Consider the following 115343-nt stretch of genomic DNA (forward strand, 5'->3'; position numbering starts at 1 on the left):
TTACAAGCTAGTGTGGTCTGGGCTTATTTTGCTGTGCGCGTTTATTTTAATCCGCGCAGCCTCATTCCATCATGTCGATATCCTGATTCGCCAGTCACTATTTGGGCTAGAGCTCAATGTCTTACTTGAAAATCTCGCACTTGTGATGATCATCCTCGGCACATTTATACACCGTAAGCCATCTTCATTTCCGCCTACAGTGCCCAATGAAAAAACGCTCACCAATACCGGCTATTACGAAGCTACGGAAGAGGGTGCGGATGTGTATTGTCCGCGTTGTGCAACCAAAGCCGTCTCCAAAGCCGCACACGGGCGTGCATTTAAGTGCAAATATTGTGCACATAAATATCTGGTGTATGTTCCCCACTAACCATTGAAGTCATGTATGAATATCTACCCAATCCTTAAACCTTTATTGTTTCAGTTAGATGCCGAAGTTGCACATGATGTCACCTTGGCCAGCTTAAAATGGGCCGAGCGTTTGCACTTGCTAGGTGCTAATACAAACCAACATCACACAACGCCGCGTCAGGTCATGGGCCTTACGTTTCCCAACGCAGTGGGATTGGCGGCAGGCTTGGATAAAAATGCAGCCGTCATTGATGGCATGGCCACCTTGGGTTTTGGTTTTATCGAAGTGGGCACCGTGACGCCACGGCCACAGCCAGGCAACCCTAGGCCACGATTATTTCGCGTGAAACAAGCACAAGGCATTATCAACCGTTTTGGGTTTAATAATCTGGGTGTTGATCATTTGGTTGAGAATGTAAAGTCTGCCAAATACAAAGGCGTACTCGGTATCAATATAGGCAAAAACTTTGATACGCCGAACGAGCGCGCTGTAGATGATTATCTGTATTGCATGCATAAGGTATATGCGCATGCTAGCTATATCACAGTCAATATTTCATCGCCCAACACTAAGAACTTACGCGCGCTGCAAGAGAAAGAAGCATTGTCCGCTTTACTGGCAAGTTTGAAATTTGAACAAACCAAACTGACGGAACAGCATAGCCAATACGTGCCTGTGGCTTTGAAAATTGCGCCGGATCTAACGCCTACCCAAGTCGCGGAAATTGCAGACCTATTGATGCAGCACCAAATCGACGGGGTGATTGCCACCAATACCACCTTATCGCGCGATGCAGTACAAGGCATGGCACATGCTGAGGAGACGGGCGGATTGTCTGGCGCACCGGTGAAACACGCTTCCACCGCGGTCATACAGCAGTTATCACAACGCCTGCAAGGCGCATTACCTATTATTGGCGTGGGGGGCATTATGTCTGGTGCTGACGCAGTGGAAAAAATTGCGGCCGGCGCAAGTCTGGTACAGCTTTATAGTGGGCTTATCTACCAAGGGCCAAAGCTGGTAAACGATGTTTGTAAATCACTAGGTTGATGCAGTTACCTATTCTCTATTCTTATCGAAGATGCCCTTATGCCATGCGCGCGCGCATGGCGCTACATGTGTCCAATATTCAGGTCGAGATCCGCGAAATATCGCTACGTGATAAACCCACACATATGCTGCAAATGTCCCCAAAAGGTACTGTGCCTGTGTTGGTGTTGGAAAATGGATTGGTACTTGAACAGAGTCTGGACATTATGATGTGGGCATTGCAGCAACATGATCCGGAAGGCTGGCTGCACGCCAATCATGAGCAAACGATGCAGTGGATTACAAACAACGATGGTGATTTTAAGCAAGCCTTAGATCACTATAAATATCCGGAGCGGTTTCCTGAACAGCCACAGGTTGTGTATCGCGTGCAATGCGAGATATTTCTGCAAACACTAGAATCTGCATTACAAGCGCAGCCTTATTTAATGGGGCAGCAGGTCAGTATCGCTGATATCGCTATCTTTCCGTTTATCCGTCAGTTTGCTGCAGTGGATGCAACTTGGTTCTCGCAGTCGCCATACGTGGCTGTGGCACAGTGGTTAAGCGCGTGGGTAGAAAGTACATTGTTTGTAAGCATTATGCAGAAATACCCCGTTTATCAGTCTTAAACTATGTGTTTTAAGCTAAGTGACAGGCATTAAAAAAGGCGCATATGCGCCTTTTTTAATTTGAAACTCATCATCACGAAAACTGCGCTGTTTACACAGGTGCGGCGGCGGTTTCTTCTTCATTGAACACCAGTTTGATTTGGTCTTCGCTGTCGATATCCACATGCACTGAACCACCGTTTGCCAATTTACCAAACAGTAACTCATCTGCCAAGGCCTTACGGATGGTGTCTTGAATGAGTCTAGCCATCGGGCGTGCACCCATGAGCGGATCAAAACCCTTTTTGCCAAGGTAGGTTTTGAGTGCATCACTGAACGTTACGTCCACTTTTTTCTCATGCAACTGATCTTCTAATTGCATCAAGAACTTATCGACCACACGAATGATAATCTCGTGTGACAGAGCGCCAAATGACACAGTAGCATCCAAACGGTTGCGGAACTCAGGGCTAAAGAAGCGCTTGAGGTCTGCAGCTTCATCCGTCACATCTTTTGCATTGGTAAAGCCAATGCTGGCTTTAGACATGTTTTCCGCACCTGCATTGGTGGTCATGATAATGGTCACATTACGGAAGTCTGCTTTGCGGCCATTGTTATCCGTGAGCGTACCATGGTCCATCACTTGCAACAGAATGTTGAAGATATCCGGATGTGCTTTTTCAATTTCGTCGAGCAACAGTACGCAGTAAGGTTGTTTGGTGATGGCTTCTGTCAATAAACCACCTTGGTCAAACCCCACATAGCCTGGAGGCGCGCCAATTAAGCGGCTCACTGCATGACGTTCCATGTATTCACTCATGTCGAAGCGAATGAGTTCAATGCCCATGATATAAGCCAACTGCTTGGCGACTTCAGTTTTACCCACGCCAGTAGGGCCGCTGAATAAGAAACTACCAATCGGTTTGTTGTTTTGACCTAGTCCGCTACGCGCCATTTTGACGGCTGAAGCCAAGGTATCAATCGCTTTGTCTTGACCAAATACGACTGCTTTCAAATCGCGTTCCAATGTTTTGAGCGCATTGCGATCATCGCTGGAAATGTTTTTTGGCGGAATACGTGCAATCTTGGCAATGATGTCTTCAATCTCTTTATTGCCAATGACTTTTTTCTGTTTGTTTTTGGGCAAGATGCGTTGCGCAGCACCTGCCTCATCAATCACGTCAATCGCTTTATCTGGCAAATGACGGTCGTTGATGTATTTGGCAGACAGTTCAGCCGCTACAGTCAAAGCACTCGCGCTATATTTAACACTATGGTGCTCTTCAAATTTAGATTTCAGACCTTTTAAAATCTCAATGGTCTCAGCCACACTCGGTTCCACCACATCGATTTTTTGGAAGCGGCGTGACAGTGCGTGATCTTTCTCAAAAATACCGCGGTATTCTTGATATGTCGTTGCGCCAATGCATTTAAGTGTGCCATTGGATAGTGCTGGTTTGAGCAAGTTGCTGGCGTCTAGAGTACCGCCGCTTGCTGCACCTGCACCTATCAAGGTATGAATCTCATCTATAAACAAAATAGCGTCTGGTTTTTCGGCCAATTGCTTCATCACCGCTTTTAAGCGTTGCTCAAAATCACCACGGTATTTTGTACCTGCCAATAGTGCACCCATGTCTAAAGAGTAGACCGTGGCATTGGCTAAGACATCTGGAATGTCTTGTTCCACAATACGGCTAGCCAATCCTTCAGCAATCGCTGTTTTGCCCACACCAGCTTCACCCACCAATAGTGGATTATTTTTACGGCGACGGCAAAGCGTTTGAATCACACGCTCCAGCTCTTGACCACGGCCGATTAAAGGATCAATTTTGCCAGCGGCCACTTGTACGTTTAAATTGAGTGTGAAGTTTTCCAGTGCGCCTGCTGGGGTCGGTTCTGCCTCACTTTCAACATCGCTGCTGTCAGCTTTTTCTTCACCCTCAGGTAATTTTGCCACGCCATGCGAGATGAAATTCACCACATCTAAACGGGTAATGCCTTGCTGGTGCAAGAAGAACACAGCATGAGAATCTTTTTCACCGTAAATAGCCACCAATACATTGGCGCCAGTTACTTCTTTTTTGCCAGAGGATTGCACGTGCAACATGGCACGTTGAATCACACGTTGGAAACCTAGCGTAGGTTGTGTATCCACTTCACCCTCACCATTCACGGTAGGGGTGTGCTCCTCAATATATTGGTTGAGTTCGGAGCGTAACACATCAAATTTTGCACCACAGGCACGTAATACTTCAGCCGCGGTAGGATTATCTATCATGGCCAGTAAGAGATGCTCTACCGTAATGAGCTCATGGCGCTTTTGACGCGCATCCATGAACGCCATATGTAGGCTGACTTCTAACTCTTGAGCTATCATCTTATTACCTTAACTTTCACTTTACTTTGTCTATAAACAACTGCCACCATCAACACATACCATCTTAGCATCGGCAATTGATTGCAATTTAAATTTTAAGCCTGCTTTTCTCTACTTGTTCAACAATACAAGGTTAGGCGGGTTCAATGACGCATTGCAGTGGGTGCTGAGACTCTCTTGCATGCGTCAACACCTGATTCATTTTTGTTTCTGCAATGTCTAGCGGGTATACACCGCATACGCCCATGCCTTCTGTATGTACTTTGAGCATAATTTGTGTCGCTTGTTCACGGCTTTTATTAAAAAACCGTTCAATCGTTTCTACAACAAACTCCATAGGAGTGTAATCGTCATTTAGTAGCAATACTTTAAACATTTCAGGCAGCTTAGGTTTTACTGCGTTTGGCTTAATTGCGGTATCGCCGTCTGAATGTGGTTGTGCCATTTACTTTACTACTTAAGATTACTTGTTAACTCTTATTTTGAGCCGAATGCTAAAAAATTCAAGCCCAATTTGAATAGGGTTAAGCGATTATGGAAAGATTTTGACGATTTTGACGATTCTGTCTTGTGTTTGCACAATTTCTAGCGTGTGTTCGCCCATTCTAAAGCTGGTATTCGGCTCTGGAATATCTTCAAAATACTCGATGACTAGGCCGTTAAGTGTGCGAGGCCCTTCGGTTGGCAGTGATAAATGTAGCTTTTTGTTTAAGTCGCGCAGAGAGCTACTGCCATCCACCAACCAACCGCCATCTTCGTCTTGGCGATAGCTGCCGATTCTGCTGGGGGATTGGGTCGTGAAGTCGCCAATCACTTCTTCCAAAATGTCTTCAAGCGTCACTAAGCCTTTAAACTCGCCGTACTCGTCAACAATAAGCGCAATGCGTTCTTGGTTTTCCTGGAATTGCTGAATTTGCGTATACAGAGGCGTTCCTGCCGGAATGAAGTAAGGCTCGCTGATAATCTCACGTAACGCTTCTTTATCAAGTGGGTCGTCATGTTGGTAACCGCGGATTTGGTTCATCACTTTTCTGATGTGTAGAATACCAATCATCTCTTCGTTATCGCCCTCGCGTACGGGCAAGCGGGTGTGGTGGCTGGTAGAGATGCGCTGCAAAATATCTTCAATGGGCTGATCAAAGTCAATAATTTCAACCATGGTATGTGCCGTCATCACATCATCCACCGTGATTTTCTCTAAATCGAACAAATTCAGCAAAATAGTGCGGTGCTTTTTAGGCATAAAATGCCCTGCATCGGTGACGATGCTGCGCAGCTCATCCATGGTGAGAGATTGCGCGGACTCGCTGAAATTGACATTGACTCTGAATAGCTTCAGCAGTCCTTCCACAAACAGATTCACAAACCACACAGCAGGGTAGAGTAGTTTGAGTAGGGGATAGAGCACATAGCTACACATGATGCCCAATTTTTCGGGGTAAGCGGCGGCAATGACTTTAGGAGAGATTTCACTGAACACTAAAATGGCAAATGTCACTGACAATGTGCCGATCATCAGTACCCACTCACCCTCGCCAAACAACTCAACAATAATCACTGTAACTAACGTAGCAGAAGCGGCGTTGGCAAAGTTATTACAAAGCAAAATCACGCCGAGTAATTTATCGGTCTTAGCAAGCAGTGCGCTGGCCAATTTAGCGCCGCGATTACCCTCTTTGACCAGATGCCTTAACCGGTAACGGTTGAGCGACATCAAACTGGTTTCGGCGATTGAGAAAAAACCTGAAATAAGCAGTAGCAAGGCCAGTGCGGCTAATTGCCAAGAGATAGGAATATTATCCAATGGGGGGTGACTGGGTGACTAAGAAGGCTTAGAGTCTAACTGAATCAAGCCTTCTCAATCAAGTGTTTAGTGTGATTGGCGGGGGTTGAAAGTTTAAGGCGCGACTTCTGCAGAAGCGTCCGTTGGTTTTTTCTCAACATCACCAATCAAGTTGGCGCGATTCACACCCAGCCACATGGCAATCGGGCAAGCCACGAGTACAGAAGAGTAAATACCAAACAAAATGCCGATGGTCAGCGCTAACGCAAAGTTATGAAGTACCTCGCCGCCAAATAGCAACATAGAGCCGACCATGGTTTGCGTCATCAAGTGTGTAATCACAGTACGAGACATCGTGCGCGTAATCGCATTATCAATCACTTGTACTGCGTTGGCTTTACGCATTTTACGGAAGTTCTCACGTACTCGGTCAAATACCACAACAGACTCATTCACCGAGTACCCCAGCACTGCCAAAATAGCGGCCAGTACAGTGAGGTTGAACTCCCACTGGAAGAACGCAAAGAAGCCCAAAATGATCACCACATCGTGCATATTGGCAATAATGGCGGCCACGGCAAAACGCCATTCAAAGCGGATTGCTAAATAAGCCATAATCCCCAAACAGACCAAAAGAAGCGCCAGTCCGCCGTTTTCATACAGTTCTTCACCTACTTGTGAACCTACGCTTTCCACACGGCGTACATCAGCTTGTGGATCAGCGGCTTTCAGTGCGGAGCTTACTTTTTCTGACAGTTGTGCAATCGACATGCCTTTTTTGATCGGTAGGCGAATCAACACATCATGGCTGGTACCAAAATTTTGTACGGTGGCATCTTTAAGTCCGATGCTATCTACTGCCTGACGAATGTTATCGATATTGGCTGATTGCGGATAGTTGACTTCCATGACGGTACCGCCAGTAAAGTCCACGCCGTAATTGAGGCCGCGTGTGGCAAGAAAAAACACGGCTAAGATAAATGTCACGAGTGAAATAGTAGTAGTTAAACGACCATAGCTCATAAACGGGATGTCGTTTTTAATTCTAAATAATTCCATAGTCTTTACTCTTTAATTAATGGCGCTAAACGTCAGCGCCCATCGTTGTTAGGTCGCTGCTTATGCTTTATAAATTTGCCCGATGGCTAATTTTTCAATTTTTCTACGGTAGCCATAAACGAGGTTGACGATAGCGCGTGAGACCAAGACTGCACTGAACATCGAAGTCAAAATGCCTAGTACGTGCACCACCGCAAAGCCTTTAATTGGCCCGGTACCAAACATAAATAAGGCCAGACCTGCAATCAGCGTAGTGACGTTGGAGTCCACAATGGTATGCCAAGCGTTTTTATAACCTTCACTAATACTCGCTTGTGGCGTATTGCCATTGCGTAGTTCTTCACGGATACGCTCGTTAATCAATACGTTAGCGTCAATCGCCATCCCTAATGCTAATGCAATCGCTGCCAAACCTGGTAAGGTAAGGGTAGCTTGTAGCATAGATAAAATAGCAACCAACAGTAATAAATTAACACCCAGTGCTAATACGGACACACCACCAAATGCCATGTAGTAGATGACCATCATGACTGCAATGGCAGCAAAGCCCCATAGGGTTGAGTGCACACCACGTTTGATGTTTTCCTCACCCATGCTTGGCCCAACTGTTCTTTCTTCTATAATTTCCATCGGGGCAGCGAGTGCGCCAGCGCGTAATAGTAGTGAGATGTCTGTGGCTTCTTGTGCGTTGGCCATGCCAGAGATTTGTACACGACCACCGCCAATTTCTTCATTAATCACGGGCGCGGTAATCACTTCGGTATTGCCTTTTTCAATCAGCAAGATAGCCATCCGTTTGCCAACGTTGTCTCGGGTGACATTTTTAAAGATGCCGGCACCACGTCCATCCAAGGTCACATTTACTACGGAGCTGCCGTTTTGACCATCCACACCAGGGCCGGCATCGGTAATGCGGTCGCCAGTCAACACCACGCTTTTCTTCACTAAGATTGGACGGCCGGAGCGGTCTTTATACAACTCATCACCAAATGGGACTTGGCCATTGCTGGCTTTTTCCATGGTGGCAAAGTCGGTTTTCTCTTCATCGACTAAGCGAATTTCCAATGTAGCGGTACGGCCTAAAATCTCTTTTGCTTTGGCGGTATCTTGCACGCCAGGTAATTGCACCACAATGCGATCAAAGCCTTGTTGTTGCACAATGGGCTCGGCCACGCCAAGCTCATTAATACGGTTATGCAGGGTTTGTAAGTTTTGTTTGAGTGCAAATTCTTGTGTGCGCTTTTGTGAGGCTAAGCCCATGTTGGCGGTCAGTGATAAATCTTTGCCAGAGCCAGTGACTGCATAGGTGAGGTCTGGATAGTCTTTGCTTAAGATACGAAGCGCTTTGTTAGCTTCTGCCGCGTTGTCAAACTTAACAACAACTAGCTGGCCTTCACGTGAAATACCAAAGTAGTTGATTTTTTCTTTACGTAACGCAGTACGGAAGTCACCCACGCTGCTTTCTGCCGCTTTATCCAAAGCCGCTTTCATGTCCACTTGTAATAGAAAGTGCACGCCGCCACGTAAATCTAAACCCAAATACATGGGTTTGGCACCAATGGCTAACAGCCAGTTTGGGGTTTGTGACAGCAAGTTAAGTGCAATGGTGTAATCTTTACCTAAGCTTGCATTCAGCTTGTCTTTGGCTTTGATTTGGTCTTCCGGATTGGCCAGCCTTACCTTGACACCAGTGGCATCCAAATAGATACCATTGAATGGAATGCTGGCGAGCTGTAAGGTATTTTCCACTTTTTGCAGTAGTGCATTGTCTGATTTAAGGGTGGACTTAGCTGGGCTGACTTGTACAGCTGGGGATTCCCCAAAGAAGTTGGGAATGGTGTAGAGCAAGCCAATCAAGATGACGATTGCAATTAAAATATACTTCCATAACGGGTAACGGTTCATAGCTTGGCTCGCTCAGGCGTTGAATGATTAAAACAACAGATTAAATGGCTTTAATAGTGCCGGGTGGCAGTAAAGTTTGCACGGTGTGTTTTTGCACATTCACCACAGTGTCTGCTGCAATTTCGATGCTCACGAAGCTGTCGCTCACTTTGGTTACCTTGCCAATAATACCACCTGAAGTTGCGACTTCGTCGCCAGCTTTCAGTGCGTCTATCATGGCTTTTTGCTGCTTGGCTTGCTTCAGTTGCGGACGAATCAGCATAAAGTAGAACAGAATAAAAATAATGACCATCGGCAAAATGCCACTTAATAAATCCCCACCTGGTACGGATGGCGCTGCAAATGCATTACTGATAAACATAGACAAGCTTCCTAAAAAAATGAAACAAATGAACACGCGATTCTAACATAGACTATTTTAGATAATCTGATTAGCCATTTAGTTGGGCACGTTTACGTGCAAATTCAAGTTTAAATGCTTCAAAAGTAGCATTTTCAATGGCGCTACGCATAGACTGCATGAGCACTTGGTAATAATGCAGATTGTGGATGGTGTTCAAGCGCGCACCTAAAATCTCGCCCACTTTATGCAAATGGTGCAAATAAGCACGTGTAAAATGTTGGCAGGTGTAACAAGCGCAGTCCGCATCCAGTGGTGCAGTATCTTGTTTATAAAACGCATTTTTAATTTTGACATCGCCATATTGTGTGAACAGCCAGCCATTGCGCGCATTGCGCGTTGGCATGACACAATCGAACATATCCACGCCTTGGCTCACGGCCGCGACCAAATCCTCTGGTGTGCCTACGCCCATTAAGTAGCGCGGCTTATGTGCAGGCATTTGCGGCGCCGTGTGTGCCAAAATGCGCAGCATGTCTTCCTTAGGCTCGCCTACCGATAAGCCACCAATCGCAAATCCATCAAAGTCGATGTCCACCAGCCCATTTAGAGAGATGTCGCGCAAGTCTTCATACATGCCGCCTTGGATGATGCCAAACAGGGCGTTGGGGTTGCCTTGATGTGCTTGCTTACTCCGTTTGGCCCAGCGCAAACTCAACTGCATAGAGTCATTCGCTTCTTGATGTGTGGCAGGGTAGGGTGTGCATTCGTCAAAAATCATGACGATGTCGCTGTTTAATACCTTTTGAATGCGCATGGATTCTTCAGGGGTTAAAAAGCAGCTATCACCATTGATGGGCGATCTGAATTTCACGCCTTCTTCAGAAATTTTTCTTAAATCACCCAAGCTCCAGACTTGAAAGCCGCCTGAATCGGTGAGGATAGGTTTATCCCAGCCCATGAATGTATGTAGGCCGCCATGTGCGGCAACTACCTCTAAGCCTGGGCGTAACCAAAGGTGAAAAGTATTGCCCAGCACAATGTGTGCATCAATCTCGTTGAGTTCTTGTGGCGACATGGCTTTTACGGTGCCATAAGTGCCTACAGGCATAAAGGCGGGCGTTTGTACGTCGCCATGGGCAAGATGCACAGTACCGCGGCGTGCGCGGCCATCTTGCTGGTGTAAAGTAAATTGCATGTGGTGAAGGTCGTTCAAAGTAGACTAAGTAATCCTTGTGATTTTAACATAGTCGCACTTGGCTCACTTTGAATCTTTCAACTTGGAATCTTTAGCTTGTGCCGAAGCCTTAGGCTTTGATACGTAAAATGATGTGGATGCGCCAGACTTGATTTATACTTAGCCCATCACGTTAATCTACGATTGTGTAAAACATGGCAGAACCAAGACAGCGTCTATCCAGAAGAAATGCAGATAACCCAAGCTTGCGCGAGCGCGGCATCTATTTATTGCCCAATTTATTTACCTCTGCGGCTTTGTTTGCTGGATTCTATGCGATTGTACAAGCCATGAACGGGCACTTTGAGCAATCGGCCGTTGCGATTTTTATTGCCATGGTGATGGATGGTTTAGATGGACGTGTTGCGCGTATGACCAATACGCAAAGTGCATTTGGTGCAGAATATGACAGCTTGTCGGATATGGTGTCGTTTGGTGTAGCGCCGGCGTTGATTATGTACGTATGGGCACTCAAACCCATGAATAAATTAGGATGGATTGCCGCCTTTATCTATTGTGCTTGCGCAGCTTTAAGGTTGGCACGATTCAACACTAAATTAGATGACCCGCATCAAGATAAGCGTTTTTTCCAAGGCTTACCTAGCCCGGCTGCCGCTGCCTTGTTGGCGGGATTCGTTTGGGTTTCTTATGAATACAATGTGGATGGCCGCGAGATATTTTTTGGTGCCTTACAAATGAAATGGATCGCTTGGGGAATTACGGTGTTTGCAGCAGGTTCAATGGTGTCGGATTTACGCTTTTACAGTGGTAAAGACATTAATTTAAAAGCCAGTATTCCATTTGTAGCCGTGCTGGCCATCATGCTGGCATTTGTGCTAATTTCTTACAGCCCACCAGAAGTGCTGTTTACCGTAGTATTTGTCTACTCGCTCTCAGGCTACTATTTGTGGCTTAAACAGAAGGTGAAAAAAGAAATTTAGCGCACGCAGCGATGGCTGCAGTGGTCTTGTCGGCCACGCGGATTTCATGATTTTTATGATTGAAGTTCTGCGCAAAGTCAGTTATAGTTAATCCATGTTCAATCCAAGCACAGATCAAACAGTGATTTCTCAGGCAGCTGCCATGGCCGCTTGTACTGTTTTGCCTGCTGCAACTGAATTTCATTTAGCACACCTGTCAGTTACTCTGCTGCGCCGTATAAACGCGCTACACCCAGCTTTGCTGCTGCGCGCAAGCGCACACTAAAACCAACCCAAAATCTCTAAGTATTTCCGTGTCCGCGCCGATAAAACGCGTGACTTAAACTCGAAGTTTTTTTGCATTGCGAGTAAAATCGCTGCAACTGATTAGGAATCCTGTATGAAAGACCAAAACCAAATTATTATTTTTGATACTACCTTACGTGATGGCGAACAAAGCCCAGGGGCTGCCATGGCCAAAGAGGAGAAAATCCGTATTGCGCGCCAATTGGAAAAGTTGGGTGTTGATGTGATTGAAGCAGGCTTTGCCGCTGCAAGTCCTGGTGATTTTGATGCTATCCATACCATTGCTGGCTTAATTACCAAATCCAAAGTGTGCTCATTAGCACGTGCGAGTGAGAATGACGTGCGCCGCGCCGGAGAAGCGATTCAACCCGCCATGCAGCACGCGGAAAAAAATGGCCGTATCCATACGTTTATTGCGACCAGCAAAATCCACATGGAGAACAAACTCCGTATGACGGAGGAGCAAGTGTTAGCACGTGCGGTGCAAGCGGTGAAATGGGCGTTGGAATATACGCATGATGTAGAGTTCTCTGCCGAAGATGCAGTGCGTTCAGATATCGATTTCTTAGTGCGTGTGTTTGATGCAGTGATTGAAGCCGGCGCTAAAACCATTAATGTGCCTGATACCGTGGGCTATAGTATCCCAGCCGTATGGGGTGAGCGCATGGCGACGTTGATTCAACGCGTAAAGAATAGCGATAAAGTGGTGTGGTCTACGCATTGTCACAATGACTTAGGCATGGCCGTAGCTAACTCTTTGGCTGCCGTGATGAATGGTGCACGCCAAGTGGAATGTACCATCAATGGCTTAGGCGAACGTGCGGGGAATGCCAGCTTGGAAGAAGTGGTCATGGCGATTAAAACACGCAGTGATATCTTCAACTTAACTACACGTATCGATACCACACAAATTGTGCCTACAAGTAAATTGGTTTCAACCATCACCGGTTATCCGGTACAGCCGAACAAAGCGATTGTGGGCGCCAATGCGTTTGCGCACGAAAGTGGTATTCACCAAGATGGTGTGTTAAAACACCGCGAAACCTATGAAATTATGCGTGCTGAAGACGTAGGCTGGAATGCCAACAAATTAACATTGGGTAAATTGTCTGGCCGTAATGCGTTTAGAACGCGCTTGAAAGAGTTAGGCATTGAGTTATCGAGTGAAGATGCGTTAAACGCAGCATTTGCTCGCTTTAAAGATTTAGCAGATAAAAAATCTGAGATTTTTGACGAAGACTTACATGCCTTAGTAAGCGATGAGTTTGTACATGAAGCTTCAGAGAGCTATAAATTAGTGTATTTACAAGTGGCTTCGCAAACTGGTGAAACGCCGCATGCGTTAATCACCTTGTCGGAAGAGGGGACTGAGAAGCGCTCTGAATCCAATGGTGGTGGGCCAGTGGATGCAACCTTTAAAGCCATTGAGCAGATTGTGAACAGTGAAGCCGAGTTGTTGCTTTATTCTGTGAACAATATTACCAGCGGCACGGATGCGCAAGGTGAAGTGACGGTACGTTTGGCTAAAGGTGGCCGCATTGTCAACGGGCAGGGTGCCGATACCGATATCGTGGTGGCTTCTGCCAAGGCTTACTTAAATGGCTTAAATAAACTTTATGCTAAATCTGAGAAATTGAATCCACAGGTTTAATCAGCATGCTGAGCGACTGATCTATGGCGAGTGCCGATTGTGTAGCTACGGTCTCGCTTGTTGTCATCCGCTTGGCTTTTCTCACTTTGGTCAGATGCAAGCTAGCATGGTTGATGCCATGTTGCTTGCATTTTTCATGACTCTAAAAATGCGTGACTATGTCTAGTAAAAATCAAACATTGTTGATCGTTGCCGCACTGTTCTGCACCTATTTTATTTGGGGGTCGACTTATCTCGCCATCCGTTTTGGCATTGAAAGTTTTCCGCCATTTTTGATGGGTGGCATTCGCTTTACGCTGGCCGGGATCATCATGTATATCGTCATGCGTTGTTTGGGTAGCCCAAATCCAACGCGCCAAGAATGGCTGGGTGCGACTATCGTCGGTATTTTATTGCCTGCCCTAGGCAACGGTACAGTGTGTTATGTACAACAAACCGTCAGCTCCAGCGTGGCGGCGCTTGCCATTGCCACCGCCCCCATTTGGATGGCAATATTCTCTTCGTTCTGGGGGCATAAAATTACAGGTCGCGAGTGGCTGGGCATCGCCATTGGGGTGCTAGGTATTGTGTTATTGAATATTGGCGGTAGTTTGCACGGTGATATTACTAGCGCGCTATTGTTAATTTTTGCTGCTGCAACGTGGTCATTCGGATCGGTCTGGGGTAAGCATTTGGCCATGCCTAAAGGCTTGATGGGTGCAGGCTGTCAGATGTTGGCCGGTGGTGTTGCCTTGATGTTGGCGAGCACTTACACCGGTGAGACTTGGCCTCAAACCATTAGTGTGAAGTCTTGGGGCGCTATATTGTTTTTAATCGTATTAGGTTCGTTAGTCGCTTACAGCGCCTATCAATATCTGCTCAAGAATGTACGGCCCTTAGTCGCCAGTAGCAATACGTTTGTCAATCCAGTGGTGGCATTTGCACTGGGGATTTGGCTGGCCGATGAGCAAGTCACCCACAATGAATATGTCGCGCTAGCCGTAATTTTAGTCGGCGTGTTTTTAGTATTAACCACAGAGAATAAAGAAGTATGACCATACAGAATTTAGCCTTATTTGATTTAGACAACACCCTGCTGGCAGGCGATAGTGACTACAACTGGAGTTTGTTTTTAATAGAAGAAGGTTTGCTGGACGCCAAAACGCATCATGATCGTAACGAGCAATTTTATGTCGATTACAAAAACGGGTGTTTGGATATTTATGCATTCTTGAAATTCCAGTTACAGCCTTTGTCACAGCACCCCAAAACATTTTTGGATAAACTGCACCTTAAGTATATGGAAAAAGTCATTCGTCCGATGATGACTGATAAAGCACAAGCATTGGTGGATGCGCACAAAGCCAAAGGTGATTTATGCTTGGTGATTACTGCCACTAATAGCTTTGTCACTAAGCCGATTGCAACCGCCTACGGTATTGAGCATCTGATAGGTACAGATCCTGAAATGGTGAATGGAGAATATACAGGTGGGGTGAGTGGCGTGCCCAGCTTTCAAGCAGGCAAAGTGACGCGCTTAAACCAATGGTTAACCGAGCGTGGTAAACAACTGAAGGATTTTCCTATCAGCTATTTTTACAGTGATTCACATAACGATTTACCGCTTATGCAATTGGTGACGAATCCGGTGGCGGTAGATGCAGACCCAACGTTGACTGAGTATGCCAATGCTCACCAGTGGCCACATATCAGCTTAAGAGACTAAATGTAATCTAGTCCCTCCAATTTAGGTGCTTGTGTTTTACGATAATTAGCCCTAGGCTTCGCATTATCAGTACTTCACGATTCACAATTGCGGAGGGTGTATGGCTAAGAATATTGTTTTCTGCGCAGATGGCACTTGGAATAACGCAGGCCAAGATGCAAAGAATGATGATGCCACCAATGTATTAAAGCTCTATCAGTTATTGGCGGGTGACATTGTCGGGGGGAGTGAGTTTTTACGGGGTGATCCGCCAGAGATTGTCGAAGGCGAGAAAGTGCTGAAGGCTGCAGACGGTAGCACGTTGCAGGTTGCCAAATACATCAACGGCGTTGGTAATTCAGCCAATATTATCAAAAAGCTATTCAGCGGCGCATTCGGCGCCGGTGTCGTGCAGCGCATTGTGCGCGGCTACACATATATCTCCAGAAACTATCAACCGGGCGATCATATTTTTATCATTGGCTTTAGCCGTGGCGCCTATACTGCACGGGCACTTGCAGGCATGATCGCCACACAAGGCTTACTCAAAACATCATTCAAAAGCGGTAGCCAAGAATCGTATCAAGCCGCCACAGATGCTTGGTTTTATTATCGCAATACGGTCAAAGTCAAAGATGAGGATTTATTGGCTGATTTGATGACAGCCGTATTGAACAAAGGCTTATGGTCTTTGGTAAAGAGTGTATTTAACCCGCATCTTTCATCCGATGATTTTATTGCGGTGGATCACATTGCCAGTGTGGCTGTCTGGGATACGGTTGGCGCGATGGGAATACCCAAATTCAATATACAGAATAAAGAATTGGTCGATGCCTTTAGGTTTGCAGATGAAGTACTCAGTAAAAAAGTGCGATTAGGTTTGCATGCGATTGCGTTAGACGAAAAGCGCGAGCTATTCAAACCTACGCTTTGGAATGCGGGTGGTAATGTGTTGCAACGTGTATTTATCGGCGGGCATGCCGATGTGGGTGGTGGGTATACAGAAAAAGGTTTGTCAGACATTGCATTGGAATGGATGGCCACACAGTTGACCCAAGCGCCTTTGCTGATTGGCTCTCCCGCGCTATTTGCCCCAAACTACAATACAAAACTACAGCCTAATTTTAAAGCGCCTGCACACCAAGAGCTCCATAATCTGGCGAAATACATCCGTCAATTTAGACTGGCGAGCCAAATCGAAGCACATGCTTCAATCAAGCAGCGCAAGGGGGCTGGCAATGTGGTGCACCGACGAGACGATGAGCATAATAAAGATTATGATGTCAGGCCATACGATCCAACCAATTGGCCGCCGGTTTAGCTTATCTTCCGAGCAATATGTGGAGTACGAAACGGCTGCCGACGTAAGCCAATAGCAAGAGTACAAAGCCAAATAGCGTCCAGCGTATAGCGGTCTTTCCGCGCCATCCATAACGGTAACGCCCATAGAGTAGCCAAGCGTAAATTAACCAAGAGGCAATCGAGAAGATGGTTTTGTGATTCCATTGCAGCGGTTTACCAAACACTTGCTCTGAAAACAGCATGCCACTGATGAGCGTAATAGTAAGCAATACAAAGCCCAACTTAATGACTTTAAACAGCAGACTATCCATCACAATGAGCGGTGGAAAGCTGGGGAGTTTGATCAGTGTGGGTTGTTTGTGCAAGGTGCGTTCTGCAATGGTCATGAGTAATGCATGCAGCGCCGCAAACGTAAATAAGCTATAGGCGAGGATGGCAATCGCAATGTGCGCCATAAATAAATTCGCTTCTGCAGTCGGTAGGTAATAGTTTTCGATAGCAAATGCGGGTAACAATACAAATATTGCTGCTGGCGGTAACACAAAAGCCTGTAGGCTATGCAGCGCATGTTTCAAATCTGCTATCCAGTAAATCAGCACCGTGAGCCAAAGAATGGCAGAGAGTGCGTAATAAAACCCTAGGTTGAACCCACCTACTGCAAATATATCGCGGTACAACAAGTAACCATGCAGCATCAACCCCAGCGCAATCATGGCGCTATGTAGGCTGTGTGAACTGGCGCTGGCGTCTGTATCTAAACTGGATTTAGCAGAACGCCAAAAATCAGCCGCTACGGCAATATAAATGAATGCGACGACAAGATAAGGAATGTATTGATGCATGGTGCAATTATGGCAAAAGTCGCGATAAACGCATAGCATGATGTAAAATTACTGCTCTTCAATAAGGTAACTATAGATATGTTAGAAAACTTAACGGGTCGTCTGCAGGGTGTGATTAAAAACCTGCGTGGTCAAGCGCGCTTAACCGAAGAAAATATCGCGGATGCGATGCGCGAAGTACGCATGGCCTTGTTAGAGGCAGACGTCGCGTTGCCCGTGGTGAAAGATTTTGTTGCCAAAGTGAAAGCGCGTGCGCAAGGGCGTGAGGTATTGCAAAGCTTGACACCTGGTCAAGCGGTGATTGAGGTGGTGAACGAAGAGCTGACCGAGTTGATGGGTAAAGCCAATACGCCGCTCAATTTATCTGCGGTGCCGCCGGTGGTTATTTTAATGGCGGGCTTACAGGGCTCCGGTAAAACCACTACATCTGCCAAACTGGCTAAATTGCTGAAAGAGCAGAAAAAGAAAGTGTTGCTGGCCAGTGCCGACGTGTATCGTCCCGCAGCCATCACCCAACTGCAAACGCTTGCCAAACAATTGGAAGTAGATTGCTTTGACAGCAATGCGCAGCAGAAACCGAGTGAGATTGCAGCGCAGACACTAGAGTACGCCAAAAAGAACTACTACGAAGTGGTGATCTTTGATACGGCGGGCCGATTGGGTATTGATGAAGTCATGATGGCGGAAATCAAAGCCTTACATTCACAACTGAACCCAACAGAGACTTTGTTTGTGGTCGATGCGATGCAGGGACAAGACGCCATCAACACTGCCAAAGCCTTTGGCGAAACCTTACCGTTGACCGGAGTGGTGCTGACCAAGTTGGATGGTGATGCACGCGGTGGTGCTGCATTGTCCGTACGTCATGTGACGGGCAAGCCGATTAAGTTTATTGGCGTCAGTGAAAAGGTCGATGGGCTAGAGCCATTCCATCCCGAACGTATGGCGGGGCGTATCTTGGGTATGGGTGATGTGCTTGGGCTAATTGAGCAAGCACACAAAAATGTGGACATGGCCGAGGCGCAAAAAGTCGCCGATAAGATTAAGTCCGGCAGTAAGTTTGATTTAGAAGACTTTAAAAGTCAGATGATGCAAATGCGTAAGATGGGCGGCATGGGTGCGTTGATGGATAAGATGCCAGCGCAATTAGCAGGCATGGCACAAAAAGTGAATAACGAAGATGCGGATAAGTCTTTGCGTCGTATAGAAGGTATTATTAATAGCATGACGCCGTTGGAGCGTCGCAAGCCGGAGCTGATTAAGGCCACGCGCAAAAAGCGCATTGCAGCCGGTAGCGGTGTGCAAGTGCAAGAAGTGAACCGTTTGTTGAACCAGTTTGAAGAAACGCAAAAAATGATGAAGATGTTCAGCAAAGGTGGCATGGCAAAAATGATGCGTGGCATGGGCGGATTGATGGGCGGCAAGTTCCCGGGGATGCGCTAATGCCATTTCTAGCGCGTGCGAATTTCTGCAAATATTAAAAAATATACGATTTACACAGAAAATGTGACAAAAAGCGAAAACAGCCATTGACCAGATAGCCTCTTTAACGCATAATCGCGGTCTTGCATTTTTGGGCAACAACTCAAAAGCAAAGTACCAAAATGGGGTGTTAGCTCAGCTGGTAGAGCAGCGGACTTTTAATCCGTTTGTCGTGGGTTCGATCCCCGCACACCCTACCAAAATTTAAACGGGTTCCAGTAATGGAACCCGTTTTTCATTTCTGATGAATGCTACTTGATTGTAGTTCGCAAGCTTTTGAATCTAGCTGTATATATAAATGGCCAAAAAGTCAGTCAATAGCCAATAAATGGCTGAAATAAACCAGCCTTGGCTAAAGTCAGCCAATTGAAAATAGTGGATGTATAAAAATCAAGTGATTATACGCATCTAGGGTTGGCACTTTAATTGCAGTTATTCAAGTATGGATAACAAGTTATATTGGTGCGGTGTGGATTTGCTATGGGCATATAAAACGCTATTGCCCAGTATCGCCAGAAAAACGCAATGCAAGCATCATGCAAAAGATATACTACATGACGGTTTTTTGTGTTTTGCTTTATCCAGCAACCCTAGCCGATTGCAAGAGCCGCACGCATACTTACGCACAATCGTTCAGCATTTGGTGGTTGAAAAGTACCGTAAAGACACACGCTCACAAAATTATTTAGATTCTATCGAGTTTGAAGAGGCGAGTGTTCCATCTCCAGAGCACTTGGCGGATATAAAACAGCGACTCATGTTGTTAAACCAAATTATTCAAGATCTTCCACCGCGCTGTCGTGAAGCATTTATTCTTTTTAAAATCGAAGGTCTCAGTCAAAAGCAGATTGCAGTCAATCTTGGTATCAGTTTGAATATGGTAGAGCGTCATCTTATTCGTGCTTTATTGGATATTCGCTCTGCTAGAGAGCAATTGCTTAGCTGATGAGTAAGCAAACTAAATTAAGAACAACAGCTGCGCGTTGGTTTATTCGTATGCAAGAGGCAGAGCCAGATGCCCCCGAGCGCACGCAGTTTGAAGCTTGGCTGCTACAAAGTCCGTTGCATCAACAAGAGTACGCAAGCTTCAGCCAAAGTTGGGATGATATAGACTCAATTGCAGAACTAAAGGCAATGGTGCATGCTAAAGAGGTGGCCCATTTTATTGGTAAAGATAAACGCGTAAAAAAAGTCAAAAATGCGGCAGCCGTACTCAGTACTTGTTTAGTGATGCTTGTGGGGGGGCTGGTCGGTCAGCAGCAATATAAAGAATGGCAAACTTCTCCCACTCTGCAGCTTGCAGCACAAACCACTGCATCGCAACTTACCACCAAAACTTTTGAGGATGGAACACAGGTAACCCTTAATGCGACCAGCAGTATGGATGTAGCCTATTATCGCCATCAACGCCATGTGCAGTTAAATCAAGGAGAAGCCATCTTTGAGGTAACAAAAGATACTCAGCGACCATTTATTGTTGAAACGGATACGGCCAAAATAACAGTGCTGGGCACTCGTTTTGCTGTAAACAAACTAGATAACTTTGTGCGCGTCAGCGTGGATCATGGTCAAGTGCGCGTGGAATCTAAAGATTCGCTAAGCACGGTTTTGCTTGGCAATGGGCAGGTTGCCGAGGTACCAAAACATCAACCTATTCAGCGTAAGAATACACAAGCAAATGATTATTTTAAATTTGTAGATGGCTTAATTGTGTTTAATCAATCAGATATATATGAGATTGCAGAAGTGCTCTCTCGATATCGCGCAACGAAGGTCATTGCGCAAGGCACGCCCCATGAAAAGATCAGTGCAATTATAGAAGTTAAAGATATGGAAGTGTTTATAGATACGCTCCCAAAAATTGCCAACGTTAAAGTGGTGAATGCTGCAACGCAACGCGTTATTCAAGCAAAGGAATAATATTTAAAATTTTTTGATACCAATATCAGGGTTTTGCATTTTCAAACATCAAGCCAATAAGAACCGATTTTTCTGAAAGGCAATTCCTTGAAATCTACTCGCCCAACTGTGCGTGCAATCGTAGCTATCGCCAGTATTAGCACTGCTGGTTTTACGCTCTCTATCGCAAATGCCGCAACGCTAAATACAAAACTCCCCAGCGAGTCTCAAGCGATATTAAATTTACCGGTTACGGTTAATCAACCTAGTCAGCCCTTAGCCTCAGCGCTCAAAGTATTGAGTGCCACCATGGGGGTGAATATCACGTTTAATGACGCTTTGACCTCTGGTAAAAATGCACCAGCCATCAAGGGAGTCATGACTAGAAAAGAGGCGCTGCAAAAGCTACTGGGTAACTCTGGGCTAGAGGCAAAACTCAACGAAACCACTATTTATATTCAGCAAGTAGCAGATACTGCAGATAAAACACTTCAGCTTGATCAAATCAGTGTCCGTGCTAAACGCTCTTATGACATTGGGCCAATGCCAGGCTTAGGTCTCACCAAAGAGGAAATTCCAGGCAATGTGCAAAGTATTACTGCCAAAGAAATTAAAGAGTCGCATGCGCTTAGCTTAACCGATTTGATGAACAGCAAGCTGCAATCGGTGACGGTGAATGATTATCAAAGTAATCCTTTTCAGATGGATCTGCAATATCGTGGTTTCACCGCATCACCTCAGCTAGGTACAGCACAAGGTATCTCGGTGTTTTTAGATGGGATTCGTGTGAATGAACCATTTGGTGATGTGGTGAACTGGGACATGTTGCCGCTCAATGCGTTAAGTGGTCTGGATATCTTTCCTGGCTCTAATCCAATCTTTGGCTTAGGCACGTTAGGTGGAGCCTTGGCTATGCGTACTAAGAGTGGTTTTGATGGTCAATCATTAGATGCTGAAGTACTGACCGGATCATTTGGTCGTAAGCAATTGCAACTATCTGCAGGTGGTAATAACGGTGTGATTGCAGGCTTTGTCTCAGGCAATTTCTTTATGGAAGATGGTTGGCGAGACAACTCACCTAGTAAGGTCAATCAACTATTCGGAAAGGCAGAATGGCAAAATGAACGGGCACGCATGGGGCTTTCCATGTTGTATGCAGGCAATAAGCTAACAGGTAATGGCTTGCTGCCAGAGCAAATGGTGGATCAAAGCTCTAAGCAAGTATATACCTCGCCAGACAAGAGCAAGAATGATCTTCTGCAGTTTCAGTTGAGTGGTGTTTGGGATGTAACCGACACATTCAATATCACTGGCCAGATTTATAACCGCAAGAGTAAGCGCAAAACAAAAACGACGGATGTGAACGAAAATTTTTCTGGCTACTACACGCCGAATGCTCAAGGTCGGCAAGTGCTATATGGGTATTCAGATATCAATAACGATGGGCTACCCGACTACAACACCTATGCGCTGAATGTTGCTGCGGATGCCAATGGCTTTGCATTAGATATTAATGGCAATCCAGCGCAAGTAGATGATGGGTCTGGCAACTTTATCCCCAATGCTGCATTTGATGTCAACAACCTTGCAATTGGTACTAACTTTGACACACCTGTTGCAGGGGTGGGGCAGGCCACTATTCCGCGTAATGATGGGTTAGCTGGTCCTGACGTGCCAAGGTGGACCGCTGACCCAAGGATGATCGATAACAACGTGATCTATAACTTTACGACGCCAGCAACTATATTGGGATTGGGGCAATTTAATAACCCATTGCCTACCGCGTTTTACCAGTTTGCGCTCAATTATTTTCAAAATCAGGCTGCAAATGCAGGTGTGGCAAGTGCAGGTCAAGGCGGTGGTACTTTTGCTGGGACCAATGAGTTTGGCGGACCTGTCATTGCTAAATATTACTTAGCTGCGTATGCAGAGTTTCAGGGATTTGATATCGATAACAGCTATGTGGATGACAACGGCTTTTTTAATCGGTTGATTATCCTTGACCCGGTTAATTTGGCTTTACGTGACCCTGATGTGTATGTTGGAGGCTGTGATGGAACGCTGTTGGGTGTTTGTGCATATGATGCAAACGGATATCAGATAAACAGGGATGGTGCCTATGGAGGCATGGATTCCCAGACCGGTCTAGGTACCGGTACGGGTGTCATAGACGGTACACCCACCGCCATTATCAGTGAAACCGAAGTAGATCAACTGGGCAAAGGTGCGGCGGTGCAGTTCAACTGGAATTTGGATAAGCACAAGTTTATGTTAGGCACTTCTGTTGATATGGCCGATGCCGGCTATACCAGTGGCCAATACTTGGGGATGTTAGATGCAAAACGCAATGGCTACGAGGCTCCTAATGAATTGGGCTATGAATTTTATGCCAGAGATGCAGCACATGCTTTACGTTTAAATGATTTTAGTGGTGACTCTATCACCAAGAGCATCTACGCCAGCGAAACTTGGAAGCCGATTGAAACCTTAAGTGTTACGGCCGCGGCACGCTTTAACTGGACTAACGTAAAAAACAGCCTGGATGTGAATAGTATCTCTAAGTTTCTTGAGGCATCTTTAGGTAGTCTACGTAACGAAATTAACCCTTTAGCCTTATGTCGAGGAGTGGACAATGACGGCGATGGTTTGGTCGATGGGACATTCTGCCCAACAGGTATAGACAGTGGAATTTATCCCTTTGATCCCAATGCTCCATTTTCTAATTTAGCGCAATTAGAAACAACGCCTACTGAAAAGTTTAAGTACCGCTCGTTCAATCCGTCGTTTGGGGCGACTTGGCAAGCGCGTGAGGATCTGAATCTATATGGCAATTGGAGCCGTGGGGCCAGAACACCCACCAATATTGAGTTGGGCTGTGCATACGATGCTACGTTGGTACCCCTACCAGGAACAAGTCCAGTGATTTATCAAGAGCGTTCTATAGCCGACAGGCGCACTTGTAATTTGCCTACCACTATGTCTGGAGACCCGCATTTAAAACAAGTAAGGTCTACGAGTATGGAGTTTGGTGCACGTGGCACTTGGGGCCCCAATATCGAGTGGAACACCAGTATTTACCGTACCGATTTAACCGATGATATCTACTTTGTCAGTATTGCTGCTAGTCGTAGTTTTTTTCAAAACATTGGAGACACTAAGCGCCAAGGCTTGGAAATGGGCGTGAAAGGGAAATGGGGTAACGCCAGCTTTGGGGTGAACTACGCCTTGACCGATGCTACATTTCAATCAAGTTTTGACATGCTTAGCCCCTACAACAGTACAGCCTATAGCGACAATACACAGTCTGGTACTTACGTAATAGATGGCAAAGAGGTGAAAGTTAATAACTTTGGTAAAATCAGAGTGAATAAAGGTAGCCGTATGCCAGGGGTGCCATTACATAACCTTAACTTTAACTTTGGCTACGAGCTGACAAATAAATGGCATATAGGGCTAAACGCTGTGGTGCACTCCGAAGCCTTTATACGGGGTAATGAGAACAACAAGCACCGTGCGGGTCCTGCTAGCACCATCCGGACAGATTGCATCATCCCTGATCCTAATAATCCAGGCCCCGGCAACTTTATCTCAACTGTTTGTGATATCCCACGTGCAAATTGGCGAGATGGCAAGACTGCGGGTTACACCGTGTTTAATTTACAATCCAGCTACCAGCTATCCCCAGAATGGACCTTGGGTATGCAAATCAATAATTTGTTTGATAAGGAATATGCATCTGCCGGTCGATTGGGATTGAACGCATTTTCCCCTGGTGTGAATGGCGCTATCGGACCAAGTGGTTTTAACTATAACAGCAGCGAGTGGCAAGGCACCAGTTTTTTGGGGACAGGTGCACCGAGATCAGCCTTTTTTACGTTGAGTTATCAGTTTAAACCGGATGCATTATAATTAAGTTGAGGGATGGTTTAATGGTGGAAGTGGTGGATGGTTAGTATATTTGTTATGAGTTACCTTCTTCACACCCTACCAAAATTTAAACGGGTTCCAGTAATGGAACCCGTTTTTCATTTCTACCTAGTCTGGCGTTAACTCTCCTGCTGTTCGGTTGGTAGCGTGATAGACAGAACTCCAGCCAATACTAAAGCAGTGCCAATTATCTGATTGAAAGTCACGGGCTCACCAAGAAATATAGCAGCCAGTAATATGGTGGAAACCGGTCCTATACTACCAATGAGCGATGCTTTGCTGCTGCCTACTCTCCGTATGCCAGCATTGAGCAAGATTACTGGAAGTATTGTGGACACAATTGCCATTCCCAGCCCCAATTGATATACACCCATAGGCAGTTTTAACGAGGCCACCGAATGTGTGAGGGCAAAGTGGGTGACACAGGCAGTGCAAGCAATAATCATCGTATATGCGGTAAATCGCTGCGTGCCAATCTTATGAAGCATGTTGCTACTTCCTACCAAGTAGCAGGCGTATGTCAATGCACTGAGTAATATAAACCCAGCCCCTAGCAGGGTGGCGCTGGTACTGCTAAATGAAATGTCATGCATAGCAATCAAGATGATTCCAGCGTAGCTTAGCGCTAGCGCCAATATTTCGCGTTTACCTATGGGTTTCTTCGCCAGTAGCGCAGTAATGATGACGACAAATGTGGGATAAAGGAAAAGGATGGTGCGCTCTGTGCCAGCGGATACGTAGCTTAAGCCAATGAAATCGAACAGGGATGATAAGTACATTCCGCCTAAGCCCAATACAAACAGGGAACCCCAGTCATTCATGCTCAAGCGTGAGGAGGAGGTATTGTTTTTAGTTGCAATCACTGCCATCACTATAAAAAATGGTGTCGCAAGTAACATTCTTAATGCGAGCAAGGTGACGGCGTCTACGGGATATTGGTAAGCCAGTTTGATAAAAATTGCTTTGGCAGAAAATGCAATTGCCGAGATGAGTACGAAGGAAGCGCCTATGAGTGCCTGATTATTTTTTGACGTGATGGTGTTGTTGTGCATGTAGCCCTTTCTTTTGCGGGCCATCTCTGCAGAGGTCTTGTGTTCACCAACCGCGGAGAGGCTCGCGGTTGCTTGTTTAAAATACTAAGAAAAACAGCAGTTGTCGCGAGTGGAAACGGCCAGTAGCCATAGGGCCTGACGATATTGTTTGCTGACAACTTGAGTGCTGATAGACATGCCAATAATTCTACCTTTAAATGCTAGAGTGTCAAACTGTAGATGTCAGCAAACAAGCCGTAAAATAATGTGCTAAAAATGCAATTGAGATTTGCATTCTGTAGTGAATTGCGTATAATGCCCAGTTCTCTAAAAGATGATGTTTAAGGCTTTATTATGTACGCAGTAATTAAAACAGGCGGCAAGCAATACAAAGTGGCTGCTGGTGACAAGCTAAAAGTTGAAAAATTAGTGGGTGACGTGGGTAGCAAAGTAGTCATCGACAAAGTGTTGTTGATTGCCGATGGCGAAAAAACCACCATTGGTGCTCCGTTAGTTGCTGGCGCGAAAGTAAACGCAACAGTAGTTTCACACGGCCGTGCTGATAAAGTGATGATTTTCAAATTCCGCCGTCGTAAACATTATCGTAAAACACAAGGCCATCGCCAAAGTTTTACAGAAATTCAAATTGATACGATTGCTGCTAAATAAGCAGTTTAGAAATAAGGACTCGACATGGCACACAAAAAAGCAGGCGGTAGTTCACGTAACGGTCGCGACTCACAAGCTAAACGTTTAGGCGTTAAAGCATTTGGTGAAACAGTAGTTTCTGCAGGTAGCATTATCGTGCGTCAGCGCGGTACAAGAATGCATGCCGGTGAAAACGTAGGCATGGGTAAAGACCATACACTTTTCGCAAAAATCGACGGTAAAGTCACTTTTGCAGTAAAAGGCGCGTTAAAACGCCATACTGTTAGTATCGTTGCAGTTTAAGTTTGTTTGATTTTGCAAAGCCTCATCGTTTGATGAGGCTTTTTTATTTGGTACACTCTAATTATGAAATTTATCGACGAAGCAACCATTAAAGTCTACGCTGGGGACGGCGGTAACGGTGTTGCAACGTTTCGCCGTGAGAAATACGAGCCGATGGGTGGCCCCAACGGAGGCGATGGTGGTAAAGGCGGCTCTATTTATGTGGTTGCTGACCGCAACATCAATACACTTGTAGATTATCGTTACACACGTACTTTCCGTGCACAGCGCGGTGAGAATGGTCGTGGTGCAGAGTGCTATGGCGCCAAGGGTGAGGATACGATTTTACGTGTGCCAGTCGGTACGGTCATATCTGACAAAGCCACTGGCAATATGTTTGTAGATTTAAATGTGCATGGACAAGAAGTGCTGCTGGCCAAAGGTGGTGCCAACGGCTTGGGTAACGTCCACTTCAAATCCAGTATTAACCGTTCGCCACGTCAATGTACCAAAGGCGAACCGGGCGAATCATTTGAACTGTATTTAGAGCTTAAAGTATTGGCGGATGTGGGCTTGTTAGGTATGCCGAATGCAGGTAAATCGACGTTTATTCGTTCAGTCTCTGCTGCAAAGCCTAAAGTGGCTGATTACCCATTTACGACCTTGCACCCTAACTTGGGTGTGGTACGCGTGGATGCAAACCGTAGTTTTGTGATTGCGGATGTGCCTGGATTGATTGAAGGCGCTGCTGAGGGCGCAGGCTTGGGGCACCAGTTTCTGCGCCACTTAGCGCGTACGTCATTATTGTTGCATTTGGTAGATATTGCACCATTTGATGATGCGGTCAGTCCAGTTGATGAGGCTAAAGCCATTGTCAATGAGCTGAAAAAATACGACGAAGACTTGTATAACAAGCCTCGCTGGTTGGTGTTAAACAAAATAGACATGGTGCCAGACGCAAAACAGGTGGTTGCCGATTTTGTAAAAGCCTATGGCTGGGAAGGTCGCGTGTTTTCGATTTCCGCCATTAGTGGTGTCGGTTGTAAAGAGCTCACTTATGCCATCATGGAACACTTGGAGCAAGTACGCGTACAACAACTAGAACAAGACGAAGAAATCAAAAGCAATGCAAGTATCCAAAGTATCGTTACTTCAGAATAGCAAAACACTGATTGTAAAAGTGGGGTCTAGCCTTGTCACCAATAATGGTGAGGGTTTGGATCGCAATGCAATTGCTGCTTGGGCTGAGCAAATTAGCCTATTGGTCAAGCAGGGTAAGCATGTGGTGTTGGTGTCTAGCGGCGCGGTTGCAGAAGGGATGCAAAGGCTTGGTTGGAAAAAGCGCCCAGTAGAAGTGAATGAGCTGCAAGCTGCGGCGGCAGTCGGCCAAATGGGCTTGGTGCAAATGTACGAGAGCTGCTTTGCACAACATGGTCTGCATACTGCGCAAATCTTGCTCACGCACGAGGATTTAAGTGATCGCAAACGTTATTTAAATGCGCGTAGTACGCTTAAAACGCTGCTAGCGCTAAAAGTGATTCCGATTATTAATGAAAATGACACGGTCGTGACTGAGGAAATTCGTTTCGGTGATAACGATACCTTAGGGGCGTTGGTTGCCAACTTAATCGAGGCTGATGCGCTGGTAATATTGACCGATCAACAAGGGCTGTATTCTGCTGATCCACGTAAAGACAGTAATGCAATGTTTGTCAATTTTGAAATGGCGGGCAATCCACTGTTAGAGCAAATGGCGGGCGGTGCAGGCAGTAGTGTCGGTACCGGTGGCATGCTCACCAAGATACTGGCCGCTAAACGTGCAGCAAATAGCGGTGCACATACCGTCATTGCCTCTGGTAGAGAGCCTAATGTGCTGGTGCGTTTGAGTGCTGGGGAGGCTATTGGTACACATCTGGAAGCTGGGCAGATGAAGATTGTAGCTAAAAAACAATGGTTGGCTGATCATCTGCGTTTAGGCGGTAAGTTGATATTAGATGCTGGTGCTGCAACTGTGCTGACTAAAGAAGGTAAGAGCTTGCTAGCCATTGGCGTTGTAGATGTACAGGGTACGTTTGAGCGCGGTGATGTGGTGGCTTGTGTGAACGGTGATGGTGTAGAGCTGGCCCGCGGGATCGTGAATTATAATTCACAAGAAGTAGCGCGCATCAAGCGCAAACCAAGCCATGAGATTGAACAGATTTTGGGCTATGTAGAAGAATCTGAACTCATTCATCGTGATAACTTAGTCGTACTTTAGCAAGAATAAACTTTTGATTGATTTCGATAAAGCATGAAAGCCTCCTGATTAAGGAACAATATGGATAATAAACAAGCATTAGTAGCCATCATTATGGGCTCAGACAGCGATTGGCCAGTGATGAAAAATGCTGCGCAAATGTTGGCTGATTTTGGGGTGCCGTATGTGGCCAAGGTCGTATCTGCACATCGCACACCAGACTTGATGTTTACTTTTGCAGAAAATGCAGCCGGTTTGGGCTATCAGGTGATTATTGCTGGTGCTGGTGGTGCTGCGCACTTGCCAGGAATGGTTGCAGCCAAAACGACTTTACCCGTGTTAGGCGTACCCGTACCATCCAAACATTTACAAGGGCAGGATTCTTTACTCTCTATTGTACAAATGCCAAAAGGCATTCCGGTTGCAACTTTTGCGATTGGTGACGCAGGTGCAGCCAACGCAGGCTTATTTGCGATTTCTATGTTGGCCAATCATGACGCGACATTGGCCAGTAAATTGGCGCAATTTAGAGCAAAGCAATCAGAAAAAGTACATGCAATGGAGTTAAATGATCAACCATGAAGTCAGTAGAAGTTAAAAAAACAGGCGTGATTAACCCACCGGCTATGTTGGGTATGTTAGGTGGCGGTCAGTTGGGCCGCTTTTTTGTGATTGCAGCACACGAGATGGGCTACCAAGTGACCGTGCTGGATCCAGATCAAAATAGTCCGGCAGGCAACATTGCCGATGTGCATTTGTGTGCGAATTATGATGATGTTCATGCGCTTAAGCAAATGGCTGACACTTGCCAGGCGGTGACTACAGAGTTTGAAAATGTACCAGCGACTACACTAGAGCAGTTAACGCAAGCAACCACCGTGCACCCAAGCGCACAATCTGTGGCGATCGCACAAAACCGCGTGCTGGAAAAAAACTTTATCCGTGATGCGGGTTTGCCCGTAGCGCCGTTTGTGGTCATCCAACAGGTAGCTGACTTGCCGGCCGATGGTGATGCGATCTACCCTGCGATATTGAAAGTCGCGCGCTTTGGCTACGATGGCAAAGGCCAAGCGCGTGTCAAAAATCAAGCAGAAGCATTAGCTGCATTTGCCTCATTTAAGCAGGAGGTATGTGTATTGGAACATATGCTGCCGCTGGATTTGGAAGTATCTGTAGTGCTGGCGCGCGATGTGCATGGCAATATCGCTGCTTTCCCAACCGCTGAAAATAGCCATTTAAATGGTATTTTAGATGTGAGTATTGTGCCTGCGCGTTGCTCCGAAGTGATTAAAGCGAATGCGCAAGAGTTAGCCAAAAAACTGGCCAAAGAGCTAAATTATGTGGGCGTGCTAGGCGTAGAGTTTTTTGTGGTGGGCACACAGTTGCTGGTCAATGAGATTGCGCCGCGTCCGCATAATTCTGGGCATTACACCATTGATGCTTGTGTGACCAATCAGTTTGAACAGCAAGTACGTGTAACAGCCGGTTTGCCGTTGGGTGATGCGCATCTGCATAGTGAGGCTGTCATGGTCAATATTCTAGGGGATAGCTGGGTGGATGGTAAAAATCCAGATTGGCATAAAGCGTTTGCACACCCCAACCTAAAATTACATCTATATGGCAAACATGAGCCGCGTAAGGCTAGAAAAATGGGGCATTTTACGGTGATTGGCAAAGACAAAGAAGCAGTATTGAACGTGGCAAGGATTGCACGTGGCGCATTACATATCGGGGTTTAACACATTCTAACAGGGGGCAACAATGGCAATCATCAGTCCGAATCTTCAAGTAAGCGCATTTCCGAATGTCATTAAATATGTTGTGCTGGCGATAGTGGTGTTAGTGTTGCTGTCTTGGTTGAATCCTTTTGTTGTGATTAATGCCGGGCATCGCGGCGTGATTACGACCTTTGGTAAAGTGAATCAGACAGTACTAGAGGAAGGACTGCACTTCCGCATTCCTATCGTGCAGCAAGTGCGCGAGATTAATGTACAGATTCAAAAGGCGGAAGGTGATGGTGATGCAGCTTCACGCGATTTACAACAAGTGCACACCAAAATCGCATTGAATTACCATTTGATTCCTACTCGTGTGGCTGAGACGTTCCAATTGGTAGGCGATTTAAATTCTGTAGGCGACCGCATTATTGTGCCAGCAGTGCAAGAAGCCTTTAAAGCCACCACCGCAAAATATACAGCGGAAGAACTTATCAGTAAACGTCCAGAGGTGCGTGACCAAATCAGTCAATTTATGAAAGATCGACTATTGCGACACGGCATTGCGATTGATGAGTTCAGTATCGTGAATTTCCGCTTCTCAGAAAGTTTTAATCAGGCGATTGAAGGCAAGACCACGGCGGATCAGCTGAAATTAAAAGCTGAGCGCGATTTAGAGCGCATCAAAGTTGAAGCTGAGCAAAAGATTGCATCTGCAAAAGCAGAGGCGGAATCGTTAAGATTGCAAAAACAAGAGATCACACCAGGCTTGCTGAAACTGCGTGAAATTGAAAATCAAAGGTTAGCGTTGGAGAAGTGGAACGGGCAGTTGCCACAAGTCACCGGTGGCTCTGTGCCGCTGATTAATATTAAGTGAGCTGATTCTTCTCATTGGCTCGAATATCGAACGCTTAATTGAGCATAATAAAAAAGCCGAACATTTGTTCGGCTTTTTTGAGTCTGGTTGTTTAATCCCAGTGCTACATTACTCAGCTTTTGCTTTTTTTGGTTTAGCAGCGGCTTTTGGTTTTGCTTCAGCTTTTGGCTTAGCCGCCGCTTTAGCTGGTTTTGCGGCAGCTTTAGGCGCTACCGCTTTTTTAACAGAAGCCAAAGTCACAGATGCGTCACCGGCTAATGCTTTGATTGCAGCAGTTAAACGGCTCTTATGACGAGCAGCTTTATTTTTATGAATGATTTTTTTATCGGCAATGCGATCAATGATGCCAACATTCTCTTGGTATGAAGCTACTGCAGCAGCTTTATCACCTGTTTCAATCGCTTTAATCACTTTTTTAATTGCAGTACGCAAAGTAGAACGCAACGCTGCGTTGTGCGCATTCACTTTTACGGACTGGCGCGCGCGTTTGCGTGCTTGTGCGGTATTTGCCATGTTTGATTATCCTAATGCTGTAAGGGTATAAATACGAAACCGTGCATAATAATGTTTTTGTGTTTGTTTTGCAAGGTTTAATTATGTTTCTGCATGCAGCAACAAAGCCTAGCATGATAAAATCTCGCCATTAAAATAATTATCCATTCCATCTCTTCATGAACTTGCTCAAAGTCCTCGCCAAAGTAGGGAGTATGACGTTTGTCTCGCGCATTTTAGGCTTTGTGCGTGACACGCTGATTGCGCGTGCTTTTGGTGCGAGCATGCTGAGCGATGCGTTTATTGTAGCGTTTAAAATTCCCAATCTATTGCGGCGTATTTCAGCAGAGGGCGCATTCAGTCAGGCTTTTGTGCCTATTTTGGGGGAATATAAAACGCAGCGGGGGTTTGATGAAACGCATGCACTTATCAATCGGGTGGCCACTTGGCTAGGTCTGATTTTGGTGGTGGTGACGTTGCTGGGTATGTTAGCCGCACCGTTTATCGTGACATTGATTGCGCCTGGTTTTCAAGCCAACCCAGTCAAAATGCAACTGACGATTGAGCTGTTGAGAATTACCTTCCCTTATATCTTTTTTATCTCGCTGGTCTCGATGGCGGGTGGCGTGCTGAATACCTACAATAAATTTGGTATCCCCGCATTTACACCAGTATGGCTCAATGTATCTATGATTGCGGCGGTATTGTTCTTTGCCGATTACTTTGCAGAACCCATCAAAGCATTGGCATGGGCCGTGTTTGTGGGTGGCTTTTTACAACTGATATTTCAAATCCCATTTTTAAAACAAATTGGCTTATTACCCCGCTTGGACTTTAAGCGAGACGATGAGGGTGTCTGGCGCATATTGAAACTGATGGGACCTGCGTTGTTAGGCGTGTCTGTGGCGCAAATCTCATTGATTTTAAATACCATTTTTGCTTCGTTCTTGGCCACGGGCAGTGTGAGCTGGCTGTATTATGCAGATCGTCTGATGGAGTTCCCGACAGGGGTGTTGGGCGTTGCGTTGGGTACCATTTTATTGCCTAGTTTATCTAAAGCCTATGCCAGCAAAAACGAAAGTGAGTATGGCCAGCTATTGGATTGGGGTCTGCGGCTCACTTTTATTTTGGCGGCGCCAGCTGCAGTTGCACTTGCAATACTGGCAACGCCACTGGTCTGCACGTTATTTTATTACGGTAAATTTACGCCAACAGACGTTGCCATGACACAGCAAGCATTGATTGCCTATAGTGTTGGTTTACTGGGGATGATTCTAGTCAAGATTTTAGCGCCTGGTTTTTATGCACGGCAAAATATTAAAACACCCGTCAAAGTGGCTATTTTTACTTTGGTATTAACACAAGTCATGAATGTGATATTTGTCTATGTGTTGCATTTGAATCATGCAGGTTTGGCCCTTGCGCTTGGCTTGGGTGCCTGCGCAAACGCTGCATTGCTATATTACCATTTGCGCAAATCAAAGTTATATCAGCCCCAAGCTGGCTGGTGGGTGTTTTTATTCAAACTTGCTTTTGCTTTGGCAGTGATGGGCACAGTATTACATGTTGCAATGGGTGATGCTGCGACTTGGCTAGAGTTCAGTGTCATGAAACGGTTAATGCATTTGTCCTTATTAGTTGTGTTGGGCATGGGTGTCTATTTTGCGGTGTTATTTATCTTGGGTTTCCGCCCCAAAGATTTTTCGCGCAGAGCGCTCCATTAGCTTATGGACTTAACACATGGACTTAACACTACGGACTTAACCTAATACTACGGACTTAATCTCAGGCCATTCATTTTGCAAGTATTCAGACATTCACCTACCACGCATCCAGCACCATTGGCATTGGCCATTGGTAACTTTGATGGTTTGCATTTGGGGCATCAGGCGTTATTGGCTAAATTGGTAGAGACGGCGCGTCAGTATCAAATCACACCTGCCGTGATGACCTTTGAGCCGCATCCACGCGAGTTTTTTACGCCACATAATGCGCCTGCGCGTTTATCCTCAATGCGTGAAAAGCTGGAATGCTTTGAAGAAGTAGGTGTGGAAAAAGTGTTCGTATGCCGCTTTAATCAAGCGTTTGCAGCCATTACTGCAGAAGCGTTTATGCAGGATGTTTTGCGGCACGATTTAAATGCCAATACGATTTTGGTGGGCGGCGATTTTTGTTTTGGCGCCAAACGTCAGGGCACTACACAAAGTTTTATTGATAACGGCTTTCAATTGGTTGATTTTCCACCAGTGCAAGTGGCGGGCCAGCGCGTGTCCAGCACCCTAGTGCGGGAGGCTTTGGCGGCGGGTGATTTAATACGTGCTGAAGCTTTACTGGGCAGGCCTTACAGCATTAGTGGCAAAGTGGTGCATGGCGCAAAACTCGGGCGCCAGTTGGGCTACCCCACGGCCAATGTGCATATGCGTCACGAACGGCCTGCATTAACCGGGGTTTATGCGGTAAAATTAGACGGTTTGAATGGCGTTGCTAATTTGGGTGTGCGGCCTACCATTGGCGGTGTGCCAAAGTTGATGTTGGAAGTATATGTCTTTGATTTTGATGGTAATTTGTATGATCGCCATGTGCATGTACAGTTTTTCCATAAAATCCGCGATGAAATGAAGTTTGAAAGTTTAGATGCACTCAAGGCACAAATTGCGCGGGATGCAAGCGCTGCAAAAGATTATTTTAAAAACCGTAGTTAAGAATATAGTTAAGAATTAAGTCATGACTGACAACAAAGATACCAAATACAAACTCAACTTACCGGAAACCAGTTTCCCCATGCGCGGCGATCTCGCCAAACGTGAACCGGCATGGCTGGCGCAGTGGCAAGCAAAAAAGCTGTATGAAAAAATCAGAACAGCGCGCAAGGGTGCAAAAAAATTCATTCTGCATGATGGCCCGCCGTACGCGAATGGTGATATTCACATTGGTCATGCCGTCAATAAAATCCTGAAAGACATCATTGTTAAATCCAAAACCATGAGTGGTTTTGATGCGCCTTATGTACCAGGCTGGGATTGTCACGGGTTACCCATTGAGTTGGTGGTGGAAAAAGCGCATGGCAAAAATATTGAGCCAGCCAAGTTCCGCGAGCTTTGCCGTGCTTATGCGGCTGAACAAGTGGAAAGACAAAAAAAGGATTTCGTGCGTTTGGGGGTGTTGGGTGATTGGGATCATCCTTACCTGACCATGGATTTTAAGACCGAAGCCGACATCATGCGTGCTTTGGGCAATATCTATCAAAACGGCTATCTCTATCAAGGCAGCAAGCCCGTGCATTGGTGTGTAGATTGTGGCTCTGCCTTGGCTGAGGCCGAGGTTGAGTATGAAGATGTGAATTCACCCGCGATTGACGTGGGGTTTAAAGTGGCAGACACCGCAGCTTTAAGCAAAGCGTTTGGTGTGGAAGTGACAGATGATGCATTTGCAGTGATCTGGACAACGACGCCTTGGACATTGCCGGCGAATCAGGCGGTTAGTGTGCATCCTGAATTGACATATGACTTAGTGCAGACGAGTAAAGGCTTATTGATACTGGTACATGAGTTAGTGGAAGCGACACTCAAGCGTTATGGCGAAGAGAATACACAAGTATTGGCAAGCACCATAGGCGCGACTTTGAAGGGCTTGTTGCTACAACACCCGTTCGATAACCGCCAAGTGCCTATCATTACTGGCGACCATGTGACGACTGAAGCCGGTACTGGCTTAGTCCACACCGCTGCTGCACACGGTAACGACGACTGGCTGGTGATGCGTGCCAATTTCCCCAATGAAAAACCACGCGTATTGATTGGTGGCGATGGTAAATTCTTTACCAGTGATTTGGTCGAGTTTGCGGAAATTCGTGGCTTAAGTCGCCAAGAAGCGAACAAAGTGATTTTGGCCAAGATGCAAGAGAATGGCACCTTGTTGGCCAGTGCACGTTTGAATCACAGTTTTCCACATTGCTGGCGCCATAAAACGCCGTTGATGCAATTGGCCACACACCAATGGTTTATGTCTATGGATAGGCCGGTGGAACCAACAGACCCTAATAATTCATATAGCATGTTCCACGGTATAGACACGTTGCGAAGAAGAGCAAATAACGCAGTGGATGCGACTGAATTTTTCCCAAGTTGGGGACGCGCACGCTTAGAGGCGATGATTAAAAACCGTCCGGATTGGTGTGTATCGCGCCAGCGTAACTGGGGCGTACCGATGCCATTATTTGTGCATAAAGAAACAGGCGAATTGCATCCGCAAACGCCAGCGCTGCTAGAAAAAGCCTGCTTACAGGTTGAGCAGCAAGGGGTTGAGGCTTGGTTTAGCCTGGATGGCGCCGCTTTCTTAAACGCCAACGCGCCAGAGAATGCAGATCAGTACAAAAAAGTAACGGATACTTTAGACGTCTGGTTCGATTCTGGCTCCACGCATGCTGCGGTATTAAAGCGTCGCCCCGAATTGCAGTTCCCAGCTGATTTATATCTCGAAGGTTCAGATCAGCATCGCGGCTGGTTCCAATCTAGTTTACTGACGGGTTGTGCCATTGATGGCCGTGCGCCGTATCACGCATTGCTAACGCATGGCTTTGTGGTGGATGGCGCTGGTCACAAAATGAGTAAATCTAAAGGTAACGTAGTCGCGCCGCAAAAAGTAATGGATACCTATGGTGCAGATATTCTACGTTTATGGGTGGCCAGCACGGACTACTCAGGCGAGTTAACGATTTCTGATGAAATCTTAAAACGTGTGGCAGATAGCTATCGTAAGATTCGGAATACCTTACGCTTCTTATTAGCGAATGTGGCTGATTTTGATGCAAGCACACAGTCCGTATCCTATGAACACTTATTAGAAATTGACCGTTATGCGCTAGGTTTATTGAGCGAGCTTTCCAACACCTGTCATGGCGCATACGACGTGTATGAGTTGCATCGCGTGGCGCAAGCCTTGCAGCATTTCTGTGCCGAAGATTTGGGGGCCTTCTATTTAGATATTCTGAAAGACCGTCTGTATACCAATGCAGAAAATTCGCATGACCGACGTGCAGCGCAAACCGTGCTGTTAAAAATCACACAAGTGTTAGCTGGCTTGATGGCGCCTATTTTGAGCTACACCGCAGAAGAAATTTGGCAAACGCTGACACCTAATACCGAAGACTTTGTAGTGTTACACAATTGGGCAGATAGCCAAGATGTGATTAGTGCGACACAGCATGCCGACTATGTTGTATTAAAGACAAAATGGGATGCTATACGTGCACTGCGTGCGCAAGCGGCAAAAGAGATCGAAGTGTTGCGTGGTGCAGGGCAGGTTGGGTCGTCATTACAAGCTGAACTTGATTTCAATGTGACTGCAACAGACTTTGATGCGTTGACTAGCTTAGGTGAGGATTTGCGTTTTGTGACAATCACTTCCGCAGCAAACGTGTATAAAGTAGCAACTGACGCTGAACAAGCAATACTGGTCAAACCAAGCCAGCATACCAAGTGTGAGCGTTGCTGGCATTATGTGGCCGACGTAGGCAGTCATGCTGATCATCCCACCATTTGTGGTCGTTGCGTAAGCAATATCTCTGGCAAATCACAGTCACGTAAATATGCATAAATGGCTAAGTGTTAGCGCGGTGGTGATTGCGTTGGATTTATATACCAAGCACTTGGTGCAGCAAGCGTTTGCCTATGGTGAGCATCTAGCAGTGACGCCATTTTTTGATTTGGTGCGTTACCATAATGAAGGCGCTGCTTTCAGCTTTTTGGCAGATGCGGGTGGCTGGCAGAAGTGGTTTTTTACTGCAATTTCTGTCGTGGCGTCTGTCGTCATTGTCTATCTGTTAAAAAAGAATGCGAACAACAAACTTTTTTGCTGGGGGCTGGCCTTAGTATTAGGTGGCGCATTAGGTAATTTATATGACCGCATTACGCTAGGCTATGTAGTTGATTTTCTGTATTTTTACTATCAACAGTTTGCATGGCCGGCATTTAATGTAGCCGATAGTGCTATTTGTGTAGGTGTGGGGATTTTGCTGCTAGACAGCGTTGTTAACAATAAAACACAACAATAAGAATATTGCTAGGCTCGTACCAGGCGAGCCAAAAGGGGTGATATGCCGGATTGGAAAAAACTGATTGAAGGTAAGATCGCGCTAGCCAAAAAAGGCCGGTTGCTGGGGAACAAAACCAGCAAGCCTAGTGAAAATGCACGTATTCCATCAGGTCAAAAGCAAGTCACTAACTTTCCCGTACTTGATTTGGGCATTCGCCCCAATCTCAACACCACTAACTGGTCGCTGCGCATCTATGGCTTGGTTGAGCATGAGCTGAACCTAAAATGGATGGATTTCCGCGATCTGCCGCAAATTAAAGATACCTCAGACTTTCACTGTGTGACACGCTGGAGCCAATTAGATATGGATTGGGAAGGCGTTTCTGCGCGCGAGTTGTTGATGCAGGCGAATCCGCTGCCGAATGCCAAATTTGTTACCTTGCATAGTTACGATGGCTATACCACTAACCTACCGCTGGAAGCTTTGCTGGACGATGATGTCATCATCGCGCATAGTGTATTTGGCAAATCGCTCACTGCAGAGCATGGCGGGCCGGTGCGTATGGTGGTACCAAAACGCTATGCCTGGAAAAGCGCAAAATGGCTAAAAAGTATTGAGTTGCATGAATTTGACCGCCCCGGTTTTTGGGAAGTGCGCGGCTATCACAATGATGCGTTTCCATTTTTAGAGCAGCGCTTTACGGATGACGATTATTAGTTGACGGTTTTGTGACAAGAAACTGCAAATCTTAGTCTGATTGGCGCATGGATTGATGTGTGTAGCGTAGGTAATATCAGAGGCTGTTTTGTCTTAAAGTCTCATGCCATGAAAGCTGTTTCCAAACTTGTTTTTGTTGTTGCTATGACAATCTTTCCTGCCATCGCAACAGCTTCTATTGAAACATTGAGCCTTAGCTGCTCTTCTAATTTGGTAGTGTCCACAGAAAATGGCTATCAAGCAAACTGTGATGGAGATTTTATCTTTTACAGTGGTACGTTGAGGGATGATATATCTATTAGACTATTTTCTCTTGGGATGTTGAATATCAAGTCAAATGTTAGTCTGATTGCGCCGTTAATCGAGCTGTCTGGATCGTCTGGTTTTATAGAGTCAGGTGCTATCTTAGATGCAGGTTATACTGGTTTGCCAAATAACAATCCTGAAATTCTGATACCTCATGTGGGTGTTATCAAAGACCCTTTTATCCTATCTCAAGATTCCCTTATTCTATCTCAAGTCCCCGAGCCTACTAATTTAAGTATGCTAGCGCTGGGGTTGTTGGGTGTCAGCTTAGTTGCTCGCCGTAAGGCTAAATAGCACTAAGCTTTGCTCGGTATTAACTTCTTACCCAACTCAAATAACGCAACACAAATCGCACCTACTTTTAAACCGATAATCCCATCAATGATGATCGGTGAAATTACTGACAACGCGCTTCCCACCACTGGTAGTGTTTGTAAATAACCTGAGATGTCCTCTGTGAAATGGTGAAGCACGGGGATACCATGGCCGATAATGCTGCCACCCACCATAAACATGGCGGCAGTACCTAAAATAGAGAGTAAGCGCATTAAGTACGGTGTGACTGCGAGCAGCTTTTCACCCACTTTGCGCTGCACTTGGCGATACACGCTTTGCCCTTTTTTCAGCATTAAATGCAAGCCTAAGTCATCTAACTTAACAATGCCTGCCACCAAGCCATATACGCCTACCGTCATAATGATAGCAATGGCCGAGACCACAGCCACTTGTTTACCAAAGCTGGCAGCAGCTACTGTGCCCAAGGCAATGACAATGATTTCTGCCGATAAAATAAAGTCGGTGGTAATGGCGCCTTTGATTTTTTCTTTTTCCAGCGCAACTAAATCTACGTTGGCATCTTCAACCGCATGCGCCAATGCGGATTGATGGGCTGCGTCTTCCTCTTTATGCAAGAATTTATGCGCGATTTTCTCAAATCCCTCAAAGCACAAAAATGCGCCACCAATCATTAACAGGGCTGGGATAATCCAATGAATGCCGAATTTAGCCGAGAAATAACTCAGTAATAAGGCTGTGGGGACTAAGATAAGTTTGTTGATAAATGAGCCTTTAGCCACGGCCCATACTACGGGTAATTCACGCTCTGCTGCCACGCCGGAGACTTGTTGGGCATTCAACGCCAGATCATCGCCCAATACGCCAGCGGTCTTCTTAGCCGCCACTTGGGTCATGACAGAAACGTCATCTAAAATCGTTGCAATGTCGTCTAAAAGTGCAAGTAAGCTACCAACGGCCATCATATTCCCAGGATTGATTATAGAAGTTTTGAATTTTACGCGACTAGGGCTAAAATGCGCGTATGTTGTCGCAAAAATTATTCCGCTGGATGCATCGTATCGCTTTGATCGCGATGATGTTTGCATCGCTGGCGCCTAGCGTATCGCACGCGCTGGCCGGGCAAGGCAGCACGAGCGGATTTTTGCAGGAAATTTGTAGCACCGGCGGCAAAAAACTATTTATTCAAGTAGTGACCACGCAAGGCAACACCTTGCAAGCTGGTTTGGATGTCAAACCAAGTAGTCAGCCAGCGTCTATCAGTCACCACCTTAATCATTGTCCGTTTTGCCATGCCGGCACTGCGGATGTTGCATTACCCAGTTTTAACCCAGCATTTGCACTGTATTTAGCAGCACAAGAAAAAGCCGTTCGCTTTGATTATGCTGCGCCAGTACAACTCCATTTTGTCCACACTGCGCATCCCACGCGCGCACCTCCCGTTTTACTCTAAAAATAAATCACTGCATTGCACCCGATGATTGTGGGTGCGTTTTATATTTTTTGGAGTAACACACCATGTTAAAACAACAAGGTTTAAACAAACAGATTTTAACGGCCGTATTAGCAGTGCTACCGGCGCTGGCATATGCCGACCACAACGAAGCCATTGAATTAGATGATATTCACGTGACTGGCACCATTGATAGCCGGATCATCAAACATCCTGCAACGGTAGAGACATACACCAAGCAGCAGATTCAAGAGTCCGTCAATGCGACTACCTCGCAACAGACGCTCAAATACTTACCCAGTTTTCAGGTGCGTGAACGCTATATTGGTGATCGTAACGGGCCATTAGCCACACGTACTACAGGCACGCTCTCAAGCGCGCAAACCATGGTGTATGCCGATGGCATTTTGCTGTCCAATTTGTTGGGTAACTCGTTCAGCTTTCCGCCACGCTGGGGCATGGTCAGCCCAGAGGAAATTGAGAGTGTGAGCATTTTATACGGCCCATTTTCAGCGCTGTATGCGGGTAACTCGTTTGGCGGAGTGGTGAGCATGAACACCCGCATGCCGACCAAATTTGAGGCGCATGCCACAGCACAGGCATTTGCACAGAATTTTGAGTTGTACGGTACCGACAAAACCTTTAAGGGCAATCACGAGACCGCTTCATTTGGCGATAAAGCTAACGACTTGAGTTTTTGGCTAGGCGTAGACCGTTTGGAAAATGAGAGTCAGCCTATGCAGTTTGCCAATGCACTGCTATCGACCACTGCGCCTGCTGGTGCGCCGGTAGTGACAGGTGCTTATTCGGACCGCAATGAGAGAAACCAAAACAGAGTAACCTTTGGTGCGACGGGCATAGACCATACCGAACAACTGAATGTGAAGCTAAAGGCAGCATACGATATTAGCCCGACCGTACGTGCGACCTATACGTTGGGACTGTGGGATTTGGATAGCCGCACCGATGTGGACAGCTATATTAAAGATGCTGCGGGCAACCCGGTGTATAACGGGCGTGTCAGTGTTAATGGGCAGCGTTACGATATTTCAGGATTCAGTCCGGCGGAAGTGGAAGCTTTTCATGTAATGCAGGCCATTGATTTAAAAAGCAATACCAAAGGATTTTTTGACTGGAATCTGACGCTGTCTGACTACGATTATCAAAAAGATAAAAATAGCAGTGCAAATGCGCCTTCTACCGGCACAACTGCGGCGGGTAATCCTTATATCAATAAAATCGGCAGAGTGGTTGACCAAAGTGGCACTGGCTGGACAGTACTGGATGCGCGCGGCACATTGCGTCCTACGGATGGTAATGGTGACAAACATGAGATTGATGTGGGCTACCACGTTGACCTATATAAACTGGTCAGTGATACGAATAACACCGCGGATTGGTCTACTGGCAACAAGGGGACATTGAATGCAAGCTCGCGTGGTGAGACCCAAACGCAGGCGATTTATGCGCAAGATAAATGGCAATTGAATCCTGCATGGGCGGTGACGTTTGGCGGACGTTTTGAGCATTGGGAAGCTAATGATGGACGTAATCAAACGACGACTGGCACTGGCTTGCAAACTAGTCGCTATGCCGATAAGACTGACAATAAATTCTCGCCCAAGCTTTCCATTAGTTTTGAACCGATGCCAGAGTGGGGATTTAGAGCGGCATTTGGTCAGGCATTTCGCTTTCCAACGGTCAGTGAGTTGTATCAACAAATTACCACTGGTACTGCGCTAGTACAAAACAATCCGGATTTGAAGACGGAAGAAGTCATTTCAAGCGAGTTAACGGCAGAGCGCAGGTTTGCCACTGGCCTAGTGCGTGCCAGTTTCTTTCATGAGAATAAATATGATGCGCTCGTCTCGCAAACCACGACTAACGGTAACCCGGTTCCATTTGGCACCGGCACGTGTACAGCAGGGGCAGCGGGATGTACCTTTATTCAGAATATCGACCAAGTGCGTACTTACGGCGTGGAACTTGCCAGTGAGTGGCAGGACGTAGGCGTACATGGCTTGGATTTAATGGGTAGTGCCACGTTTACCCATGCTGAGATTGTGAAGAATGATGCCAACCCGCAGTTTGAAGGCAATAAGCCATTACGCATCCCAAGGGCGATGATCAAAGGCGTAGTTACTTACCACCAAGGCAGTAATATCTCCTATAGTTTGGCGGCGCGCTACAGTGGCAGGCAATATTTTTATCTAGATAATAGCGATAGCAACCCAGATGTGTTTGGCGGGGGTAGCAAATTTTTTATCATGGATGTGAAAGCCAATTACAAGTTCGATAAGCGTTGGACAGCTTCTGTTGGTGTGGACAATCTGAATAATTACAAAGCGTATATCTTTCACCCATATCCGCAACGTACCGGTTATGTGCAAGTAAAGTTTAATTACTAGCACGCAGCACACGCAGATTGGATGACATCATGAAGCTACGTCGCTGGCCGGCCCATCAAATTGTTTGGCGCTGGCATTTTTATGCAGGATTATTCTGCATCCCTTTTATGCTGTTGCTGTCGGTCACTGGCGGCATCTATCTATTTAAGCCGCAGGTAGAAGCTGCGCTGGATGCGCCTTACGAGCATCTAGTCCTGACAGGGACTGCTGCGCTTGCGCATCAGCAGGTGCAGGCAGCACTAGAAGCTGTACCGGGCGCTGTGTTGCATGCCTATGAATTGCAGGCCAACCCGCAATCGGCAGTACGGGTGTTGGTCAAGCAAGGGGCTGTGATTTCACGCGTGTATGTGCATCCGCAGACTTTGCAAATACTCAATATTGCACGCGAGGATAGCAAGCTGATGCGCATTGTGCACGAGCTGCATGGCAATTTATTGCTAGGCGCGCGCGGATCTTACTTGGTAGAGCTGGCTGCCTCTTGGGCAATTGTCATGGTCATCACTGGCTTGTATTTATGGTGGCCCAAAGCAGGGCAGGGTCTGGCGGGTGTGGTCTATCCGCGCATGCGCAAGAGCAGCAGAGTGTTTTGGCGTGACCTGCATGGTGTGGTGGGATTTTGGATATCGTTCTTCACCTTGTTTTTATTGATTTCCGGGCTGCCATGGACCAAATCTTGGGGCGGCATGTTAAAAGAAATCCGGCAAATACAAACGATGCATGTCCAAATGGGGAACATCAAAATACAGCCCCAAGACTGGACGGTAGGTGGCGTAGCCGCTGGCGAACATGCAGCGCATGAAGGACATGCCATGCAGTCGCATGTGCACCACCATGCACAGGATTATCGCCTGTTGGATCCGCTGGTGGCTACGGTCGCACCATTGCAATTGACGCCGCCAGTGCTGGTTGCACCACCCTCTAATAAATCTGCAGATTGGACAGCGCGTTCTGATGCGCAGAATAGACCTTTGCGTGTGAATATCCGTTTTGATACCGTCGGTAACATGATTGAACGGAAAAACTTTGCTGACAAACCATGGTTGGACCGCGTGATTGGCATGGGTGTCGCCATACACGAAGGCCAATTATTCGGGTGGTTCAATCAGTTGCTAGGTGTGGTCACCGCTTTGGGCTTGGCGTTGCTCTCCGTGAGTGCAGTGGTGCTGTGGTGGAAGCGCTTAGCCAACGCTTCGCTATTCCGTACGTTGGGAGCGCCACCCAGTAGCCAACGTCCAGCACGCTTTGCTTGGGCAATGATCGCGGTAATGCTTAGTTTGGGTGTATTGCTACCGTTTTTTGGGCTATCGTTATTGCTGGTGTTGCTGATGGAGCGCTACGTCATGCCTTATTTTCCAATGCTGGCAAACTACCTTGGGCTACGTCAGGCCATATAAATAAAGGCTATCTTATTTGTTAGTAAGATAGCCTGTTGTTCGTACCAGAAATAGTAAAGCGAGTTTAAGCTGCCGCTGTTTCTGGCGCTTGATCCACAAAGTAACTGACCCGTTTACGCGGATTGATTTGCTTCAATACCTCGGCTGGGATTTGCGCATGTTTTAAGCAAGCAGTAATGTTGATATTCACTTCTTCACGTAAATCCACAATTACATCCTCTTCATCCTTGCCTTGTCTTGAATGTATTTTGACATAAGGTTTCAGCGGGTAATTGGGGTTAACGGAGACTACCGTTGCATATTGCTCATTAGACAGTTTGACAATGCTGCCTGGCGGATACACACCAAGAGATTTGATTAAGCGTTTGAGTAAATCTTCATCAAACTTGGAGCGTTGGTGTGCAAACATATAGGCCAACGCTTCATAAGGCGTTTTAGCCCCAGACATATTTTTAGGGTTGCATAGGCTGTCGTAATTATTGGCCAAGACAATGATCCTAGCCAGCGGATCCGTTTGTTCTGCCTTTAGCCCAGCAGGATAACCAGAGCCATCAGCCAGTTCATGATGTTGCAGTACAATTTTGGAGATTCTGGGCGAGAGGCCTATGGACTTGACCATGCGCGCACCAAATTCCGAATGCAATTGATAGTGGGCATGCTCGCCGTGGGTGAGCGGGTCTTTCTTCAATAAAATCTTATCGCTGACTTCTAGCTTGCCGATGTCGTGAAGAATAGCGGCCAACCCAAGCAGTTGCGCATCTTCTCTGGAGATTTCAATCGATTTTGCCAAAATCATCGATAGTACCGTGACATTGAGCGCGTGCTGATAATGCGCATCACTAGAGCGGTTGCCGTTGAGTGCATGAATAGCAATATCACCTTCGCACAGTGTGCTTTCCACAATGTCATTGACGAGTAGTGTCGCTTGTTCCAGGCACTGCTTGGAGGATGACAGGATATTGCGTTGAATATTTTTAATGGTATCACTGGCGACGACAAATTTTTTCTCACTTTCATCAATCGCATGGTGCAATTGTTTGTGCCGCAATAACTTTGCGTCAATCACAGGCTCAGTTGTTTCTGCCAGTACGGCAGACTCTTCGGCATGCGCTAGTGCTTGCTCCGCTGCCAGTACTGGTTTGATCAGATTTAAATTGGATTTGACAGGGAGCGGTGGGCAATCACTGCGTTTTGGATCATAACGTAGCGTTTTTAAACCAATGCCTTTGATTTTTTGAATTTGTTCTTCATTGTGTAATTTAAAGTTGCTTAGTGTAAATGGGTGATCCATCCATCCTAAATCCAGATGGACGTACAATCCAACTCGCAGTTGATTCACATCAATGGTGCAAGTACTAGTAGACATGGTAACTTCCTTTTTCTTCTTTATTTTTATTAATCAATAGCGAAAATTCATCTGCTGTAATGGGTTTGCTATAGAGGTAGCCTTGCGCCTCAATACATCCCATTTTTCTTAAAAACTGTACTTGCTCTGCGGTTTCTACTCCTTCTGCAATCACTGAAAAACCAAGGCTGTTGGCCATGGCATAAATAGCGCTGGCAATGGCCGCGTCGTCTAAATCATCGGGTAAATCACGTACAAAAGATCGGTCAATCTTCAACTTGTCTAAGGGTAGGCGTTTAAGGTTAGAGAGCGAAGAATAGCCGGTGCCAAAGTCATCAATAGCAAGGCGCACGCCCAAACTTTTAATGCGGTCAAAAGTGCTAATCACATGCTCGGTATTCTGCATGACCGTACTTTCGGTAATTTCTAACTCTAACATCGATGGCACGCAGTCTGAATGAATCAGCACACCGTAGACAGTATCGGCAAAATTACTTTGCATGATTTGAATGCCGGACACATTCACAGCAATCCGCTTCAGCGAGTTGCTGCCATCTATCCACTCTTTTGCGCGCATAGCCGCTTGTGTCAGTACCCATTCGCCTATCTGTAAAATAATGCCGGTCTCTTCTGCCAAAGGGATAAATTTGGCCGGTGAAACAAGACCATATTCCGGATGATTCCAACGCACCAGCGCTTCTGCGCCAATGATTTCCCCAGTCTGTAGAGAGACTTGCGGTTGGTAGTACACCTCAAACTGTTGGCGTTCTAATGCGCGCCGCAGTTGATTCTCAAGATTAAAGCGTTCCAGTACATCGGCACTGTGTTTTTTGGTGTAATAGCAATAGTTGTTTTTGCCCATGTTCTTGACTTGATACATGGCTATATCGGCCGCTTTAATCACACTGTCCACATCTTTGCCGTCGTCCGGATATAGCGAGATACCAATGCTAGCGCTGATATACAACTCTTTATTATCAATCAAAAACTCCGATTGCAGGGCGGTGAGAATACTCTTGGCTTTATGCGCAGCGTCGTCTATGTCATGCAAGTTATCCATCATGACAATAAACTCATCGCCGCCCAAACGGCCGACCACATCACTCTCGCGGATGGATTGTTTGATTCTGCGCGATACTTCAAACAACAACTGATCGCCTACCGGATGCCCCAGACTATCGTTAATAGCTTTGAAGCGATCCAGATCAATAAACAGCAACGCAATTTGGCGTGACTCGCGTTCTGCGCGTTTAATGGCGTGTTCCAATAACTCGTTGATGAGTCGCCGATTTGGCAAACCGGTGAGTGGGTCATGATTCACCAACTCGTAAAGTTTGTTTTGTGACTGCTTCACCTCGGTGACGTCAGCAAACACCCCCACGTAATTGGTAATCTGGTGCTCGTGGTTTTTGACGACAGTAATGGTCAGCCACTCATGATATTCCTCACCGTTTTTGCGATGGTTAATCACTTCGCCGCACCATTTGCCTTCACTAGATAGGCTTTTCCACAAATCGTGTTTGCCTTGCTGAAATACAATCGGCGTAGCACCCAAAATCTCTTCTTCACTATAGCCGGTAATATCGCTAAAGCCTTTATTGATACCAATGATGCTGCCGTTGGTGTCAATAATCATAATGCCTTCGCTCGCACTATCAAACGCAATTTTAGCCAAATTTAAGCTACGGCCAGTGTGTTCCCGCTGAATGGCTACGCTGAGCGAGCGGCCTATTGCCATTAGAGAGCCTAGTTCTTGCGAGCTGGTTTTGTCTGTATCGTAACAACGTTCAATGATGATATTGCCCCACCACTGATGCTCCACAAACAGCGGGACAATCGCAATGCAGATGCTGTCGTGTTGCTTCAGTAGCTGACGCTCTGCTTTGGGTAAATCGCTCATCTCGCTAAAGACCGGATTGCCTTTTTGCAGAATCTCTTTCCAGCGGCCCAAGCGCGCATCGTCAAAATTAATGGCTTCCAGGTTGTTCACTGGTACCATAAATCCAGGGGTAGACCATTGATACAGTAGCTTGGAGTAAGTATCCGTGCTCTCGTCATATGGTATATTTTTAAGGATAGCAGCGCGCGTAAAGCGCAGTGCCAGACAAGATTGCTGCAATACGGTTTTAGCGACTGAGTGCCAAGAATCGGCAGAGTGTAATAACCAGTCGCAAGAAATCAGCGCATCCAGAATCGCGCTGCGGTTGTGCAATTGTTTTTCAATAAACTTCTGTTCGCTGATATCCTGGGCGTACATCACCAAATGCTGGCGTGAGGCATCACTGTTAAACGTGGCAATCTTGCTCACATCCAATGTTTTTTCAGAGCCTTGCGGTAAATAGATGATTTCCTCATTGCGATACGCTTTTTGTGTTCGCCAAGTCGTTTCATCGGATTTTTCTGAGTACTCAAACGCGGTTTTAAATACCGGGTGAATGCCAGATGCAATATCAAAATTAGTTTGATACGCGTAATCTTGCATGGGTATTTGGAATAAGCTGAGTAACTTTTGATTGGCGCGAAGCCAGCGATTGTTGCCATCTTTGATGCAAATGTAATCCGGACTGGTATCAATCACGGTTTGTAATAATTGCTCGGTTTGCCGTAGCTTAATTTCAGATAGCACTTGGCCGGTAGTATCGAACATATACAGCAATTGCAAGTGCTCTTGCTGATTCAGCAGATCAATCACATAGACTTTGAGGGTGCGCACTTGCCGTTCTAGGGCATATTGCAACGTGAATTCAGATTGCCGTTCCTTAATCTTTTCCAGCAGATGCTCCAGCATGCTGGTGGCTGGATGACGCTTGCGTGACTTGCTCGCAGGTTGGTCAAGATTAAAAATTCTACGTGCAAATGTGTTGGTGTAATTAATCGTGCCGTCATCTCTGAGCGTCATTACCGCCACTTCATGCAAGGCATCCAGCAATTGCCAAGCCAATGGCTGACCATCCTGTGGTATCGCCTCAGCGTCCACCGGCTTGACCTTGTCGGTTTGAATCTTGTGAATTTTCTTTGAATGCTGCACTGCTCACATTGCCTCGTTAGATTGCATACTGCAAGGCTGCTAGTTAGCAATGCCTTGACGCCCATTTTTTTGATACTTGATATAGATAGCTTAACGGTGCAATTTACATAAAACTTTAGGCTATGCATCGATAAAATTACACGATTTAAAAACGCACATTCCTCTAAAAAAAGCAGATGAAATGCGTTACCATATTGACCATGTATACATCAATCCTTATCCCAGTATTGGCGCTGTTTATGGCCGTGTTTTGCCATGTCGCTAATGCGCATGAAGCCCATACCCAATATCAAGCCAATCACCTTGCCATTAGCGTGACCATAGACCCACAGGGCCAGCTATGGCGGGCAAGTGTTAAAAACGGCTATGTGTGGGTAGATAAAAGTGCAGATTTAGGTAAGACTTTTGCTGCTGCGGTGAAAGTAAATCCGGTTGCCATGAAAGTCGCTGCGGATGGTGAAGCAAGACCTAAAATTGCGGTTTCTCCAGAAGGGTTTATCTATTTGAGTTGGACCGAATCACTCAAAGCGCCCTATGCTGGCTATATCTGGTTTGCGCGTTCTACCAGCCAAGGCAAGCAATTTGATGCGCCCATCATTGTGCATCAAGACCGTGCTGAGATTACGCATCGTTTTGATGCCTTGCATGTTGCACCCAATGGCCGTATTACGGTGACATGGGTAGATAAACGCGACTTACTGGCGGCAAAGGCTGCGAACAAACCGTATGAGGGCGCTGCCATTTACTATGCAGTATCTACCGATAAAGGCAGCTCTTTCCAAGTAGAACAAAAGTTAGCGGATAACAGTTGCGAATGCTGCCGTATTGCCACCACACACAAACCCGATGGCACGGTGGTTGCCTTATGGCGACATGTGTTTGAGGGGAGCGAGCGCGACCATATGATTGCAGAGATTCCTACACAAAAACAAACGGTTATGCCACATCGTGCAACGTTTGGACGTTGGAAAATCGACGGTTGCCCACATCATGGGGCAGCATTGGCCAGCGGTGGTGAGGGCGCTGATTGGTGGGGTTACCACATGGCTTATTTTGATGGTAACGATAAGAATCCTGGTTTGTATTACAGCCGCATGGATGGTACGGCATGGGTGTCTTCACCAGCCAAAAAGTTTGGCGATAATACCAAGCAAGCTGGACACCCGGCCGTGGTCAGTGTGGGTAAACAAGTATGGCTAGTATGGCGTGAAATCAAAGACGGCCAATACAGCATCTGGGGCATGCAGTCAGATGATGAGGGCAAGACATGGCAAGCCCCTAAGTCGTGGTTGACCAGCAGCCAGAAATTAGACTACCCCGTATTATTGGTGCATCGGCAGCGACCTTATTTAGCCTGCAATGGCGAACAGTTTGGATTAACCCTACTTTCATTGTTGACATCGTATTGAAAAATGCAAAAACCGCCCCACCTTAATAACAGACAAAGATTAAGGAGGCGATAATGCGTTTCGATAAGTTAACCACTAAATTCCAACAGGCCTTGGCCGATGCACAAAGCATTGCGCTGGGCGCCGATAATCCCACCATAGAAGCACAGCATTTATTGCTGGCCATGCTGAATCAAGATGACGCCAGTACTGGTGCGCTATTGGCGCGTGCTGGTGCGCAAGTCAATCCACTAAAAGCAGCGTTAAATCAATCCATTAGTAATTTACCTAAAGCCACAGAAGCCAATGGCGAAATTGCTATCTCTCGTGATTTAAACAACTTACTGAATGTGACAGACAAGCTCGCACAAAAGCGCAATGATGCATACATTGCCAGTGAGATGTTCTTATTAGCATTGGCCGAAGACAAAGGTGAGACGGGTAAGCTACTAAAATCTAATGGCCTGACCAAAGCGGCACTAGAAGCAGCGGTGCAAACGGTACGTGGCGATCACCATGTGGACAGCCAAGAAGCGGAAGGACAACGCGAAGCACTGAAAAAATACACCATGGATTTAACCGAGCGTGCACGCATGGGTAAGCTAGACCCAGTGATTGGCCGTGACGATGAGATTCGCCGTGCGATTCAAATTTTAGGCCGCCGTACCAAAAATAACCCCGTGTTGATAGGTGAACCAGGCGTCGGTAAAACTGCCATTGTTGAAGGCTTGGCGCAACGTATTGTGGATGGTGAAGTCCCTGATACCCTCAAAAACAAAAAAGTATTAAGCCTAGACATGGCCGCTTTATTGGCGGGTGCTAAATATCGTGGCGAGTTTGAAGAGCGCTTGAAATCCGTGCTCAAAGAGTTGGCACAAGATGAAGTCCAAACCATTGTTTTTATTGATGAAATTCATACTATGGTGGGCGCCGGTAAAGCGGAAGGTGCGATGGATGCTGGCAATATGCTCAAGCCTGCCTTGGCGCGCGGTGAGCTGCATTGCGTGGGCGCGACCACTTTGGATGAGTATCGCAAATACATCGAAAAAGATGCGGCGCTAGAACGCCGTTTCCAAAAAGTGCTGGTGGATGAACCTTCAGTAGAAGCCACTATTGCCATTTTGCGCGGCTTGCAAGAGAAGTACGAATTGCACCATGGCGTAGAGATTACCGACCCTGCGATTGTCGCAGCGGCGGAATTGTCACATCGTTATATCACCGACCGCTTTTTGCCAGACAAGGCCATTGATTTGATTGATGAGGCAGCCAGCCGCATCAAAATGGAAATCGACAGCAAGCCAGAAGTCATGGATAAGTTGGATAGACGCTTGATTCAATTGAAAATTGAGCGTGAAGCCGTGCGCCGTGAAAAAGACGAAGGTAGTAAAAAGCGTTTTGAGTTGATTGAAGAAGAAATCACCAAACTCGAAAGAGAGTATGCGGATTTAGAGGAAATCTGGAAAGCAGAAAAAGCGCAGGTACAAGGTTCTGCGCATATTAAAGAAGCCATTGAAAAGATTAAATTTGAGATGGAAGAAGCAACACGTAAAGGCGAATGGCAGATAGTATCGGAGCTGCAATATGGCAAATTACCAGCGTTAGAAGCACAGTTAAAACAAGCCTCTACCGCAGAAGCCAACGTGGGTGAAGTGAAACACAAAATGCTGCGTACCGAAGTCGGTGCTGATGAAATTGCCGAAGTGGTGAGCCGTGCCACAGGCATTCCTGTCAGCAAAATGTTGACGGGTGAGCGCGATAAATTGCTGACCATGGAAACCAAATTGCATGAGCGTGTAGTGGGGCAAGATGAAGCCGTGCGTTTGGTGTCGGATGCCATTCGACGCTCTCGCTCAGGTTTGGGCGATCCGAATCGCCCCTACGGCAGCTTTTTGTTTTTGGGCCCGACTGGTGTGGGTAAAACTGAGCTATGTAAAGCATTGGCTGGTTTCCTGTTCGATTCGGAAGACCATTTGATTCGTATCGACATGAGTGAGTTTATGGAGAAGCATTCTGTCGCACGTATGATTGGTGCGCCTCCTGGCTATGTGGGTTATGAAGAAGGCGGTACGCTGACCGAAGCGGTACGTCGCAAACCGTATTCCGTGATTTTGCTGGATGAGGTGGAAAAAGCGCACCCCGATGTATTCAATGTATTGCTACAAGTGTTGGATGATGGCCGTTTAACCGATGGCCAAGGCCGCACGGTAGATTTTAAAAATACCGTGATTATCATGACCAGCAACTTGGGTAGTCAGATGATCCAAAGCATGACCGGCGATGACTATCAACTGGTGAAACTGGCGGTGATGGGCGAAGTGAAAAGTCATTTCAGACCGGAGTTCGTTAACCGGATTGACGAAGTGGTGGTGTTCCACGCCCTAGGCGAAGCGCATGTGAAATCGATTGCCGGTATCCAGTTGCAATACTTGGCCAAACGCTTGAATGCAATGGATATGCAATTGACGGTGACTGATGCTGCCATGGCAGAAATCGCCAGTGCCGGCTTTGATCCGGTGTATGGAGCAAGACCATTGAAGCGTGCAATCCAGAGCGAAATCGAGAATCCATTGGCACGCGAAATTTTAAGTGGGAATTTTGTGGCCAAAGATACTGTCGTAGTAGATTGTAAGGCAGGAAAAATGATGTTCAGCAAAGGTTAAGCCACACGCAGTAACCACATAGGGGTGATACGCACGCGCATATGATGAATACGAAGGGCTATATCACCTCTATTTTATTGGCTGTGGGATGTGCCAGCGCACCGGCGTGGGCATTTACTTCTAGCCAGCTGGAAACATTCGATAATGAGCCGCCGCTGGTGCGCGGTATGCTAGAGCGCGCCAGTTTATTGTTAGATGAGGACGAAGAAGAGGCTGCCTGGAAAGCGGCCGATTTGTATTGTCAGGCTTCACGCTATGGTAGTGCAGAAGGCGCATACCGCTTAGGTATGTTGTACGCAGTGGGGCGTGGTGTGGCAGCAAACCGTGATTATGCCGCCAATTTGTTTGGCATTGCCTCGGCGCATGGCCATGCAGAAGCACAAAAAATGCTGGAAACCGTGGCGTTGACCACGCAACAAGCGCCTGCATGCGTACTGAGTGAAGTTTCCCCAGAAAAATCACCAGATACAACTGCACCGCGACAATCTGCAGCGATTGATGCCTACATTGCTACATTGCCCAAGCATAAACGCTGGGTGGTGGAGTTGGCAGACAAAATTGCCAGTTGGCATCAGGTAGATAGCAAACTGGTGCTGTCTATCATTACGGCAGAATCAAACTTTACCATTGCCGCACAATCCAACAAGGATGCACAGGGGCTCATGCAATTGATTCCGGCGACTGCAGAACGCTTTAATGTAAAAAATGCTTATAACGCTAGCCAAAATATTAAAGGTGGTGTGAAATATTTGCGTTGGCTGTTGTCTTATTTTAGGGGGGATGTGGCCTTAGCCGTGGCCGCCTATAATGCAGGAGAGCGTACCGTTGATCGCTACCATGGCATCCCGCCTTATAAAGAAACGAAAGCCTATGTGAAAAAAGTCATGGGCTTGTACCAGTCGCCGTACCACGTGTTTGATGCCAGTATTACAGCGCCATCGCCGATCATCAGCACATTAAAAACACAGTCCAAAGCAAAGAAAGCGAGAGTGTTATGAAGCAACTATTATCGATTTTGATGGCTACATCCGTACTCTTGATGCTGGCGGGTTGTGCCACTACAGGTAACAGCCCGACACAAGCTGAAGTAGAACGTATTTCGCCGGAGGAGTTGGAGAAGTTGATCCCACCGGCCGTTGCCACTGTAAGTTTGGAAGAGTTGGTGGCCGATGCCAAACAGGGGAAAACGCCGGATGAGATTATCGAAAAAATTAAGGCCAGCAATTCGCGCTATGACCTCACGCCCGCGCAAAGTCTAGATTTGAACAAACGGGGCTTGGATATTAAAGTGTTAGAATATATTCATCAATCCAACGAGCTTGCACGCCAAAATGCGTTGGCAGATGAAATCAATAAGCGTGAACAAGCGCGTAGGCTGAGCGAGAAAAAGTTGAAACGTGAACGCGACCTTGCACAGATGCGTGGGTATGATCCCTATTGGGGCTTTTATTATGGCAGACCTTGGTATGGTGGACCGTTCGGGTATTCTCCGTTTGGCTACCGCTATGGACCAAGATTCGGCTGGGGTATGGGTTATGGTTGGTAAGTCATTGTTTGGAGTCACATGCGTCAAAGTACAGAAACACTGGTAGTCAAAGCACAAGGCCGTCGCTTATACGATATCACACCGCAAGTCATGCAATGGGCGAATGCGCAAGGATTACAAACCGGATTGTTGACGCTGTATATTCAACATACGTCGGCCAGCCTGCTGATTAATGAAAATTACGACAGCGATGTACTGGTCGATATGGAAGCATTTTTTAATCGGCTAGTGCCAGATGGTGACGAGCTATTTATCCATACGGTGGAAGGCCCTGACGACATGCCTGCGCATGTGCGCACAGCGCTCACGCAAACCAGTCTATCTATCCCGCTATTAGAAGGCAAAGTGGCATTGGGGCAATGGCAGGGTATTTTTTTGTTTGAACACCGGCATATGCCAGCGACACGACGCGTGTTGATGCATGTGATTGGTGCGTAGCGTTTCTACGTGTTAAATAGTTGGGTAAGTGGGGTGCGACAGCAAGGGCGTCCGCTGACGGTTAGTGAGCGTGATACGTTTAAACCCTATTTTTCTAGTGTGGTGATTGAACAAGCGCGCATCATTGAAGGCGCCGTGCCAATGTGGCTAAGTCGGCGTATGTGTGCGGTGGTGTTGCAACATCGTATTTTTTTCAGGGCTGGCGTGTATCAGCCTAATACTAGGCAGGGTACAGAACTGCTGGGGCATGAGTTGGTGCATGTATCGCAGTTTTTACATGGCATGACGTTATTGAAGTACCTTTGGTCCTGTCGGCGTGGTTATCGACATAGTGTCTACGAGCTAGAAGCTTATGCAAAAGGCGCGATGATAGCGCGAGATGTAGGAGCAATCTGACTTAAATTTAGAGAGTTCACCTACTGTTTTTGTGTGGTGCGCAATGTAGGATTGTTGATACTAATCACAATATCGTGGTATTGTGTTAGAAACATTGGCTAAGTCTTTGTATATAAATAGTATATAAATAAATATTTGCAATTATTTTTTTGGAGGGTATATGAAATTTACATCATCAGTTTTGGTTTCTGCATTATTGGCAAGCTTGTTATTAACTGCTTGTGGTGAGAAGGCGGAAGAAGCACCAGCGGCACCTGCTGCTGAGGCGGCACCGGCAGCTGCAGCGCCAGAAGCGGCTCCAGCAGCGCCTGTGGCAGGTGGTTACGAGCCAACAGCAGAAGAGCGCGTACCAGGCATCACATTAACTGCAGAAGAGTTGGCAGGTGCAGCACCAGCAGAAGCACCGGCTGCGGAAGCGGCACCAGCAGAGGCCCCAGCAGAAGGTAGCTAAGTATTAGCTTGCTACAGTCTCACTGAGCTATAGTCTTATTTAGCAATATATCCACTTAATCGTCTCACTTAATCGTATTAAGTGGATATCGGTAATAAAAAAGCGCACTTGCAGTGCGCTTTTTTTATGTGGGCTTTACTCAGTATGCATCGCACAACACCCATGCACTATTATCTACTAGCGCACATTGCTCCAACTCAACGGGTCAAACGGTACGCTGTTTCTGCGCAGCTCATAATACAGTCCATTGCTTTCATTGCCACCACTATTGCCTACTGCCGCAATCGTGTCACCACCGCTGACTTTCTCCCCCACGTTTTTGAGCAAGGCTTGATTATTGCCGTATAAACTCATATAGCCGCTGCCGTGATCCACAATGATTAAATTGCCAAAACCACGCATCCAATCTGCAAACACAATGCGGCCACTAGCAATTGATTTCACTTCATTGCCTTCATTGGCACGAATAAATAGGCCTTTCCAGCTCACACCGGTGTCAGAGCGTACCGCGCCAAAACGATTGCTTACTTCGCCGCGTACAGGCAACCGCAATTTTCCGCGCAAGCTGGGAAAGTGCACACCATCCACATCATTGTCCGGCAAGGTCTCGTTACGTGCGATGGTTTGATTTTCTGCTGCTGGTTGCGTTGTATTAGATGGCGTTGTGTTGGGTCGACCAGAAGCTTTTTTTGCGGATTTTGCTTTGGCTTTTTGCTGGGCGAGTTGTTTTTTCTTTTGTGCAGCCGCAAGTTTTGCTAACCGCTCAACTAGGTTGGACAGATTTTTCTCATCGCGTTTGAGCTTGCTGATTTCACTGCGCTGCGCTGCGATTTTTTGTGAGAGTGATTGGACAACTTTGGCTTTTTCTTGCTTTTGTTGTAGTAACGCTTTCTTTTCTTCTTCCTGTTTTTGTTTGAGTGCTGCCACTTCATTCAACTTTGCCGCAGTTTCATCATTCAGGCTTTCTACTTTACGCAAATTGCCCTGCATCTCATTAATTAACTGGCTGCGTGCCTTGGCAATATAGGCAAAGTATTTCAAATCACGTGCGATTGCATTGGGGTCTTTGTTTTCCAACATCAGTTGCGTATAGCTTTGGTTGCCATGTAAATATTGTTGATATAGTTGTTGGCTTAACTGCTGTTGTTGGTCAGAGAGCGCGTCATTGATGCGCAGCGATTGCTGCTTGAGTTGTGTGAGTGTGACACTATTCTGTTTTTGCTTGAGACTGATTTCGTGTAATTTTTTTTGCGCTTTGCTAATGGCGGTTTCTGATGCTTTGAGCGCGTCCGCCGCATCTTTATGCGCATCGGTAGACGCGTCTAATTCTTTCTTAAGCGACTCGATTTTTTCATGCACATCTTTTAAATCATCTTTGGCAGCATCTGCTTTCTTGGCTGCCAACACAGAGTGCGCAGCTAACAAACCAAGCATAAGCCAAGCACATCGCCAAAACACTTTTTTTAGTATCATCAACGGTGCTTCAACTACCGAAATGCACTAAACTTTTGCCTGTCATTTCTTTGGGCTGAGGTATCCCCATTAACTGCAGCAGGGTAGGGGCAATATCCGAGAGAGCGCCCGTGTTTTGTAGCGTGGCCGGTCTACCCACGTAAATAAACGGTACCAAATTGGTAGTGTGCTGTGTGTGCGCCTGATCACTGCCTGGGTCATACATCATTTCTGCATTGCCATGGTCTGCGGTAATAATCACTTCCGCACCTGTAGCTTGTGCAGCAGCTACAACACGCCCTAAGCACGTGTCTAATGTTTCCACTGCCTGAATCGCCGCTTGCAGGTTGCCAGTGTGGCCGACCATATCGCCATTGGCGTAATTGCAAATCACGGCTTGGTAATGTTTAGATAAAATGGCTTCCACCAATTTATCGGTCACTTCTGGCGCGCTCATTTCCGGCTGTAAATCATATGTGGCCACTTTAGGGGATGGCACCATAATGCGGTCTTCGCCAGCAAACACCGTTTCTTCTCCACCATTAAAGAAAAAAGTCACGTGTGGATATTTCTCGGTTTCGGCAATGCGTAATTGGTTAAGTCCAAGTTGAGACACATATTCGCCAAAGGTATTCGGTACGCTAAATGGTGCAAATACGGGCAGTGCTTTGGTTTGATTTTGATCGTACTGTGTCAGCGTGAAATAGTAAGATAAAGCAGGCACACGACCACGCTCAAAACCATTGAAAGCCGGGTTAAGTAGCGCGTCGGTCATTTGGCGCGCGCGGTCACTTCTAAAGTTCATATAGATCACGGCATCGCCATCCTCCATAGTGATGGCTGGGCTGCCTGCATCGTGAATCGCTGTACATTTAACGAACTCATCTGACTCATTACGTGCATAAGCTTGTTCTAATGCCGCGGTCGCCGTGGGCGCCACGAATTCCGCCACACCATCTACTAACATATGGTAAGCAGGCGCGACACGCTCCCAGCGCTTATCCCTATCCATGCTATAAAAGCGACCACTGACAGAGGCGACTTTGCCAACACCGATAGACTGAATGTGAGCCTCCAGCGCCGTGATATAAGGCTTAGCACTAATCGGCGGTGTATCACGGCCATCTAAGAATGTGTGTACATATACTTTTTGCAGGCCTTGCTGTGCTGCCATGGTCAGCATGGCGTGAATATGCGATTGGTGGCTATGCACACCGCCATCGGATAATAAGCCAAAAATATGTAAGGCTTTATTGCTGGCTTTGAGCGTTTGAATGGCATTGACGAGCGCTGGAATTTGATAAAACTCACCGCTACTGATGCTGTTATTGATGCGCTCGAAATCTTGAAATACGATACGCCCCGCACCAATGTTCAAGTGCCCGACTTCTGAGTTGCCCATCTGTCCATCCGGTAGTCCGACATAATGCTCGGAAGCATTAATCAAGGTGTTCGGGTAAGTCTTTTTCAGCGCGTCCAAATGTGGCGTGTTGGCTTGTGCAACAGCATTGTTTTCCCATTGGGTGCTGTACCCAAAGCCATCTAAAATTAATAGAATTACAGGAGTGGTTTGCATGCGGTAATCTCGTCTGTTTCAGGTTATTTCCATTATAATGGTTAGCTGTGCTTAACGCATACTATCCGGCTAGGATTGCGCAATTTTCCTTGAAAATCTGCAGTGCCGTCACCATATTGAAATCAATCACACATTAAAGGATACGCGTTGGAATTTATTAAAGAAAATGCCTTGCTCATTGGCTTGGCGATTGGTTCTGGCCTGACATTGTTATGGCCTATGCTCAACCGTGGAGCAGCCGGTGTGCCCAATATCTCACCAACCGAAGCCGTGATGTTGATGAGTCGCTCCAAACCGTTGGTGTTGGATGTGCGCGATGCGGCAGAGTTTGAAGCTGGTCATATCCAAGGTGCTAAGCATATTCCGCTGGCTGAGTTGCCTAATCGCCTGAAAGAAATTGAAAAATTCAAACAAAAACCAGTGCTGGTGCATTGCCAAAAAGGTATGCGTGCTAAAACAGCATGTACCATTCTGCGTGCGCAAGAATTCACGCAGTTGCATCAATTGCAAGGTGGCTTGGCTGCATGGCAAGAGGCCAAATTGCCCATCGTTAAAACGGCTTAGTTTATTGGATATCGGAATCAGGTATGTCTAAAGTACGCATGTACACCAGCGCAGTTTGCCCATATTGCATCAATGCAGAACGCTTGTTGCGCAATAAGGGCGTCAACGAGATTGAGAAAATTCGTGTAGATTTACAGCCGGAACTTAGGCAGGAAATGATGGAGAAAACAGGCCGTCGTACTGTACCGCAAATCTACATTGATGAGCGCCATATTGGCGGCTTTGATGATTTGCGAGCTTTGGATTTGGCAGGCGAGTTAGACCCATTATTGACGGTGTAAATTTTAATAGTTTTGTCATGGATTAAACGTTAAAATACGGCACACTTTTTATCAACAAACAGCAGTAAAGAATTTAACTTCAGGGATTTAACATGGCAAAAGAAGATAACGCAAACCAAGCCGCAGTGAATGAACAACCAGCGTTTGGTATTGAAAAACTATATATTAAAGATGCTTCTATCGAAGTGCCTAATGCCCCACAGATTTTTACCGATCGCACACCACCGCAAGTGAGCGTTGAGTTGGCCAATGCCGCACAAAAGCTAGAAGAAGGCATTTTTGATGTGTCAATTAAAGTCACTGTGACCGCAAAAGTTGGTGACAAAACTGCATTCTTGGTAGAAGTGGCGCAAGCAGGTATTTTTGTCATTCGCAATATGCCAGAAGAAAATCTGGAGCCAGTGTTGGCTGTAGCATGCCCAAATATCTTGTTCCCATATGCCCGTGAAGCTGTGTCAGACATGGTGACACGTGCAGGTTTTGCGCCAGTATTGCTCAACCCAATTAATTTTGAAGCATTGTATATGCAGCAAAAGCAAGCGGCTGAAACTGGTGCGCAACTCAACTAAATACGTGCGTTCTGCGCTTTACATTGGCTTTGCTGCGTTAGGGCTATTGCTCGCTGTTCAGGTGCAAGCGCTGGAGTTCCGTTCAGTGGCTATCAGCAAAGCGGTGTTGTACGATGCGCCTTCTACCGAGGCCAAAAAGCTCTATCTGATTGGCAGTGGTTACCCGGTCGAAGTGATTGTGAATTTGGGTGAGTGGATTAAAATCCGCGATCACTTTGGCACGCTCAGTTGGGTGCAAGGCAAACAGTTGAGCGCTAAACGTACCGCATTGATTGTGGGCGAACAAGCGGAACTTAAACAAGCGGATGAAGACGGCGCGCCGCTAGTGGCCACGTTGGAAAAAGATGTAGTCGTAGAGATTATTACAGCGTCCACAAAAAGTGGCTGGATCAAAGTAAAACACCGCGATGGTCTCTCTGGTTTTGTGCGCACTACCGCCGTGTGGGGCAATTAATCTTTTAGCAGGTATGCGCAATCAATTAAGTACGTGCGCGGACATAGCACTACAGTCTTTACGTATAGTCGACATTAACAATAACGATGAATAGCAGGGGTTTCAATCATGGCTAAAGTGGCGGTGCTTGGTGCAGGCGCTTGGGGTACCGCGCTGGCGATGCATATCAGTCAGCAACATGATGTTGCGCTGTGGGCACGTAATAGCGGCCACGTTTCCGGCATGCGTAAAGCACGCGCCAATCCGCTTTATCTGGGCGATTTCACTTTTAATGACCGCTTGCAAGTGGAAGATGACTTGGCTACGGCCATTCAACATGCCGATATCGTGTTATCAGTGGTACCTACCGCCGGTTTTCGTCCGATACTTAAAGCGCTGGCCGATTTACATGCCACCCAACCGATTATTTGGGCACACAAGGGCTTGGAACCAGAAACTGCCAAACTCCCATTCGAGGTGGCACAAGAAGAGTTGGGTCATGACCGCCATTGGGGTGCACTCTCTGGCCCCAGCTTTGCTGCGGAATTGGTACGCGGTTTACCTACGGCTGTCACGCTGGCCGCCAACAATGCAGACTTTGCGCAACACGCGGCCAATCTGATTCATGGTGGCTGTTTGCGTGTATATAACAGCACCGATGTCGTTGGCGTGTCGGTGGGTGGTGCCATCAAAAACGTGATGGCGATTGCTGCCGGTATTTCCGACGGCATGGGGTTTGGCAACAATGCACGTGCCGCAATGATTACACGCGGGTTGGCCGAAATTACACGGTTTGGTATTGCACTAGGTGCAAAAGCCGAAACCTTTATGGGGTTGGCAGGCGCGGGCGATTTAATTCTGACTTGTACCGGACAGTACTCCAGAAACCGCGAAGTCGGTTTGCAATTGGCCACAGGCAAGCCGTTAGAGGATATCTTAAAAGGATTGGGTCATGTTGCGGAAGGCGTGAATACCGCACGCGAAGTGATGCGCAGAGCTGATTTAATTAAGGTGGATATGCCCATTACTTATGAAGTGAATCAAGCACTTACGCACGGTAAGTCGGCGCGTGATGCCGTGATGGATTTGCTGGGCCGCGAGCAAAAACCAGAGGGCATTTAAGGTTAGGCAGGGCTGCGTAACTAAATGCCGTGACTATAGCTTTTGGTAGAGCCTTTTAAAAAGTGGTTGATGGAGGCTTTTCTGCGGTCTTTGCGGATGCGTTTATCTGCATAAATCTTGGCATTCATCACTGCATCTGCGGAACGATCGCGGCGATCTTCACCAGAACGACGGTCATCAAATCGCAAAAATTTACAGTTACATTGCGCAACGTTGCATTCTGCCAAAGGCAATCTTGGCGCATCGTTGACCAAAATAGGTTTGGCTTGGTACATGTGCACTTGCTGGCACGCTTGTTGGCCAATTTCAATTTTCACACAACGGTAGCTCGGCTTTGCGAGCGAGGCTTCTGAAGCTTCAAGCATTTCGTTGAGGCGACGCTCAGCACTACGCATGGTGTGCCAATAATAGGCCACGCACAGTACAAATCCCCCAAGAATGATGACTTCGATCATATGTTGATGTGTAATAGCAAAAAGGCTCATAACATTAGCGAGATTTTTGAAAAAAATCAATGACTTTGCATCGTTTTAACAATTATTGACCATGGACAAAATCAATCTGCCGCCATGCCTCATACAGCAAAATGGCGGCGGAGTTAGATAGATTCAGGCTACGGCTATCGGGCAGCATCGGTAGGCGTACACGGTGCTCCGCTAAAAACTCATCTCTAATTTCCTGTGGCAATCCGCGTGTTTCCGGGCCAAATACAAACACATCGCCTGCTTTAAATTGCAGATTGGTATGGCGCGTACTGCCTTTGGTGGTGAGTGCAAACATGCGTTTACCAGCCAGTGCCGCTTTGCATGCAGCCCAGTCTTCGTGCACCTGTAAACTGGCGTATTCGTGATAATCCAAGCCAGCGCGCTTGAGCTGTTTGTCTTCCAAACTAAACCCTAATGGTTTGACCAAATGTAGTTGTGCGCCGGTATTGGCACATAGGCGGATGATATTGCCTGTATTGGGTGGAATTTCCGGCTCATAAAGCACAATATCAAACACATTCAGCCCTTTGTTCTTGAAATTAAGATGGTAGTGAGAGCGCTATGATAATTCAGAGTGAACAATTATTGGGTGGATTATGGCGCGTCCGGAAAAAATTAGATTAGGCGAAATTCTGATACAACAGAATTTGTTGTCGCCTGAGCAGCTGGAACTTGCGCTGGTCGAGCAAAAACGTACTGGGCGTAAACTAGGTCGCGTATTTATAGACAGCGGCTTTGTCACGGAAAAGCAAATTTCCGAGGCATTAGCACGCCAACTCAATATTCCCTTTATCGATTTAAATGATTTCAATGTGAAATCACACGAAGTACAGAAACTGCCTGAGGCGCAAGCGCGTCGGTTCCGAGCCATTGTGTTGGAAGACAGGGGCGGTACTTATTTTGTGGGGATGGCAGACCCCTCTGATTTATTTGCTTACGATGAACTGACCCGCGTACTCAAGCACGAAATTGAATTGGCTGTGGTGCAGGAAAGTATGTTGCTGCAGGTAATTGATCGCACTTATCGCTTGACCGATGAAATCAGCCATTTAGCCATGGAGCTGCAACAAGATCTAGGCGAGAACACCTTAGATTTTGTGAGCTTAGGCACAAGCAATAGCGCAGAAGAAGCGCCGGTTGTTAAGTTATTACAAACCATTTTTGATGATGCCGTACAAGTACGCGCATCGGATATCCATATCGAACCACAAGAAAACAAGCTACACATTCGTTTCCGTATCGATGGCGTGATGCATCTGCAGACACAATCGGATATGAAAATTGCGACCGCACTGGTGTTGCGGCTTAAGCTTATGTCTGGCCTAGATATCTCAGAGAAGCGCCTGCCACAAGATGGCCGTTTTGGCATCAAAGTGAAAGCCTTGCCTGTCGACATTCGTATTTCCACCATGCCCACGCAGTATGGCGAATCCGTAGTGATGCGGTTGTTGATTCAAAATGCAGGTAATTTTGCACTAGACAAACTGGGCATGCCAGCCGATATGTTGGCACGCTTTAGAAAATTGATTCATAGACCCAGCGGCATGGTGCTGGTGACTGGCCCGACCGGCAGCGGTAAAACCACAACCTTATATGCAGCGCTGAATGAGCTGAATTCACATGCCAATAAAATCATCACGGTAGAAGACCCGGTGGAATATCGGTTGCCTGGCATTAACCAAGTGCAAGTGAATGAAAAGATTGATTTGGATTTTCCGCGTGTATTGCGCACTACTTTACGTCAAGACCCGGACATTATTCTGGTGGGTGAGATGCGTGATGAAGCCACAGCACAAACTGGCTTGCGTGCTGCGATGACCGGCCACTTAGTGCTCTCTACTTTACATACCAATGATGCCATCACCGCGCCGGTGCGCCTGATTGACATGGGTGCGCCACGATTTATGGTGGCCATGTCTTTGTTGGGTGTAGTTGCCCAGCGCTTGGTGCGCATCGTGTGCGATCACTGTAAATCATCTTATGTGCCCACGCCGAATGAACAGCTTTGGTTAAAGCAAGAACTCAGTCATCAGGCGCTCGGCAATCAGACACAGGAGCAGTCCTTTGTGCATGGTAAAGGGTGTAGTCATTGTAATCAAACCGGCTATCAAGGGCGCGTGGGCGTGTATGAGTTGCTAGAGATGACCAATGAATTGGTGGAAGCCGCCAATCATCAGGATACCAACACGTTTATTCAGCAAGCGCGTGCACGCATGCAGGGGCAAACCTTACGTAGCCAGTCTATCCAGCTTGCATTGGATCAGCGTACTACCGTGGCTGAAATTATGCGTATTAATAATCAATTGGATGCCTAAACTAAATGCCAGCATACGCATATAAAGGACGGGATGCCAACGGCGCGCAAGTGAACGGCGTCATGGAGGCAACGGATACCAATTCGATGGTGAACCTGCTGCTGACCAGCAATATCACGCCGATTGATATTGTGGCCACCAACAATAAAACTGCCGCTCCAAAAACTGCAAAGCAGGGCTTGTTTCAAGAGAAAATTACTTCGCTAGACATCATGTTATTTAGCCGGCAAATGTACACCTTGTTGAAAGCTGGCATTCCCATTATGCAGGCTTTAGGTGGTTTGCAGGCCTCTACCAAAAACGCGCGTATGGCCGCTGTGGTGGGGGATTTAAGACAGAGTTTAGACGGTGGGCGCGAGTTGTCCGCAGCCATGACAGAACACCCAACCGTATTCAGCGGTTTTTACGTCAGCATGGTGCGTGTGGGGGAAACCACAGGCTTGCTGGACAATATTTTCTTACGGTTATTCAACCACTTAGAGTTTGAGCGCTTTATGCACGGCCAAATCAAAGCGGCGCTACGCTACCCCAGTTTTGTGGTGATGGCGATGGCCGTGGCGATTGTGGTGATTAATATTGTTGTCATTCCGGCATTTGCCAAAGTGTTTGACAGCATGCATGCCGAGCTACCATTACTGACACGCATGTTGCTAGGATTTTCTAATTTCATGTTGGCCTATTGGCCCATATTGATTGCAGCTAGCGTGGGCATCGCATTTCTATTCAAGCGCTATATCAGTACCACAACAGGTCGCTTTAAGTGGGACACCTTCAAACTCAATATCCCGATTGCTGGAAAAATTGTACAAAAAGGCACTATGGCACGTTTTGCCAGAAGCTTTGCGCTGGCCAGCAAAAGTGGGGTGCCCATTACCAACGCGCTAAAGTTAGTGGCGCAAACGGTCGATAACGAATATATCGCCAGCAAAGTGGACGGCATGCGCGCGGGTATTGAGCGCGGCGAGAGCATTTTGCGTACTGCGAATAATGCCGGGGTATTTAATCCCTTGGTGTTGCAGATGATTGCCGTGGGCGAGGAATCTGGTGCATTGGATGATCTGATGCAAGAAATTGCTGATATGTATCAACGCGATATGGAATACGAGATTAAAACCTTGGGCGCACAGATTGAGCCGATTTTGATCGTGTTCCTCGGCGTGATGGTACTGATACTGGCCTTGGGTATTTTCTTGCCGGTATGGGATTTAGGCAAAGTAGCCTTGCATAAATAGTATGCGGTTACCGAGTTATTTAATGCGTGATTCCTTGGTGGGTGTAGCACGCGGGGTGTATGTCGTCGCCGGTGTGTTGATGTGCATCGTGATGGGCTATCTGCTGGTGTATATCGCATCACTCAATGCGGATATAGCACAGGCCAATACACAGGCAGATTTAGAGCGGCAGTGCGCGCATGCGCTAGAAGCATGGGTACACCGACAGGTAGCACCGGGAGAGTTGACCCAGCCTGAGGCATTGGATGCAGTAAAGGATAAAGCTTGCAGAACGAAGTTAGTGCTGTAGGCAGCGTTTGATGATGGCTTTTGATGACTAAGACTTTTGATTATTAAGTGGAGTAGGTGAAATGAAAAAACTGAGTGGCTTTACCCTGATTGAATTGATTGTGGTGATTGTGATTTTGGCGACGTTGGCAGCGCTAGCACTACCTAGATTTACCAGCCTGCAGCGCGATGCCCGCATTGCCAAACTGAATGCGGCACGCGGCGCTGTGGCTACAGCCTCTGCTTTGACCCATGCTACGGTCATTGCCAAGAACAATATTGCTGACCCTGCTGCCTGCCCTGCGGGTGGCGGTACGGCCAATAACTTGAATGGCGCAGCGGGCACGCTGTGCACGGAAGCAGGCATTGTGCGCATGGTGTTCGGTTATCCGGATGTCACCGCCATTGGCACTGCTGGCTTACTTTCAGCCGCAGGTTTATCGGCCAGTTTTAACCCAAGCTTGGCTGAGTTGAATGCAGATGGTTACAACTATACCGCGACTGGTACAGCGGCCACCTTTCAGATTCAAGGTGCGACCACGCCAGCCAGTTGCCAGTTCACTTACACAGAGCCAGCTGCTGCCAATGCCGCGCCTGTGATTAGTGCGATTACGACGACAGGTTGCTAGGAATATCAATGTAGTGGATATGAGATGTTTAATGAAGTGTCATTTTTAAGGAGCAATATCATGAATAAGCAGTCAGGTTTTACGTTAGTGGAGTTAATTGTAGTGATTGTCGTATTGGGCATTTTGGCAGCGACTGCGTTGCCTAAATTTGTGAATGTGAGTAAAGAGGCTAGAGTCGCTTCAGTCAATGGTATCGCTGGCGCTCTCAGGTCATCGGTGGCTTTGGTGCAAGCTAAATATTATGCCTCTGGTGCTACTACTAGCCCAGTGACTATGGCTGACGGTGTAACCACTGTAGCCGTTGGAACTACCCCTACCACTGCAGGTATTCCAACAGGTGCATCAGCTGGTATTGGAAATGCATTGCAGTCTTTGGATGGATTTAGTCCTGATTACACTACAGCTACTGCAGTGACATTTAGTCCATCCAATGGTGGCGGCTCTGGATGTCAGGCTACTTATAACGGTAGTACTGGCTTAGTAACAGTGTCGACTGGTAATTGCTAGTTGTCACTTAGGTGAGAGCTTATGCACAGGTGTCATTATCAACATGGGTTTACCCTTGTTGAACTGATTGCTGTTATCACTATTGTCGGGATAGTGTCGGCGGTGGCTGGGCCAAAGTTTATCGGCAGTGCAACCTTTGAAACGCGTGGTGCGCAGGGTACATTGCTCGCGGCCTTGCGTTACGCCCAAAAAACGGCGGTGGCGCAGCGGCGATATGTATACCTTAACTTGAATACCACTACGCGTACATTATGTTTGGGGTATACCAGTAATTGCAGTAGCGCAGTCATTGATCCATCCACGCAAGTGGCGTATACCAAAGTGCTGCCGAGCACAGTTGCGCTCAGCACAACACAGGCGGCGTTGGCGTTTGATGGCTTAGGTCGACCTGTACCCAACGCGAGTGCAAGTTATAGCCTGCAAAATGCCACTGACTTGAGCGAGGCGCCGCGCAACATCGTGGTGGAAGCAGAGACCGGTTATGTCCGCTAATCTGCTCAAGTCAACAAGTCGTCAGTCTGGTGTCACGCTGATTGAGCTGATTGTATTTATTGTGATTGTCGGTGCCGCTTTGGCTGGCGTACTCAAAGTATTGCAAGTCACCAATCGCGATAGCGTAGACCCGTTGGTGCGTAAGCAAGCCTTATCCATTGCAGAATCTTTGCTGCTAGAAATTACCCAGCAACCGTTTACGTTGTGCGATCCGGATGATGCCAATGCTGCATCAGCGACTACGGTGGCGGATTGTACCAATTCGCAAGACAAAGGCGGTGGTGCATTGACCTCACCCACGCCTGCGGCAGAGAGCCGTTACAGTAGTGCAGACCCTTTTGATAATGTGGCCGATTATGGCGGTTTTGTCATGCCCGGCGGCGGTTGCGCGGGCATCTGCATACCGGGGGATAACACACCATTGGCAGGCCTCACTGGCTATGCGGCCAGTGTCAATATCGCACGCGCTGGCGGGGTAGCACCCTTTGCTGGTCTAGCTGCAGATGCTGTCCTTAAAATTACTGTCAATGTCACCGGCCCAGCCAATACGTTAGTGGCGCTAGTGGCTTACCGATTACGTTATGCGCCGACCATCTAAACCATACTTTGCTGCTGTAGCCAAAGGATTCACCATTGTCGAGATGATCGTGGTGATTACGGTAGTAGGCATTTTGGCAGCTGGTGCGGCCACGTTTATTCGTAACCCTACCCAAGCTTATTTTGATGTGGAAAATTACGCCAATCTGACCGACCGTGCAGATACGGCCCTGCGCCGTATGTCGCGTGAGATGCGCAATGCCTTGCCCAACAGCGTGCGCGCTACTACCAATGGCGCCGATAGTTTTATAGAGTTTATTCCAGTGACGGCTGCTGGACGTTACCGCGCAGAGGTTGGTACGAGTGCCAGTGATAATCCGCTGGATTTTAGTTTAAGCGCCGATAGCTTTGATGTATTGGGCACGCCGTTGCTGATTGCCGGTGGGCAGCAGTTGGTGATTTATAACTTAGGCGTGACGGGTGTAGATGCTTACGAAGGCACTAACCGGCGCGCACTGACCACTGCGGGCACACTTAGCACGCTCAGTTTCAGTGGGAATGCTTTTCCTCAGCCATCTCCTTCCAGCCGTTTTTATGTGGTGGCTACTGCCACTACGTTTGCTTGCGATATGACCAATCGTCGACTGATGATGTATAGCGGATACGCCATTCAAAGCGCGCAACCCGCAAGTATTGGCGCACTGAATGCATTGACAACCGGTCGTCAAATTGCGGCCAATGTGGCTAGTTGTCAGATGCGCTATATTCCGGGGGCGCTACAACGCAGCGGTATTGTGGTGATTTATTTAGGTCTGTCACAAGATACGGCCAGAGTGAATTTGATGCATCAAGTCAATGTGGTGAACTCGCCATGAAAAACATCAAGCCTGATTTAAGCACACCTATTGTTGTCGCACCTTGCCGTACAAGACGTACTGTCTTCGGTGCGCCGTCCCGCCTGCGCCTCAATCAGACTAGGCGGACAGCAAAATACGCACAAGGTTTTCTATTACCCGCTGCCATTTTCTTGGTGGTCATATTGGCTGCTTTGGGTGCATATGCAGTCAATATCAGCACTTTGCAGCAGGCAGGTTCCGCGCAAGATGTGCAAGGTGCGCGCGCTTATCAAATGGCAAGGGCAGGGGTGGAGTGGGCAGCTTTTCAAGTGCTGGCGCCGGGTACGGCCAATTTAGGTAATTGCCCGGCCAGCCCAACAGTATTGAATATGGAAGGGTTTGCTGTGAGTGTGACATGTACACGCTCGGCAGATTACTTTGAGCAAGGCGCCGACCATACCATTGCAATGTACGATATTGTGGCCACTGCAGATTTTGGTACTGTTGGAACCGCCGGTCATATTCAACGGCAAGTGATTATGACATTGAGCAAATGCCGCGGTACCGATGCCAGCCCGGCATACCAATGCGGCTAAGGCTGCGCAGCTGATTTACGGCATAAACCTCCCCTTGTTTCAGGCTTTAATCTACACCGCCTAGTAGCATAATTTCTCAATCTACCATGATTGGGACTATGAGACTTTGGAAGCAACGCGATTACAACAGTGGCTGAACAGGCGTGCCGGCGATGCGCATGCGGTGCAGCGTGCTGCCTGTTGGTTATTGCTGATGGTGCTATTTTGCGCCTATCAGCCTGCGTTAGCGGCTACCGTTGAATTCAATAGCACTGGCGGCACCTCTGCCACCAATGGTTTGCATTTCTATATCAATGAGAACACGCAGTTACAAGTGCGTCGCTTAAATAATACGGGGCAAGTGTATTCCCCCACCGTACTGCCAGCCAGCACCAATCTAGATAACGGGATTTTCTTGCGTGCAAACGGTAACATTTATGGGCCTGATCATAATGTCACCACCTTTGCTGCCACCGGTGGTATGTATAGCACGGCTACGATATCTGCTGTGTCTCCCCCAAACCCTTCTAGTGCTGGCGATCAGCAAATAGCCACTAGCAATTTTGGTATTACTTTAGGGCCACAAGTCAGTGTGGTTTGGAAATATACCAACCCCTATGATTTTATTACGGCAGAAGTCACCATCGTGATACCACTGCTATATGCAGTGAGTGCTTCCAACCCTGTGCGTTACTATCATGTGGTCGATACGTATCTGGGCGGGAGCGATAATGGTTGTGGTGTACGCTACACCGATAGCAATGGTAAACAGGTGGTGGGTACCTATCCACCGGCTTCTGGTACGACATGTCCTTCCAGTACTGCCATTCCAGCAGGCGTTAGCATTGTAGAATCGTTTCGTGAGCGCAGCGGTATGACGTTTTCTAATTATTGCGCCAACACTTGGAGCAGCTTTTGGGTCAACGGTGGTGTCAATTGTTCTATCTTGCAGGCGGCCAACCTAAGCAATGCTATCAGCTCCACTTATCAAGATACCGGTGTAGGGATTCAATACAACTTTACGGCACCAGGCACGTATACCTTTAGTTATGATTTTGTGGTGGGATCACCCGCTGTACCGCCTTACGATCATTTGGAGATTCGCCACCCCGGTAGCACCACTTTGTGCCCAACCAATGTCACCGTATTGGCCTGCACTTCCGCCACTGTGCCTTGCCCAGCGGCTAATATTGTCAGCTCCGGCAGCCTGTCTGGCAGTATTCGCGCTACGCCTGCCGCACCAACCATTAACGAAAATCCAGACCCATTTACCGTTGGTTCAGGCTCACCGATTACCACTGTCAGCTTGACCGGCACCGGTGCTGGCACTTTCACGTTGTCCAGTAACGGGCTCACTACAACTCCGCTCAATGGCACCAAATGCTGGAACACCAGTAACAACACAGCGAGCTGCGCATACACTATTAGCAATGTGGCATGCGTGAGTAATTTTGAGTGCTTGGAGACAGGTCTCACCTATCAAAATCTCAATAGCAGCCCATCCTCTCGCAATCCACTTTACACCGAAGTATCAGGCACTGGGTTTAAGTTTGATGTGGTGGCGCTGCAAAGTGATGGCTCGCAAGCCACAACCTATACCGCTAGCTCTGGTGTGACGGTAGAGCTGTTTGATGACAGCGTCACGCCGCAGCCTGCATGTAGTGCTTACAGTGGCGCCATTGCCAGCCAGAGCGTCACCTTCACCTCAGGCAATAGTGGCCGTATTACGGTGCCCTCCAATTTTGTCTTGAATAATGCCTATCGCAAATTACGCTGCCGCGTGCGCGATACCGGTGTTGCTGTGTCCGGCTGCTCTTCAGATCAGTTTGCAGTGCGCCCGTCTAGCTTTACCGTAACTGCCACCGGCAGTGCCGATGCAGATACCAACGGCGTGAGTACAACGGCGACACCACGCGTACGTGCAGGTGCCAATTTTAGCTTGACTGCAAACAGTGGTGTGGTGGGCTATAACGGCATACCACAAATCGATACTAGCAAAGTATCTGCACATACTGGTGCAGTACAAAATGGCACGGTTGCAGGTACTTTTAGTACAGTCAACGGCAATACAGGCACCGCCACCGGCAGCGCATTTACCTATAGCGAGGTCGGCTATTTTAGGTTGTCCCAGTATGGGGTATTTGATAATACGTTTACCTCGGTAGACTCAATAAATGGTGATTGCGCCACCGGCTTTAACAGCAGTGGCAGCAAAGTTGGCTGTAGCTTTGGTAATGCCGCCAACACATCTTATTTTGGACGGTTTATCCCAGATCATTTTGCTGTGACTTTGCCAGCAGCAACCCCTGCTTGTAGTGCAGTGTTTACGTATTTTGGACAAGATGGATTAAGCACAGCGTTTAGTTTGGCAGCACAAAGTGTGACCAATACCACCACGCAGAGTTACAACGGCACCTATGCAAAATTAGGTGTGAACAGTTGGTCAAACTTTAACTTTAGCGCAGCCACATTGCCATCTGGCAGTGCGCTGAGCGGTAGTGCTAACGCGCCTACTGGCACTTGGGCTAACGGCGTTGCTAGTGTAGTAGCCAAACATATTGTGGGCAGACCCACCGCTGCAACTGCACCAACCAATATCACCATCAGTGCTGCACCTATCGATGCTGATGGCGTGACCATGCCAGTCACGGCTGTGGCACCGGCTAGCCCATTCCGTTTTGGACGCTTATTTATAGCCAATAGCTATGGCTCTGAATTACTGCCCTTAACGGTGCCTGTGGAAGCGCAGTATTGGACTGGTTTGGCCTACCAGCGTAATCAAGATGATAGCTGTAGCGCTGTGCCGGCAACAGCTGTGGAAATGCGTGACTACCACGTCAATCTGAATGCATGTGAAACACAATTAAGTGTTAAAGATCCTTTCGACAAAGGTAAAGCTAATTTGCGTTTAAGTAAGCCCGGAGCTGGCAATAGTGGCAGTGTGTTGCTAAGAGTTAACCTTAATACAGCTAGTGGCCAGACATGTAACGGTGCTGCTGAAAGCCCTGCAGGCTCTGCGGCAACCCCTTGGTTTGGTAACGCCAACCCAACTGCCCGTGCCACCTTTGGTATTTATAAAAGCCCGGTCATTTATTTACGTGAGAATTTTTAGAGTTTGAAAAGGCAACGATATGCAATGGTTTAAACAACAGAAGCAGCAGGCATGGACCGCTATTCGTACCACCGGAGAGGTGACGACGATTGTGCAAGTGATGCGACGCACGGGCGAAAAGCCGCTGGTGAATTTTGCGCATATTGAGCCCAGCAATGCGCGTGAAACCAAAGACGCAATCGCCCTTGCCAAAAAGTACAAACTCAAACATGCACGTTGCAGCTTTGTGCTCAACGCCAAAGATTACCAATTGCTGCAAGTGGAATCCCCCAACGTACCGGAACAAGAACGTAAGGAAGCATTGCGCTGGAAGATCAAAGACATGGTGGATTACCCAGTTGAGCAAGCCACGTTGGATTATATGAAGATTCCGCAAGATCCGGCTTACCCCAATAAGCAAGACTATGTGTATGCCATGGTCGCTAAAAATGCATTGGTGAGTCAGTTATACAACACCTTTGCCGATGCCGATATTCATTTACAGGCAATAGATGTGCGGGTGGCCGCGCAACGTAATATTGCCGCGTTATTGGAAGAGAAAGACCGTGGATTGGCCATGCTGAGCTTTGGGCGCGATGGCGGCTTACTCACTTTTACATCGGGCGGAGAGCTTTACCACACCCGTTTTATTGAGATTGAAGAAGAACGCAGTGCCGGTGCGTATGAGCGCATTGCTTTAGAGCTGCAACGCTCGCTGGATAATTTTGACCGCCAGTTTCCATTCATTACGGTGAATAAGCTATTGGTCGCGCCTTGCGAAGACCGCGATGCTTTGTTACAGCATTTGAAAAGTGCGTTGTACACACAGGTAGCCAGCTTTGAATTGGAAGATGTTGTGGACTTTGCATCTGGTGTTGCTGTCGACGGGCTGACCAAACAGGCTTTGGTGTTACACACCATAGGCGCGGCATTACGTGAGGAGGTAGCAGCATGAGTCAACAGATTAACCTCATAAATCCAGCTCTTATCAAGCAAAAGGATTATTTGACAACGCTTAATATAGTAAGCGTATACGGCGCATTGGGTTTGCTGATATTGGGGTGGTATGGCTATACCGCACAACAGGTACACACACTCAAAGCATCAAGAGATCAGTTGGTGGGTCAGTTGCAACAGCAGCAAACCACTTTGGAAGCAATGAATGCCGCGAGGGCGCCAAAAGCGCCAAATCAGGCCTTGGTTGCAACGTTACAATCGTTAGAGGAAAAACACCGCATGCAAACGCAAATATTGCAGGTGATGCAGCAAGGCAAGCCCTCACAAGACAAGGGTTTGGCTAATTATATGTTAGGGCTGGCGCGCCAAAGCACAGATGGGCTATGGCTCACCGGCTTTAGTATCGATCAAACGCATCATGCGGTGTCTTTGCGTGGGCGCAGTTTAGATGCGTCCTTATTGCCTGATTATATGCATCAACTTGGGCGTCAAGCTGTATTTGCCGGCCAAGCATTCAGCGGATTGCGTATTCAGCAACCAACAGAACAAGCCGCTAACCCTGCACCTGCTGTAGCGTCCACAAGCGCTGCATCTACACCTGCCGCAGCGCCGGTACCCAGTGCATTTGTCGAGTTTGAGTTACAAGCGAAAGAAATCCTACCTACCTCTGCTGCATCCTTACCAGCAACACTGGAAGCAGTAGCGCTTACACCAAACGAGGTGAAGTCTTGAACGCCATGCTGCAGACAGTTTCTACCAAGTTTGCTGCGTTAAACGCACGCGAACGTTGGATGGTGTTTTTTGCCGGATTGGCGCTGGTGTATGCCGTGCTCAGCAGTTTATTGATGGGCCCAGTTCAGCGCCAGCAACAACAAATGCAAACAGAAATGGCGCAATCCAGTGCGCAATTGGCGGATATAGCGCAGCAAGTGGCTACGCTATCAGAGCACCCGGTCATGAGTGTGGATGATAGTAATACGCAAAAAATTGCACAACTCAATGCCAAGATTCATGCGCAACAAACAGAAATGTCTGCTTTGCAAGATACCTTGGTGAGCCCGGCACAAATGCCTGGCTTACTCAAAGATTTGATTGAGCATCACGCCGGCTTGCGGTTGATTGACATGAAAACGCTGCCACCGGAAAACTTCTTAACTGCTCAACCAATCACGGCACAAGATACCGAAGCCACACAGACGCATAGCGGTCAGCCACTCATTTATCGCCATGCCATCACCATGACCTTGGCAGGTAACTACATGGAATTGATGCGTTATGCGCAAGCCTTGCAAGCCATGTCTGCACAAGTATTGTGGGATAAAGCCGTGCTGGTAGCAAAAACTTACCCTGAGAATGAACTCACGATCACAGTGTATACACTGAGTTTGGATGCCACATGGCTAAGTATCTAATGGGTTTGATTGGGCTTGGCCTATTTACATCCACGCTGATGGCTGAGGTGTTGCGTGACCCTACCATGCCACCCCCACAGTCTGGCTTGGTGTCGGCGGAGCGTTTGCCAACTGTGGCACCACCACCAATGTTGCAATCCATTACCTTAGGCTCTAGCGCCAAGTTTGCCATGATCAATGGGCAAACTGTGATGTTGGGCGGCAGCTATGAGGATTGGACATTGATACGGTTGAGCGCTAACGAAGCGGTGTTGCGTGCAAAAGATGGCAAGACCAAAGTGCTGGTGATGGATTACGCCATTCAAAAGCGCAGTGCGTCCGCACAGCCCACCAAGTTACCAATACGAAATAGCACTAAAGCCACTTCTCAAGAGGTGGTAGAAACCACGACACGAAATAACTTAACGGAACGTCCTCATGCGCAAGTGCGTGTGCAGGCAGAAAGTCTATGGGTGAAGCAATGAACACACATTTTAAATTCAGCACGGTGATGGCCATGTTGTTGCTGGTTGGTTGCGCAAGCAATGCGCCACAAAACAACGGGCAGCTCAACAATAAAATGCAGCAAACCTTAAAAGAGGCGGCTAAAGCTAAACCTGCTGCGGCCTTGCCAGAAGTGGTGAATGAAGCGTTATTGCCGCCGCTCAAAGTAGAGCTACCTAAAAGCAATGCCAAAAAATTAGAGCCACGTTTTGATTTAGTGGTGAACAATGCACCCGCTGCACAAGTGTTGATGGGCATCGTGAGCGGTACGCGCTACAGCATGCTGTTACATCCAGACATGGCTGGCAATGTATCCGTCAATTTAAAAGATGTGACCGTATTTGAAGCATTAGATGCTTTACGTGATTTATATGGCTATGAATATAAAGTAGACGGCACACGCATTATGATTGAGCCGCAAACACTGCAAACACGCGTGTTTCAGGTCAATTATATTGTAGGCCAACGTAAAGGTTCGTCTGATACACAAGTGACTTCTGGCTCATTGGGCGCATCCAATAGCAACACAGCGTCACAAAATCCATCCACGGCTACGACCTCTACACCAGGTCAAACCAATCAAGTGGCGCTGATTTCCAGCAGTATTTCCACTAATACCAGTAACGATTTTTGGACGGATTTAGGCTTGTCTTTAAACGGCATTGTCGGAACAGAAGCAGGGCGCAAAGTAGTGGTCAACTTGCAGTCTGGCGTCATCATGGTACGTGCCATGCCTAAGGAAATCCGTAACGTCGAATCTTTCTTGCGCTTGATGCAAGTAAACATTGAGCGCCAAGTGATTTTAGAAGCCAAGATCTTGCGCGTAGGCCTCAATTCAGATTCTCAAAGCGGTGTGAACTGGTCTGTATTAGGGAGCCGTGGCAGCAGCCGGGCGTTGGTAGGTAATATCAACAACAACAGCGTGGTCAATACCAATGGCAATGGCCCGCAAGTTTCTGGCTCGTTAGGTGCAGATTTGAATGGCGTTTTGGCGAATGCTGCTACCACTGCGATTGGTGGGCCTTTGTTTGCCGTGGCATTACAAGGCGCTAACTTTGCTGCGCTGATGCAATTTTTAGAAACACAAGGCGATGTAGAAGTGCTCTCTAGCCCAAGAATTGCCACCATCAATAACCAAAAAGCCGTGCTTAAAGTAGGTACGGATGAGTTCTATATTACTGGCGTGAGACAAAGCACCACAGCCTCTGTGGGCGCAACGACTACGATTCCGGAAGTCACTTTGCAACCATTCTTCTCTGGCATCTCGTTAGATGTAACGCCGCAAATTGATAAAGATGACAACATCATCTTGCATATGCATCCATCCATTAGCCAAGTGACGACCGTGACCAAACAATTTACCTTGGGCGGCACGTCTAATCAGTTTAATTTGCCACTGCCTTCCAGCAGCGTGAATGAGACCGACAGTATTGTGCGCACCCGTGATGGTAACGTGATTGCGATTGGCGGCCTGATGACAGAGAGCAATACCAAAACCGGTTCAAAAGTGCCTGGTTTGGGCGATGTCAAAGGCATAGGCAAAGCCTTCCGCCAGCATAGCGAGCAATCCAGTAAATCTGAGTTGGTGATTTTACTGAAATCGACCGTAGTGCAAGGCAATGAGAGCTGGTCAGAAGACATGCTCAGCGCACAGCAACGTTTAGAAGGTATGCGCCAACAACAATACGGACAAGCCAAAGCTGGAGGTAGCTAATTATGTACCTCGCGCATTTTGGTCTGCAAGAATTCCCGTTCAAGCTGACGCCGGACACCAGCTTTTATTACGCCACGCAAAGCTATCAAGAAGCATTGAATACGCTGCTGATTGCGATTAGTTCGGGTGAAGGCTTTATCAAAATTACTGGCGAAGTTGGCACAGGTAAAACCTTGCTATGCCGCAAGTTACTCAAAAGCTTGGGTGATGGCTTTAAAACAGCATTTATCCCCAATCCTTATTTAGACCCACAAGCATTGTTGATGGCGCTGGCGTCCGAACTTGGTTTGAGCTTGCCTGCACGCTTAAGCCACCATGAGTTACTAGACGCATTGTCTCAACGATTAATGGCATTGGCCAACGAAGACAAACAAGTAGTGGTGTGTTTGGATGAAGTGCAAGCCATGCCGATTGAAACGCTAGAAGCTTTGCGTTTGTTGAGTAATTTAGAAACCGAGAAACGCAAATTATTACAGGTGGTGATTTTTGGCCAGCCCGAGCTGGAAGAAAAGTTAGATCAGCCTTCGATTCGCCAATTGCGTCAACGCATTAGCTTTGAGTATCGCTTGGGTGCTTTGCAATGGCATGAGCTGAGTTTTTACCTCAATCACCGTATGCATATTGCTGGCTATAACGGCTGGCGTGTGTTCACACCGGCCAGCTTGCGCTTACTACACCAACATTCTGCGGGTATCCCCAGATTGGTCAATATTTTGGCGCATAAAGCATTGTTGTCAGCCTATGGCAAAGGCTTGCGCGAGGTGACCGTGCGCGAAATGCGCGATGCCGTATTAGATACACATGCCAGTGTGCGTGCACAACATGGCTGGTCTTATTCAATCTTTAAATGGTGGCTTGCCATGGGTGTTGCGCGTGCCACGTTATTTTTATCTCACTAATTATCTAAGTGCGATAAGGCGGACAATATGAGCTTAATCAATCAAATGCTACAAGAGTTAGAGCAGCGCAAGGCCTCTTCGGATGCGCCTAGTGTACTGACGCAGATGGCACATCCAGTGCATGCAGTAGCGGTACCACGCAAAAACAGAATGTTGCAATATGCAGTGCTCGGGGCCTTATGTATCGGCGGCGTCTATGGCGTGCAACTGTTGTCGCAACGTATGCTGTCTACACATGCAACGCTGGATTTACCAAGTAACGCCGGCATGATTACGGAGGCCAATGCCAATATGATGCCTCCTGTTGCAGTTACGCTTACACCAACACCAACGCCTAGCGAAATCACTGAAGCCGTAGTGGAAACCAGCGTGAGTTTTACGCCAAGCTTGGAAAAGACATTGCATCTGTCACAACAAAGCGGTGCACTAGCAGCAGCCCAATCCAATCAGGTCACACAGGCAACAGCATTATCCAAGACCGTGGTGGCTGCTAATGCCCATGGTGCATCTGTCTTAGATGTGGAGGCGCCTGCGGTACAGCCTAGCACAGTACAATCTGAAGTGGTGCAGCCTGCAGCGCGTGCGCAGGTGGCCATTGCCAATACAATGCCTTTGCCTAAACAAGCTACGCCTAACGCCATAGAGTCTAAATCGGTGGTGAATAAATCCATGACTGCTGAGCAAAAAGCAGCCCATGCTTATCAGCAAGCTATTAGCTATTTGCAACAAGGGCGTGTGGCCGAGGCGCAAGATCAATTGCTAAATGCATTAGAGTTATATCCTCAGCATGAAGATGCGCGCCAGACTTTGGTGGGTTTGTTGGTCGATAACAAACGGTTAGACCAAGCCATGCAGGTATTAAAAAGCGGATTGCAATTGACCTCTAATCAGGCTCCCAACCATGGCAGTTATGCGCAAACGTTGGCACGTTTACAGTTAGATGCAGGCCTGGCGGAAGATGCATTGCGCACATTGGAGACGCATAGCGCCAATGTGCAACAACCAGACGCTTATTACGCCTTAATGGCGGTGGTGCTACAAAAAACAGGGCAGCATGCGCAAGCCATTACACGTTATCAGCAGGCCTTGAGTCGTGGTGCTACTACACCCGCTTGGCTGATTGGCATGGCGGTATCGTTGCAGGCCGAAGGGCGTGCAGCAGAGGCTAAGCAAGCTTATCAACAGGCACAAACCAGCCAACTCAGTCCTGAGCTGGCATTGTTTGTGTCGCAACGCCTCAAGCAAGTGCAATAGCGCAACTGTTGGCTCAATAAGTTCTCGCCATTACCCAACAAGTCACTTTAGCCGCACCAGCGGCTTTCAGTGTTTTTGCTAGCTCGTTTAAGCTGGCGCCGGAAGTCATGACATCATCCACAATCGCTACATGCTTACCCACAAAATAATCATCACAGGTAAACGCAGCTTTGATGTTGCTGACTCTACTTTTTAGCGGCAGGCTGGCTTGTGGCGGTGTATTTCTAATGCGCTGGCAGTGATGCGTTGCCAATGGTTTGTGCAACAGCTTGGTGATGCGTTTGGCCAGTTCTAATGATTGGTTGAATCCGCGTTGCTGTATTCTCGCTGGGTGCATTGGCATCGGTAACACACAATCAACATCGCTAGCACTTACGTGTTTTAAGCTGATGGCTGCAAATAGCCGTGCCAAATGCAATGCATGTTGATACTTGAGTGCTTGTAATAATGCGTCGATCGGGTATGCATACTCAAAGAGCGCATGCGTGGCATCAAAGAAAGGCGGATCAGTTAAGCAACTGCCACAGGTGTTGCCAGAAGCAGGCAGTCCGCATTGTGGGCAACCACTCAGTGCTTGCCATGGCAAATCTTGCCAACAATCTGCGCAGATGCCGAGTGTGTGATGCGCTTTGGCCTCGCATAATATGCATGTGGGCTGCATGAGTTGGTTGAAAAATGGCTTGATATTGAACATATGATTAATTTTTAAACAGTTGTTTAATGTTTGCTTGGTTAAGCCTTAACAGCATATAATTCGGCATCTATTCAAATAACTACGTGTAAAGGGATGCCATGTTAGACACATCATCAGTCACGCCACCCACCGCTATTATAAACACAGATGCACTTACCCAAGGTAAAGGACAAAGTTGCCATACAGACCACGGCTACTCAGTGAATCGCTGGTCGGTCGATGAGATTGTGGCACTCTTTGAATTGCCATTCAGTGATTTAATCCATCGCGCACAAACCGTACACCGTGAACACTTTGATCCAAATGCTGTACAAGTCAGCACATTACTTTCTATCAAAACTGGTGGCTGTAGTGAAGATTGCGGTTACTGTCCACAAGCGGCACGCTACCATACAGATGTAGAAAATGAGCCGCTGATGAAGTTAGATGACGTGTTAGCCGCAGCACAAGCAGCCAAAGACAATGGTGCCAGCCGCTTTTGTATGGGCGCAGCATGGCGTGGCCCAAAACAACGTGATTTAGAGCCAGTGTTGAAGATGATTTCTGAGGTTAAAGCCATGGGTTTAGAAACCTGCGCAACCTTAGGCATGCTGAAAGAGGGGCAGGCGGAACAGTTAAAAGATGCGGGCTTGGATTATTACAACCACAACTTAGATACCGCCCCTGAATTTTATGGCGATGTGATTACCACGCGCACCTATCAAGACCGTTTAGAAACGCTAGACCGCGTGCGTAGTGTGGACATCAATGTATGTTGTGGCGGCATTATTGGTATGGGTGAGTCACGTAACCAACGCGCTGGCCTGTTGGCACAATTGGCCAATATGGAACGTCCACCGGAAAGCGTGCCAATTAATCTGCTCACGCAAGTAGAAGGTACGCCATTGCATGGTACAGAAGAGCTAGACCCGTTGGAATTTGTACGTACTATTGCTGCTGCACGTATCACCATGCCACAGAGTTTTGTGCGTTTGTCAGCAGGTCGTCAAAGCATGCACGAGGGCATTCAAGCCTTGTGCTTTATTGCCGGTGCGAACAGTATTTTCTACGGTGAGAAATTGTTGACCACAGGCAATCCGGAAGCGGAAACGGATAAGAAGCTATTTGCCAAATTAGGCATTCACCCAATCTAGTATGTTACAGGCTCTACAACAGGAGTTAGATAAGCGCAAAGTAGATGGCCTGATGCGTCAGCGCCGCTTGCTGGATTCGCCACAAGCAGAGCACATCGTCGCAAATAATCAGACATTTTTATCGTTTTGCAGCAACGATTATCTTGGTTTAGCCAATCATCCCAAGCTCATTGCAGCCATGCAAGAAGCAGCTGGTTTATCCGGTGTCGGTAGCGGTGCCTCTAACTTGATTACCGGCCATCATCGTTATCACGATAAGCTGGAAAAACGTCTCGCCCAATTTGTGGAGATGCCAGCCGCGTTACTATTTTCTACCGGCTATATGGCCAATATTGGCGTACTGGGTGCGTTAGCAGGACGCGAAGATGCGATTTTTGCCGATAAGCTTAACCATGCCTGTTTAAATGATGGCGGGTATTATTCTTTGGCCGATTTCAAACGTTTTCCACACAATGATGTACAAGCACTAGAAATACTATTGAAAGCGAGCACTGCCAAGCATAAGCTGATAGCAGTCGATGCAGTCTTTAGCATGGACGGGGATATTGCGCCTTTGGCAGAATATCTAGCTTTATGTGAACGTTACGATGCCTATTTATATGTAGATGACGCGCACGGCTTTGGTGTGCTGGGTCAGCATGGGCAGGGGTCACTGAACCATTTAGGTTTAAAGTCACCGCGCTTGATTATGATGGCCACCTTAGGTAAAGCTGCTGGTGTGGCTGGTGCATTTGTTGCCGGTGAGCAAGTGGTGGTGGATTATTTGATTCAAAAAGCCAACAGTTATGTGTACTCCACACCTGCGCCGCCAGCATTATCTGCCACGCTGCTTGCCTCTGTTGATTTGATTGCGCAAGGCGATGCGCTACGCAACCACTTGCAAACCCTTATTGCTACCCTCAAGCAGCATTTGCAGGTATCACGCTGGCAGCTCATGCCCTCCATCACAGCCGTACAACCTTTACTGGTCGGCAATAATTACGAAGCGTTGGCGCTGAGTGAACACTTGCAAGCACAAGGTATTTTGGTGCCAGCCATTCGCCAGCCAACTGTGCCAGTGAATACATCACGCTTGCGTATCTCGCTATCGGCAGCGCATCGTGTCGAAGACGTCATACGCTTGGCGGACACTATCAACCAAGCAGAAACTGTGGTGCAAGCAGCATGAACTTTCTATTGATAACGACAAGGGATCAAGCATGAGTTGCCATGTAGAAATTATTGGTCAAGGGCAACCCTTGGTGTTGCTGCATGGCTGGGGTATGCACAGTGGCGTATGGCAACATCTAGTCAAGCGCTTGTCCGCACAATACATGCTCTATTTGATTGATTTGCCCGGCATGGGCAGCAGTCGTCCGGTGGAGCCATATCATCTGCATGCATTGGCAGATGAAGTAGCGCAAGTTATTCCAGGAGTTTCTGACATCATGGGCTGGTCACTGGGCGGTTTGGTCGCGCAACGTATTGCGCTCAATCAGCCAGACCGTGTGCGCCGCCTGATTTTGGTGGGCTCAACTCCTTGCTTTGTTTCATCACAAGATTGGCCGCATGGTATCTCACCCGTGCATTTTCACAACTTTGCAGAAAGTGTGAACCGGGATTACAAGGCCACCATGTTGCAATTTTTAACCTTGCAATGCATGAAAGCCAGCGATGCGCGCGCAACGTTGCGTCAACTACGCGCTAGCTTTGAGCTGAAACCAACGCCTACGCAAACGACTTTAAATCGTTCACTCTCTATATTGCTAGACTCCGATTTACGCGAAGAGATCGTTACATTACGCAAGCCTACATTGTTAATTCATGGGGATCGCGATACCTTAGCGCCAGTCGCGGCGGCGCACTGGATGTCACAACATTTGCCGATTGCATTTTTACGTGTGATGGCAGGGGCTGCCCACGCGCCGTTCTTGTCGCATACCGATCAGTTTGTTGATACGCTTAACCAGTTTCTAGAGCCATAGATGCAAGATGCCTCAATGAAAGACGCCTATTGGATAGACAAAGCACGCGTACGTGCCTCGTTTGAGCGTGCAGCCCACACTTACGATGCCGCCGCCGTGCTGCAAAAAAATGTGCGGGAAGAAATGTTGGATCGACTCGATCTCGTCAATATCAAACCGCAAGCTATCTTAGATGCAGGTTGTGGTACTGGACACGGCAGCTTTGCCTTGCACAAGCGCTTTCCAGATGCGCATATGGTTTCTTTAGATTTAGCGATGGGCATGTTGCAACAAACCTATGCGCAGCAACCCACCTTAACACGCTGGATGTCACAACTCACCGGCAAAAAAAACTTGGTCTGTGCAGACATTGAGGCACTACCACTCGCCAGTGCCAGTGTTGATATCGTCTGGTCTAATCTGGCATTGCAGTGGTGTAATGATCTAGATCAAGCATTTACAGAAATCAAACGTGTGTTAAAGCCAAACGGATTGCTGATGTTCAGCACCTTTGGGCCAGATACGTTGAGAGAGTTGCGTATTGCCAGTGCGGAAAATGACACAACGACGCACGTTAGCCGTTTTATTGATATGCATGACATTGGCGACGCCATGACGCGTGCTGGCTTTAATGCGCCAGTGCTGGATGTGGAGCATTTCACACTCACTTATGACGATGTGAAAAGTGTGATGCGCGATTTAAAATCTATCGGTGCGCATAATGCAACTGCAGGGCGGGTGCGTGGGTTGGTCGGCAAGGGATTTTTTCAGCAATTGGCCACACGTTATGAGCAATTCAGGCTACAAGATGGCAAGCTCCCTGCCACGTTTGAAGTAGTTTATGGGCATGCATGGAAATCAGCCGCTACTTCGGACCTCCCCTCTGGTGTGTCGCCTATAGCGTTTCGCGCACGCGGATAGTGAACAATGAAGCAGGCCTTTTTTATTACCGGTACAGATACAGGCATTGGTAAAACCTTTGTGGCATGCCAGTTAATACGCCAATATGTAGCACAGGGCTATCGTGTGGTGGGCATGAAGCCTATTGCCGCAGGCTGTGATCTTGTGGATGGACAATGGGTCAATGAAGATGTGAAGCTATTGATGCAAGCAAGTAATGTAGATGCACCGCTGCATTGGGTGAACCCCTACTGTTTTAAAGCCCCGATTGCACCCCATATCGCCGCGCAGCAAGAAAATATCGCTATTCAGCTAGAAGTTATTCTGCAAGCTTACCAAGCACTCACCGAGTTAGCAGACATTGTGGTGGTGGAAGGCGCGGGCGGTTTGCTGGTGCCATTGCATGCTGAATTGACTATAGCCGAGTTAGCTGCTGCATTGAATATCCCGATTATTTTTGTAGTGGGGATGCGTTTAGGCTGCATTAACCACGCGCTACTTTCACTTGAAGTTATGCAAGCGCGTCATCTGCCGATACAAGGGTGGGTGGCCAACCCGATAGATCCCGCCATGCAATGTTACGCAGAAAACCTTGCTACGTTACAGCAGCACTTTAAAGGCATTCCACAGTTGCAGTGTTAGTGCCTCGCACGCTTATATTGCAGTAGTGTGTACAACATGCGTGCTTGTCTTATTGCCTATGACCCATCAGGGCTATTGAGCGCGTAGCCTATGCCCATTATGATGCACCCAATCGCAGTTGTTACAGGTCAATCGTCAGCGAACCTAAGCACATAACAGTGATGATCAGTGAGTTTACCCGTATGGGCTATTGAGGGAAAAAGGGATAGTCCATATACTGGATTCAAGATTTTTAAATTTAACGTTTGTATAACTGGAGTAAAAAATATGAAGAAATTGTTGTTAGCGTTAACCATCGCGTTATCTGCAACTGCGGCGCAAGCAGAAGTGGTCAACCACTTAGCATTAAGCACAGCTGGTTCAGTAACATTCACAACAGAAGCAGCTGGCTACACACAAGGTCATAACGTCATTACTGGCGCAACTGGCGGCGTGTTTGGTCAATTATCTGCAACACAAGATACTGCTTTAACAGTAACGTTCTTGGGTAAAGAGGCTTGGAATGTAAACTTCTATATCGCTAACGGTTCAGAAGTTGCTGGTACATCTACTAGCGTAGTAAACGTAGGTGATTCATTCACATTCAACGTAGCAGCAGGTTTGATTGACTTTGGCTTTGGTGGTTCAAGTACTTCAGCTGCAGCTTCAAACTTAACAAACTACATCGGTAAAATTGCTTACATCGAAAACGATGGTTCTTACAAAGATGCGAACGGTAACCCATTTGCATTCTTAATCGGCTTCAATGACAGCGGTTCACCAGATGGCGATTACGATGACTACGTTGTTGGCGTAAGCGCAGTGCCAGTACCAGCAGCATTACCATTGTTGGCTTCAGCATTGGGTATGTTCGGTGTTGCACGTCGCCGTAAAACTTTAGCTTAATTCGCTAAAGTAATTAAAAAAACCTGCTACGGCAGGTTTTTTTACGTCTATATTTTGCGCAATGAATATTGCTTAGGGCGAATCAATCTCTATATAAGCCATGCTGCTGTATATATCCAATCACGGCTTGTGGGCATAGATAAGCCGGATTTTTCTGAGTGCGGATAAGGCCACGAATCTGGCTGGAAGAGATATCTAAAGCGGTCACATCATGTATCGCAATCAGCCCATGTGATTGTTGTGATAATTGCGTGATGTTGTGTGTTTGATGTTGTTGCAGCCATTGACGTAGCGGTTCACTTAGGTTGATCAAACTCCCACCATGTGGACGTGAAACGACGATGAGGTGGCAATACTCTAGAACAGATTGCCAGCGGTGCCATTGGTCAAAACGTGCGAATGCATCTGTACCGACGATTAAACATAGTGCATCTTGTGGATGTTCTGCATGCAAAGATATCAACGTGTCGATTGTGTATGACAGTCCGATACGCTCCAGCTCACGTGTATCCAGATGAAAAAGTGGGTTAGCTGCGATGGCAAGTTGCACCATCTCGGCCCTGTGCTTGGCCGCTACATCTGGCTCGGCTTTCAATGGTGGCTTGGCGGCGGGTAAAAACTTTACTTGGCTCAGTGCAAATGCCTCGGCAACCTCTTGTGCGATTCTCAAGTGTCCGTAATGTATCGGATTAAACGTCCCACCAAACACGCCAATGCGCTGCATGATTATCGGTACCCTTGCGCGGTGAGCCAGTGAAATGGTGCTGAAAGCTGACCCACCATCATCTTAGTTGCAGGATGGATTAGGCACGTACTTCACCATTACCAAACACAACGTATTTGAGTGAAGTCAGCCCCTCTAAACCCACTGGACCACGCGCATGTAGTTTGTCCGTGGAAATGCCAATTTCAGCTCCTAGCCCATATTCAAAGCCATCGGCAAAACGTGTAGAAGCATTGACCATCACGCTGCTGGAATCTACCTCACGCAAGAACTGGTGTGCCTTGGTGTAGTTTTCCGTGATGATCGCCTCGGTATGTTGTGATGAGTGCTGGTTGATATGGGCAATCGCTTCATCTATGCCTGCCACTACTTTAGAAGAAATAATGGCATCCAAATATTCCGTGTAAAAATCCTCTTCCGTCGCAGGAATGGCTTCTTTCACAATTGCACAGGTTTCTTCGCAACCACGAATTTCAATACCTTTACTCACCAGCATCTGTGCGAGCAATGGCAACGCTGTATGCGCAATGCTGCGTGCAACCAATAACGACTCTGCAGTATTGCAGGTGCCTAAGCGTTGAGTTTTTGCATTCTCTAAAATACGCACCGCTTTCTGTAGGTCAGCATCATCGTCCACATAGACATGACAATTGCCATCCAAGTGTTTAATCACTGGGATGCGCGCCTCATTGGAGATGCGCTCAATCAAACCTTTGCCGCCACGTGGCACAATCACATCCACAAAGGCTTTCATGGTAATCAGCTCGCCTACCGCGGCACGGTCGGTGGTCTCTACCACCAATACTGCGTTTTCAGGCAGCCCAGCTTTGGCAAGGCCTTCGTGGACTAGTTTAGCTAAGGCTTGATTACAATGAATCGCCTCAGAGCCACCGCGCAGAATGCATGCGTTTCCAGACTTGATGCATAAGCCTGCCGCATCAATCGTCACGTTCGGTCTGGCTTCGTAAATAATGCCAATCACGCCTAAAGGCACACGCATTTTGCCAATCTGAATGCCAGAAGGGCGGTACTTAAAATCACTCATTTCACCAATCGGGTCTGGCAGGCTCGCAATTTGTGTGAGGCCCTCTGCCATATTGGCAATGGATTTCTCTGTTAAGGTGAGGCGATCTAGCATGGCGTCATCCATGCCATTGGCTTTTGCAGCGGCGATATCTTGCTGATTTGCAGCCAGCAAAGCTTGTGCTTCGCGTTGAATCGCTGCAGCAATGAATAACAATGCTTGGTTTTTGGTCTGCGTATCCGCTTTAGCCATCGCGCGCGAAGCCTGGCGTGCCTCTTGCCCAAGTTGTTGCATGTAATGTTGAATGTTCATTCTGCCATTTTACCTTGTTCTTGATTTAATGCGAGCAAGGCCAAAACATAGCCGTGAAATTTCCAGCCAAGCATCCCCTTGCATCACGCCTTTGGCCATACGGTCAATGTCGCTGAGCTTTTGTAAAGCAGCTTCTACCTGGCGCATGCTAAGTCGCTGCGCTGCTGATTTAATCAGGAGTTGCCTATCCCCGAACAAGCGCGCACTGGCCATTGCTGATTGTAAATTTTCGCCTTGTGCTTCGGCTTGTTTAATGCGTAGTAACGGACGTATCAGCCAAATGAGTGGGTTCATCACGGCCACGGCTTGCTCACCTTCGTCTTGTAAGCCTTGCAATATGCGCACTGTGCGCTCGCTATCGCCTTGCAGCATTGCCTCGCCCAATTGAAATGCATCAAAACGTGCTACATTCAGTACTGCTTCTTTGATTTGTGCAGCGGTGACCTCACCGGCCGGATATAACAACGCTAGCTTTTGAATTTCTTGGTGCGCTGCTAGCATATTGCCTTCTACCTGTTGCGCCATAAAAGCGAGCGCATCGTCATCCGTATGCTGCTGTTGTAACGCTAGCCGTTGTTTAATCCATGCAGGCAATTGACCAATCGTGACCTCTTTTAGTTCTACCACTAATGCGTGTGTCTGCAAGTTTTGATACCAAGCGCTATTTTTGCTCTCACGCTCTAGTGCAGGTAGGGTAATGATGGAGGTGGTATCCGGCATAGGCTGTTGCGCCAGTTCTGCCAGTACTTTTGCACCGTCAACACCAGGTTTTCCGCTGGGGATATGAATTTCCAGAATGCGGTGCGAAGAAAATAACGAAAAATGCTGATTAAATTGCGTGACGGTTTGCCAGTTAAATTGGCGTTCTACCAATAGGCTGGTGCGTTCTTCTGCACCGAGTTTGCGCGCATATTGTCTTATACAGTCTAGACATTCTGCTTTGGCCAGTGGCTCATCGCCGACCACAACCACCACTGGTGATACGGTGGTGGCAAGTTGTTTTGCTAAAGCGGCCGCGGAAATTTGCACGGATGTTGGTAGTTTCGGCTTATGGTTTTAGTTTGGATAGTCGACGAATGATGTTATTCATCACATCTTTTTGCATATTGAGATTGAGCTGCCTCTCCTCATTTTGCTTGGCCAATAAATTCGCATCGCTGTACGAAAAGTCCCTACGCGCTTCTACAGTTTGTGGTTGACTCCACAGTGCATCTTTCGCTGGTTTTGTACGGTAAATCACACGGTAATACAGCTCATACTCGCGTACCACACCATCGCCGCTCAATGAAAGGATGCGCTTCTCGCTTTCTTCCTTCATTAAATCAATTTCCATTTCGGCCTGACTTGGGTCGGTTGTCACGACTACGCCATTGGCTGTGATGGATTTCTTAAGCGCTTTGGTGATTTGCGTCTGGCCATTGACAAAAATGCTGGTAAACGCAAACTCGCTTGCACCGCGCAAATGAAATCCGCACGCAATCAGCGTTAAGCACAATACCGTTAGCGTTACATTTCGCATCCATTGCATCATCGTTTTATCCCACCACAATATTAATGAGTTTATTGGGTACTACAATAATTTTACGTACACTGGCATTTTCCAAATGCTTTTGCACAAATGGCTGGTTGACCGCAATCGCCTCAATTTGCGATTTTTCCATGCTCTTGGCAAGTGTAATGCTACCACGCAATTTGCCATTGACTTGCACCACGTACTCGACTTCATCTTGCACCATGGCGGATTGTAACGCTTCCGGCCAAGTGGCTTTGAGAATGTCCTCGCCAAACCCAAGCTCTTTCCACAATGTTTGCGTAATGTGTGGGGCAATGGGCGATAACAAGCGTAGCAAAATAGAAAAACCTTCAAATGCAACGGCTTGCCACTGTGGTTCGGCATCTTTTTGCACTTTTTCCAACGTATTGAGCAATTTCATGCTGCCAGAGGCCACAGTATTAAACTGCTGTCTGCCTAAGTCATAGCTGGCTTGTTTAAGTGTCATATGCACTTCACGTCTGGCTGCAGCTAGCCCGCCATTTAGTTTGCCGGAAATGGTTTGTTTTTCTTCGGGTGCTAATGTGTAAGCAAAACTCCATACGCGTCTTAAAAAGCGATGCGAGCCTTCGACACCACTGTCTGACCACTCCAGCGTTTGTTCCGGCGGTGCTGCAAACATCATGAAGAAACGCGCGGTGTCTGCACCGTACTGTTCAATTAAGGATTGTGGATCGACACCGTTGCGCTTCGACTTGGACATGGTGCCCATGCCTTGAAAATCGACAGGCAAGCCATCTTTAAGGGCTTTGGCGCCTGTAACTTTGCCATGTGCATCATGCAACAACTCCACTTCTTCTGGCGCAAAATACTCAATGCCGCCTTTGTCGGTACGGCGCGAGAAGATATGGTTGAGCACCATGCCTTGCGTCAGTAAGTTGGCAAATGGTTCGTCGTAATTCACCAAGCCTAAATCTCGCATCACCTTGCTCCAAAAACGGGAGTACAGCAGGTGTAAAATAGCGTGCTCAATGCCGCCAATATATTGGTCTACCGGCATCCAAGCGTTGGTCTCGCTATCCACCATCGCATCCGATTGAAAGCCACTGGCATAGCGTGCGTAGTACCAGCTGGAATCCACAAAGGTATCCATGGTGTCGGTTTCGCGCTGTGCAGGTTTGCCACAAGTCGGGCAAGTGCAATTGACAAAACTTTCTAATTTATTCAACGGGTTGCCTGAGCCATCAGGGACGCAGTCTTCCGGCAGTTTTACCGGTAATTGGTCATCGGGCACTGGTACATCACCACAGCTATCACAATGGATAATGGGGATAGGGCAGCCCCAATAGCGTTGACGAGATACGCCCCAATCACGTAAACGCCAATTGGTTTGCTTGTCACCTAAGCCTTTGGCGTTGAGGTCAGCAGCAATCATGTCAACAGCGGCTTCGTAATTCAGTTTATCGTATTTTCCTGACTTCCATAATTCTCCATGACTTCCAAATGCAGGATGCCAATCACTATCCCACATACTTTCCATTGGAATAGCATCTGAAGTGGTTTTAGTTTTGAGAGATGATTGTGATGACAGTCCTCCAGGAAGAATAACTGGTTTAATTGGCAAGCTATATTTTTTTGCAAAGCCAAAATCACGTTCGTCATGCGCGGGCACCGCCATTACTGCGCCTTCGCCGTAGGTCATCAGTACATAGTTACCTACCCATACTGGGATGCTTTCCCCAGTGAGTGGGTGCGTCACAGTGAGGCCGGTGTCCATGCCTTCTTTTTCCATGGTGGCCATGTCGGCTTCCATGACGGAGCCTTGTTTGCATTGCTCAATAAAAGCGGCCAATGCCGGATTGTTTTGTGCGGCGAGCGTGGCAAGTGGATGCTCAGCGGCCACCGCGCAAAATGTCACGCCCATGATGGTATCGGCACGGGTGGTGAATACCCATAGTTTGCCATCATCAATCAGCGCACCTTGTTTATCGGCAATGTTGTGGGTAAAAGCAAAACGTACACCCACACTTTTACCAATCCAGTTGGCTTGCATGGTTTTGACGCGCTCTGGCCAGCCCGGTAGCTTGTCTAAGTCATCCAGTAATTGCTGCGCATAGCCGGTGATGTTGAAGTAATAGCCAGGAATCTCACGCTTTTCTACCAATGCACCTGTGCGCCAACCACGGCCATCAATCACTTGCTCGTTGGCGAGTACAGTTTGGTCAACAGGATCCCAATTGACCACTTGTGTTTTTTTGTAGGCAATGCCTTTTTCCAGCATGCGTAAAAATAGCCATTGGTTCCATTTGTAATATTCAGGCTGGCAGGTAGCGAGCTCACGTGACCAGTCAATGGCAAAGCCAAGTGACTTGAGTTGCTTACGCATATACGCAATGTTGTCATAAGTCCACTTTGCTGGCGGCACATTGTTTTGAATCGCCGCGTTTTCAGCCGGTAAACCAAATGCATCCCAACCCATTGGCTGTAATACGTTGTAGCCTTTCATGTGATGAAACCGACTTAGCACATCGCCAATGGTGTAATTGCGCACATGCCCCATGTGTAATTTACCACTGGGGTAGGGGAACATGGATAAACAGTAGTATTTGGGTTTATCACTCGTGTATTTTGCGGCAAAACTTTGCTGCGTGTCCCACTGTTGTTGGGTTTGTTGTTCGATTTCTTTGAATGGATACTGCTGTTGCATGGTGGTTGAGCGCGAATTTGAATAAAACCGAATTATACCTTGAAACCCTTGCAGCGAATGAGGCTTGCAAGGCTAAATCCCTTAGTCTTGCTGGTAAGTCACTGTTAACTTTGTATCTGTGGGGAATGTGTTGGCCAATTTGACTGAAATCGGCTGATGGCCATCGATCACTACATGCATGGTGCCGTTGCGCCAATGCCAGTCTATGGTATATGCACCTACTTTAAGTCGCTCTACATCCATGTCGTGCGACATCCAATCTTGCGGAATACCACCGCCAATGACGAGTGTGTTTTTGTCGTGGCGGTGGTCAATATAACCCAGCATATCCATTTGCAGTAACGCCATTTCGGCTGCAGTCCAATAGTGTGGATTGACGCCTTTGGGTTTGACCCAGCCGCGCACATTTTGCCAGATGCCAAAGCTGTTTTCTTCGCCATCGCCCTCCCACCAGCTATAGAGATTGGGTGCGCTTTGGTGTGCCCAGAACCATGTTAATGTGGACCAAGCGCGCTCCGGGTGCCCCAAGTATAGCCATTGGTGTGACTCGGCTAGCTGGAAATATGTCCAAAGTGGGCGTTGCTTGAGTTGCTGAGCAGTGTCGTGCTGCGTGAGCCAGCGCTGCTCCAGTAGCGATTGCAATTTTGGCTCAACACCGGTAGCAATCCAGCTTGGCCAAAGTGCGCTGATGTAGGTGCGTTCATTGTCAATGTGAGGAGGAATAAAGGCTTTATCCCAAGCTGATTTGAGTTGTTTAGCGAGCCGTTGCCAGTGTTTTGCATCTTCATGTTTCTCTAAACGCGTTGCCATATCTGCGGCCTCCATCAGTCCAAGATAGCTTACGGCATTCACAAACAACAGCGGACGGTGGTGATCCATAATGCCAATGATGAGTCCATCTTTGGCTGGATCAGCAATCAGATGTTTATATGGGTCTCCCAGAAGTTGGGGGACCACTTTACCTTTAAAGTCGGCATCAATCTGGGTAGTCGTCGTTAGCATGCGCTCAATCAGTTGTGCTTTGCGTTGCATATGCGGCCACAGCCACTGGTCGTAATGGGCATCGTTGAGCTGCGAGGATACCTGATTCAGTGCCCATATTGCTAAACCTGGCGCATCTGCCTCTGCACCAAACCCACCAAAGAAATCTGTTTCGGCAAACTCTTGCGCCAGCGCTTTTGCTTTCTTAAGTTGCCCGGCTTTGGTCAGTGCCACTAGTGTATATGTGCCATCTCGTTGCCAAGCCAGCGGGTAATTGGTCGGGTCACCGGGGCGGGTTTCGTTGTTCACCAGTCCCATCATCATATGGGCAATTTGTGCATTCAGGCTGTCAGAAAAACGCGCGTCAGGTAGGTTGAGCTTGATATTTGCGCCAATGGCTTGCGTTGGCAATGTGTACGTTGCGAGTGATTTCAACGCTTGCATATTGACAATCGTTGGCTGGCTGGTATCCACTTGGATGCGTGCGAAAGCCCAGCCATCGTCACTTTTGATGGCCGTACGTTGGTTGCGCCCATACCAGCTATCTATGCCTTCGAGTCCTAATGTCACAAACTGCGGCTGGGGATTAAAAGTGACAGCCCAAGTATCATTAACAATCAGCTGCTGTTGCTCCCAGCGTATGCTATGAATTGGACCACCGGCCGGCCCTACGCTTCTAATTAGCATAGAGGCATCCAGCGTGCTAGGGTTGAAAAAATGCGTCTCATATTGCCAAGACTGATTTTCTTGAACACTGGCCGTGTTTTTGTAATAGGGTGTTTGCGTGGTGATAGCAGGCATGCCGGTGGCTGACCAATTGAACGATTGTTGTGTTTGCGACGAGGGCAATGTATCGCTGCTAGCCACTAAGGCATGCTGGGCGTCATTTAGCCAAATGGATAAGCCAAAACTTCCGACTTTCGGGCTAAAGCTACCACCCGGCTCAATATAAGATTTATCGCCTTCTGTGCTACCGGGAATAGCCAAGATGGCGTGGCTATTGTAGATAGACCATGGGTCGTTGGGACGCAGTTCTCGATGGTTAAGAACATCCTGGCGCGGTGAGACAGCAATGTCACTGGCTTTTTTAAACTGCTGCCAATTGTTAATCATGGATAATGGAATAAGTGCCAACGTAAGCGTAATGGCGACTGGACGCAGATTGCCAGTAAAGCCAAATGCAGCCAGACCAATGAGCAGCGGAAGAAAGTGGAGTGAGTATAAAAAGGTTTCTTCGCCATAAAGAATATGCAGACCAATTTGCCCTAGTAATGTCAGCCCTAAGGTCAGTTTGTAAGCTTTGGGGATATTTGAAATTAAGCAAGCGCCAACGCCCAGCCCCAACAACCCAGCCCAAAGCACGGTAGCAACTTTGCCCTGTAGCGTGGCAGAACCTAAGCTGGCCTCTTGAATAGAGACCATGGTCCAGTTAAATCCACCTTCGCCAAATATATGCGTATTAGGGAGCGTTAAGATGTCCGGTGTGATCATGCTGTGCGAGAAGATATTCACTAGCACCGCATAAATACGGTGAAAGTAGGGGTAGTACATATAATTGGCTTCTTCGTCATCGCCAATAAAAAAGCCGGCTGCGGGGAAAATCTGCTTTTCAACAAGCCAAAGTACTGTCACCAGTGCAAGTGCGGCAATCGTCAGCATAATTGCTCTGCGCTTAGGTTGCGTGGTGAAGGTTGCAAGTAGCCCGGACATCCAGTTGGTAATGGTGACGCTCATGGTAAATGCACTCATCCCAATATACGCTAGGGGTGATAGGCGGTGCTTGCTGGCTAGCATGGCTGCCATTAGTGCAGCCATGATACTGATTGAGCCCAGTGCGTAAGATTCTGGAGTTGGTAGCCAAAATAGCGTGGCGGCGCTGGACCACGCGAGCATGACGAGCAAAATAGCATCAATGCGACGACAGCCAAACACACACAGCAAGGCATAGAGCGTTAAACTCCACAACCCCGCAATGGCGGTGCTAACCAGCTGAATGGCCTCATAATCACTCAGGCCAAGTTTCATCAGAATATAGGTAGGCGGGTAGGTTTCAAATGAGAGTAACGGATGCACTTTTAATCGATTGTGCCCCCAGGCAAACCGATCAGTCATATTGTCGGTGATGCGTGGCATATCGCCTTGAAACCAAACATCTTCGCCATCTAACAGTAGGTGTGTTTCATGTAGGTTGTATACATGAAAATAAAATAGGCAACTGAATATAAAAATCGCACAACAGATAGCAAAGTCTTTTCCGCTTACCAGCCGTTGTAGCCGTTTGCGTAGAGATATATTGTTATTGTTAGTTGGCATTCGTTAGGGTGTGTTTAACTGGGAGAGGGGGGTGCCTACACTGGGCTGATTATGATGATGCAAGGGTTTAAATGTGTCTGTGGCTTGGTAAAACTGGTTGAGGTTATTGCATAGCAATATCGGGATCAGTACCAGAGCAAACGTCATGGCAATCTTTCGATATTGCGTCAGTGTGGTCAATGCCGTCAGTACAATGAGCAATGGCAGGAAGTGCAGGGTGTACAAAAAGGTTTCTTCACCATAGATAGAATGCAACAAGAATTGGCACAGCAGTGTCAGGCCTAATGTGAGTTTAAACGCGTTACTCAGTCTACATGAGAATAGAGACCACGCACCTAGGCCCAACATGACACTCCATAGGCTGGATGCAAGCGCACCTAATGTGCCAGATGAGCCAACTGCAGAGGATTGCATGCTTAGCATGGGCCAATTAAATTGGTTGTATTGGGTAATATTGAGTGCGGGCGTAATGGTGGAGTGAAAGAAAAACGTATTCAACACAGCGCCTAAACGTGCCATGGTGGGGGCAAATAAAAATTTATGCTCTTCACTCTCGCCGATAAAAAATCCGCTGGTGGGAAAAATCAGCTTTTGTAGCCCCCACAGCAGGGTGACCGCTAGTAGCGCAATCACAGAAACTTTCACCGCCCGTTTGAATGGAAGCGAGGTAAACGTACTAAATACGCCAGCCATCCAGTTGGTCACAGTGACGCTAAACGTGAATGCGCTGACGATAGCGTAAACACGATCGGGGACTTTTCTGTGCTGCGAGATGACGGTTAGCGTCAGTGCCAGCATGATACTGATGGAGCCTAGGGCATAGGTTTCCGATACACTTAACCAAAATAAGGCAGCCGAGCTACTCATGCCCAGTAGCGAAAATACAAAGGCATCTGTTCTGATGCATCCCATCAGGCGCAACAAACGATATAAACAGTATAACCACAGCGTAGCAATGCCAACAGTGACATACTTAATGGCTTTAGCATCGTCGGAGAAGATGTTTTTTAATACAAAGGTGGGTGGGTAGGTTTGCAGTGAATAAAGTGGGTGAACTTTTGCGCGGTAATGGCCAAATGCTAGGCGATTATTCATGTTGCCATACACGCGCCCAATATCGCCCTGAAACCAGACATTGTCACCATATTGAGGCAGATCCGTATCGTGCTGATCATATAAGTAACTGAAAGCAAAGAATAAGCAGAGCGTGGCCGCTAGTGCGAGCAATCGCTTTTGCCAGCGATTTTTTTCTAGCCAAGTATTTAAATCAACAGTCATCAAAGAAGAACACTCCTCATGAATGGTGCGTACACAGTGTTGTTACATGGCGTTATGCACCATGGAAAATACGGTATTTTCCATGGTCGTCACGGCTATTTTAATTGCGTAAAAATTTGATCGCGAATGGTATTCATGTCGCCAATGCCATTCACTTTTACGTACTTAGGCGCACCGCCAGTACCAGAATTTGCCCAGTCTGAATAATAACCTACCAATTGCTTGGTTTGTGCGTGATAAACGTTTAACCGATTCTTCACGACCTCTTCTTTATCATCCTCGCGTTGTACCAAATCTTCACCGGTGATGTCGTCTTTGCCTTCTACTTTAGGTGGGTTGAAAACCACGTGATACGTGCGGCCTGAAGTAGGATGTGAGCGGCGACCGCTCATGCGTTCTACAATCGCGGCATCAGGCACATCAATTTCAACCACGTAATCAATCATCACGCCAGCTTGCTTCATGGCTTCTGCTTGTGGAATGGTGCGCGGAAAGCCATCAAATAAAAACCCTGCTTGGCAGTCAGCATCTTTGATACGCTCTTTCACTAGGCCAATAATCACTTCATCTGGCACTAAACCGCCTGCATCCATAAACTTTTTGGCTTCTAAACCCAATGTGGTGCCGGCTTTCACTGCCGCACGTAACATGTCTCCGGTAGAGATTTGTGGGATGCTGAATTTTTCTTTGATGAAGGTTGCTTGAGTGCCTTTGCCCGCGCCTGGCGCACCTAGCAGAATTAAACGCATGATCAGTTCCTTAAATTACGATTGTTTACAAAAATACCATTATATCAGGCGAGGAAATTTGCAATAGCCACAAATTGGGCTACGCTTAAATTTTCAGCGCGTAACTGTGAGTCAATGTCCAGTTGTGCAAAGCCGGCATCGTCCAGCAATCCTTTCAGCGTATTGCGTAAGGTTTTTCTGCGCTGACCAAAGGCCGCCAATACCACTTTAGCAAATAATTGCGGGTCTTTTGCTACAAAAGGTACGGTTTGATAGGGTACGCAACGCACAAACGCAGACTCTACTTTCGGCGCGGGGTCAAATGCTTCCGGAGGCACCGTGATTAAATATTCCATTTGCAAATGGTATTGCAGCATGACCGAAAGTCGGCCATACGCCGCAGTAGAGGGGGCGGCGACCATGCGCTCAACCACTTCTTTTTGCAGCATAAAGTGCATATCAATAATACCCGTTACGTTATCCAGTAAGTGAAACAGAATTGGGCTGGAAATGTTATACGGTAAATTACCTACTACTCGAATGCGCTCGCCAATACTGCGGAAGTCGAATTTCAGTACATCGGCATGATGGATGTTCACTTTGTCGGCTGGATAGGTCTTCTGCATCCATTGAATAATGTCGCGATCAATCTCCACCACATGCAGTTGCTGCAGTTGTTTCAGCAAGGGCTGCGTCAATGCGCCGAGTCCAGGCCCAATTTCCACCATCAAATCATTCACTTCAGGGTGAATTGCCTCTACTAGGCTATTGATAATGGCTTGGTCGGTCAGGAAGTTTTGGCCGAATCTTTTTTTAGCAAGATGTTTCATTGTGTGTGTTGTGCGATGTCGATGGCGAGTTGAATGGCTGCGAGTAAGCTACCCACTTCTGCTTTGCCTGTGCCGGCAATATCGAGCGCCGTGCCGTGATCGACCGAGGTGCGGATAATCGGTAAGCCTAAGGTCACGTTAACGCCCGCGCCGAAACTGGCATACTTCAATACTGCTAGTCCTTGGTCGTGGTACATGGCCAAGAATGCGTCAGCCTCTTCAATATTTTTTGGGGAATACATCGTGTCTGCAGGTAACGGGCCAATCAGTTGCATGCCTTGTGCGCGCAAGCTGTTAAGCACGGGAGTAATCGTAGCAATTTCCTCGTTGCCCAAATAGCCGCCTTCGCCGGCATGTGGATTTAATCCGGCCACAAAAATTTTGGGGGATGCAATGCCAAATCGTTGCTGTAAATCGTGATGCAGAATTTGAATCGTTTGCGTTAATGACTCAGTCGTAACAGCAGCGCTAACTTGTGTCAGGGGTAAGTGAATTGTAGCCAGCGCAACGCGCATGCCGCCACCTACCAGCATCATCACCACACGTTCCGTATGCGTATACTCTGCCAAAAATTCAGTATGCCCAGTAAACGCAATGCCTGCATCGTTGATAATACTTTTTTGTACGGGGGCGGTTACCATTGCATCGAAGCGATTTTCTAAACAACCATCCATCGCCACTTTGAGCGTATGCAATACATAAGGACTATTATTTGCGTCGAGCTTGCCAGTCACAATGGAGGCTGCACTGGGTACATGCGATACTCGCAATGTGCTGTTTCCGGAATGCTCAGGCTGTGATGCAGAATAGGGATGAATCGTCAACGGTAAGTGGAGTTGCGCCGCACGCGCTAATAGCGCATCTGCATCTGCAATGACGGTAACCTGTGCACTTAGCGGGGTTTGTGCCAGCATGACACATAAGTCTAGCCCAATACCTGCAGGCTCCCCAGCGGTAACGGCGATACGTGGTAGTGCGTTCACAGGGCGCCTAAGTCGTGGTGGTGAATACGTTAAAATTTATCTTCAAGACGCATCTCAACGTAGGCTTTATCACGCAGTTCGCGAATCCAGTCGTTGTAAGCTTCTTCTGCCTTGCGTGCGCGAATCTCTTGGCGTGCTTTTAAACGCGCCGCTTCTTTGGACATGTCTTGTTCGCGGCGCTCTAACACCTGGATAATGTGCCAGCCAAATGGCGTTAACACTGGCGGGCTGATTTCGCCTAAACCTAAGCTGTTCATTTCTTTTTCAAAGGCAGGTACGGTGTCGCCTGGGTTAACCCAGCCTAGATCGCCGCCATTACTGGCGCTGCCGTCTTCTGAATACTGTCTAGCCATTTCTTCAAACTTTGTGCCGTTTTCAATACGTTCTTTAATGCCTTCGATCTTGCGCTTGGCTTCGCTCTCGGAAACCACTTCACTTTGTTTGAGTAAAATATGGCGTACATGGGTTTGGTTGACCACTAAACTTGAGGCACCGGTACGTCTATCATTTAGTTTGAGAATGTGAATGCCGCTTTGGCTACGGAAAGGTGGCGAGACGGCGCCAACGGCTAATGTCTTTACCGCCTCAAAAAAAGCGGGGGGTACCTGACTTGCATTACGCCAACCAAGGCCGCCGCCATCCAATGCATTGGGTGCATCTGAGTAGGTGGCTGAAGCTTCGGAAAAGCTCATGCCGCCGTCAAGTGCTTTCAGCATTTCTTCTGTTTTTGTACGCGCTTTTTGAATATCTTCGGGTGTGGCGTCTTCTGGCAAGCGGATTAGAATATGAGAGATATCAAAATCGTCTTGCTCGCCCGTGCGGCTGGCTTGCGTGGTTAAGTAGTTATCCACTTCGCCTTCGGAAATCGTTACGCGATTATCCACTTCACGTTCTCTGAGTCGAGAAAGGGTAATTTCACTACGAATGTCTTCACGGAATTTAATGAAGCTGACGCCGTCAGCCTGTAATACTTTTTTGAACTCGGCCAAGCTTAATTTATTTTGTTCGGCAATGCGCTCCAATGTTTTATCAAGCTGCCCATCGTCGACCTTGATACCGGTTTGCGCTGCCAGTTGTAATTGCAGGCTATCTACAATCAAACGTTCCAACACTTGTTTTTGCAATACGTCTTTTGCCGGAAGCTCGCCGCCACGCTTTTCGATTTGAGAGGTGATGCTTTTCATTCGATCAATCAACTCTTGCTCAGTGACGACCGACTGGTCTACCACTGCGATGATGCGATCCATTTTTTCAATGTCAGCAGGTTTTGCAAATAACTGGTTATTTGCAATCATGCCAAAAAGTAAGCCAATAGCGGCAATAGAATGTGTTAATTTCATTGGTTGTAATTTTGCTGTCTGTAATTACTCGGAATCTCGCCGCTAGATAGATAGCCCGGAATATCCCGACGTAATAAATTGAGTGGATTGGAGCCGATGGACGCTAGCCCACCTAACTCAAGTTGAAAGAAAAACCCATAGTTGGCGTCCGCTGTGGCGGTTTCTACACGTTGCACTACAGCACGCGCTTGCCAACAGCCAGCGTCATATTCTACCCCAGCCAAGCTCTCAATGGCATTTTTATCACGTATGGAGTAGTTGTAACGTCCAACGCCATACCAGCCCTTGCCCAAGGGCCATTGGCCGGAGACGTTAATTTGTTCCAGAAAGTTTTGTGTGTAGCGGTAACCCATGTTCAATAGCTTGCCTGGCTCCGGATTGTAGCGGGCGAGTAAATTAGATCGGGTCATACTTGAGGCGTCCGGATCATATTGCCAGAATGCATCTAGATTCCACTTGCTGGAAAGCCTTGCCGTAAACCCGGCAATGATGTCCGATGTTTTGCGGTTTGTTGCGGTAACGCCCGGTAAATATACCTTTTGATCTTGGAAATAATAACGTTGACCAACCGTGGCAGAAATACGTTCAATGCCAGTATCGCTATCAATAAAGCGCGTGGTCATTGCAAGGCTCACTTGATTGGCATTGTTAACGCGATCGCTCCCCGTGAACTGGTTCTCAGTAAACATTGTTGTCAGGTTAAGGTCGGCCAGCGATGAGTCAAAAACGGGAATGCGGCTTTGGTCATCATAGGGGATATACACATAGTACAGTCTTGGCTCTATGGTCTGCGTATATTCTTTACCCAAAAAAGTAGACTCTTTATCAATGTATAAGCCGCTATCCAAGCTAAAAATCGGCAAAGTACGCGTGAGCGTGTTTTCACTCACGGTTTGCCCATTCACCGTAAAGTCGTTGTCGTTTAAATGATAGCTGGATGCATGTAACCCAAGTTTAGGTGTGATAAAACCGTAGCTGCTTGTGAACGGTACATTGATAGACGGGTAAGCGACAATCCGATTGCCGGTGGCGGCTTTAGGCGCGTTATTGTTGCGGTCAAAATAAGTCCATTGGCTAAACAACTCGCCATTGGCGTATTGCCATTCTTTATTGCCAGACAGTGTCAGCTGTGGCAGACGCTCGTACGGAAACGATAAATCATCCAAGGTTTGGTATTTTTGCGCCAAGGCGTTGAAGCTCCAGACATCATCCTGATAATCCACAAAGCCTTCTTGTGGTAAGTTCACCCGGCTGGTGCTGACGATGCGCGTCGACATTTCAGAGAAGTATTGATCGTCTGATACTTTTTCAATGTTATAACCCGCTGACCACCCTCCGCCAAAAAGATGGCGATGCATGAAGTTGGCGTAGTAGCGGTTTTCGTTGCTCAGGCTATCTTTATTCAGATATTCCAAGCTATTAATACCGGAGTAGGACTCATCCAAATAGCGGAACTCGCCTTGCAGTTGTAGGCCGCGCTTACTTAAATAGCGCGTAGCAAGTGTGGCGTCCATGTCCGGACGGATATTCCAGTAGTAGGGCGTTAATACCTCAAAACCGCTGCGGGACGTGGTGCCAATCGTGGGTGCCAATAAGCCCGATTTACGCTGATTGTTGAATGAGAAGCTCAGCCAAGGCGTGTATAGCAGCGGTACACCTTTAAATTCCACATATGCATTTTTGGCCACACCGGATTGCGTGTAATCGTCTAGTTCTAAATCGTTGGCTTTAATATACCAATCATCCACCCCTGCTTCACAGGTGGTATAACGCGCACCTTTTAAGCGTTTTTTGTCTTGCCCTTCAAACAGCACCAGCTTTGCATCGCCACGAGAGCCTTCCAAATTGCGGGTCAGCGTTGGCGTGTTGCTTAAAGCGTTGTTGTTATCTAGATAACGTTTTGGATCGCTAAAAATAACCGATTGATCATTCAGCAGTGTGGAGGAGTTGCTAGTGTTGTCTGGTTGCGGGCTTTTGTTAAAGGTAATGGAGGCATCGCGCATTTCGCCGATACTTTCACTCAAGCGCATCTTAAGTGCAGGCCCTGTGATGTTGCCATTGTCGATCTCAATTTTTACATTGCCATTGACTTGCAACTCATCGTTTTGTACATCGTATTCAATTTGATCGCCATAGACTTTTTGATCGCCTCTGGTGATGACTGCATTGCCACTGGCACGCATTTTTCGGTCTAAATATAAATCCAGCTTATCGCCTTCAATTTCAATGGCGCCGGGTAACGCAACGGATTCTTGTGAATCTTCAGAAGTGGCAGGCGTGTCTGTGCTCGTTTCTGCCATAGAGACACTGCTCATTGCCAGCGTCAGCATAGCAAGAATGAATAGCATTCCTTGATTGTGAAATTGAGATTGGTGTGTTAACAAAGCAGGATTTTTTAAATGACTGGTAATAAATAGTCGCGTTAATTTTTAAGAATAATACAGTGTATTTCGCATGAGTGATAAAATCGCATAAAACCTCGTTTTAATCAATAAAAAATTCGTGTTTCAGCATAAGTCAGGCTACTCAAATACTAGTCGGCAATGCTGATGTGGCTTACTTAAATAGGGCAAAGTGTGGATAGAAAACAGCAATTAGAAGCTTGGCTTCAGCAAGTATTGGGTAATGATGATTTCACTTTGACGACAGCATCGGCGGATGCCAGTTTTAGACGTTATTTCAGAGTGCATACTGCCAGTCGCACCATGATTGCCATGGATGCACCACCACCGCAGGAGGATTGCCGGCCTTTTGTACGTGTCGCTAAATTGCTGCTGGCCGCGGAGCTTAATGTACCGGAAATTTTGGCAGAAGAAATCCAATTGGGCTTTTTGTTGTTAAGTGATCTAGGCGATACGACATATCTTTCAGTATTAAATGTAGAGAATGCACCGCGCTTGTATGGCGATGCAACGCAAGCATTGATTAAAATGCAGTTGGCGAGTCAGCCAGACGCGTTGCCACCCTATGATGAAGCGTTACTAACCAGAGAGATGCAGCTGTTTCCAGACTGGTATTTGGTGAAGCATTTAAATGTAGTACTCGATGAAGCGCAGACAAAAGTATTGCAACAGACGTTTGCTTTACTCAATCAAAATATTTTGGCACAGGCTAAGGTCACGGTGCACCGTGACTACCATTCACGCAATTTGATGGTATGTGATCACAATCCTGGCATTCTCGATTTTCAGGATGCAGTCTACGGCCCAATTACCTACGATTTGGTGTCTTTGCTGAAAGATGCCTATATCGTTTGGGATGAAGAACAAGTGATTGATTGGGTTGCACGGTATTGGCAATCCGCCAAAAAAGCGGGCCTGCCAGTGTCGGCAGACTTTGGTGAGTTCTATCGCGATTTTGAATGGATGGGGGCACAGCGTCATATTAAAGTGCTTGGTATTTTTGCGCGCTTGTATCATCGCGATGGCAAAGATGGGTACCTAAAAGACATGCCATTAGTGATGGCGTATTTACGAAAAGTGTGTGGGCGTTATGTGGAGCTGAAGCCAATGCTGAAGTTATTGAATGCATTGGAAGGCTTGGAAGACAAAGCAGGGTTTACGTTCTGATGAAAGCCATGATCTTAGCGGCTGGTCGTGGCGAGCGTATGCGTCCGTTAACAGATCACACACCTAAGCCCTTGCTCAACGTAGGTGGCAAGCCGCTCATTGTTTGGCATATAGAGCGTTTGGCGCATGCAGGATTTCGTGAGATCGTGATCAATCATGCCCATCTAGGTACGCAAATTGAACAGGCATTGGGGAACGGCGCACAATGGAACGTGTCCATTCAATACAGCCCAGAGGCAGTAGCGCTAGAAACGGCGGGTGGTATTGCTAATGCGTTGCCTTTGCTAGGAGATGCGCCGTTTTGTGTGGTGAACGGGGATGTATTTAGCACTTATGATTTCACGCAACTAAGCGTTAAGGCGCACGCCGTGTTGCGTGGCGATGCACTGGCGCATTTGGTGTTGGTCGATAATCCATCGCAGCATCCAAACGGTGATTTTGCGATTACGGATGAGATGTTGCAAAATGCAGGGGAGGAGATGCTGACTTTCTCTGGTATTGGCGTGTATCAGCCGACGTTATTTGCAGAGATTGTGAGGGGGCATGCCGCCAAGCTGGCACCTTTAATTAGGCAAGCCATCACACAAGGTAAGGCGACCGCTGAACACTATACGGGTATTTGGCATGATATTGGCACCCCGCAAAGATTAACAGAATTAGATATTTGGTTAACTAGAGATGACAATCAATAGCATGGCAATCAATAGCGAAGAATTTAAGCGGCGTCGGCAAGCACTGATGGCGCGCATGGGCGATGGGATTGCTGTGATTCCGACTTCGCCGGAAGCGATACGTAATCGTGATAGTCATTATCCATACCGGTTTGATAGTTATTTTTATTATTTAACTGGGTTTACTGAACCTGAGGCATTGCTAGTTGTGATTGCTGGTCAGCAGCCCAAGACCATTTTGTTTTGCCGCGATAAAGACATTGAGCGTGAGATTTGGGATGGTTTTCGCTTTGGTCCCGATGCCGCTAAAACAGAGTTTGCGCTTGATGAAGCCTATTCGATATCACAAATTGACACGCTGCTGCCACAATTGTTGGCCAATCAACCCACACTATTTTACAGCTTGGGGGCAGATGCTATTTGGGATGCAAAGGTCACGCAGTGGCTCAATACCGTCAAAATGCAGGCGCGTACTGGTGTGAGTGCGCCGGATACAATGATTGATATACGTCAGTATGTTGATGCGATGCGCTTGATAAAATCGCCCTTTGAAATCGACCTCATGCGGCGCAGTGCCAATATTGCAGCACAAGCACATAACCGTGCCATGCAAAAAGCCGCGCCGGGCAAAATGGAATATGAAATAGAAGCAGAATTTTTACATGAGTTTTACCGCCACGGTGCACAAGCGCCTGCCTATACCAGTATTGTTGCCGGAGGTGCCAATGCATGTACTTTGCATTATAACGCCAACAATTGTGTACTCAATGATGGAGATTTGTTGTTGATTGATGCGGGCTGTGAACTGCATGGCTATGCCAGTGATATCACACGCGCATTTCCAGTGAATGGGAAATTCACCGGACCACAAAAAACCTTATATGAGATTGTGTTGGCAGCACAATTGGCAGCGATTGAAGCGGCCAAGCCGGGCAACCACTGGAACGCCCCCCACGAAGCGGCATTGGATGTGTTGGTACAGGGCTTTATTGATGAAAAGCTATGTCATGGTAGCAAAGAGGCTGTGATTGAAACTGCGAGCTATCGTCAGTTTTATATGCATCGCACCGGGCATTGGTTAGGGTTGGATGTACATGATGCCGGTGAGTACAAAACCAAAGCGGGTGACTGGGCAATATTAGAAGAAGGTAATGTGCTTACCGCTGAACCGGGCTGCTATGTGCGGCCAGCTGACAATGTGCCAGAACACTTTTGGAATATTGGGATTCGAATCGAGGATGATGTGTTGATTACATCGCAGGGCAACGAAGTGCTGACGCAAGCTGCGATTAAATCTGTCGCCGATATTGAAACCTACATGCAGCGTACATGAATACGACCGATGCCATTGTCATTGTGGGCGGAGGGCCAGTAGGGTTGGCGCTAGCACTGGCTCTGCAACAAAAAGCGATACCGTTCAAAGTGTTGGAGGCGCGCCCGCAAGGTGCTGCGCATCAAGATACACGTGCGCTTGCTCTCTCTTATGGTACTAAGTTGATTTTAGAGCGGTTGGGCGTGTGGGCGCAGGTCGAACCACATGCGACGGCAATTCAAACCATTCATATTTCGCAGCGTGGTGGTTTGGGTCGCACCAAGCTGCAGGCGCAAGAACATCAATTGCCGGCGTTGGGTTATGTGGTTTCCTACGGTGCATTAATGCAAGCGTTAGACAGTGCGATTGACCATCAGCGTGTGTTGTATCAAGCAGCAGCGCGCGCAATTTTGCCGAGAGATCATCACGCCGAAGTAAGTTTTGAAGTGGCAGGTAAGACAGAGCAATTGCGTAGCGCCTTGCTAGTGATTGCCGATGGCGGGCGCAGCCTAGAAGATGTTCCGGGATTGATGCGCGAAACCAAAGCGTATGGTCACGATGCATTGGTAAGTAAAGTCAAAGCTGAGATGTCTCACAACAATGTTGCCTATGAGCGGTTTACCGCTACCGGACCAATGGCGTTGCTACCAAACGGTGCAAGTGATTTCTCACTGGTCTGGACTGGTGAGAAAGACATGGTTGATCGTTTGTTGACATTGGATGATGCAACATTTTTATCTGAACTGCATGCAGCAGTTGGCGATCGTGTTGGCCAGTTTTTGAGTATTGAAAAGCGCATGAGTTTTCCGCTAAAGCTTAGTAGCTTAAGCATGACGGATGCCGCGCATGTGGTGGTGATTGGTAATGCCGCACAGACCATGCACCCGGTTGCGGGGCAAGGGTTTAATGTGGGCATGCGTGATGCTTGGACACTTGTGGATTTGATTGCAAATACAAGTGCAGCGCAATTGGGCGGTGCACCCATGCTGGCAGAGTATCGTCAACGTAGACAAGCCGATACCCGTGGCGGATTGTTATTCACAGACTTTTTGGTCAATGTATTCACCAATCAAACACTAGGCGTTGCAAGCTTGCGTGGCTTGGGGTTGGCAATGTTGCAGCATTTCCCGCCTATTAAACGTGTATTGGTCAATAAAATGAGTTTTGGTAAATAATGACCAGCACAGCAAAAAAAACAGCGCAAATCATTGAAGCCGATATCGTGATTGTTGGTGCCGGTCTTGTTGGTTTGACTGCTGCGATTGCCATGGCAAAGCAGCACAAGCGTGTGGTGCTGGTGGATAGTCGTCCGCCAAAAAATGATGTGCCATCTTCTCATTCATGGGACGCTAGAATCTATGCCCTCACCGAAAACACGATAGCGTGGCTGAAAACATTGGGTATTTGGGCCAAGCTAGATACCGCACGTGTTAATCCTATTGACGCCATGGAACTATGGGATCCGCAGCACGGTGCTCAACTGATGTTACGCGCTGAAGATGCCAACCTATTGCACATGGGCTGTATTTTAGAAAATAGCAATTTGATGCGTGCGTGTATACAAGCGCTGGCTGATTTGCATTTGGATGTCACAATCGCCAACCCTATCAGCATTCAACATCAAGCGCAGTGCGTAGATTTGCTGCTAGATAACAAGCAAACTGTGCGCGCCAAACTGATGATTGCTGCGGATGGTGTGCATTCCTGGGTGCGCCAGCAGATGCAGATCGGCGTGTCTTTGAAATCATTTCAACAAACAGCTATTGTGGCCAATTTTCATGCGGAACTCCCGCATCGCGATGTTGCCAAACAGTGGTTCCAGTCACATGAAACATTAGCCTTATTGCCGCTGCCTAATCAAGTGGTATCTATGGTGTGGTCTGTGACACATGCGCGCGCGCAAGCCTTATTGGCATTATCAGAAGCGGCTTTAGCGCAGGCAGTCAGAGATAGCAGCCATGATGTAACAGGATCGCTTAGATTATGCGGTGAGGTATTATCGTTTGATTTAAATCAGCAAACTGCGCAGACTTTTATTGGCGATCGTGTAGTGTTGGTAGGCGATGCTGCGCATCAGGTACATCCCATGGCCGGGCAGGGCGTTAATTTAGGGTTTCGTGATGTAATGCAATTGACAGAAATGACGACTAAGCTAAGTGTCATGCACGATATTGGCGATAGTGGCTTTCTACGTAGCTATGTGCGTACGCGTCAGTTAGATATTACACGCATGAATACACTAACGTCAGGTTTGGATGCCTTGTTCGCAACCTCTGCTGGCTGGCTGCAAGCGCTGACAGGACATGGCATGCAGGCGATTAATCGCCAAGCATGGTTGAAAAAATATTTGGTGCAGGCGGCCACTTTATAACGCTATACTGGCTAATTACAAGATTGGTAGATGGCGAATTTTTTAAGAAAGTGAAGTATGAAATTTAAACAATATGTACTGGCCGCGTTAATGGCTATGAGCGTTTCCGGAATCAGTGTGGCGGACGAAGCTTCGCTTAAAAAAGCGATTGAAGCAGCTTACCCTAAATTTAAAATAGATAGCGTCACCAAAACGCCTTATCCTGGTTTGTACGAAGTCTTCATGGGCGGCCAAATTGTTTACACCGATGAACGCTTGAGTTTTTTAATTGCCGAAGGCCGCTTGGTGGACCCGAAAACAAAGAAAGACATCACTGGTGAGCGATTGGAAGAGTTGACTAAGATTGATTTTAATACACTGCCGTTGAATCAGGCAATTAAAGTAGTCAAGGGAAATGGTAGCCGCAAATTGGTCGTGTTTTCTGATGTTGACTGCCCATTTTGTAAACGTTTAGAGCAGAATGAGCTGACTAATATTGACGACGTGACCATCTACACATTCTTGTACCCAATCGAAAGCTTGCATCCAGATGCAGCCAATAAATCGAAAACTATTTGGTGTGCGCCGAATCGTGTCAAAGCTTGGAACGACTGGATTTTTAATAATCAATTGCCTGCCTCTGCTGCCAAGTGTGAGGTGCCACTGGAGCGTGTAGGTGAATTGGCGAGAAAAGTAGGGGTGACTAGCACACCTACGCTGTTCTTTGCGGATGGCAAACGCATGTTGGGCGCGCAGCCGCATAAAGAAATTGAACGTTATTTACAAGCAGCGACTAAAGCAAAGTAATTGGTATTGTCGTCGGTAGATATAAAAAAAGGCCAACTGAGAGCAGTTGGCCTTTGTCTTTTTTGATGGTATGTCCTATTCGGATTAGCCGACTACTTGACCCAGTTTGAAGATCGGCATGTACATGGCAATCACCAAGCCACCAATGAGGCCGCCAAGTACGACCATAATCACTGGTTCCATTAGGCTGGAAATGGCCGCTACCGCATCGTCTACCTCAGCTTCATAAAAGTCAGCCACTTTGGATAACATAGAGTCTAATGCCCCTGACTCTTCGCCAATGGCTGTCATTTGCAACACCATGTTGGGAAAGACATCAGCGTTTTGCATCGCTACGGTTAAGCTTGTTCCGGTACTGATCTCACTTTGGATACGCTTAGTCGCATCGTAATAGACACGATTTCCTGATGCGCCAGCTACAGAGTCCAGCGCTTCGACCAAAGGTACGCCAGCCGCAAACATGGTGGAAAGCGTTCTAGCAAAACGTGCAATGGTAGCCTTTCTAATGAGTTCTCCGAAAATAGGCGCTTTGAGAATAAGTCTATCCATGGTGTGTTGCATTTTTTCTGAGCGTTTCCACGTGTAGAAAAAGAACCATAAGCCAAATCCAATGGAGCCGAAAATGGCCCACCACCATTCTACAAAGATATCGGAAATGTTCATGACAATTAACGTGGGCGCTGGGAGCTCGGAACCAAAACTACTAAAGAGTTCTTTAAAAGCCGGAATCACAAAAATCATAATGACTGCAGTAATGATAAACGCTACTACAATAATGGAGATAGGGTAAACCAGTGCTGATTTAATCTTGCTTTTAATGGCAAGAATCTTTTCTTTGTAAGTGGCGAGGCGGTCTAGTAATGTATCTAAAATGCCTGCTTGTTCACCTGCGCCAACCAAGTTACAAAACAAGTTATCAAAATAGAGTGGATATTTCCTGAAAGAAGCACTCAGGCTACTGCCGGTCTCAACATCAGCTTTAATGTCAGCCAATAATTTAGAGACTTGAGGGTTGCTATGACCCTTGCCCACAATATCAAATGCTTGCAACAACGGCACACCTGCTTTCATCATGGTAGCAAGCTGGCGTGTAAACAGGGTAATGTCTTTATCTGTAATTTTCCCCTTAGAGGTAAAGCTACTTTGTTTTTTGACTTTGGTGACCGTAATGCCTTGACGTCTCAAGGTTGCATTAACGACAGCCTCTCCAGAAGCGCGTATCTCGCCTTTGATAATTTTGCCTCTTTTGTCTTTGCCTTCCCACAAAAAGGTAATCTGTTTTACTGTCTTAGCCGCCATCTATTCTATCCTTCTCATCTTTGAGGTGTGCTAGTGTTATTCATTGGTCACAGCTTCCACTTCTTCAATGGAAGTGAGCCCTTGCTTGGCTTTAAGTAAGCCAGATTCACGTAAGTCTTTAACACCTTCGCGCTTCGCCTGATCCGCAATGTCATGCGCATTACCATTGGTCATAATGATGCGGCTAATGGCGTCAGTAATGGGCATCACTTGGTAAATTCCCACGCGGCCTTTATAACCACCATTACACATTTCGCAGCCGCCTTCTTTGGGGCCGTAAAGCTGCCAGCTACCATCTAAATCTGCTTCTTTATAACCCACGCTCAATAAAGCTTCTTTAGGAAGCGTCAGTGGGACCTTACAGTTTTTACATAACCTTCTGGCCAAACGTTGCGCAGTAATCAATGAAACCGCTGATGCAATATTAAACGGCGCAACGCCCATATTCATTAGGCGGGTCAAAGTGGATGGCGCATCATTGGTATGCAAAGTAGACAACACCATATGGCCGGTAGAAGCAGCTTTGATGGCCATATCGGCAGTTTCCAAGTCGCGAATCTCACCAATCATGATAATGTCAGGATCTTGGCGCAGGAATGATTTAAGCGCAGCTGCAAACGTTAAGCCTTGCTTGTCATTGACGTTGACTTGGTTAATCCCTGCCAGTGGAATTTCGGCCGGGTCTTCTGCGGTGGAGATATTTACACTAGGATTGTTAAGAATATTTAAACAGGTGTAGAGCGAAACTGTTTTTCCTGATCCAGTTGGCCCGGTCACCAGTACTAAACCATAAGGCCGACTGACTGCTTTTAGTAGCGCTTCTTTTTGTTCTGGCTCATAGCCCAATGCTTCAATCCCAAGCGTGGCGCTGGTCGGATCCAGAATCCGCATCACAATCTTTTCTCCATGGATAAGCGGCAATGTGCTCACGCGGAAATCAATAGTACGGGTTTTGGATAGCGTCAGTTTCATCCGCCCATCTTGCGGAATGCGTTTCTCAGAGATGTCCAGATTTGAAATGACCTTGATGCGGGAGGCCAGTTTATCTTTAATCGCCAATGGCGGCTGTGCGATATCTCTTAATTCACCATCTACGCGGTAACGAATGCGATAAAACTTTTCATAAGGTTCAAAATGCAAGTCGGAGGCGCCCATGTTGATGGCATCCAATAACATTTTTTGTAGAAACTTAACAACCGGCGCATCGTCCACTTCAAGGGCGATCTCAACTTCATCTTCCTGATCGTTGCCGCCCATGTCCAAATCAAAGTCGTCCCCCACATCCAAAGATGACATAGAAGTGTCCTTGGATTCAACGATGCGGTCTATCCATTTGCTAAGCTTGTCATCTTCCACCACCACGGGTGAGAGTGTCATGCCCATCTGGAATTGCACACTATCTAAAGCATGCAGATTGGTGGGGTCTGAAATGGCTACATACAGCACATTGTTGCGGTTTTGTAGCGCAAACACACGGTTGGCTTGCATCAGTTTCGGGTCTATCGACTTGGCTGGCAAGTAATCGGTATTGATGGCATCTAAGTTTATATAGGGAAAGCCAAAAGCGCGTGCGGAGGTTTCGGCGATTTTTTCCGCAGATATTTTTTTACTGGCAATAATTTGAGAGATAAATGGAGTTTTTTGAGTGTTAGCTTGGCTCTGCACAGTGTTTGCTTCTTCTTCGGAAATGAGTTTTTCCTGAACAAGCATGCGTGCAATACCGCTTAATTTACTGGGTGGTGATGTGGTCGCCATTCGTAATAATTCGCTTTTAATCTCTATTTTAATTCTTTGTTGTTAAAGAATATTTTAATTATCGAGCAATAATGCACTTTAACTTTTTTTTTGTAAAGTTAATGCCGTTGTTTTTACAAGGTTTTTGTATTTTAGCTACGATTTCACTTGACAAATTAGCAACACTGTAAAAAAGTCTTGACTTTTTACAATTTGTAACATATAAAGTTCGCAGGTGTTTGCGTTCGAGTTTTTTGTAGCCGTCTTTAATTTAAGTTTTTTGAATTTGCATTATTGCGACTTGAGTTCTTGAGACAAACTTTTTGGGGCGCCCCCCTATGTTTTATGTAAGGAAGTAGAAATGGCAACAGGTACCGTAAAATGGTTTAATGATTCAAAAGGTTTTGGTTTTATTACTCCAGATGATGGCGGCGATGATTTATTCGCACACTTTTCAGCAATTGTTGAATCTGGCTACAAGAGCCTAAAAGAAGGCCAGCGCGTGAGCTTTGAAGTGACCGAAGGTCCTAAGGGCAAGCAAGCATCAAATATTCAAAAGGCTTAAGTCTTTTATAGCAATATCAAATAATAAAACGGCTCGCGATGCGAGCCGTTTTTTTTACTGCTGCATTGCGTGGCTAATTACATATTGGCAATAATCTCATCACCAAATTGCGCGGTGCCCACTTGGGTCGCACCTTCCATCTGCGATGAAAAATCGATAGTGACACTTTTGCTGGCAATGGCTTTGCTCACGCCATTGAGAATCAAATCAGCTGCTTCAGTCCAACCCATATGACGCAACATCATCTCGGCTGATAAAATCAATGAGCTTGGGTTGGCCAAATCTTTACCGGCAATTTTTGGGGCAGTACCATGTGTGGCTTCAAACATGGCAACTGTGTCTGATAAGTTTGCGCCTGGTGCAATACCAATGCCACCGACTTGCGCCGCTAAGGCATCGCTCATGTAATCGCCATTAAGATTAAGTGCGGTTACGACATCATAATCGCTTGGATGTAACAAAATCTCTTGCAAGAATGCATCGGCAATACAGTCTTTAATTACAATGCCATTTGGCAGTTGGCACCATGGGCCACCATCAATCGGCACCGCACCAAATTCTTCTTTGGCTAATTCATAGCCCCAGTCTCTAAAACCACCTTCGGTAAACTTCATAATGTTACCTTTGTGGGTGATGGTCACGGATTTGCGGTTGTTATCAATGGCGTATTGAATCGCTTTGCGAATCAAACGCTTGCTGCCATCGATAGACACCGGTTTAATGCCGATGGCGGAAGATTCTGGAAAGCGGATTTTCTTGAGCGTGCCCATATCGCTTAAAAAGTTGATTACTTTTTTGACTTGTTCACTGCCGGCTGCCCATTCAATGCCTGCATAGATGTCTTCCGTATTCTCGCGGAAAATCACCATGTCGGTTTTTTCTGGATGTTTTACCGGGCTAGGTACGCCGGTAAAGTATTGAATCGGGCGTAAGCAAACATATAAATCAAGCTCTTGACGCAGTGTCACGTTGAGTGAGCGAATGCCACCGCCTACTGGTGTAGTCAACGGGCCTTTAATAGAAATGACATAGTCTTTCAGCACTTTCATGGTTTCGTCAGATAACCATGTGTCTTTGTCGTAAATCGTCGTGGATTTCTCGCCGGCAAAAACTTCCATCCAGCTGATTTTACGTGTGTTGCCGTAAGCTTTATTGACCGCTGCATCCACCACTTTAATCATGGGTGGCGTAATATCAATACCAATGCCATCCCCTTCAATAAATGGGATAATAGGATCATTCGGTACGTTAAGCGTATTGTCGGCGTTGACTGTGATTTTAGTGCCGATAGCAGGAACCTGATACTTTGTAGATTGATTTTTTGATGCCATTACTAAATTCCTAATATGTTGATTTTGTTTAATAAGCCATTTAACGTTGTATGTCAGTTTAGCACTCATCGATTACAAGATGGTACGGTCGGGCATCCAACGTTAAAAGACTTTATTGCTATCCCAAACGTCTACGCGGCAGGTAGGCTTGATACCGATTCCGAAGGATTGCTTATTTTAACTGATGACGGCGCAATACAACACCGTTTAAGCCATCCAAAACACAAAGAAATCAAGACCTACTGGGCGCAAGTAGAAGGCGTTCCCACTCAAGCAGATTTGATGCCACTTTTAAGCGGGGTGGATTTAGGCGATTTTGTCACGCAACCGGCACAAGTGCGGATAATTGAAACACCAGATCAGTTGTGGCCAAGAAACCCTCCGATTCGAGAACGCAAGGCAATTCCTACTACGTGGCTGGAAATCAAAATCAGTGAAGGTAAAAACCGCCAAGTAAGGCGGATGACGGCAAACATAGGCTTTCCAACCTTGCGTTTGATCCGATATGCAATCGGGCGTTATAACTTGGACGGAATCTTGCTTGGTCATTACAGAGTGATTGAAAGTTAAAAGGGTAACAATGAAACCGGTTTGTATTTTTAGGCATGCCCGAACAGAAGGTGCAGGCTATTTAGGCACTTTTTTGGAGCAAAATGCGATTCCTTGGTGCGAGGTGCGCATTGATTTGGGTGAGGTGATGCCACCTTCTGCCACTGCATTTAGTGGTTTGGTCTTTATGGGCGGGCCCATGAGTGTGAATGATGATTTGCCATGGATTAAACATGCGGAGGTGTTGATTCAAGAGGCTGTGAGGCTGGATATTCCAGTGCTTGGGCATTGCTTGGGTGGGCAATTGATGAGTAAAGCACTCGGCGGTATGGTGAGTGCAAACCCTTATAAAGAAATTGGCTGGGGCAATGTAGTGGTGGGGGATCATGCCGAGGCGAAGAAATGGTTTGGTGACACCAAGCAATTTTTAAGTTTTCACTGGCATGGCGAAACCTTTACCCTGCCTGAGGGTGCAACACATTTGCTGACGAGCGAGCATTGCGCTAACCAAGCATACGCCTTGGGTAAGCATTTGGGCTTTCAATGCCATATTGAAATGACATCAGACATGGTCAAAGTATGGTGCGAAACTGGCCGTGCCGAAGTGGAGGCCTCTATTACGAGCAATGGCGTGCAAGCACTTGACGAGATTCAGCGCATATTGCCTGAGCGGGTCACGGCTTTGAATGCTGTTGCGCAGTCTGTATATACAGTGTGGAT

105 protein-coding genes and 1 tRNA gene (2 of these 106 only partly in view) are annotated in these 115343 nt (G+C 47.1%); 73 read left to right on the plus strand and 33 right to left on the minus strand.

The annotated features are described in order from the left end of the window. The 3 genes in view from A3Q3_RS0112025 to A3Q3_RS0112035 are tightly spaced (at most 15 nt apart) and all read left to right on the plus strand, a layout consistent with a single transcriptional unit that may run on beyond the window. Positions 1-370 carry the final stretch of a hypothetical protein gene (locus tag A3Q3_RS0112025; protein ID WP_020183839.1) on the plus strand. Its footprint begins 416 nt before the window's first position, so only the last 370 of its 786 coding nucleotides appear in the window; its start codon lies beyond the left edge, outside the window; the stop codon is at positions 368-370. A 15-nt stretch (positions 371-385) separates the two neighbouring features. Next, on the plus strand, positions 386-1402 hold the full coding sequence (locus tag A3Q3_RS0112030; RefSeq protein ID WP_020183840.1) for a quinone-dependent dihydroorotate dehydrogenase: 1017 nt from the start codon (positions 386-388) through the stop codon (positions 1400-1402). Beyond that, positions 1402-2013, plus strand: a complete 612-nt coding sequence (locus A3Q3_RS0112035) for a glutathione S-transferase (RefSeq protein ID WP_026361911.1) — start codon at positions 1402-1404, stop codon at positions 2011-2013. Before A3Q3_RS0112030 ends, A3Q3_RS0112035 begins: the two co-directional genes overlap by 1 nt. A gap of 91 nt (positions 2014-2104) precedes the next feature. Here the strand turns inward: A3Q3_RS0112035 and clpA are convergent, their stop codons facing one another. The 7 genes from clpA to tgt form a co-directional block, all read right to left on the minus strand. Beyond that, positions 2105-4369, minus strand: coding sequence for an ATP-dependent Clp protease ATP-binding subunit ClpA (gene clpA / locus A3Q3_RS0112040; RefSeq protein ID WP_020183842.1), 2265 nt, complete (start codon positions 4367-4369; stop codon positions 2105-2107). A gap of 133 nt (positions 4370-4502) precedes the next feature. Further along, positions 4503-4814 carry an ATP-dependent Clp protease adapter ClpS gene (gene clpS / locus A3Q3_RS0112045; RefSeq protein WP_020183843.1) on the minus strand — a complete coding sequence of 104 codons (312 nt, stop codon included), beginning with the start codon at positions 4812-4814 and terminating at the stop codon, positions 4503-4505. 87 nt (positions 4815-4901) lie between these two features. Beyond that, on the minus strand, positions 4902-6173 hold the full coding sequence (locus A3Q3_RS0112050) for an HlyC/CorC family transporter (protein ID WP_020183844.1): 1272 nt from the start codon (positions 6171-6173) through the stop codon (positions 4902-4904). 93 nt (positions 6174-6266) lie between these two features. Then, positions 6267-7211 carry a protein translocase subunit SecF gene (gene secF, locus A3Q3_RS0112055; protein WP_020183845.1) on the minus strand — a complete coding sequence of 315 codons (945 nt, stop codon included), beginning with the start codon at positions 7209-7211 and terminating at the stop codon, positions 6267-6269. A 60-nt stretch (positions 7212-7271) separates the two neighbouring features. After that, complete coding sequence (secD, locus tag A3Q3_RS0112060; protein WP_020183846.1) at positions 7272-9116, minus strand: protein translocase subunit SecD; 1845 nt, start codon at positions 9114-9116, stop codon at positions 7272-7274. A 40-nt stretch (positions 9117-9156) separates the two neighbouring features. Next, on the minus strand, positions 9157-9477 hold the full coding sequence (gene yajC, locus A3Q3_RS0112065; protein ID WP_020183847.1) for a preprotein translocase subunit YajC: 321 nt from the start codon (positions 9475-9477) through the stop codon (positions 9157-9159). A 70-nt stretch (positions 9478-9547) separates the two neighbouring features. Further along, positions 9548-10654 (minus strand): tRNA guanosine(34) transglycosylase Tgt, encoded by a 1107-nt coding sequence (tgt, locus tag A3Q3_RS0112070; protein WP_020183848.1) that lies wholly within the window; start codon positions 10652-10654, stop codon positions 9548-9550. A 194-nt stretch (positions 10655-10848) separates the two neighbouring features. Here tgt and pssA point away from each other — a divergent pair, with 194 nt between their 5' ends. The 5 genes from pssA to A3Q3_RS13950 all read left to right on the plus strand — a co-directional run bounded on the left by pssA (position 10849) and on the right by A3Q3_RS13950 (position 16575). Continuing rightward, the gene (gene pssA / locus A3Q3_RS0112075) at positions 10849-11634 is read left to right on the plus strand and encodes a CDP-diacylglycerol--serine O-phosphatidyltransferase (protein ID WP_020183849.1); all 786 of its coding nucleotides are present in this window, start codon (positions 10849-10851) and stop codon (positions 11632-11634) included. A 379-nt stretch (positions 11635-12013) separates the two neighbouring features. Next, complete coding sequence (locus tag A3Q3_RS0112085) at positions 12014-13570, plus strand: 2-isopropylmalate synthase (protein ID WP_020183851.1); 1557 nt, start codon at positions 12014-12016, stop codon at positions 13568-13570. Between the two features lie 158 nt (positions 13571-13728). Continuing rightward, positions 13729-14604 carry a drug/metabolite exporter YedA gene (yedA, locus tag A3Q3_RS0112090; RefSeq protein ID WP_020183852.1) on the plus strand — a complete coding sequence of 292 codons (876 nt, stop codon included), beginning with the start codon at positions 13729-13731 and terminating at the stop codon, positions 14602-14604. Continuing rightward, positions 14601-15275: an HAD family phosphatase gene (locus tag A3Q3_RS0112095; RefSeq protein ID WP_020183853.1), complete on the plus strand. Its 675-nt coding sequence runs from the start codon at positions 14601-14603 to the stop codon at positions 15273-15275. The genes yedA and A3Q3_RS0112095 overlap by 4 nt, the downstream gene beginning before the upstream one ends. 100 nt (positions 15276-15375) lie before the next feature. Beyond that, positions 15376-16575 (plus strand): DUF2235 domain-containing protein, encoded by a 1200-nt coding sequence (locus tag A3Q3_RS13950; protein ID WP_020183854.1) that lies wholly within the window; start codon positions 15376-15378, stop codon positions 16573-16575. Between the two features lies 1 nt (position 16576). Here A3Q3_RS13950 and A3Q3_RS0112105 read toward each other — a convergent pair whose 3' ends face one another. Then, complete coding sequence (locus tag A3Q3_RS0112105) at positions 16577-17398, minus strand: inner membrane protein YpjD (RefSeq protein ID WP_020183855.1); 822 nt, start codon at positions 17396-17398, stop codon at positions 16577-16579. A gap of 78 nt (positions 17399-17476) precedes the next feature. Here A3Q3_RS0112105 and ffh point away from each other — a divergent pair, with 78 nt between their 5' ends. From ffh to A3Q3_RS0112130, 5 genes are all read left to right on the plus strand, one after another. After that, entirely contained in the window at positions 17477-18841 is a 1365-nt protein-coding gene (ffh, locus tag A3Q3_RS0112110) for a signal recognition particle protein (RefSeq protein WP_020183856.1), read from the plus strand. Between the two features lie 163 nt (positions 18842-19004). Then, a tRNA-Lys gene (locus tag A3Q3_RS0112115) sits at positions 19005-19080 on the plus strand. A 242-nt stretch (positions 19081-19322) separates the two neighbouring features. Beyond that, positions 19323-19826, plus strand: a complete 504-nt coding sequence (locus A3Q3_RS0112120; protein ID WP_020183857.1) for an RNA polymerase sigma factor — start codon at positions 19323-19325, stop codon at positions 19824-19826. After that, positions 19826-20800, plus strand: a complete 975-nt coding sequence (locus A3Q3_RS0112125; RefSeq protein ID WP_020183858.1) for a FecR domain-containing protein — start codon at positions 19826-19828, stop codon at positions 20798-20800. The genes A3Q3_RS0112120 and A3Q3_RS0112125 overlap by 1 nt, the downstream gene beginning before the upstream one ends. A gap of 87 nt (positions 20801-20887) precedes the next feature. After that, complete coding sequence (locus A3Q3_RS0112130) at positions 20888-24688, plus strand: TonB-dependent receptor domain-containing protein (protein ID WP_020183859.1); 3801 nt, start codon at positions 20888-20890, stop codon at positions 24686-24688. Between the two features lie 137 nt (positions 24689-24825). Here A3Q3_RS0112130 and A3Q3_RS0112135 read toward each other — a convergent pair whose 3' ends face one another. After that, positions 24826-25758, minus strand: coding sequence for a DMT family transporter (locus A3Q3_RS0112135; protein ID WP_020183860.1), 933 nt, complete (start codon positions 25756-25758; stop codon positions 24826-24828). Between the two features lie 333 nt (positions 25759-26091). On the opposite strand from A3Q3_RS0112135, the gene rplU reads away from it, so the two are divergent. From rplU to A3Q3_RS0112170, 7 genes are all read left to right on the plus strand, one after another. Continuing rightward, entirely contained in the window at positions 26092-26406 is a 315-nt protein-coding gene (rplU, locus tag A3Q3_RS0112140) for a 50S ribosomal protein L21 (protein WP_020183861.1), read from the plus strand. Positions 26407-26430: 24 nt separating this feature from the next. After that, entirely contained in the window at positions 26431-26688 is a 258-nt protein-coding gene (gene rpmA / locus A3Q3_RS0112145) for a 50S ribosomal protein L27 (RefSeq protein WP_020183862.1), read from the plus strand. 63 nt (positions 26689-26751) lie between these two features. Then, the gene (gene cgtA / locus A3Q3_RS0112150; protein WP_020183863.1) at positions 26752-27828 is read left to right on the plus strand and encodes an Obg family GTPase CgtA; all 1077 of its coding nucleotides are present in this window, start codon (positions 26752-26754) and stop codon (positions 27826-27828) included. Further along, positions 27794-28924 (plus strand): glutamate 5-kinase, encoded by a 1131-nt coding sequence (proB, locus tag A3Q3_RS0112155; protein WP_020183864.1) that lies wholly within the window; start codon positions 27794-27796, stop codon positions 28922-28924. Before cgtA ends, proB begins: the two co-directional genes overlap by 35 nt. 60 nt (positions 28925-28984) lie before the next feature. Then, positions 28985-29485, plus strand: a complete 501-nt coding sequence (purE, locus tag A3Q3_RS0112160; RefSeq protein WP_020183865.1) for a 5-(carboxyamino)imidazole ribonucleotide mutase — start codon at positions 28985-28987, stop codon at positions 29483-29485. Further along, positions 29482-30642, plus strand: a complete 1161-nt coding sequence (locus A3Q3_RS0112165; protein ID WP_020183866.1) for a 5-(carboxyamino)imidazole ribonucleotide synthase — start codon at positions 29482-29484, stop codon at positions 30640-30642. The genes purE and A3Q3_RS0112165 overlap by 4 nt, the downstream gene beginning before the upstream one ends. A 22-nt stretch (positions 30643-30664) precedes the next feature. Continuing rightward, positions 30665-31495 (plus strand): prohibitin family protein, encoded by an 831-nt coding sequence (locus tag A3Q3_RS0112170; protein ID WP_020183867.1) that lies wholly within the window; start codon positions 30665-30667, stop codon positions 31493-31495. Positions 31496-31603: 108 nt separating this feature from the next. On the opposite strand, the gene rpsT is transcribed toward A3Q3_RS0112170, so the two are convergent. Next, on the minus strand, positions 31604-32008 hold the full coding sequence (rpsT, locus tag A3Q3_RS14355; RefSeq protein WP_020183868.1) for a 30S ribosomal protein S20: 405 nt from the start codon (positions 32006-32008) through the stop codon (positions 31604-31606). A gap of 158 nt (positions 32009-32166) precedes the next feature. Here rpsT and murJ point away from each other — a divergent pair, with 158 nt between their 5' ends. The 6 genes from murJ to A3Q3_RS0112205 all read left to right on the plus strand — a co-directional run bounded on the left by murJ (position 32167) and on the right by A3Q3_RS0112205 (position 39338). Beyond that, entirely contained in the window at positions 32167-33711 is a 1545-nt protein-coding gene (gene murJ / locus A3Q3_RS0112180) for a murein biosynthesis integral membrane protein MurJ (protein ID WP_020183869.1), read from the plus strand. A 75-nt stretch (positions 33712-33786) separates the two neighbouring features. After that, entirely contained in the window at positions 33787-34689 is a 903-nt protein-coding gene (locus A3Q3_RS0112185; protein WP_020183870.1) for a bifunctional riboflavin kinase/FAD synthetase, read from the plus strand. A 22-nt stretch (positions 34690-34711) separates the two neighbouring features. Then, positions 34712-37582, plus strand: coding sequence for an isoleucine--tRNA ligase (gene ileS / locus A3Q3_RS0112190; protein WP_020183871.1), 2871 nt, complete (start codon positions 34712-34714; stop codon positions 37580-37582). Continuing rightward, positions 37575-38039 (plus strand): signal peptidase II, encoded by a 465-nt coding sequence (gene lspA / locus A3Q3_RS0112195; RefSeq protein ID WP_020183872.1) that lies wholly within the window; start codon positions 37575-37577, stop codon positions 38037-38039. The genes ileS and lspA overlap by 8 nt, the downstream gene beginning before the upstream one ends. A 42-nt stretch (positions 38040-38081) precedes the next feature. Then, positions 38082-38738, plus strand: a complete 657-nt coding sequence (locus tag A3Q3_RS0112200; RefSeq protein WP_020183873.1) for a sulfite oxidase-like oxidoreductase — start codon at positions 38082-38084, stop codon at positions 38736-38738. A gap of 108 nt (positions 38739-38846) precedes the next feature. Further along, positions 38847-39338, plus strand: a complete 492-nt coding sequence (locus A3Q3_RS0112205; RefSeq protein WP_020183874.1) for a PEP-CTERM sorting domain-containing protein — start codon at positions 38847-38849, stop codon at positions 39336-39338. Positions 39339-39340: 2 nt separating this feature from the next. On the opposite strand, the gene A3Q3_RS0112210 is transcribed toward A3Q3_RS0112205, so the two are convergent. Next, entirely contained in the window at positions 39341-40300 is a 960-nt protein-coding gene (locus tag A3Q3_RS0112210) for a DUF808 domain-containing protein (protein ID WP_020183875.1), read from the minus strand. Positions 40301-40362: 62 nt separating this feature from the next. On the opposite strand from A3Q3_RS0112210, the gene A3Q3_RS0112215 reads away from it, so the two are divergent. The 3 genes from A3Q3_RS0112215 (at position 40363) to A3Q3_RS0112225 (ending at position 44593) form a co-directional block, all read left to right on the plus strand. After that, complete coding sequence (locus tag A3Q3_RS0112215; RefSeq protein ID WP_020183876.1) at positions 40363-40791, plus strand: DUF2946 domain-containing protein; 429 nt, start codon at positions 40363-40365, stop codon at positions 40789-40791. Positions 40792-40856: 65 nt separating this feature from the next. Continuing rightward, on the plus strand, positions 40857-43199 hold the full coding sequence (locus tag A3Q3_RS0112220; protein WP_020183877.1) for a TonB-dependent receptor: 2343 nt from the start codon (positions 40857-40859) through the stop codon (positions 43197-43199). A gap of 29 nt (positions 43200-43228) precedes the next feature. Beyond that, a complete protein-coding gene (locus tag A3Q3_RS0112225) occupies positions 43229-44593 on the plus strand; it encodes a PepSY domain-containing protein (protein WP_020183878.1) in 1365 nt (454 codons plus the stop codon). 64 nt (positions 44594-44657) lie between these two features. Here the strand turns inward: A3Q3_RS0112225 and A3Q3_RS0112230 are convergent, their stop codons facing one another. After that, the gene (locus A3Q3_RS0112230) at positions 44658-45959 is read right to left on the minus strand and encodes an HD-GYP domain-containing protein (RefSeq protein ID WP_020183879.1); all 1302 of its coding nucleotides are present in this window, start codon (positions 45957-45959) and stop codon (positions 44658-44660) included. Further along, on the minus strand, positions 45949-48966 hold the full coding sequence (locus A3Q3_RS0112235; protein WP_020183880.1) for an EAL domain-containing protein: 3018 nt from the start codon (positions 48964-48966) through the stop codon (positions 45949-45951). Before A3Q3_RS0112235 ends, A3Q3_RS0112230 begins: the two co-directional genes overlap by 11 nt. 200 nt (positions 48967-49166) lie before the next feature. Between A3Q3_RS0112235 and A3Q3_RS0112240 the strand changes: the two genes are divergently transcribed. The 7 genes from A3Q3_RS0112240 (at position 49167) to A3Q3_RS0112270 (ending at position 55845) form a co-directional block, all read left to right on the plus strand. Then, complete coding sequence (locus tag A3Q3_RS0112240) at positions 49167-50375, plus strand: exo-alpha-sialidase (protein WP_232418424.1); 1209 nt, start codon at positions 49167-49169, stop codon at positions 50373-50375. 53 nt (positions 50376-50428) lie between these two features. Next, positions 50429-53014 (plus strand): ATP-dependent chaperone ClpB, encoded by a 2586-nt coding sequence (clpB, locus tag A3Q3_RS0112245; RefSeq protein WP_020183882.1) that lies wholly within the window; start codon positions 50429-50431, stop codon positions 53012-53014. Positions 53015-53055: 41 nt separating this feature from the next. Continuing rightward, positions 53056-54012, plus strand: coding sequence for a lytic transglycosylase domain-containing protein (locus A3Q3_RS13960; protein WP_232418426.1), 957 nt, complete (start codon positions 53056-53058; stop codon positions 54010-54012). Beyond that, entirely contained in the window at positions 54009-54560 is a 552-nt protein-coding gene (locus A3Q3_RS0112255) for a hypothetical protein (RefSeq protein ID WP_020183884.1), read from the plus strand. The genes A3Q3_RS13960 and A3Q3_RS0112255 overlap by 4 nt, the downstream gene beginning before the upstream one ends. A gap of 18 nt (positions 54561-54578) precedes the next feature. Next, positions 54579-54998, plus strand: a complete 420-nt coding sequence (locus A3Q3_RS0112260; protein ID WP_020183885.1) for a secondary thiamine-phosphate synthase enzyme YjbQ — start codon at positions 54579-54581, stop codon at positions 54996-54998. Positions 54999-55007: 9 nt separating this feature from the next. Then, a complete protein-coding gene (locus tag A3Q3_RS0112265) occupies positions 55008-55394 on the plus strand; it encodes a DUF4157 domain-containing protein (RefSeq protein ID WP_033424964.1) in 387 nt (128 codons plus the stop codon). Positions 55395-55554: 160 nt separating this feature from the next. Beyond that, entirely contained in the window at positions 55555-55845 is a 291-nt protein-coding gene (locus A3Q3_RS0112270; protein ID WP_020183887.1) for a hypothetical protein, read from the plus strand. 177 nt (positions 55846-56022) lie between these two features. Here the strand turns inward: A3Q3_RS0112270 and A3Q3_RS0112275 are convergent, their stop codons facing one another. Together A3Q3_RS0112275 and gpmI are read right to left on the minus strand one after the other, a co-directional pair. Beyond that, complete coding sequence (locus A3Q3_RS0112275) at positions 56023-57279, minus strand: murein hydrolase activator EnvC (RefSeq protein WP_020183888.1); 1257 nt, start codon at positions 57277-57279, stop codon at positions 56023-56025. 49 nt (positions 57280-57328) lie between these two features. Beyond that, positions 57329-58873 (minus strand): 2,3-bisphosphoglycerate-independent phosphoglycerate mutase, encoded by a 1545-nt coding sequence (gene gpmI, locus A3Q3_RS0112280; RefSeq protein ID WP_020183889.1) that lies wholly within the window; start codon positions 58871-58873, stop codon positions 57329-57331. Between the two features lie 147 nt (positions 58874-59020). Here gpmI and A3Q3_RS0112285 point away from each other — a divergent pair, with 147 nt between their 5' ends. The 5 genes from A3Q3_RS0112285 to A3Q3_RS0112305 all read left to right on the plus strand — a co-directional run bounded on the left by A3Q3_RS0112285 (position 59021) and on the right by A3Q3_RS0112305 (position 61842). Next, entirely contained in the window at positions 59021-59437 is a 417-nt protein-coding gene (locus A3Q3_RS0112285; RefSeq protein WP_020183890.1) for a rhodanese-like domain-containing protein, read from the plus strand. A gap of 23 nt (positions 59438-59460) precedes the next feature. Beyond that, a complete protein-coding gene (gene grxC, locus A3Q3_RS0112290) occupies positions 59461-59718 on the plus strand; it encodes a glutaredoxin 3 (protein WP_020183891.1) in 258 nt (85 codons plus the stop codon). A 92-nt stretch (positions 59719-59810) separates the two neighbouring features. Continuing rightward, positions 59811-60287 carry a protein-export chaperone SecB gene (gene secB / locus A3Q3_RS0112295; protein WP_020183892.1) on the plus strand — a complete coding sequence of 159 codons (477 nt, stop codon included), beginning with the start codon at positions 59811-59813 and terminating at the stop codon, positions 60285-60287. After that, positions 60271-60741: an SH3 domain-containing protein gene (locus tag A3Q3_RS0112300; RefSeq protein WP_020183893.1), complete on the plus strand. Its 471-nt coding sequence runs from the start codon at positions 60271-60273 to the stop codon at positions 60739-60741. The genes secB and A3Q3_RS0112300 overlap by 17 nt, the downstream gene beginning before the upstream one ends. 108 nt (positions 60742-60849) lie before the next feature. After that, positions 60850-61842 carry an NAD(P)H-dependent glycerol-3-phosphate dehydrogenase gene (locus tag A3Q3_RS0112305; protein WP_020183894.1) on the plus strand — a complete coding sequence of 331 codons (993 nt, stop codon included), beginning with the start codon at positions 60850-60852 and terminating at the stop codon, positions 61840-61842. Between the two features lie 20 nt (positions 61843-61862). Here A3Q3_RS0112305 and A3Q3_RS14200 read toward each other — a convergent pair whose 3' ends face one another. After that, positions 61863-62327, minus strand: coding sequence for a hypothetical protein (locus A3Q3_RS14200; RefSeq protein ID WP_020183895.1), 465 nt, complete (start codon positions 62325-62327; stop codon positions 61863-61865). 52 nt (positions 62328-62379) lie between these two features. Then, positions 62380-62844, minus strand: a complete 465-nt coding sequence (gene trmL / locus A3Q3_RS0112315) for a tRNA (uridine(34)/cytosine(34)/5-carboxymethylaminomethyluridine(34)-2'-O)-methyltransferase TrmL (RefSeq protein WP_020183896.1) — start codon at positions 62842-62844, stop codon at positions 62380-62382. Between the two features lie 79 nt (positions 62845-62923). On the opposite strand from trmL, the gene A3Q3_RS0112320 reads away from it, so the two are divergent. The 17 genes from A3Q3_RS0112320 (at position 62924) to A3Q3_RS0112400 (ending at position 79527) form a co-directional block, all read left to right on the plus strand. Further along, complete coding sequence (locus tag A3Q3_RS0112320) at positions 62924-64642, plus strand: GspE/PulE family protein (RefSeq protein WP_020183897.1); 1719 nt, start codon at positions 62924-62926, stop codon at positions 64640-64642. Positions 64643-64647: 5 nt separating this feature from the next. Next, entirely contained in the window at positions 64648-65874 is a 1227-nt protein-coding gene (locus A3Q3_RS0112325) for a type II secretion system F family protein (RefSeq protein WP_020183898.1), read from the plus strand. Position 65875: 1 nt separating this feature from the next. Further along, positions 65876-66163 carry a hypothetical protein gene (locus tag A3Q3_RS0112330; RefSeq protein ID WP_033424966.1) on the plus strand — a complete coding sequence of 96 codons (288 nt, stop codon included), beginning with the start codon at positions 65876-65878 and terminating at the stop codon, positions 66161-66163. Positions 66164-66224: 61 nt separating this feature from the next. Then, a complete protein-coding gene (locus A3Q3_RS0112335; RefSeq protein ID WP_020183900.1) occupies positions 66225-66770 on the plus strand; it encodes a type II secretion system protein in 546 nt (181 codons plus the stop codon). Positions 66771-66830: 60 nt separating this feature from the next. Continuing rightward, on the plus strand, positions 66831-67277 hold the full coding sequence (locus tag A3Q3_RS0112340; protein WP_020183901.1) for a prepilin-type N-terminal cleavage/methylation domain-containing protein: 447 nt from the start codon (positions 66831-66833) through the stop codon (positions 67275-67277). Positions 67278-67298: 21 nt separating this feature from the next. Further along, positions 67299-67769 (plus strand): Tfp pilus assembly protein FimT/FimU, encoded by a 471-nt coding sequence (locus tag A3Q3_RS0112345; protein ID WP_020183902.1) that lies wholly within the window; start codon positions 67299-67301, stop codon positions 67767-67769. After that, positions 67759-68367 (plus strand): prepilin-type N-terminal cleavage/methylation domain-containing protein, encoded by a 609-nt coding sequence (locus A3Q3_RS0112350; RefSeq protein ID WP_020183903.1) that lies wholly within the window; start codon positions 67759-67761, stop codon positions 68365-68367. The genes A3Q3_RS0112345 and A3Q3_RS0112350 overlap by 11 nt, the downstream gene beginning before the upstream one ends. Further along, positions 68351-69181, plus strand: coding sequence for a type II secretion system protein (locus tag A3Q3_RS0112355; protein WP_020183904.1), 831 nt, complete (start codon positions 68351-68353; stop codon positions 69179-69181). The genes A3Q3_RS0112350 and A3Q3_RS0112355 overlap by 17 nt, the downstream gene beginning before the upstream one ends. Then, positions 69178-69738 (plus strand): hypothetical protein, encoded by a 561-nt coding sequence (locus tag A3Q3_RS0112360; RefSeq protein ID WP_020183905.1) that lies wholly within the window; start codon positions 69178-69180, stop codon positions 69736-69738. The genes A3Q3_RS0112355 and A3Q3_RS0112360 overlap by 4 nt, the downstream gene beginning before the upstream one ends. A gap of 106 nt (positions 69739-69844) precedes the next feature. Beyond that, entirely contained in the window at positions 69845-72829 is a 2985-nt protein-coding gene (locus A3Q3_RS14205) for a DUF6701 domain-containing protein (protein WP_020183906.1), read from the plus strand. Between the two features lie 19 nt (positions 72830-72848). After that, positions 72849-73763: a type IV pilus biogenesis protein PilM gene (gene pilM, locus A3Q3_RS0112370; protein WP_020183907.1), complete on the plus strand. Its 915-nt coding sequence runs from the start codon at positions 72849-72851 to the stop codon at positions 73761-73763. Next, positions 73760-74497: a PilN domain-containing protein gene (locus A3Q3_RS0112375; protein WP_020183908.1), complete on the plus strand. Its 738-nt coding sequence runs from the start codon at positions 73760-73762 to the stop codon at positions 74495-74497. The genes pilM and A3Q3_RS0112375 overlap by 4 nt, the downstream gene beginning before the upstream one ends. Before the next feature lie 5 nt (positions 74498-74502). Then, the gene (locus A3Q3_RS0112380) at positions 74503-75177 is read left to right on the plus strand and encodes a type II secretion system protein GspM (protein WP_232418479.1); all 675 of its coding nucleotides are present in this window, start codon (positions 74503-74505) and stop codon (positions 75175-75177) included. Beyond that, positions 75162-75641: a hypothetical protein gene (locus A3Q3_RS13970; protein WP_157355113.1), complete on the plus strand. Its 480-nt coding sequence runs from the start codon at positions 75162-75164 to the stop codon at positions 75639-75641. Before A3Q3_RS0112380 ends, A3Q3_RS13970 begins: the two co-directional genes overlap by 16 nt. Next, positions 75638-77374 (plus strand): secretin N-terminal domain-containing protein, encoded by a 1737-nt coding sequence (locus A3Q3_RS0112390; protein WP_157355116.1) that lies wholly within the window; start codon positions 75638-75640, stop codon positions 77372-77374. The genes A3Q3_RS13970 and A3Q3_RS0112390 overlap by 4 nt, the downstream gene beginning before the upstream one ends. Before the next feature lie 2 nt (positions 77375-77376). Then, positions 77377-78273, plus strand: coding sequence for an ExeA family protein (locus tag A3Q3_RS0112395; protein WP_020183912.1), 897 nt, complete (start codon positions 77377-77379; stop codon positions 78271-78273). A gap of 27 nt (positions 78274-78300) precedes the next feature. Beyond that, on the plus strand, positions 78301-79527 hold the full coding sequence (locus tag A3Q3_RS0112400) for a tetratricopeptide repeat protein (RefSeq protein ID WP_020183913.1): 1227 nt from the start codon (positions 78301-78303) through the stop codon (positions 79525-79527). 13 nt (positions 79528-79540) lie between these two features. Here A3Q3_RS0112400 and A3Q3_RS0112405 read toward each other — a convergent pair whose 3' ends face one another. Beyond that, on the minus strand, positions 79541-80221 hold the full coding sequence (locus A3Q3_RS0112405; protein WP_020183914.1) for a ComF family protein: 681 nt from the start codon (positions 80219-80221) through the stop codon (positions 79541-79543). 98 nt (positions 80222-80319) lie between these two features. Between A3Q3_RS0112405 and bioB the strand changes: the two genes are divergently transcribed. The 6 genes from bioB to A3Q3_RS0112435 all read left to right on the plus strand — a co-directional run bounded on the left by bioB (position 80320) and on the right by A3Q3_RS0112435 (position 85724). Then, a complete protein-coding gene (gene bioB, locus A3Q3_RS0112410) occupies positions 80320-81354 on the plus strand; it encodes a biotin synthase BioB (protein WP_020183915.1) in 1035 nt (344 codons plus the stop codon). 1 nt (position 81355) lies between these two features. Then, a complete protein-coding gene (gene bioF, locus A3Q3_RS0112415) occupies positions 81356-82522 on the plus strand; it encodes an 8-amino-7-oxononanoate synthase (protein ID WP_020183916.1) in 1167 nt (388 codons plus the stop codon). A gap of 31 nt (positions 82523-82553) precedes the next feature. Further along, on the plus strand, positions 82554-83318 hold the full coding sequence (gene bioH / locus A3Q3_RS0112420; RefSeq protein WP_020183917.1) for a pimeloyl-ACP methyl ester esterase BioH: 765 nt from the start codon (positions 82554-82556) through the stop codon (positions 83316-83318). Further along, positions 83319-84218: a malonyl-ACP O-methyltransferase BioC gene (gene bioC, locus A3Q3_RS0112425; RefSeq protein ID WP_020183918.1), complete on the plus strand. Its 900-nt coding sequence runs from the start codon at positions 83319-83321 to the stop codon at positions 84216-84218. It abuts the gene before it with no gap. Positions 84219-84224: 6 nt separating this feature from the next. Then, complete coding sequence (bioD, locus tag A3Q3_RS0112430; protein WP_020183919.1) at positions 84225-84839, plus strand: dethiobiotin synthase; 615 nt, start codon at positions 84225-84227, stop codon at positions 84837-84839. A 267-nt stretch (positions 84840-85106) separates the two neighbouring features. Beyond that, positions 85107-85724, plus strand: coding sequence for a PEP-CTERM sorting domain-containing protein (locus A3Q3_RS0112435; protein ID WP_020183920.1), 618 nt, complete (start codon positions 85107-85109; stop codon positions 85722-85724). Positions 85725-85806: 82 nt separating this feature from the next. Here A3Q3_RS0112435 and nadD read toward each other — a convergent pair whose 3' ends face one another. The 12 genes from nadD to A3Q3_RS0112495 all read right to left on the minus strand — a co-directional run bounded on the left by nadD (position 85807) and on the right by A3Q3_RS0112495 (position 102736). Then, positions 85807-86448 carry a nicotinate-nucleotide adenylyltransferase gene (nadD, locus tag A3Q3_RS0112440; RefSeq protein WP_020183921.1) on the minus strand — a complete coding sequence of 214 codons (642 nt, stop codon included), beginning with the start codon at positions 86446-86448 and terminating at the stop codon, positions 85807-85809. 79 nt (positions 86449-86527) lie between these two features. After that, entirely contained in the window at positions 86528-87784 is a 1257-nt protein-coding gene (locus tag A3Q3_RS0112445; protein WP_020183922.1) for a glutamate-5-semialdehyde dehydrogenase, read from the minus strand. A gap of 9 nt (positions 87785-87793) precedes the next feature. Continuing rightward, entirely contained in the window at positions 87794-88813 is a 1020-nt protein-coding gene (gene holA / locus A3Q3_RS0112450) for a DNA polymerase III subunit delta (protein ID WP_020183923.1), read from the minus strand. Positions 88814-88832: 19 nt separating this feature from the next. Then, a complete protein-coding gene (gene lptE, locus A3Q3_RS0112455; RefSeq protein WP_020183924.1) occupies positions 88833-89315 on the minus strand; it encodes an LPS assembly lipoprotein LptE in 483 nt (160 codons plus the stop codon). A gap of 4 nt (positions 89316-89319) precedes the next feature. Further along, positions 89320-91983, minus strand: a complete 2664-nt coding sequence (leuS, locus tag A3Q3_RS0112460) for a leucine--tRNA ligase (RefSeq protein WP_020183925.1) — start codon at positions 91981-91983, stop codon at positions 89320-89322. 81 nt (positions 91984-92064) lie between these two features. Beyond that, positions 92065-95097: a hypothetical protein gene (locus A3Q3_RS0112465; RefSeq protein WP_157355119.1), complete on the minus strand. Its 3033-nt coding sequence runs from the start codon at positions 95095-95097 to the stop codon at positions 92065-92067. Between the two features lie 183 nt (positions 95098-95280). Continuing rightward, entirely contained in the window at positions 95281-96555 is a 1275-nt protein-coding gene (locus A3Q3_RS0112470) for a hypothetical protein (RefSeq protein WP_020183927.1), read from the minus strand. A gap of 95 nt (positions 96556-96650) precedes the next feature. Then, positions 96651-97304 (minus strand): adenylate kinase, encoded by a 654-nt coding sequence (gene adk / locus A3Q3_RS0112475; RefSeq protein WP_020183928.1) that lies wholly within the window; start codon positions 97302-97304, stop codon positions 96651-96653. Positions 97305-97348: 44 nt separating this feature from the next. Continuing rightward, a complete protein-coding gene (gene rsmA, locus A3Q3_RS0112480) occupies positions 97349-98113 on the minus strand; it encodes a 16S rRNA (adenine(1518)-N(6)/adenine(1519)-N(6))-dimethyltransferase RsmA (protein WP_020183929.1) in 765 nt (254 codons plus the stop codon). Further along, the gene (gene pdxA, locus A3Q3_RS0112485; protein ID WP_020183930.1) at positions 98110-99096 is read right to left on the minus strand and encodes a 4-hydroxythreonine-4-phosphate dehydrogenase PdxA; all 987 of its coding nucleotides are present in this window, start codon (positions 99094-99096) and stop codon (positions 98110-98112) included. The genes rsmA and pdxA overlap by 4 nt, the downstream gene beginning before the upstream one ends. A 29-nt stretch (positions 99097-99125) precedes the next feature. Further along, the gene (locus tag A3Q3_RS0112490; protein ID WP_020183931.1) at positions 99126-100436 is read right to left on the minus strand and encodes a peptidylprolyl isomerase; all 1311 of its coding nucleotides are present in this window, start codon (positions 100434-100436) and stop codon (positions 99126-99128) included. After that, positions 100433-102736 carry an LPS-assembly protein LptD gene (locus tag A3Q3_RS0112495; RefSeq protein ID WP_232418428.1) on the minus strand — a complete coding sequence of 768 codons (2304 nt, stop codon included), beginning with the start codon at positions 102734-102736 and terminating at the stop codon, positions 100433-100435. The genes A3Q3_RS0112490 and A3Q3_RS0112495 overlap by 4 nt, the downstream gene beginning before the upstream one ends. A 276-nt stretch (positions 102737-103012) precedes the next feature. On the opposite strand from A3Q3_RS0112495, the gene A3Q3_RS0112500 reads away from it, so the two are divergent. From A3Q3_RS0112500 to A3Q3_RS0112525, 6 genes are read left to right on the plus strand one after another with little or no spacing between them, the layout of a single operon-like run. Beyond that, positions 103013-104005 (plus strand): aminoglycoside phosphotransferase family protein, encoded by a 993-nt coding sequence (locus tag A3Q3_RS0112500; RefSeq protein WP_020183933.1) that lies wholly within the window; start codon positions 103013-103015, stop codon positions 104003-104005. Then, the gene (murU, locus tag A3Q3_RS0112505) at positions 104005-104697 is read left to right on the plus strand and encodes an N-acetylmuramate alpha-1-phosphate uridylyltransferase MurU (RefSeq protein WP_020183934.1); all 693 of its coding nucleotides are present in this window, start codon (positions 104005-104007) and stop codon (positions 104695-104697) included. Before A3Q3_RS0112500 ends, murU begins: the two co-directional genes overlap by 1 nt. Beyond that, on the plus strand, positions 104684-106009 hold the full coding sequence (gene pepP, locus A3Q3_RS0112510) for a Xaa-Pro aminopeptidase (RefSeq protein ID WP_020183935.1): 1326 nt from the start codon (positions 104684-104686) through the stop codon (positions 106007-106009). Before murU ends, pepP begins: the two co-directional genes overlap by 14 nt. Further along, the gene (locus A3Q3_RS0112515) at positions 106006-107163 is read left to right on the plus strand and encodes an FAD-dependent monooxygenase (protein WP_020183936.1); all 1158 of its coding nucleotides are present in this window, start codon (positions 106006-106008) and stop codon (positions 107161-107163) included. The genes pepP and A3Q3_RS0112515 overlap by 4 nt, the downstream gene beginning before the upstream one ends. Beyond that, the gene (locus A3Q3_RS0112520; RefSeq protein ID WP_020183937.1) at positions 107163-108359 is read left to right on the plus strand and encodes an FAD-dependent monooxygenase; all 1197 of its coding nucleotides are present in this window, start codon (positions 107163-107165) and stop codon (positions 108357-108359) included. Before A3Q3_RS0112515 ends, A3Q3_RS0112520 begins: the two co-directional genes overlap by 1 nt. Positions 108360-108416: 57 nt before the next feature. Continuing rightward, positions 108417-109145, plus strand: coding sequence for a DsbC family protein (locus A3Q3_RS0112525; protein ID WP_020183938.1), 729 nt, complete (start codon positions 108417-108419; stop codon positions 109143-109145). A gap of 84 nt (positions 109146-109229) precedes the next feature. Here the strand turns inward: A3Q3_RS0112525 and A3Q3_RS0112530 are convergent, their stop codons facing one another. Then, positions 109230-110444 carry a type II secretion system F family protein gene (locus tag A3Q3_RS0112530; RefSeq protein WP_020183939.1) on the minus strand — a complete coding sequence of 405 codons (1215 nt, stop codon included), beginning with the start codon at positions 110442-110444 and terminating at the stop codon, positions 109230-109232. A 36-nt stretch (positions 110445-110480) separates the two neighbouring features. After that, complete coding sequence (gene pilB / locus A3Q3_RS0112535) at positions 110481-112199, minus strand: type IV-A pilus assembly ATPase PilB (RefSeq protein ID WP_020183940.1); 1719 nt, start codon at positions 112197-112199, stop codon at positions 110481-110483. 340 nt (positions 112200-112539) lie between these two features. On the opposite strand from pilB, the gene A3Q3_RS0112540 reads away from it, so the two are divergent. Continuing rightward, positions 112540-112743 (plus strand): cold-shock protein, encoded by a 204-nt coding sequence (locus A3Q3_RS0112540; protein ID WP_020183941.1) that lies wholly within the window; start codon positions 112540-112542, stop codon positions 112741-112743. Between the two features lie 77 nt (positions 112744-112820). On the opposite strand, the gene icd is transcribed toward A3Q3_RS0112540, so the two are convergent. Beyond that, positions 112821-114074, minus strand: a complete 1254-nt coding sequence (icd, locus tag A3Q3_RS0112545) for an NADP-dependent isocitrate dehydrogenase (protein ID WP_020183942.1) — start codon at positions 114072-114074, stop codon at positions 112821-112823. A 15-nt stretch (positions 114075-114089) separates the two neighbouring features. On the opposite strand from icd, the gene A3Q3_RS0112550 reads away from it, so the two are divergent. Beyond that, a complete protein-coding gene (locus tag A3Q3_RS0112550; protein WP_020183943.1) occupies positions 114090-114644 on the plus strand; it encodes a pseudouridine synthase in 555 nt (184 codons plus the stop codon). A gap of 10 nt (positions 114645-114654) precedes the next feature. Then, a protein-coding gene (locus A3Q3_RS0112555; RefSeq protein WP_020183944.1) for a type 1 glutamine amidotransferase crosses the window boundary here: on the plus strand, positions 114655-115343 show its 5' portion. The gene runs 19 nt beyond the window's last position; 689 of the gene's 708 nt are visible here — the first part of the coding sequence; the start codon lies at positions 114655-114657; its stop codon lies off the right edge, out of view.

Source organism: Methylotenera sp. 1P/1 (assembly GCF_000384355.1).
Classification (GTDB): domain Bacteria; phylum Pseudomonadota; class Gammaproteobacteria; order Burkholderiales; family Methylophilaceae; genus Methylophilus.

Coding starts and splice junctions, on each gene's coding strand:
- A3Q3_RS0112035 (WP_026361911.1), top strand. CDS start 1,402: ATGCAGTTACCTATTCTCTATTCTTATCGAAGATGCCCTTATGCCATG.
- pilM (WP_020183907.1), top strand. CDS start 72,849: ATGCAATGGTTTAAACAACAGAAGCAGCAGGCATGGACCGCTATTCGT.
- A3Q3_RS0112205 (WP_020183874.1), top strand. CDS start 38,847: ATGAAAGCTGTTTCCAAACTTGTTTTTGTTGTTGCTATGACAATCTTT.
- A3Q3_RS0112515 (WP_020183936.1), top strand. CDS start 106,006: ATGAATACGACCGATGCCATTGTCATTGTGGGCGGAGGGCCAGTAGGG.
- gpmI (WP_020183889.1), bottom strand. CDS start 58,873: ATGCAAACCACTCCTGTAATTCTATTAATTTTAGATGGCTTTGGGTAC.
- A3Q3_RS0112395 (WP_020183912.1), top strand. CDS start 77,377: ATGTACCTCGCGCATTTTGGTCTGCAAGAATTCCCGTTCAAGCTGACG.
- A3Q3_RS0112170 (WP_020183867.1), top strand. CDS start 30,665: ATGGCAATCATCAGTCCGAATCTTCAAGTAAGCGCATTTCCGAATGTC.
- A3Q3_RS0112255 (WP_020183884.1), top strand. CDS start 54,009: ATGAAGCAACTATTATCGATTTTGATGGCTACATCCGTACTCTTGATG.
- A3Q3_RS0112305 (WP_020183894.1), top strand. CDS start 60,850: ATGGCTAAAGTGGCGGTGCTTGGTGCAGGCGCTTGGGGTACCGCGCTG.
- secF (WP_020183845.1), bottom strand. CDS start 7,211: ATGGAATTATTTAGAATTAAAAACGACATCCCGTTTATGAGCTATGGT.
- A3Q3_RS0112400 (WP_020183913.1), top strand. CDS start 78,301: ATGAGCTTAATCAATCAAATGCTACAAGAGTTAGAGCAGCGCAAGGCC.
- secD (WP_020183846.1), bottom strand. CDS start 9,116: ATGAACCGTTACCCGTTATGGAAGTATATTTTAATTGCAATCGTCATC.
- bioB (WP_020183915.1), top strand. CDS start 80,320: ATGTTAGACACATCATCAGTCACGCCACCCACCGCTATTATAAACACA.
- lptE (WP_020183924.1), bottom strand. CDS start 89,315: ATGATGCAATGGATGCGAAATGTAACGCTAACGGTATTGTGCTTAACG.
- adk (WP_020183928.1), bottom strand. CDS start 97,304: ATGCGTTTAATTCTGCTAGGTGCGCCAGGCGCGGGCAAAGGCACTCAA.
- rpmA (WP_020183862.1), top strand. CDS start 26,431: ATGGCACACAAAAAAGCAGGCGGTAGTTCACGTAACGGTCGCGACTCA.
- A3Q3_RS0112085 (WP_020183851.1), top strand. CDS start 12,014: ATGAAAGACCAAAACCAAATTATTATTTTTGATACTACCTTACGTGAT.
- rsmA (WP_020183929.1), bottom strand. CDS start 98,113: ATGAAACATCTTGCTAAAAAAAGATTCGGCCAAAACTTCCTGACCGAC.
- A3Q3_RS0112435 (WP_020183920.1), top strand. CDS start 85,107: ATGAAGAAATTGTTGTTAGCGTTAACCATCGCGTTATCTGCAACTGCG.
- A3Q3_RS0112270 (WP_020183887.1), top strand. CDS start 55,555: ATGAAATTTACATCATCAGTTTTGGTTTCTGCATTATTGGCAAGCTTG.
- A3Q3_RS0112260 (WP_020183885.1), top strand. CDS start 54,579: ATGCGTCAAAGTACAGAAACACTGGTAGTCAAAGCACAAGGCCGTCGC.
- A3Q3_RS0112200 (WP_020183873.1), top strand. CDS start 38,082: ATGCCGGATTGGAAAAAACTGATTGAAGGTAAGATCGCGCTAGCCAAA.
- A3Q3_RS0112325 (WP_020183898.1), top strand. CDS start 64,648: ATGCCAGCATACGCATATAAAGGACGGGATGCCAACGGCGCGCAAGTG.
- A3Q3_RS0112215 (WP_020183876.1), top strand. CDS start 40,363: ATGTTGTCGCAAAAATTATTCCGCTGGATGCATCGTATCGCTTTGATC.
- lspA (WP_020183872.1), top strand. CDS start 37,575: ATGCATAAATGGCTAAGTGTTAGCGCGGTGGTGATTGCGTTGGATTTA.
- leuS (WP_020183925.1), bottom strand. CDS start 91,983: ATGCAACAGCAGTATCCATTCAAAGAAATCGAACAACAAACCCAACAA.
- pilB (WP_020183940.1), bottom strand. CDS start 112,199: ATGGCGACCACATCACCACCCAGTAAATTAAGCGGTATTGCACGCATG.
- rpsT (WP_020183868.1), bottom strand. CDS start 32,008: ATGGCAAATACCGCACAAGCACGCAAACGCGCGCGCCAGTCCGTAAAA.
- A3Q3_RS0112520 (WP_020183937.1), top strand. CDS start 107,163: ATGACCAGCACAGCAAAAAAAACAGCGCAAATCATTGAAGCCGATATC.
- murJ (WP_020183869.1), top strand. CDS start 32,167: ATGAACTTGCTCAAAGTCCTCGCCAAAGTAGGGAGTATGACGTTTGTC.
- A3Q3_RS0112105 (WP_020183855.1), bottom strand. CDS start 17,398: ATGCATCAATACATTCCTTATCTTGTCGTCGCATTCATTTATATTGCC.
- A3Q3_RS0112495 (WP_232418428.1), bottom strand. CDS start 102,736: ATGGCAGAAACGAGCACAGACACGCCTGCCACTTCTGAAGATTCACAA.
- clpS (WP_020183843.1), bottom strand. CDS start 4,814: ATGGCACAACCACATTCAGACGGCGATACCGCAATTAAGCCAAACGCA.
- A3Q3_RS0112470 (WP_020183927.1), bottom strand. CDS start 96,555: ATGACTGTTGATTTAAATACTTGGCTAGAAAAAAATCGCTGGCAAAAG.
- A3Q3_RS0112375 (WP_020183908.1), top strand. CDS start 73,760: ATGAGTCAACAGATTAACCTCATAAATCCAGCTCTTATCAAGCAAAAG.
- A3Q3_RS0112230 (WP_020183879.1), bottom strand. CDS start 45,959: ATGTCTACTAGTACTTGCACCATTGATGTGAATCAACTGCGAGTTGGA.
- A3Q3_RS0112490 (WP_020183931.1), bottom strand. CDS start 100,436: ATGAAATTAACACATTCTATTGCCGCTATTGGCTTACTTTTTGGCATG.
- A3Q3_RS0112135 (WP_020183860.1), bottom strand. CDS start 25,758: ATGCACAACAACACCATCACGTCAAAAAATAATCAGGCACTCATAGGC.
- A3Q3_RS0112530 (WP_020183939.1), bottom strand. CDS start 110,444: ATGGCGGCTAAGACAGTAAAACAGATTACCTTTTTGTGGGAAGGCAAA.
- A3Q3_RS0112350 (WP_020183903.1), top strand. CDS start 67,759: ATGTCCGCTAATCTGCTCAAGTCAACAAGTCGTCAGTCTGGTGTCACG.
- pepP (WP_020183935.1), top strand. CDS start 104,684: ATGACAATCAATAGCATGGCAATCAATAGCGAAGAATTTAAGCGGCGT.
- ffh (WP_020183856.1), top strand. CDS start 17,477: ATGTTAGAAAACTTAACGGGTCGTCTGCAGGGTGTGATTAAAAACCTG.
- A3Q3_RS0112120 (WP_020183857.1), top strand. CDS start 19,323: ATGGATAACAAGTTATATTGGTGCGGTGTGGATTTGCTATGGGCATAT.
- clpA (WP_020183842.1), bottom strand. CDS start 4,369: ATGATAGCTCAAGAGTTAGAAGTCAGCCTACATATGGCGTTCATGGAT.
- A3Q3_RS0112360 (WP_020183905.1), top strand. CDS start 69,178: ATGAAAAACATCAAGCCTGATTTAAGCACACCTATTGTTGTCGCACCT.
- A3Q3_RS0112225 (WP_020183878.1), top strand. CDS start 43,229: ATGAAGCTACGTCGCTGGCCGGCCCATCAAATTGTTTGGCGCTGGCAT.
- A3Q3_RS0112095 (WP_020183853.1), top strand. CDS start 14,601: ATGACCATACAGAATTTAGCCTTATTTGATTTAGACAACACCCTGCTG.
- bioD (WP_020183919.1), top strand. CDS start 84,225: ATGAAGCAGGCCTTTTTTATTACCGGTACAGATACAGGCATTGGTAAA.
- A3Q3_RS13960 (WP_232418426.1), top strand. CDS start 53,056: ATGATGAATACGAAGGGCTATATCACCTCTATTTTATTGGCTGTGGGA.
- bioF (WP_020183916.1), top strand. CDS start 81,356: ATGTTACAGGCTCTACAACAGGAGTTAGATAAGCGCAAAGTAGATGGC.
- A3Q3_RS0112345 (WP_020183902.1), top strand. CDS start 67,299: ATGCACAGGTGTCATTATCAACATGGGTTTACCCTTGTTGAACTGATT.
- A3Q3_RS0112355 (WP_020183904.1), top strand. CDS start 68,351: ATGCGCCGACCATCTAAACCATACTTTGCTGCTGTAGCCAAAGGATTC.
- secB (WP_020183892.1), top strand. CDS start 59,811: ATGGCAAAAGAAGATAACGCAAACCAAGCCGCAGTGAATGAACAACCA.
- A3Q3_RS0112030 (WP_020183840.1), top strand. CDS start 386: ATGAATATCTACCCAATCCTTAAACCTTTATTGTTTCAGTTAGATGCC.
- A3Q3_RS0112540 (WP_020183941.1), top strand. CDS start 112,540: ATGGCAACAGGTACCGTAAAATGGTTTAATGATTCAAAAGGTTTTGGT.
- A3Q3_RS0112445 (WP_020183922.1), bottom strand. CDS start 87,784: ATGAACATTCAACATTACATGCAACAACTTGGGCAAGAGGCACGCCAG.
- A3Q3_RS0112465 (WP_157355119.1), bottom strand. CDS start 95,097: ATGCCACGCATCACCGACAATATGACTGATCGGTTTGCCTGGGGGCAC.
- proB (WP_020183864.1), top strand. CDS start 27,794: ATGCAAGTATCCAAAGTATCGTTACTTCAGAATAGCAAAACACTGATT.
- A3Q3_RS0112405 (WP_020183914.1), bottom strand. CDS start 80,221: ATGTTCAATATCAAGCCATTTTTCAACCAACTCATGCAGCCCACATGC.
- A3Q3_RS14200 (WP_020183895.1), bottom strand. CDS start 62,327: ATGAGCCTTTTTGCTATTACACATCAACATATGATCGAAGTCATCATT.
- purE (WP_020183865.1), top strand. CDS start 28,985: ATGGATAATAAACAAGCATTAGTAGCCATCATTATGGGCTCAGACAGC.
- A3Q3_RS13970 (WP_157355113.1), top strand. CDS start 75,162: ATGGCTAAGTATCTAATGGGTTTGATTGGGCTTGGCCTATTTACATCC.
- bioH (WP_020183917.1), top strand. CDS start 82,554: ATGAGTTGCCATGTAGAAATTATTGGTCAAGGGCAACCCTTGGTGTTG.
- ileS (WP_020183871.1), top strand. CDS start 34,712: ATGACTGACAACAAAGATACCAAATACAAACTCAACTTACCGGAAACC.
- clpB (WP_020183882.1), top strand. CDS start 50,429: ATGCGTTTCGATAAGTTAACCACTAAATTCCAACAGGCCTTGGCCGAT.
- grxC (WP_020183891.1), top strand. CDS start 59,461: ATGTCTAAAGTACGCATGTACACCAGCGCAGTTTGCCCATATTGCATC.
- pssA (WP_020183849.1), top strand. CDS start 10,849: ATGGCAGAACCAAGACAGCGTCTATCCAGAAGAAATGCAGATAACCCA.
- yedA (WP_020183852.1), top strand. CDS start 13,729: ATGTCTAGTAAAAATCAAACATTGTTGATCGTTGCCGCACTGTTCTGC.
- A3Q3_RS0112275 (WP_020183888.1), bottom strand. CDS start 57,279: ATGCTTGGTTTGTTAGCTGCGCACTCTGTGTTGGCAGCCAAGAAAGCA.
- A3Q3_RS0112165 (WP_020183866.1), top strand. CDS start 29,482: ATGAAGTCAGTAGAAGTTAAAAAAACAGGCGTGATTAACCCACCGGCT.
- A3Q3_RS0112525 (WP_020183938.1), top strand. CDS start 108,417: ATGAAATTTAAACAATATGTACTGGCCGCGTTAATGGCTATGAGCGTT.
- A3Q3_RS0112330 (WP_033424966.1), top strand. CDS start 65,876: ATGCGGTTACCGAGTTATTTAATGCGTGATTCCTTGGTGGGTGTAGCA.
- A3Q3_RS0112210 (WP_020183875.1), bottom strand. CDS start 40,300: ATGGCCGTTGGTAGCTTACTTGCACTTTTAGACGACATTGCAACGATT.
- yajC (WP_020183847.1), bottom strand. CDS start 9,477: ATGTTTATCAGTAATGCATTTGCAGCGCCATCCGTACCAGGTGGGGAT.
- A3Q3_RS0112380 (WP_232418479.1), top strand. CDS start 74,503: ATGCTGCAGACAGTTTCTACCAAGTTTGCTGCGTTAAACGCACGCGAA.
- A3Q3_RS13950 (WP_020183854.1), top strand. CDS start 15,376: ATGGCTAAGAATATTGTTTTCTGCGCAGATGGCACTTGGAATAACGCA.
- bioC (WP_020183918.1), top strand. CDS start 83,319: ATGCAAGATGCCTCAATGAAAGACGCCTATTGGATAGACAAAGCACGC.
- A3Q3_RS0112550 (WP_020183943.1), top strand. CDS start 114,090: ATGTTGATTTTGTTTAATAAGCCATTTAACGTTGTATGTCAGTTTAGC.
- tgt (WP_020183848.1), bottom strand. CDS start 10,654: ATGCAATTTACTTTACACCAGCAAGATGGCCGCGCACGCCGCGGTACT.
- cgtA (WP_020183863.1), top strand. CDS start 26,752: ATGAAATTTATCGACGAAGCAACCATTAAAGTCTACGCTGGGGACGGC.
- A3Q3_RS0112335 (WP_020183900.1), top strand. CDS start 66,225: ATGAAAAAACTGAGTGGCTTTACCCTGATTGAATTGATTGTGGTGATT.
- nadD (WP_020183921.1), bottom strand. CDS start 86,448: ATGCAGCGCATTGGCGTGTTTGGTGGGACGTTTAATCCGATACATTAC.
- murU (WP_020183934.1), top strand. CDS start 104,005: ATGAAAGCCATGATCTTAGCGGCTGGTCGTGGCGAGCGTATGCGTCCG.
- A3Q3_RS0112240 (WP_232418424.1), top strand. CDS start 49,167: ATGTATACATCAATCCTTATCCCAGTATTGGCGCTGTTTATGGCCGTG.
- A3Q3_RS0112390 (WP_157355116.1), top strand. CDS start 75,638: ATGAACACACATTTTAAATTCAGCACGGTGATGGCCATGTTGTTGCTG.
- rplU (WP_020183861.1), top strand. CDS start 26,092: ATGTACGCAGTAATTAAAACAGGCGGCAAGCAATACAAAGTGGCTGCT.
- A3Q3_RS0112340 (WP_020183901.1), top strand. CDS start 66,831: ATGAATAAGCAGTCAGGTTTTACGTTAGTGGAGTTAATTGTAGTGATT.
- A3Q3_RS0112125 (WP_020183858.1), top strand. CDS start 19,826: ATGAGTAAGCAAACTAAATTAAGAACAACAGCTGCGCGTTGGTTTATT.
- A3Q3_RS0112220 (WP_020183877.1), top strand. CDS start 40,857: ATGTTAAAACAACAAGGTTTAAACAAACAGATTTTAACGGCCGTATTA.
- A3Q3_RS0112320 (WP_020183897.1), top strand. CDS start 62,924: ATGGCGCGTCCGGAAAAAATTAGATTAGGCGAAATTCTGATACAACAG.
- icd (WP_020183942.1), bottom strand. CDS start 114,074: ATGGCATCAAAAAATCAATCTACAAAGTATCAGGTTCCTGCTATCGGC.